This is a genomic window from Ancylothrix sp. D3o (assembly GCF_025370775.1).
Lineage (GTDB): Bacteria > Cyanobacteriota > Cyanobacteriia > Cyanobacteriales > Oscillatoriaceae > Ancylothrix.
In genome coordinates this window covers 57,672-173,014 of sequence record NZ_JAMXEX010000013.1, presented here as the reverse complement: position 1 = coordinate 173,014, position 115,343 = coordinate 57,672, and the positions used below count along the sequence as shown (strand labels likewise).

Sequence of the window (115,343 nt, the reverse complement as noted above, 5' to 3'; positions counted from 1 at the left end):
TAACTGGCATAGAGTATTCTCCTCGAATTGTTTGTTAACTTGTGTTCTCTGTATCCTCAGCTTATGGAAAACTCCCCTCTCATCTCCTCCACCTTGCGATATATTTACTGGTATCATTTCTAGGCTTAAAAACTTTCTTAAAATTTTCCCAAGGAGAGAAGCTTACCGCTTAGGGAATTGAGCTTCTGGCCCTTTCAATATTCCCGCAAATAATGCAACAAATTTATAACAAAAAGCCTTAAAAATTACGATGCCAACTATCACCGCATTTCTCACCGGCGACCCAATCTAATAATTCGCTGATTTTGAATGGTTGTCATCTACCTGCGGGAAGATTATAAAAAACAAATCCAAATAAAAATCCCCTGACTAGCCCTCATCTCAACAGCGTTGATATCGCATCCCTGGCAACTGAGAAACCAAGCCCAACAACTCCAACTGTAAAAGCGAACTTGATACAGTAGAGGCGGGTAAATTAGCCTTTTCCACAATCAAATCAAACGGCAATTCTTGAGAAGAAATCACCTGGAAAACCTGCATCAACTCAGCAGACAAACCCGACACCGGCCCCGAAGAAACCTCCTCAAACAAAGAAAGCTGAGTCTCCCCCACACCAACCTCAGCAACATCAACCGGCGGAATAGATCCCAACATCTCCAACAAAAGACCCTCATTCAAAATCACCTGAGCCCCCTTACTCAACAAACCCAAACAACCAAGCGCATTAGGATTATCCAAAGACCCAGGCAAAACAAAAACATCCCTGCCAAAATCCGCCGCCAAATTAGCCGTAATCAAAGCCCCAGATCGCAGAGGCGCCTCCATTACCAAAACAGCCCGACACAACCCAGCAATAATCCGATTTCGCTGCGGAAAATGAGCACGATCTGGCCCCGTACCCGCCGGATACTCACTCAAAACAGCCCCTTGAGCAACAATCTCCCCATAAAGCGAAACATTCCGAGGCGGATAAACCAAATCAACCCCCGTCCCCATCACAGCCAAAGTCCGGCCCCCCGCCTCCAAACAACCCCGGTGAGCCTCCGTATCAATTCCCGCCGCTAAACCCGAAACCACCGTAAATCCACGCGCCGCCAAAGCCCTACAAATTTTCCGAGTCCAACGCCGGCCATACTCGGAAGGTTCCCGCGTCCCCACCACCCCCACCAGAGGGCGCAAACCCAAACTTTCCGACATATCCACAATGCCCCGATAATACAAAACCGGTGGCGGACTGGGAATCTCTAACAACAAACGCGGATAACCTTCATCCGCCGGTGTCCAAAAATCCGGATTCTTCTCTAAATGCTCCCCCCACGCTTTCTCTAAATCCACCTGTGCACGCCATCGCACCACCCCCTCCACCGTCTGCCGGCCAAACCCCTCAACCCCCCTCAAATCCCTCTCCGTAGCCTCCCAAGCCTCACGCAACCCCCCAAAACAATCCCGCAAACGCCCCATCAAAACCGGCCCCACCCCAGGAACCTTAGACCAAGCCCACCAAAACACCCGCTCCTCAAACACCCTCTTGCTCCCTGCTGTAGATAAATCTTTTGTCTAATCGCGTTAAAAATATAGCGTTTTTCCTATAAATGTGGTACAGAAAAACCCGGCTTTTCTTACAAACCGGGTTTTTAGAAAAAATTTCTCTACTTCCTACAACAAAAAACCCCTATCAACCCCCACTTCCCCCATTGTGCAAATACTCAAAAACACTCTTATCCCCAATATCATCGGGCATTTCTTGCCACACTTTTCTCAGCGCAAAAACCAAAAACAAAACTCCCCAAATCCCCAACAAAACCGCCTCTGCTTCCACCGGCACAACCTTGAGCAAATGACCCAACAACAAAACCGGCACTAAAGGCGTCAAAACCTTAGTTTCAAGCCGGTTAAAACAAAAAGCCTCCTTAAAATAAATCCCCGTCAAAGCCGCAAAAACAAAACCAACTCCCAACAACCACAAAGGATGCTCATAAACCGCCACCACCACCGGCCCCTCAAACCGACCTTTAACCACCAGCGCCGTTAAACCACCAACCAACCAAAACACCTGTAAAAGCCGGTGTAAAACCTCCAAATAAATATGAATTGTCCATAAAGATACACCAAGCCCCCCATAAAACCCCACAAAAAGCACATCCAGCACCACACCTCTCTCGCCACCCAACAAAACCCAACTCACACCGGCCACAAAACAAAGCGCCGCTACCATCAAACCACTGCGGTAAACAGCCACACCGGCCTTATCCGCTTCTGTAATTGTAAATTCCCCAAACTGACCTTGGTAAACTTTTTCTGGCAAAGGAATCTGTGTCATAGTTATTTTTGATACGCTAAAAAAACCAGCTTTTTTTAAGATACAGTTTAATTATGAACCTGGGGGCGGGGGTAAAACGCAATGGCCAAATCGGGACAAGGTAAAAAAAATAACAGCAAGACAAAGCCGGCCACACCAGTAGAGGCGGATTCAGCCAAATCTAAGTTAGAAGCCACCATATCCAAGAACCCGCCCCTACTCGAAATTGATGAAACCATTTGTTACCGGCCTTCCCAAAATACCCGCCATCAGCTTAACCGCTTTTTGGCAGAATTGGAACAAAGCCCCATCAATAAGTCTTCTTTGTTAAAACTCACCGAACAAGATGATTTTCCCCTCCCAGATATTCTCAAACTTTTTGAAGAAGAGCAAGAATTTGAACCCGCAATCAACCTCGATGAACTTGCAGCCAGAGTCAAAAAAAATTTAAGAAGCCTAAACCTAGAAGTCAGCGATAAAAACCTCGAAACTTATCTCAATTACCTAGATAAAAATCTTGAAAAACCTTTCAATTTAACGAGCCGCGAAGAGTTTTTATGGGAAGATGAATATCTCTATGGCGGAAAAAGCCAAAAAGAATACGAGAAATTAAAGAAAATTCGTCCTTGTTACACAGATACGTTTAAATTTTTGGGATTTGATAACTTTATAGATGAAGAAGCCGGCATTTTGGTAAATGTCGAACGTCTCCGCGATAAAAAAAAGTTTACTCTGCCTTTATGTGATTTAAAAGCTATCGTAAAGACTTCCCCAAACTATCAATTATTAGAAGATTATTCCCTCTGGCTTGTTAACTATCGTTAAGGGATTTTTAGCGCCAAATCACCCTCACCGACTCGCCAACCCCAATCTGCAAAATATCCCCAGCATTTCCGCCATTGACGGCAATTTCTACCCAACCATGACTGCCGGTTAAACTCACCAATTCCCCAACTTTAACATCACTATAAGTATTACCGACAGCAATAGAAATATCCCCCACAACAACACACCAATTGCCGTTTTTTACCAAACCGGCCTCTATATTTGTAACTAAATTTCCAAAGCGGTCAACATACTGAATACAACCGTTAATTCCTTCATCAGTCTGCATATATTCAGCCATCGAAAGCTGCACCAAACTGTTAGGATCAATAACATCTCCCAACTCTTTAATATTAATTCCACCGGCTAAATAAGCCCCCACCGCCGCAAAAATATCCCGTCCGTGAAAGGTGGTACTTGGTGCCGGTGTTCGCCAATATTTCTTATTTGTTAATTCCACCGCAGAAATCGCGCTAGTTTGCGATAAAACCCCACTAAATAACCCATTATCCGGCCCTACCAAAAACCCCCCCGCAAACTCCACAGCAACACCGCGCCGATGACTTCCCACCCCCGGATCAACCACCGCAATATGAACCGTTTCTAAAGGAAAATAATTATAAGCATTCATCAAACAAAACCGGCCAGCAGCCACATCTTGCGGGGGGATTTGATGGGTGAGATCCACCACATTTAAGCCGGGGTTAATTTGAGCAATAACACCTTTCATCACCCCAACATAAACATCCTGTAACCCAAAATCTGTTAATAAAGTAATCAGCCGGTTTTTGTTCATAGTTTTTTGTTTGCCATTGCAAAGCCCACCGGCCTGATGGTGGGCTATCTCCAGCCTATCGCATCAACTGTTCGCACAACTGATCCAAATCCTTATCTCTTTCTTTAATAATACGTCTTGCCAACTCTTCTAAATTGGCAATATTTTCAGGACTCGGATCATCAAGATTATCATTTGCCTTATCCAGCGAGCCTTGAAAACGATAATATTGCTTAGGCTTTTCATTTGCATTGGGTAACAACTGTTCAAGCTGACAAGCCACCGACTCACTTTGCCCATCCAGAGTAATTTGAATAATAGGCTCAATCCACTCTAAAACCCCCCATCTTTTAGTTTTTTCGTAAGGAAATTTTCGCGTCAGCGAACCGGTTCCCAACGAAACCACCAAAATATCATCCATATTAAGTGTTTTACCCTCTTTTTTGGCATCAATAATCGCCTCCATAATCGCCAGAGAAGTGGGATTATTGGCAAAAACAGCCCCATCCACCAAACAGTAAGAACCATTGGCGTTTGAGTCCGCTTCAGTCGGTAATAAAAAAGACGGAAAATAAGTCGGTGCAGCCGAAGTCGCCATCGCCGCTTGTTTCATCGTAAAACCTTTGCAAATTTTCCGATAATTTTCTCCATACCAAGGTAGTTTATCCTTACTGGTAAAGAAAACCGGCAGCCGCAAAACAGTATCATAACTGGTAATAAACACTTCTTTGAGCGCCTTTTCCAGAGGCATTTCGCCGAGCAATTTATCGAGGACATCTTCTCGACCCTGAGCAATATATTTCGGGTCAAATAAATCTTCAATATCCCCTATCGGTTCCCCAGAAAGCTTTTGCATTTGGGTTAAAATTGGCTGTAAAAACTTTCGGCGCACTTCCACAAGACGCTGTTTTTGGAAAATTGTTTTGCCGTGTTTTTTATAGAATTCTACCAAATCTTTAGCGGTATATTCAGCTTCGGTGGGGTTGTTGGGGTTTGGTTTTGCTAAGCCTAAAGCCAGCATTCCGCCGGTAGAAGTGCCGGCCATCAAATCAAACATCTCAAAAACTCGTAGGCCGGTGCGCTTTTCAATTTCCGCTAAAATTGTCGCCGGCAAAATGCCGCGAATTCCGCCGCCATCAATCGACAAAATTTTAAATTTATAAGACATAGTGCGCTTTGCTCTTTCAAGGATAGATGTTGTATTGGATTCGCAAGGTTTTAGCTTTGCTCAGGAAAACATGGGCAAGACAAAATCAGCCCTTATATTTAAGGCTGGTTGTTTGCAACAAAGTTGTTAAATTTTTAAAACATCATAAAACCTACCGGCTGCAATCAAGATACGGGCTCTCACCCCTCAAGAATCGGTACCAAAACCAAAAATTCCTATCCGCAAACATCAATAAGTTTCCTGAGCGAACCCATCTCATCGGTGTAAGAAAGATGGATATAAGGGTTTGTGTCTTTGCGGACACTTGGCCGCCATTTTGCAGAAGCTCCAAGGGAAATATGGCAAGGGAGTTAAGTTTCTCAACTCGTTCGCGTTCTGTTAATGTCACTCTACCGAAGGCCGGTCGGTCAGTTGTCCTGATGCTGATTGTGACTTTCTTTTTAAATGTGTTTCTTTTTCGCTTAATACAATTGCAAATTTTTGAGGGACAATATAACCGCACGCGGGCCGAGCAAAACCGCATTCGTCCGGTTGCCATAGTTGCAGAGCGCGGCAATATTTTAGACCGCAAGGGCAAACTTTTGGCAGCCAACCGGCTCACCCGCAGCGTTTATTTATGGCCAAAAGAACAAAAGCCCGAACAATGGCGAACCACCGCCCACCGGCTCAGTGAAATATTGAATTTACCGGCCTTGGAAATTGTCCAAAAATTACAACGCATTGGTTATAATTCTTCCTTGCCGGTACGCATCAGCCGCGACATTAGCCCCCAAGCGTTCACAGTTCTTGCAGAAAAAGCGCAAGAATTTAGGGGAGTAGAAATTCGGGAAGAAGCAAGCCGGTATTACCCCAACGGCAAAATCGGCGCTCATGTTTTGGGATACATTGGCGAAGCGACTACAGAAGACCTCAAAAAGCATCCAGAATACCCGATGGGAATGATTGTCGGGCAAATGGGAATTGAGCGCAAAGTCAACGACAAACTAGCCGGAGTGTGGGGAAACCGGCTCATTGAAGTGGACGCCAAAGGTAGCGAACTGCGGGAATTAGGAATCATCCCGCCCAAAGCAGGACAGCCGGTGCGTCTCACCCTTGATGCTGAGTTACAAAAAACGGCAGAAAAAGCCCTCAACGGTAGACGCGGCGGTATTGCGGTTGTTGACATCAAAACCGGCGCGGTTTTGGCCCTCGCTTCTGGCCCCACCTTTGACCCCAATTTGTTCACCCGCAAAATTACGCCCCAAGAGTGGGATTCCTTGCAAGCAAAAGACAAACCTTTTTTGAATCGCGCCCTCGAAGGCTACCCGCCAGGGAGTACGTTTAAAATAGTCACCTCGGTGGCGGGGATGGAGTCGGGCAAGTTTTCCCCAGATTCAATTTTGGTGAGTTCAGACTCAATTGTGGTGGGGGGTGTCAGCTTCCATGAACACGGGGGCGGTTATGGCCCGATAGGTTTTACGGATGCGCTGGCTTATAGTTCCAATACGTTTTTTTATCAGATGGGAATTGCTGCCGGCCCTGAACAAATTGCCAAATGGGCGCGATTGATGGGGGTTGGCGAGACAACAGATTTGAAGTTGCTGGGATTGGGCCAAGGTAATCATGGTTCTGTCCCCACACCGGCAGAAAAGCTAAAGCTTTATGGTGAAGAATGGTATGCCGGTGATACGGTGACAATGGCCATCGGGCAAGGGGTGGTTTTGGTGACTCCTTTAGAAATGGCCGTGATGGTGGCGACAATTGCCAATGGCGGATATCGGGTGAAACCACATTTGCTGGCAACTCAAACAAATACACCGGCAACTAAACCGGAAGCAACCGGCATGAAACCAGGAACGGTTGAGGCTGTGCGTAAGGGATTAATTGCGGTGGTGGAAAAAGGTACAGGTCAAGGGTTAAAGGATGGTTCAATTCCTCTGACTGCTGGCAAAACCGGCACGGCGGAAGTCCTGGGTCAACAGGATAATTCTAATTATGTGGCTTACGGGCCGGCCCATGACCCCCAAATTGCCATCGGGGTTGTGGTGGAAAATGGCGGTTATGGGGCCACCGCCGCCGCCCCCATTGCCCACGAAATCTTTAAAACCTATTTCAAAAAGTAGCGATTGGGCCACCCCAACCCCTCCCCGCATCCGGGGAGAAAGAAGCAAATTAAGGATTGGGGATTGGGGAGAAACTCTTGAGTCTCCTGAAAGTGTAAAGTTTTTCGTAAAGTTTCAGTAAAATTGGATACACTTTTCCAGAAAAATGCTAATCTAAGTAATAGAGAAGAAAAAAGATTTTTCCACCAAGGACTGTTTTTTATGAACAAATCACGCCCAGACCTCCGTAAAGAAACCGTTGCCGCCCACCGCGCCACAATCCAAAAACAGCTACAACATCGGCTGGAAGTCGCAAGATCCAAAGGTGACGAACAATTGATCCGGCAGCTAGAAGCCGAAGCCAACTATTTCAGCTAATCAGCATCTCAGGCGCGGGGCTAGAAAAGTTGTTCAGTCCGCCCCACCACAAACTACAACCGGTGAGGGGCTATCGAGAAGGGAAAAAATTTCCCGTTGTTTAACTACAAATGGAGAAGCTGCAAGCCTTAAGGACTCAAGTTTCTTCTCTATAAATTATTCAAAAAACCGGGATTTTGTCAAAATAAATCCCGGTTTTTGGCTATGGTTTCTCAGTCCAAAAAACCTGGTTCCCCTCTTTCCTTGGCCGAACTCTCTGCCCCCTTGACTTCTAGGTTTCTTTGATTTTGCTCCAAAAAAACTAAGATGCTGCCAATTCCCAGCTTTTGGCAAGCAAGCGGCTGGACAAAGCTTTTTTCAAAAATTTAATTTAAAACTCTATAATTTCTTGATGCCATTACAAAGAAGTCGCCGTAAACTGGATAAGCTTGAAAAAGTTACAGGCAAGGGGCAACTTTTTCCCTCTTCAGTTGCGATGTTATGAAATTTAGATTTTTAGCTTACCTGGCAGCGCTTTCAACGGCAACGGCTGTCGGTGTCGGCGTTTTGATTGTAGATCGCTCTGCACAAGACCAGTTTCGCGCCTCAAATCGCGCTATGATCCTCAACCAAGTTAGCGCGGTTCGCGCCAAACTAGAGGCTGGTATTAATCAGCGATTATTTTTATCGCGGGGTGTGGTGGCTTATGTCTCTACTCACCCAGAGATCAGCCAAGAAGAATTTGAAAATCTCGCGCAGGTGATGGTTGCCGGAACTCCGGGGATCAACGCTGTCGGACTCTACAAAGATAACGCCGTCAGCCACATCTATCCCTATGCAGAGAACGAAAGCTCATTAGGCTTTAACCCTGCCAAAGAGCCAGACGAAAAACCGGCCATTGAGCGGGCTATATCAACTAGAAAAACTGTACTCGCCGGCCCTGTAGTTTTAGTTCACAACGGCTTACCGGCCTTTATCACTCGTTCGCCTATTTTTATTACTCCGCCCGGAGAACGCCCCGAAACTGGAAAATACTGGGGGCTGGCCGGTTTGATCATAGACCGCGATGTCTTACTCTCCGAAACCGGCTTGCTGTCGTCAAACACTAACATTCAATACAGCCTCCGAGGCAAAAATGCTTTAGGCGCGCAAGGGGAAATTTTTTTAGGATCAGAAATGGTTTTTGAAAAAGATCCTGTCCTTGTAGACATCTCCTTGCCCATCGGTTCTTGGCAACTTGCGGCTATCCCTGCGGGTGGCTGGCCTCAAGAACCTCCCCTGCGTGTGTGGCTGTTAACCGGTGGTGGCTTTTTGGCGTTGTTAAGCAGTATTTTAGTCTTTAACTGGTTGGATGATCCCGAACGCCTGCGCGAAGCGATTACGACAGCCGCCGGCAACCTCATCGAAAGCGAAGCCAAATATCGAGAATTGGTTAACAATGCCTGCACCCTGATTGTCCGAATTGATGCTCAAGGCAAAATTACGTTTTTTAATGAATTTGCTCAAAGTTTTTTTGGCTATTCTGAATATGAAATTCAGGGCAAAAATTTTGTAGGGACAATTCTACCCGCCATCAATTCGGCGGGTGTTAACCAAGCTTCGCTTCTATGGGACTGTCTGCAAAATACAGACGCATTTACTTACAGCGAAAATGAACATTTCCTGGGTAATAAAACTTCTGTTTGGGTGGCTTGGCGAAATAAACCTTTAATTGACAGCGATGGACGGCTCAAGGGAATTCTCTGCATGGGAAATGAAATTACCGACCGCAAACGAGCCGAAGTTGCTCTTCAAACTTCTGAAGCCGAGTTACGGGCTTTGTTTGGGGCTATGAGCGATGTAATTTTTGTTTTTGATAGCCAAGGCCGTTATCTAAAAGTTGCTCCCACCAATCCCTCCCTTTTATATAAACCTAGTAACGCAATTATTGGCAGAACTATCCATGAAGTTATGCCGCTAGAAATGGCAGAGTTTTTTCAGAATTATATCAGCAAGGCTTTGCAGACAAAGCAAATGACTTCCTGTGAATATTCCCTGCCTATTAACGGTGAGGAAATATGGTTTTCGGCGAATATTTCCCCTTTATTTGATGAAACTATAATTTGCGTAGCGCGAGATATTACCAAACGCAAACGCGCTGAAGAAGCTTTACAAAAAGCTAATGATGAGTTAGAAAATCGCGTGGAAAATCGCACCGCAGAATTAAAAAACGCACTGGCTCGTCTGCAAGAAGAAATTGCGGAACGGGAACAGGCAGAAGCGCAATTACGGGAAAGTCAAGAACGCTGGCAATTAGCGCTTCAAGGCAGTAATGATGGCATTTGGGATTGGAATATTAAAACTAATGAAAATTTCTTTTCTAGCCGGTGTAAAGAAATGCTTGGTTATTCGGAAGAGGAATTTGACCATCACGTTTATGAATGGACAGCGCGAATGCACCCAGATGATCAAGAAAGTGTTTTACAAATTGTTCAAGATCACCTTGAAAAAAAAATACCTTATTATGTGGCTGAGTATCGGATGGAGTGTAAAGATGGTAGCTATAAATGGGTTTTTGACCGAGGGCAGGCTTTGTGGGATAAAAAAGGTAATCCTATTAGAATGGTTGGCTCTATTTCTGATATTACGGAGCGCAAACAAGCAGAGGAAGCTCTGCGCCAATCTGAAGCCCGCGAACGGGAAAAAGCTACTCAACTTGAAGAAGCTTTGCAAGAGTTACAACGCACCCAAGCCCAACTAATTCAAACTGAAAAAATGTCTTCTCTTGGTCAATTGGTGGCGGGGGTTGCTCACGAAATTAATAATCCGGTTAATTTTATTCATGGCAATCTTTTACACTTGAGTGAGTATGCGGAAAATTTGCTAGAACTTGCTGAAGTCTATCAACGAGAGTTTCCGCCAAATGCTGCTGTTTTAGATTTTATGTCCGAAATTGATTTTGATTTTATTAAAAGTGATGTTGGCAAGATTTTTAAATCTATGCAACTTGGTACTGAACGCATCCGCCAGATTGTGCTTTCTTTACGCAACTTTTCTCGGCTTGATGAGTCTGATATGAAGCCGGTTGATATTCACGAGGGTATTGAAAGCACTCTTTTGATTTTACAAAATCGCTTGAAAACTAAAAGCAATCATCCTGCTATTCAGGTGTTGAAGGAGTATGCGGATTTACCTTTTGTTGAGTGTTATCCTAGTGAGTTAAATCAGGTTTTTATGAATATCCTTAGTAATGCTATTGATGCTCTCGAAGAAAGGGCGAGTGGTTTGAATACAACAAATCACGGTTTTTTGCCGGCGATTTCGATTCGCACCGGCTTGAAGCAAGAACATTTTATTTTTGTCGAAATTTCTGATAATGGTGTCGGCATGACTGAGGCGGTTAAAAATCGCATTTTTGACCCGTTTTATACGACAAAAGAAGTGGGTAAAGGCACCGGGCTGGGAATGTCTATTTCTTACCAAATTATTGTTAAAAAACACAAGGGTGAAATTAAGTGTATCTCGGAATTAGGAAAAGGCACTACTTTTGAGGTTTGTCTGCCTATTCATCAAAAAATCTAGCAATTCTTTCTGAGAGATTTATTTTTCTCTGAGGACTATTTTTGCTCAAAACTAGCGATTTCCGGTTGTTCGCTTTTTAAATTTATCTGGGTTTATTGGCGGTTAAAACTCAATTTTGCTGATGTTTACACGGACTGAAGAACCTAAGATTCCTTTCCTCTCTCCCCAAAGCGCGGGTAGGGGGGTAGAGGTGAGAATGCTTTGAGGCGAATTACCCGTAAGTTACTTTGTCGGAAAAGCTATCGTGGAGTGAGTGAAGCTACCAGCGTCTTTCTGTGTCATGCAGCAACAAAAAACACAACTGGCTTTGTATCCGTAAAAATGCTGGTGTTTGCTGTATTCAAAAAAAACAGAAAGAGACGATAGCTTTTAAGAAAACAAACTCAAGCGAGAAAACAAACATGACAGCACAACTACTCAACTGGTTCGCTATAGCGTGGCAAGCAATGGCTGGAAATGGCCGGTTTATGACGTGGAATCTCTTTTTAGCCTTAGTACCGCTGGCGTTAAGTTTTTTGCTTTTTCACCGGCCCCGTTCTCCCATTTTACGCTATGGCGTTTGGTTATTGCTCGGTGCGACTTTTTTACCTAGCACTTATCATGTTTTCCATTATTTGCTGCATTTAATTCGAGATGTCGGCAAAACTTATCTCTTAGGTGCATTGGTTTTTACTTTAATTTTCATGGCTTTAGATATTTTTCTGATGCGACGCCTCAATAGAGCTCCTGTATCGCGTTCTCTGGTTTGGTGGGTAGGATTTTTTGCGTTTGTTGCCTTTTTGCCAAATGCACCCTACGTTTTAACCGATATTATTCACTTAATTGATGATATTCGGCAAGGTTATTCAGTTTGGATCATTACTTTGGCGCTGGTTCCTCAGTATTTATTATTTATGGGGGCCGGCTTTTTTGCTTATGTTTTGTCGCTAATAAATTTGGGAGAATATCTCAAAAAACAAGGCTGGCAAAAATTTATTGTTTCCGCCGAAATCATTTTACACGCCCTCACCGCCATAGGCATCTATTTGGGCCGGTTTATTCGCTTCAATAGTTGGGATATTGTCACCAACCCTGATGATTTAGTGGTGACTATCACGGATGATTTAGTGGGCAAGCGTCCGCTGTTAGTAATGATTGTCACTTTTGTGATTATTGCCGGTTTATATTGGCTGATGAAATTAGTAACTTTGGGAATCATAGAAAGACAAAATAAATACCAAAATTCCGGCAACAAGCCATCACATCCTGATTCTACTCCTGCATCGTAAAAGTTGAGGCTGAAGAAATCAAGGATTACAATAATAGAAAAAAGGGGGAAATCATGTCCTTACTGAAACAATTTTTGCAGAATTATAAATTTGTTTTAGGCGTTGTAACAGCGACCGTATTGCTAACACCGGCCCCAAGTTATGCCGAAGTTAAAACCGCTGAATCTGGACAAGTCAAAGCTCAAATTTCTTACCAACCAGGGGCAAACGGAACCTACACCAAACAACGCTTAAAAATTATCCGGGCCGGTCAGACAATTTTAGATACAGCTTTGCCGGTAGAAAATGAATATTATCGGCCCCTTTTTAAAGATGGAAATGATGGTTTTCCCGCCGGTTTTCAGGTGCAAAATATAGACAAAGTTGCCGAACCAGAAATCATCACAGATTTTTATACGGGCGGCGCTCATTGCTGTATTTATTCCCTGATTTATGGCTACAAACCAGACAAAAAACAATACAGCCAAATCAAACATTTTTGGGGGAATGGCGGTTATAGTTTCAGAGATTTAGAGCAAGATGGAACCCCAGAATTTTACAGCCGAGATGACCGTTTTGCCTATGCCTTTACTGCCTATGCAGCTTCCGCCTATCCCTTACAAGTTTGGCAATACCGCGACGGCAAAATGCTAGATGTTACCCGTCAATATCCCCGACAAATTTACGATCATGCTTATCAATTATGGAAACTCTTTGAAGAACAACGCAAAGCCGGTATTGATGCCCAAGGTTTGAATGTCAAAGGCATTTTAGCTGCCTATTTAGGCGACAAATATTTATTAGGGCAAAGTGAAGATGGCTGGAAGCGAGTTCGGCAAGTGTACAAACTTTCTAACCGCGAACAATACTTTAGAGACTTGCAAAAATTCTTGCAAGAAAACGGCTATACAGCCAACAGCCGCTAAACAACCACAAGCATTTTCATCAATCTATCAACAGATAGAGGTCAGATTACCCCGCCGGCGTTTCAAATGAACACAGACGGGTTTTTTTTGCTTGAAAATTTCAACCCAAACAGGGGGATCTGCGAATGGAAAACCTCATAAAAATTAACGATGAGTTAGCCATAGTCACTAATCAAATAACAGCCGAGCAATTACAACAAGCTGCTTTGGAAGGTTATCAGTCGGTGATGAATTTGCGAGCCATTGAAGAGGAAGATTTCGTAACAGAAGAACCCCTGCAAGTTAAAGCCGCCGGCTTGCAATATTTTCATATTCCCATCAAACCAGGCACCCTTACCAAAGAACTAACAGATGCCGTACTCAAGCATATTGAGGAAGCACCCAAACCAGTTATAATTCACTGCAAAAGTGGAATGCGTTCCGGTGCAATGGCATTGATGAGTATTGCAACCAAGCAGGATTTAACAGCAGAGGAAACTCTACAAAAAGCTGAAAAAATTGGCTTAAATTATGATAATAATCCCCAAATGAAAGAGTTTTTGATGCAATACATTGGGAAGTAGTAAAGAGTCTGTTGCTCTGGCGCGGATACAATTTTTTTAGTTAAGAAACAGCCTGGCAAATTTTCGCTCTAAAAAACAAAAGGAGAGAGATTTTATGTCCTTATTATCCGTCAGTGAAATCAAAGATTTGATCCAACAACCGCAGGGTTTGTGTGTTTCTATTTATTTGCCGGTAGAATCTGTCGGCGTAGAAATTCGTCAAAACCCCATACGTTTTAAAAACCTGATCCGCGAAGCAGAAAACCGGCTAATTGATTTAGGAGTTGATCGTACAGAAGCCGGTAAAATTTTAGAACCGGCCCTATCATTAGATGAGGCGGAATTTTGGCGCTATCAAGATCGAGGTTTAGCTTTATTTGTAGCCCAGGATTTCTTTCATTATTACCGGCTGCCGGTAGAAGTAGAAGAATTAGTGGTAGTTAGCGAACAATTTCACCTCAAACCGCTGCTGCAATTTTTAACAGGAGATGGCCGGTTTTATATTTTGGCACTTAGTCAACAAGACTTACGTTTAATGGAAGCCACCCGTTATAACGTCAAAGAAATTGAATTAGAAAACGTGCCAAAAAGTGTAGACGAAGCCGTTAACAATGACGACACCGGCAAGCTACTACAAAACCGCATTGCCACATCAAAAGGCGGCACTTCAAATCCTTTTCAACAACCGGGAAGTTTTCACGGTCAAGGAAGCCCAGAAAACGATCATCCAAAACAATATATCCTCCAATTTTTCCACCAAATTGATCACGGCTTGCAAGAAAAACTCCGTGCCGAAAAAGCCCCATTAGTTTTAGCAGGAGTTGAGTATTTGTTCCCAATTTACAGAGAGGCAAATACTTATGGTAATTTAGTAGAAGAAGGCATCACCGGCAACCCAGAACTTCTCAAACCAGAAGAGTTACACAACCGGGCTTTAGAAATCGTCACACCGATTTTTGAAAAAACTTTAGAAGCAGCTATCGAGCGATATCAAGAAGCCAACGGTGGCGGCGGTGTCACGACTTCATCAGACCTTAAAGAAATTGTTTCCGCTGCTTATTTTCAACGGGTAGAAACGTTATTTGTAGCCGTTGGTCAACAAATGTGGGGCCGGTTTGATCCGGATAATAATAGCGTTGAAATAAACACAGAAAAGCAACCGGGTAATCAAGATTTGCTTGATTTTGCTGCCATTCATACCTTTTTAAATGGCGGCGAAGTGTACGCCGTTTCCCCGGAAAAAATGCCAGAAGGTAAGTTAATAGTCGCTATTTTACGCTATTAAACGTTAGGAAATTTAAGTGTTTCTTAGTTGCTGGCGAGCAAAGTCTAAAAGCAAGCGTTGTTCAGCCTTAGCAATGGCAATTTGGGTGGGGGAAAGCGCATCTGGTTCAACAGAAATAGCGCTAACTCCCCACCGGATTAATTTCTCGATGATTTCAGGATAACGATGAAGATCAGACCCGCAAAAAGAGCAAGGAATGCCGGCTTTTTTGGCAGTAGTAATAATTTGTTCAAAAGCGCGACATACAGCCGGGTGTCTTTGATCAAAAGCCATAGCCATTTGGGGATCTTCACGATTTGCAGCCAGGAGAAGTTGAGTTAAATCATTGCTACCAATGGCAAAACCATCCACACCGGCTGCAATTAAATCTGGCAACAAAAACAGCAAAGAAGGAACTTCCACCATAACCCAAAGTTGAAAGGGTGCGTTGGCAGTTAAACCGGCAGCCTCAACGCGATGCCGGCAAAAAACAAATTCTTCGACACTTCGCACAAAGGGCAAAATTAAATTCAAATTGCGATGACCGGCCCGTTGTAACTGTACTAAAGCCTGTAACTCAAAATCAAATAAACTGGGGTCTAAAGTATAGCTAAAAGTCCCGTGAACCCCCAAAGTAGAATTAACCGCATTTAATTGAGTACCAGGGGAATAGGCATCGGCCCTGTTTCTTAAATCAAGGGAACGATAAAACACCGGCCTCGGAGCAAAATCAGCAGCAAACGGCTCAACAGCAGAAGCAATTTCCTGAATCCATTGGCTTCCTAAATTCGACAAATTAGCAGGATTTTTTAACAACTCCATCAGCAGCAATTCTGAACGCAACAACCCCACGCCATCAACCCACCAATGACTTAGGTGCTTACGCGGCGGTTGACTGAGATTGACAAACAATTGGGTGCCAATTGGAGAAGGGGAAAAATCGCTGAGTGGTGCAGGCATCATGCCTGTGGAGTTATCAGAATTTGAGGGGAGGATGTCGGTTTCGGGGGGGTGAAGATAAAGCAGGCCGGTGTTGCCATCAACGAGCACAGTAGAGCCGGTTTCCACAGAACGAGTGGCATCCTTGACTCCAACCACCGCCGGAATGCCCAATTCACGGGCTAAAATTGCCGCATGGCACGTCATACCGCCTTGTTCAGTCACCACACCGGCCACCCGCGTCAGTAAATGTTGCCAATGCGGGGGGATAGCCGGGGCAATTAAAATTCTTCCGGGGGGAAGGTTGTCTAAATTTTGCTCTTCCGAGAGACTGGCAATAACATGAGCCGGCCCGCAGAAAATGCCCGGAGAACCCCGGAGTCCGCGCAGGGGTTCAGTATTCGCGGATACTGGGTTTGTGACTGAGAGAGAAGCTTCAGTTTTCAACTTTGGGCTGAGGGTAGGTTGGGCTTGGATGAGATAAATTTGCGGGGGTAAAGCGCTATCTTGCTGTATAAAAGCCCATTCTAAAATAGATGGCGAACCAAGTTGAAGGTCGAGTTTTTGAGCAAGTTGGCTTAGTTGTTCTAATTGGGGGGGTTCGAGAGAGTAGGCTGTTTGTTGTTGTTCGCTCAGCAGCGTCAAATTGAGGGGGTGGCTGGATGTCTCTGTGGGGCTAACGGATGCCTCTGTGGGATAGTAGGCAATGGTTTTTTGTCCTAGTCGCCGGTGGATGGGGATAGCAGAAACAAGGTCAAGTTGGTAGTAGTCTGGAATGGCGTGGCCTTGGCGAAGGGCGTGGCCGAGTCCCCAAGTGGCTTGAATTTCGACGGCGTTGGGGTGCAAAACCATTTCTCCGGCGGCGACGGCTGGCCAGACCGGTTGGGCTAATATGGCTAAGCCGATTTGTTGGAGTTCGATGCCGGCTTTGTGCCAATAATACAAGCTTCTAGCTCTAAAAAGTTCGGCCCAGGCTTGTTTGAGGGCACCGGCAATTTCTGTGGAGGTGCACCGGCAAACATGAGATTCGAGCAGTCCGCTGATGTTGAGATGGCCGGTGGCAAGGGGGCTGGCTAGGGAGGGCCGAAAGATGATAACGGGTGCGTTTAACTGTTGGGTGGCGCTGATTAAGGCTGCTAGTAGGGGTGCCGGTAGGTCGGCTTTGGCAATTTCTTGGCGGATTTTTTTGGCGAGGGCGCTTAGCTGGGCGGTGTCTTCGACGTTTAAGCGCAGCGAGGAGTATGGCAGTTCTCCTAACAGCGGTTCTTGCCATTTGTGGTTTTGCCAAAATTCTCGCAACACATCTGCACCCACGACAAACCCAGGGACGACAGGATACCCCAGCTTGAGAAGCTGGTTAAGATAAAATGCTTTGTCTCCGACCGATTTGCGCTGTGGCGGTTGAATTTGGCCGAGCCAGTAAAAGTTTTCCATTGCGGAGTCTCTAGCCCGGAGGTTGCTAAACAGGAACTCTTTATTATTATTTTCGTTGATTTTGTTTTTGTTAACTTTTTTTAAAAATTTTTTTTCAAAAAAAATAGGCACACAGCCATCCTGCTTTGTGCTTGTTTGGTTAAGGAGTTTTTTAACAGCTTTTGTTGATTTGGCGGCGGCGAGTATAAGCGAGAGCCCCTCCCACCAGGCCCAAACCTAATAAGGCTCTCGGTTCTGGGATGGTTTGCTTGACGGCGGCAATTTTGAAATCTGGGCCGTCAAATTGTTTTGTGCTGATCACACGCACGCCTTTGATGTCTGTGTCAAATGTGATGCCTTTTGAGCCAACTTCTTGAGGGGCGCGGATTTCTGTGGTGTCAATTTGGAAGCCGGCGCTATCTAACTCTTGCTGAGTGATGATCACCTCTTCTCCCAGTACGGTTGCTTGGTTGTTGGCAACTTCGTAGATCGGTTTGAGCATGATGTCGCTGTTCATGCCTCGCTCCCACAGCAGTAAACTGTTATAGGCCGCGCCGCCGTTGAATAACAAATCCATCGTGAAAACGCTTTCGTTATCCCAGCTACCACCGATTCCATCATCTTCGGTGTCAATGATGTTGTTTAAGTTAAAGATTGATTGCCGGTTGTTTCCGAGGGTTTCGGCGATGGCTTGCTCGGTTCTGGAGGTGTTGAATTGAGCTAACCGCGTGGTGTCACTTTCGGCTCGCAAGGTTTCTAGGGCGACGCCGGTGGCGAAATCTCCTCTGTCGAGGCTGGCTCCCCCTATATTTCTTTGGCCTCCTGTTGAAGGCGGCGGCCCGTTATAGTTGTTTAAAAGGGCCACATCGCTGACGCGACCTATTTGGCTGAGCGAAAATGCTTTATTTCCAATGGTTACACTGTCGAGGGCGATGTCGCACAGGGCAGAGATGTCACACTCGGTGCGGGTGCCGGTGCCTGGGTAAGAAAAATTTGTCGCAAATGAGAACAAGCTGGCTGCACGAGCGCCAGTTGCCCATAGGGACAGCATTCCTCCGACCATTAAGCTGATAGCGTGTGGTCTTAGGCTATTCCCGATTGAAGACGGCTTGTAACTCATATAGATCCTTTCCCCCCCTCCTCGTCACTCTGATGTTCTTGGCTCGATATCCGTAATTTCACTGGCTGCCGTCTGCACCTGTTCACATTCTCCGCTTTGAGATTGTTGTCAGGGTTTGTTCTCCTTGAGACTACGGATTTTTTGGCTTGAAGAAAAGCTTTGATAGCTTTTCTACTGGGAGATCGACTGGCTCAGTTTGTCTTGTTTAGTAGAAACACGGCATCGATCTCTACTTATAGTCTTTCTGTTGCCCATTATAGTTTGCTGTCTTTGCGATCATCCAGTAGTTTTACGATAACTTTACGCATTCTTTAAATTTTTTGTGTAGTTTTCCCGTACATTTTAAAGTTATCGTGAAGCTGAGGTGAGGGGTAATACCCCTTAATCAGGCAATAATTTAAGGATTTACTGTCAAATATTTAAGGTTTTGTTTAAGAAAATTAAAGTTTTTTTACATTGCTCTCTGGGTCTTATACAAGAGTTCGCTAAGGAAAAAATTTGGGTATTATTTATTCAGTTCTAGGTTTCCAAGCTGGCAATGGCTAACACAACAAGATTTGTGGGAATTTTCAAAAGCTTTTTAAATTTATTTCTTAAATCTCCTTGCTGTCTTTGTGGACGCCCCGCCCAGACAAGTCTTTGTCTGTACTGTCACAGGCAACTGCAACAATCTCAATTTCCTCAAGTCTGCCACAAAGAGCATCTTTTGCCAGCCTCGACTATGCCGGTGTTTGTCTGGGGTGTTTATGGCGGTATTCTTAAACGTGCTATTGCGGTGATGAAATATGAAAATCAGCCGCAATTGGCAAAACCTCTGGGTGAGTGGGTGGGTGAGGCTTGGTTAAAGCAGCGCTTGGCGGCTGAACGTAATTTAACGGTTGTCCCTATTCCCCTGCATTCCACAAAGCTGAAAGCGCGGGGGTTTAATCAAGCTGAGTTGCTGGCTGAGCATTTTTGCTCGGTGACAAATTTGCCTCTTCAACGCCGGGGTTTAGTGCGTATCCGTGAAACTGAGGCTCAATTTGGTCTTTCTGCTGTGCAACGTCAGGAAAATCTTCGCAATGCTTTTTCTGTGGGCACGGGCTTTCGGAAAGGCCACTTTTCTGGTTCTGTCTTATTATTTGATGATATTTATACGACCGGCTCAACGATTCGTGCTGCGGTTGAGGCTTTGGGGGCTGCGGGGGTGCCGGTTTGGGGGGTTGTGGCTGTTGCTGCTCCGCCGCCAAGGATAAAACAAGTTTAGGCTTTTGCACTCCGCTCGATTCTTCCCATCCCCGCTCTTAAAAAGGGCGGGTTTTTTGCGGTTTTAAAATATGCCTTTGGGGGGATACTTTTTTTCGCTTTGGTTATAGTTATTTCTGCTTATTTTGGGAAGTTGTTTTGTTAAGGCCGATGGTTTTAATTTGCCGACTTAAAATTATATCGGAGTTTTGTGGCGGCTTTGATATTATTACGGAAAATTTTAAGAATTAAAGTAGGTGGAACTTCAAACGTAAAGTTTAGTATCAATTGCTTGCATCTTCCAGAGAGTTTGCTAGAGTAAATACATGAAGCAAATAAAGCTTCGGCTGACAGATACCACAGCGCAGTCCATGTTTGAATTAATGAGGTAAAAACGCTGTTAAATTTCCAATCTGTCTCACTAAACAACAAAAGCACCCATCTTCTGGTTGTAGGCTGATATTTCCTCGTTTAGTTAATGTGGGAGTTAGGCGATTAAACTTTTTAAAGTTGACGCTCTCCAAATTAAGCAAACGAATAAGAGGAAATCACTCAGACTCCTAGAGCGGGTGCTTTTGTTTTGGGTAAATTTGGGATGGGGTAGTTGCTAGGAATTACCAAGTATGATTAAAGAAAATTTGGAAGGGCATTTAAGAGAAATTGTACGGGAGCGCGATCCGTATTTTGCTCAACAGGGGCATTTTTATGTACGGGAATATATTCGCCAAGAGTTGCGAAGGTGGGGAGAGGTAGAAAGTCATAATTTTGAGCAGGTAGGGAAAAGATATCAAAATTTAATTTTAAATTTAGCGAGCCGACAAGGGGATGTTGCTGATAAGAAACCGATAATTTTAATTGGTGCTCATTATGATGCGGTGCCGCGATCTCCGGGGGCGGATGATAATGCAAGTGGGGTGGCGGTTTTGTTGGAGTTGGCGCGAATTTTTGCCGAAAGGCCGGCTGGATTGCCGGTGCAGTTGGTGGCGTTTGATGTGGAAGAATATGGGATGGTGGGGAGTGGTGTGTATGCCCAAGAGTTGAAGGAAAAAGGGCAAGAAATTCGCTTGATGTTGTCTTTGGAAATGTTGGGATATTTTGATGAGACTCCGGGGAGTCAAAGGTATCCGGCAAAGTTGGAAAAGTTTTATCCGAATTGTGGGAATTACATTGCTTTGATTGGAAGTTTGCGGACAATTCCCGATATGATGAGGTTGAAAAGTGAGATTAAAAAAGCACAGGTGCCTTGTGAGTGGTTGCCGGTGCCGAATGCCGGCAAGATGGTTCCTGATGTGAGAAGAAGTGATCATGCACCGTTTTGGGATTTGGGTTATGCGGCGATGATGGTGACGGATACGGCAAATATGCGGAATCCGCATTATCATCAACCGAGTGATACGATTGAGACGTTAAATTTGGATTATATGGCGGGGATCTGTGAGGGTTTGGCGGAGGGGTTGCGCGGTTTGTGAGGATATGATATAACTAAGGTATAGTTTCCTGAGATGTGTTCTTGTGAGTGAGGGAGGATTTGCAATGCAAAATTTCCCTAGATTGCTGTTTGGGTTTTAAAAATCCAAGCGGTGCCGGTGAGTGTGGTTTTATAAGTTGTGAGAGGTAAGGAGAAAGTAGGAGGTTATTATGGAAACGATAAAACTTGTTTTTGAAAATCCATTTTTTGTTTTGATAGTTTTAGGGGTATTGGTTACCTTCTTAACTTGGTTCCAATTCCAGTGGGGTTCGTATCGCTTTCAAATGCTATCAAAAACGCCAGCATCTATCAAAATTTTAATCACTGTTATAGCAGCGGCTATAGCAGTTGCATCAATGTTAGCACTGCTTGTAAGCGTTAACCACGCACCTAATATTCAGGAACAAACTTTTTACAAAAAAAACAATGAGCGTTTTTTTGCTTTGAATCTGGATAAAGTAGGTCATAGTAATTTCTTTCCTGTTATTTCATTTTATGTATTTCAAAGAGGACAAAAAGACCCGGAAATATATATAGGTATCATGGAATTTCCTAGTGGTTCTAAAGACAAAGCCTATTCAGGGAAATTCAAAGATTATAGTGTGCATGGTTTATGTGAAGGGGATGTAAAAGTTTCACCAATTGGAGTAGACGATAAATTAAAATCTTTTAAATTATCCTTTGATCCTAAAATTGAGAAAAAATCGCCATTTTGTCAAGAAAGCGAATTTCAAGTAACACAACATTTTACAAGCACTAAATAACAAAAATTTCCCCACCGGCACCACGAGTAATTTAGCCTATGTGTTACCAGCGATAACAGTCTCCGTCACCTCATGCTGACTCGCCATAGATGTTTTTAGATTTTCCTCTTTTTCATCAACCGGCAACATTTCTAATTCGTCAGCAATCATTTCTTGTAATTCATCATCACAATGACTGTGTAAATGAATTACTGATGCCAACAATTCCGCTAAAATTTCAGCTTGTTGAGAGGTGCTTAATTGAGGAGTTTGCATCTGGCTGAGTAAAGTTTGAACTTTTATACACTCTTCCCCCAATTCAGCAATTAAAATTTTAAAAGTTTCATTACGGCCTATATTTTTTTTTGATTTCATTTTATTTTCCTAATCTTTTGGTTGCTTTCGTAATTCCTTTCTCAAAGGCTAAGATTTCTTTGCGCCAATGCTCAATTAATCCGTGATTGGGAGAATCTTTTGCCTCCTCTATTCTAATTTTTTCGAGATGTTCATCAATGCGTTTTTGTAAACTGTGGATTGCTTTTTTATAATGCTTATTACCCATGACTTAACATGATTATCATATTAACATATTAAGCTTACACTAACTGGGATTGAAATAAAGATTTATCTAGGTAATTCTCTCTAAAGCAGCCTCAGAGAGGGAGGCTTGGTATTATGCCTCCCTCCCCTAAACTACTATCACCGTAAAAATCAAACGTTAACTATCTGTTTGACTTCGGCTTTGGAGAGTTCCTTAATTTGCGAAAGTTCCTCAACTAAACGCGGCGGTAGACTCAGATTTAATGTTTCTAACATTAACTGGATGCGATGACGCAAATCATGTTTAGCTAAGTTTTCAAGATAGTTGCGCCGGTGAATTGAGTTGAGGCGATTTTGATCCTGCAAAAGTTGTTCGACAATCTCCACACTTTCTTGAGGATCGTCTGGTAACTCAATGGTTGAATCTTCCCAATCTAATAATTGATCAGCTAGAGGTGTTGTGGGGCGTTTACCAACAATTCCGCAACCGGCAGCCCCACATTCAAACCAGCGCAGCGTTACAACCGAATGGGGAAATTGTCGCATCCCTGGATAAAGTGTGTCAAAAGCCAGGGCTAATTTTGCTCTTCTCAAAATGTGAAATAAGGTCATCCTATCTTCACGATCTCGGCGATTTTCATAAGGATTTTTCGGCAAAAATTCTGTGGGACGTGGCGTAAATCGGTAATAAATTCGCCCTGAGTTAGGTTGATTAAATTTGCCATGAAATGCTTGGTGATATTGCTGGGGAATTCGTCCATAACTGATCAGATCAAAGGGGCGATTATTTCCACCGTCACCTTGTTTCAAAGCATCCACTCCAAAAGGTAATAATGATACGGGAATTTTAAATTTTTGATGGAGGGTGTCGATAATCTCTGGGATCGGCACAAATAAATGATCAATTTGGTTGATATATTTCGGGTAGTAATCAAAATCCCAAGCATCAAAAACATAGGCGACAACAATATCAAATTTTTGACGCCATCCGGGGAGACTTGCTAAAACGTTTAGCTCGGAGCCACAAAGGCCAATAACGAGTAATACATTGGGCTGGTTAGTTTTGGGGATTTCGCATTCTAAAGGATGATAAAAGCCGCTAGTTCGTTTGATAACTTTTTTGAGGTATTTTGAGGCAAGCTGGGGTTGCTTTTCTGCCCACACCGTTAGGTTTCGAGCGGTGGGAATCAAGATTTTGGCATCACAGGTTTCGGCTACTAAATCTTCTAATTCAAAAACGGGATCTTCGGAAACAGAAGATACTAAACTCCGACGAGACAAAACGTAAATATTCATGGTGAATGAATTGTGTTGATTTTCACAGAATTTAACCAAACAAGCCAGACTTTTGATTCTTGGCTATATATGACTGTCTTTGATTGCTTGAATGGTTAATGCTGAGTGTTGGATAGGCTCAAGATAACGCTTGGTTTATTTAACCCAATCTACTTATAGATATATTTAAAAAGGAGTAGATTACCTGATTGGGTTTGCTTGTTTGGTAATAATTTTTTCTTGAAAAAATCTTTACTAGAGCCAGTTTCCTAAAATTTAAAGAATGTAAATATGATTTCATCTCCACTTATAATGTGATGAGTTGCTAACAATTGCTTTGGCGAAAACTTGAGAGCATCTGACCGTTTTTTTAAACCTTAAACGTACAAAAACAACTTTAATACCCCCTCGCGGCACCTTCCCCACGCGGATCAGCCGCTCCTTCTAACTGCCCATCTGGGGTAATAATAATTAAATTGGCATTTCCCCATCCCGGTAACTCTTCAATTTCATTTCCTCGCCGCGTTAATTCCGCCAAAACACCGCTCTCAAATTCTTTTTCTACCCACAGCTTATCCGGCATCCATTGATGATGCAATCGCGGTGCAGAAATGGCTTCTTTTGCATCCATTTCATACACCAAAACATTCAAAACCATCTGCAAAACTGTTGTAATAATTGTACTGCCCCCAGGGGAACCCACTGCCATTTTAAACTGATTATTTTCTAAAACAATTGTCGGAGTCATACTTGATAGAGGAGTTTTGTTTGGTGCGATAGCATTGGCGCTACCTCCCACCAAACCAAATAAATTTGGAGTATTTGGCGCAATGGCAAAATCATCCATCTCATTGTTTAATAAAATCCCCGTCCCCGCTGCGACTACACCGGCACCAAATCGCCCATTAATTGTAAAGGTTAAACTCACTACATTTTTCTGTTCATCGACTACCGTTAAATGAGTTGTATCTTCTGATTCGGTTTTGGTAAATTGCTGTAAAATATTGATATCCACCGGCCTAACTTCCGAAGATGATTTTGCCCTATTCATATCAATTTCAGCCCGGCGCAAGTTCCCATATTCAGGATTAATTAAACCCGCAACCGGCACCGGCACAAAATCAGAATCTCCCAAATATTCCGAACGATCTGCATAGGCAATTTTCATCGCTTCTATTAACAAATGCAGCGTATCAGGATTATATCTTCCCCAACTTTTAATATCCGTATCACCGACAATATTTAAAATCTGCAATAAATGCACACCCCCTGAAGAAGGTGGCGGCATTGAGCAAACTTCCCAAATGCGAAACATCCCACAGACAGGCTGCCGCCAAATAATGTTATATTCTTGCAAATCTTCCAAAGTAATTATGCCATTATTTTGCTGCATATCGACAGCAATTTTTTCGGCAATTTCCCCGCGATAAAAACTTTGTGGATCTACAGAAATTGCTTGCAAGGTTTTAGCTAAATCTCTCTGAATAAGCCGGTCTCCCACTTTCCACATTTGCCCATTGCGGGTAAAAATTTCCTTAGCGGCGGGATTAGCTAATAAAATTTCTTTGTGAGCATTAACCGAATTAACAAACTTTTCTCCCACCAAAAAACCATCTTTTGCTAAATAAAATGCCGGCTTTACTACAGTTTTCCAAGGTAACTTTCCATACTGCCGGTGCATTTCATATAACCCCGCTACAGTCCCCGGAACTCCTACTGCTAAATGACCGTTGATGCTAGTTTTTGGCCGCACCTTTCCCTCGGCATCTAAATACATATTTTGGGTAGCTTTTTGGGGGGCGCGTTCTCGAAAATCTAAGGCTTTTATTTCCGCATTTTCTGTTAGCCTTACCATTGCAAAACCACCTCCACCAATGCCGGCAGAAAATGGTTCGACAACCGATATAGCAAAGGCTGTGGCTACGGCTGCATCAATGGCATTTCCACCTTGTTTTAACATCTCCACTCCTGCATCACTTGCCAAAAGATGGGCGGAAACTACCATGCCTTTTTGGGTGCGAAGTGGTTGGGCAAATGTGGCGGAAGTGAAGGTGAAGAATAAGATGGTGGGCGTAGCCCACCCTACAAGATTTTTCATTAAAAATGATCCTAATTATCAATTAGCGAGTATAGCCGGTGCTGCGGAGAAAATCGCTTAAATTATTAAAGTATTCTGAGCGATCTCCTCCTAAATAACTTTCTTGAATTTGTGTCCATCCTTGTCTTCCTTGTCCGAGAGAATGTAAGTCCGCTAAATAGGCTGCTAAAACCGCTTTACTATCTTGCCCTTGGGCAACTCCACTTTGATAAATTCCCCAAAGCCGGCGGGCATTTTGAGCGACTAAATTGGGATAATTTCGCGTCACATCAAACATTTGTCCGCTGCGGTATTGAAAAATTTGTAACGGCCCGCCGACATCGGTATAATTAGCTGCATAACGCAACCCAAAACGGTAATCTAAACTTTCAAATTCTGGCAATCCATCGGCATCATAATCTTTTAAATTATAACCCGCATATCCCCAAGGTTGCTGGATATAACTATAAGCTCTTGAAGCGGATAAATAGCGAAAAATTAATGAATTTGAGCAGCACCCTTGTCCGCCCCGCGTAAAGAAATCAACTAAAATTTCGGGTTCAGAATCTCCGTCTAAGTCCATTAAACGAAAGCCTAATGATGTACTTAACCCGGTTCCCACCGGCAAAGGCGTATCTAATAAATTAACGCCGTCTCGAATCACCCGCAAACGTAAATTTGTATAGAGATAATTTTGCTTATTATAAAACAAAATTGCCTGCACTCTGCCATCGAGAGAATTTTGCACTTCTGTTTGCAAACCGCTTGTATTGGGTGCCGTCACTACATATTGCGGGGGCACCGGCGATGCTTTGCCAGCGGTAGCCAAGGCTTGACATACAAAACTGGCGGCTTCTGCACGAGTTGCCGGTGCATTTGGGCGCAAAAATTTTACGTTTGGATAACTGACAATTAAGCCGTTTTCGGTTGCCGCTGCTACTGCATTTAAGGCATAAGCTGGAATTTCTGGATAGTCGTCATAAACTAAATTTAATTGGCTGGGAGAAAAGGTTTGTGCTGCTAAGTTTAAGCCGTTTGTAACTGCTACTAATGCTTGCACGCGGGTGAGGGGTTCGTTGGGTTTAAAAACGCCGCTGGGAAAGCCGGCAAGAAAGGCTGTTTCTCTGGCGGTACTGAGATCGGTGCCGGTGCGTGTTGTAGCCGGAACATCGGAAAATGGGGCGTTGGTGGTGACTGCCGGTGCGCTGGCAAAGGCACGGCTTAAAATTGTGGCATATTCTTCTCTACTCATGGGCTCATTGGGGCGAAATAAGCCATCTTTGTAGCCAGAAACAGCGCCTTGTTTGGCAAGTTCATCTATGCACAATTGCGCCCAATGTCCGCGCACGTCTTCAAAGGTTGTGCGAGCAAAAACGGGGGTTTGTGTGGTCAAAAGTGCGAGGGTTGCTAAAAAAGCGGGGCCGATTTTCCATCTGTTCATTTTAACTACCTTTGTCTTTTGTTAAAATTTTTTCGCTGGGGTCGGTTATTATTATAATTTTAATCCCAGTTTTTTGCTATTGCCCACCGGCAACATCAAAACAAACTTAAGAGAAAAGTTAGCTTTGCCAAGCTTCTTAAATCTCATTTAATCTTTAATTTTTTCGCTAGTTATCATCAAATTTGCCTAAATAATTCGCCTTCTTGGATGCTTTAATGGCTGTTTTTTTCCTTTTAAATGTCCCCTTTAATTCTTGTCTTGCTAAATTTAACCGGCTTGCTTCGGCTTCCAGACGCTTACTCGCCAGGGGAAATTTGCACCGGCACAGTTTCAAAACCGCTCAGCGGTGAACCTGCTATGCTGTATATTCAATTATAGCCAAGCAAGCTTTTTATTAAATGCTGAGTCTGTGCAAGACGCGGAGGCTTAGAAAAGTTATCTTTTCAAGGGCAATTTACGGTGATAGACTCGTCCCTTAAAACTTCAACTTTTTAAATTTTTATAAAATTTGTTTTTTTACAAAATGGGTCACGAAGGGCTCGAACCTTCAACCATCAGATTAAGAGTCTGTTGCTCTACCATTGAGCTAGTAACCCAGGAGACTATTTTAGAATAGCAGACTTTCCAGCCCTTTGTCTAGTAGGTATCTCAATAAAATCTTGATTTTTCAAAATCTTAAACAAATCCACATCTGCTTCTAACAAACAGGCATGACCGCTATTCGGTAAAGTAACCATCTTGGCATTCGGCAAACGGCTTACCAACTGCTTAGCCTCAGAAACCGAAGGTAACAGGCGATCTGCCGCCCCGGCAATTAACAAAGTAGGCTGCCAAATATTCCGCAATTGGTCGGTTGAAATGTGAAATTCTCTTAACAGCGACAACCGCCACAGCGTTGTTTTTTGCGGCACGTTTTCCATTGCCTTCATCAACTCTTCTAAATCGCTGGTTTTCATTCGTTCCCACGCCGCCAAAAACGGTACTAAACCGGCTGCGGAATAGGGATAAATGGGTTGGGGTAACAACGCGACTAAATGTGAGCCAAAATGTAACAATGGTTGCCGGTTAAAAGAAGAGGCGGGATTAATTAAAATTAGCCGATCAATTAAATGTGGCGCTCGCTGGATTACCTGCAATGCCAAACATCCGCCAAAGGACTCGCCACACAAATAAACCGGCCTTTGTTTCTTGCCTTCTAATTCAGCCTCGATTAACCCTACAACTTCCCCCGCCAGCACTTGCCAAGATGTTAGATCACCTGGAGAAATTGCCAGAGAACGAATATCAAAGGCGACTTCTAAATAACCCAGTTGTGAACGCAATAATTTACCCGTGCCATCCATTCCTGGTAAAAAGACAAACAGCGGAAAATCGGGTCTTAAAGGTTTTGGTGTCAGCAAACAAGGCCGACTAATTATTTCTGGCATGACGCAATCATGGTTTATTGTTCATTGTTGAAGGTTTTCGGGTAATTTGGCAAGGAGATTTCCTCAGATCACCCGCATTTGGTCGGTTAATAACATCCTTGCCTTAGTAAACCGGCAATTTCGGCACTGGTTGAGCTCAGCATATTTTCTACCACCGCCTTTGCCTGTTTGCCGCCATAGGCAAGCCGGTCAGACGAACTTATCCAATGAGGCCGGCCTACCAAAACATTAACCCGCTTATAAACCACCACCGGGTGGAACCCCTCTTTTTTAAACATCGGTTCTGACGGGTCAAACAAACTCAATACCCGCACCGGTATCGCCGGCAACACCACCTCCTCACTACAAGCTATCGCCACTGGTAACACCGCCAAATTTTCCACCTGCGCCCGCAACGCCAAATGAGCAAAACCTCTTTGAAATTCTTTGAGCCGGTCTGGCGGAGTATGCTGTACCATTGGCCCCGCGCCTTCGGGAAATATTCCCACCCATTCACCTATCCGTAATAACTCGGTTGCCTGCTTAAAAAATTGTTGGTGACGTTGGGCCGGTGCTTCCAAAGGAAAGGCGCCCAACTGCGTCACCACCTCGCGCAACACCGGCACCTGTTTCATATAGTGATGGCAGGCAAAACGAACCGGCCTGCCCAGGGCTGCCATCAAAAGCGGCGCATCCATAAAACTGCGATGGTTACTTATCACCAACACCCGACTATCAGAAGGAATGCGATTTTCATAATGTAAAAACATCCGCGTGCCAAGCGCCGCCAGAAGAGAATGAGAAAATAACAGGGGACTCTCAGCAAACATAGAAAATTAATTAAAACGACTATTAAACTATTTACACCAGACTCCTTTTAACGTAACATTCATTTACCCTAGCCCACTTATGCCTAAAGGATGTTTCCATCCACCCTACCGGCGGATAGAGATGCCCCAGCCCAAAGTAATAAATTTGCTTAAATTGGGGATTCCCCAAGGATGAAAAATATGCGAAAATAATTTTTTATCCAGCCAAAAAGCATAAAAATTTAACCGGCAGACAACCCGGTGAGGCAACAAGAGACTCAACGAGAAATCTTCTCAATTTTTTTGTTATTCCTCGCCTCCCCAGAAAAAGCTCAAGCAAACCGGCCCTGGATAACTTGCTTAACGGTGTGTGTTTGACATTCAAACCCAGGCTTAATGCCACAGCGCCGCCGGCAATTTTGGCCCTTTGGGGTTTTTATGCGATGCCCACTGCTTATAAGCTTAAGATTTATTTAATTTTAAGAAAAAAAGTCAGCAATTCTGGTAAAAAAAATTTGATAAAAAATTCAGCCCACGAGTTGCCGGGAGTCGCCCAATCAAATTTTAAGCCATCAAACAAGCCTTGAAGGAGACGATAAAGCGTACCCTTTGGCAATTAAAATGTAATTTAAAGCGTCTGAATAGACGGCAAACTCATCAAAGGGCAAAATAATTCCACATCCTATGAAAGATAAAAATAAACTTCAAAAGACCTTTGCACTTACGACACCCATTTACTATGTAAATGATTTGCCACATATTGGCAGCGCCTACACCACCATCGCTGCCGATGTCACCGCCAGATTTGAACGTTTACGCGGCAAAAACGTCATGCTGATCACCGGCACCGACGAACACGGCCAAAAAATACAACGCACCGCTCAAGAGGCCGGTCGTAGTCCCCAAGAACAAAGCGATCAAATTGCCGGTAGTTTTGCCGAATTATGGCAAAAACTTAATATCAAAAATAACCGATTTATTCGCACTACAGACCCCCGCCACGAAGCCATAGTCAGAGAATTTTATACCCGTGTGTGGAATAACGGCGATATTTATTTAGGAAGACAGCAAGGATGGTACTGTGTTTCCTGCGAAGAATTCAAAGAAGAACGGGAATTACCAGCCGAAAAACATTGTCCCCTGCATCCAAATAAACAAGTAGAATGGCGGGATGAAGAAAACTATTTTTTCCGCTTATCAAAATATCAAAACAAACTTCAAGAACTTTACGCAACCAGGCCGGATTTTATTCAACCAGAAAGCCGCCGAAACGAAGTTTTAAGTTTTGTCGGGCGAGGCTTACAAGACTTCTCAATTTCCCGCGTAAATTTAGACTGGGGAATATCGATTCCCAACGATCCTAAACATACAATTTACGTTTGGTTTGATGCCTTATTGGCCTATGTAACCGCCTTACTAGAACCCGAAGACGAACCAACCCTAGAAAACGCCCTAGCTCGCTGGTGGCCAATGAGTTTACACTTGATTGGCAAAGATATATTACGCTTTCATGCAGTTTATTGGCCGGCCATGTTAATGTCAGCCGGTGTCAAACTTCCCGACACAGTATTTGGACACGGATTTTTAACAAAAGACGGACAAAAAATCAGTAAAACATTAGGTAACACCGTTGATCCTGTTGCCTTAATAGACCGTTATGGAGCCGATGCCGTGCGGTATTATTTCATCAAAGAAATAGAATTTGGCAAAGATGGAGACTATAACGAAACTCGATTTATCAACACCCTAAATGCCGACTTAGCCAACGACCTTGGCAACCTTTTAAACCGCACCTTGGGAATGGTGAAAAAATATTGTAATGGCATTGGGCCTAATGTCAACAGCGCCACAATTCCCAACAGCAACCCCCTGAAAGCAGCCGGATCAAAATTAGGTCAAAACGTCGCCAAAGCCTACGAGAATCTCGAATTTAGTAGCGCTTGCGAAGAAATTTTAGACTTGGTACGCAAATGCAACAAATACATCGACGAACAAGCCCCCTGGACACTTTATAAAGAAGGGAAACAGCAAGCCGTCGAAGAAGTGCTTTATAGCGTATTAGAATCAGTCAGACTGGCGGGTTATTTACTCTCACCGATTATTCCCAGCATCAGCACAGAAATTTACAATCAATTGGGTTATGCAATTGACTTAAATGCTGAACAAACCCGCAGCCAACCGGCACCAGCAAAACATACAGGAGCCTTTGTTACAGAAAACAAAACAGCCTCCATCCTCCAAACCTTGCCGGTAGCCGAAAAAATTCTTGAACCATTTTTGAAAGCCCCAGTTTATTTTCGGGAATCCTTTACAGAGTACCACCGGCCGTTAATTTTAGGAGGTAGTTTGGTGGCTGTTTTGGGTGCCAGTAGCTTTTTGCTGAAAATTATAAAAGGACTCGACGATATACCCTTAGTAAGTCCAATTTTAGAACTCATTGGCATTGGATACACCGGCTGGTTTTTATACCGCTATGTCGGTTCCGCTGCTGGCCGCCAAGTCTTGCAAAAACAACTGCAAAGCTGGGGAGAGCAAATTTTCGGCCCCGACACTGAAACATCAAACACCATCGCCAAACAAGACGAGACAAACCCCTCCTATGCAGGCGACAATAAAGGTATAGTGGCTAGTGTCGCCCCCTTTAGCATTCATGCTCAATGGGGAATTTTACCGGCCTCTCAAACCTTGGGAGAAGCCAAGCCGGTATTTCAACGCCTTGAGCAATTAGAAGCCATTTCTTCTTAATTCTTTCACGGACAAAAAACCGCGATAGTAAAGAGGGAAGACAAATTCTCATAAAATCCTTCCCTCTGACAAAAACAACCTAAAATGAGGGATTCTTTTATCCTGATAGCCAATAATAAAACGCTGAAAGAAAAGAAGACCCATTACAATTTTTTTTTCATAAAAAATCGAGGAATAAGATCATGTTGAGTCATTCAGACAACCCTGGTGAACTTTTCACACCAGAACAGGTACTAGAAAATCGGGGTCGAGTTGCTATTTTTATAGACGGCTCCAATTTATTTTACGCCGCTCTCCAGTTAGGCATTGAAATAGATTACACCAAACTGCTTTGCCGGTTAACCGCCGGTTCTCGTTTATTACGCTCATTTTTTTACACCGGCGTTGATCCTACCAACGAAAAACAACAAGGATTTTTATTGTGGATGCGGCGCAACGGCTACCGCGTCATTTCCAAAGAATTAGTCCAATTACCAGACGGCTCTAAAAAAGCAAATTTAGATGTAGAAATTGCCGTTGATATGATGGCTTTAGTAGGCTCCTATGACACCGCAGTTTTAGTCAGTGGAGATGGCGATCTTGCCTATGCTGTCGATGCCGTAAGCTATCGCGGTGTCCGCGTCGAAGTCGTCAGCTTGCGCTCAATGACAAGCGATAGTTTAATTAACGTAGCCGACCGTTATATAGACCTCGAAAGCGTCAAAGAAGACATCCAAAAAACCCCCCGTAATGGGGGAAACTACACCTACCGGCCCCTTTCGGGCATCAGTTTATTGGATGAGCCACAAGGACGTTAAGAGTTCAGATAACATCCCTTTACTGTAGCAAGCAAATAGAAAACCCCATTTCTTGACCCCCACACCCCAAGCGGTACCAGGGAAAACCTCAAAAAATGGGATACTCCATTTAAGGTAATTGTGAAAAAAGCTAAAAGTAAAAAGGCCAAACAAAAACAATTAAAAAAATCTTTTTTTTGGCTTTTACTTTTGGCATTTTCTTTGTTTTTATGCGGGTGTGGAAATCGCAACACAACCCCAGCCGAACCCGCACAAACCCCACAAGAAGAACAGGGAAGCTTAATAGTTAATAATGCAGTTTTAGAACAATTTAAAGAAAACGGTCAACCGGTTTGGAAATTCACAGCCAGCAAAGCCAGATATAGAAAAAACCAAGAAATTGCCGAAGTAGAAAGCCCAGAAGGAGAACTATATCAAGACGGAAAATTAGTTTTTCGCATCCAAGCAAAAGAAGGGGAAGTTCAACAAGACGGCAAAAAAATCTTCCTCAAAAAAGAGATTATTGCTATAGATATTCAAAGCGGGGCCGTGTTGCGCGGTGATGAGTTAGAATGGACTCCTGACCAGGATTTATTAATTGTTCGCAAAAACTTAAACGGCACTCACAAACAACTCGATGCTTTTGCCAAAGAAGGCCGAATGTATAGCCGCAAACGCCAAATGGAATTAATTGGCGAGGTGCTCGCTATTACCAAAGAAGAACCGATTTTACAATTGCGAACTGAGCGGGTATTATGGGAGATAGATAAAGAACTTGTAATCGCTCCACAATCGCTTTTAATTGACCGCTACGAAGCTCAAAAAATCTCGGATAAAGCCGAAAGCAAACAAGGTGAAGTTAATTTAAAAACTAAGATTGTTACTTTAAAAGAAAATGCTACGGTGACATTATTAGACCCGACTTTGCAAATTACGAGTAATGCAATTAGTTGGAATTTAGACGCGGAAATGGTGACTTCTTCTGAGCCGGTGAAAATTAATCAGGTTGAAGACAAAATAATCTTCACAGGCAATAGTGGAAAAGTTGACATTAAACAAGAAATATGCTATCTAACCGGCAATGTTCAAGGCTTTGATACTGTTAAACAATCTCAATTGCGGGCTGATGAGTTAATGTGGTTACTCAAAACCGAAAATATTGAAGCTGAAGGAAATGTTATTTATCGGCAAGTTGACCCAGAGTTTACGGTTTCTGGGCCTAAAGCGACCGGTTCTTTGAAGGATCAAACTGTTACTGTGACGGGGGGTGGGGGGCCGGTTGTTACAGAGATTGTGCCTCAGCAACAGCGTTAATAATCTATGATATTTAGCCGCCGGTTACTATTTCGTTTCTGGCTACATCTCCTATTTTGATATCAGCGTCACTGTGGGAAAAGCCGGGGGCGATTGCTGTGAGGGGAAGAGTTGGGTTTCCTCCGAATTGTTTTTGTAATGTTTGCAGGAAGCTGTCTTGTTTTGCTCTTAATCCGTCGATGTCTTCGCCTCGGTTGTTAATGATGGCGAAATATACTACTCCATAGTCTTTTGTTGGTAACATTCCGGCTAAGGCGCTGACGTTAGAAAGGGTGCCGGTTTTTACTACTGAAGCTTTCGGCATTTTTCGATCTTCTACTGTTCCTTCGTCTTTGCCGGCGACAGGAAATATATCTGCTATGGTGTAGTTTTTGTCTGGTTGCTGATATAAATAACGCTGTAATGCTATGTACATTGCACAGGCTGCTCTGGGAGAAATTCGGTTTTCTTGACCTAAGCCTGAACCGTTAATTAATAAGATTTCTTCGGGGGGTACACCGGCTGCTTTTACTGCTAAATCTTTGACAACATTTGCACCGCCCACTCCGTCGGCCAGCATTTGAGCTATTTCGTTGTTGCTGTGAATGTTCATTTGGCGAATAATTTCGCTCAGGGGTAAAGAATAATGGCGGAGTAGTGGTTTTCCTTTGGTTTGACCGAGTTTAACTGTGCCGTTAATTTCTAGTTTCGGTTTGGGTGTTCCAGGGGGTAGGCTGGAATAAACAAAACTTGCGTCTTCTTGCCATATTTCCGGGTTTAAGGCTTCGATGAATTGTTGTCCGCTTTGAAGGGGATCTTGTTCAAAGTTTACGGAAAAATTGCCGTTAATTATTAAATTGCCGGTGACTTGTTTAATGCCGAGTTTATTGAGGGCATTTCCGACGGCAAAGGCTTCTTCCCAGATAAAAAATGGATCGCCGCCGCCTGTGACAATTAAATCACCTTTTAAAACACCGTCTTCTATGGGGCCGGTGGCGGAAAATACTGTTGTGAATTGATGAGTTGGGCCCCACTTTTCTAAGGCTGCTATTGAGGTGGCAATTTTAGTCAGGGATGCAGCAGACAGTGGAGTTGTTCCTTGGTTGTTGGCGAGCACCGTTGTATTGGTTTGTAACCATACACCTTGAGCGTTTTTTGACAAGCCTTTGGCGGTTAAGGTTTGTAAATACTTTTCTAAAGAGCCGATGGTGGCTGGTTGGGGTTCAACCGGCAATGTCCAGCCCGGAATTCCAGGGCCGGCTAACAACGAAAAAGCATTGAACTCGCGGGCCGGTAATCCCGCTTTCTCTAACCACAGCGATAGGAAACCCGAACTCAATAACTCAAGCATTAGTGTAAGTAAAACGTTAAAAGAGGTGCAAGCGGGGCCGCAAACAGTCTCAGTTTATGCCAAAACAGTAAAAATTCCATATTATGTTTCGCTTGTCACCGGCAACTGCTAAAATTCTTAAGGTTTCTACGACGCATGATCAATGGGTTCGACGCGGGCAAAAATTGCAATTGACGCTATGGGAGGGGATTATGCCCCGGCCCAAATCGTTGCGGGAGCGATCAAAGCACAGGAAGAATTGGACGTTGAGGTGTTATTGGTGGGTGATCCCCAGCAAATAGAAGCCTCCCTTAAACAACATCCCAATGCTAAATGGCCAGAAATCGTGCCGGCAGAAGGCATTGTGGAAATGGACGAGGAGCCTTTGACGGCTCTCAAACGCAAGCCAAAATCCTCAATTAATGTGGCTATGGACTGCGTAAAACAAAAAAAAGCTGACGCAGTGGTGTCCGCCGGCCACTCTGGCGCAGCTATGGCAGCGGCTTTACTACGCTTAGGCCGGCTCCCTGGTATTGACCGGCCAGCAATTGGGGCCGTATTTCCGACAGTTATACCGAATAAGCCGGTTTTGATTTTGGATGTGGGGGCAAATGTCGATTGCCGACCAAAGTTTTTAGAACAATTTGCCGTCATGGGGACAATTTATAGCCAATATGTGCTAGGAATTCCTCAGCCTCAAGTCGGTTTACTGAACATTGGGGAAGAACCTTGCAAAGGCAACGACCAAGCACTTCGTACCCACCAACTGCTGCAAGATAACGCCTTGGTTCCTTTCATCGGAAATGCTGAAGGCCGAGACGTACTTTCCGGAAAATTTGATGTCATTGTCTGCGATGGTTTTGTCGGCAATGTATTACTAAAATTTGCCGAAGCCGTTGGCGAAGTTGTCCTAGATATTCTACGAGAAGAACTCGTTAAAGGCATAAACGGCAAGGTTGGAGCCGCTCTTTTAAAACCAAATTTACGACGCATCAAACAACGCATTGACCATGTAGAACACGGCGGCGGATTGCTGCTAGGCGTTGCTGGCGTTTGCATTATTGGTCACGGTTCCTCAAAAGCAGCCACCGTATGTAATGCGGTGCGCTTAGCAAAAGAAGCCGTCGATAATGAGGTTTTAGAACGCATCCAATCGCAATACAAAAAACCAGACAAAGAATCAGCAATAATCAGTCAGCCAAAAGAGTGAGGAAAAGGAGATGAGTTAACCAAAAACATCTGCGTTTATCTGCGTTTATCTGCGGTTTTAAAAACCCCCAATTAACAAAGCCAAACACAGATGAAAAAAACCAAAAATCAGAGGATATAAAAACTCTAAACAAAACTCATCCCCCTTTTCCTAAACTCAAGAAAAAAGACGGAGGAACCTTGAATCAATTAGGCACCGGCATCTCAATTATTGGCTGTGGTTCAGCAGCACCGGCAACCAGCCTCGATAACCAAGCACTCACCCACATTGTGGAAACTTCCGATGAGTGGATCGCCTCACGCACCGGCATCCGCGAGCGTCGCGTTGCAAGTCCCCAAGAAAGCCTCGCTCAATTGGCAACAGAGGCTTCTAAAAATGCTCTGGAAATGGCAAAAATTGAGCCGCAAGAGCTAGATTTAATTATTTTGGCGACTTCAAGCGCCGATGATTTATTTGGCAGTGCCGGTCTAATTCAAGCCAAATTAGGAGCAACTCGTGCAGTGGCTTTTGATATGACGGCTGCTTGTTCGGGGTTTGTTTTTGGGTTGGTAACGGCAAGCCAATTTATCCGCACCGGCACCTATAGAAATATTCTGTTAATTGGCGCTGATATTTTGTCTCGGTGGGTAGATTGGAAAGACCGGCGCACTTGTATTTTATTTGGAGATGGGGCCGGTGCCGTTGTTTTACAAGCGTCTGAAAAAGATAATTTGTTGGGTTTTGAATTGCGGAGTGATGGGGCCGGTTATCACAATTTACAATTGGCTTATCAACCGCAACCCTACGAAATTATCCCCGGAGTTGATGTCAGTCAAGGCGGTTATAATCGCATTACGATGAATGGTCAAGAAATTTATCGTTTTGCGGTAAAAAAAGTGCCGGAAGTCATAGAAAAAGCTTTATTTAGAGCGAATTTGACATCAGATCAGATTGACTGGTTAATTATGCACCAAGCCAATCAACGGATTTTAGATGCAGTCGCCCAACGAATGAAAATTGAACCCGAAAAAGTGATTAGTAATTTGGCGCATCATGGCAATACTTCGGCGGCTTCAATTCCTCTGGCTTTAGATCAAGCGGTGAGGGAGGGAAAAATTAAGGCGGGAGATGTGATTGCTACGGCTGGGTTTGGTGCGGGGTTGAGTTGGGGTGCGGCGATTTTTGAATGGGGTTAAGAAAGCCGATTTCTGGCGGATCTAAAAATAAGCTGAAAATTGCTGTAATATTTCTTAGTTGGGAATTGCCGGTTTCTCAAGTTTGGCTGCCGGTATTTGATGGAAACATAAGCTTTATAAAAGTTGGGTTTCATGCTTCTACCCAACCTAGCAAATGACAAATGAGAAATGAGAAATGACAACTGAACCAATGACAAAAACAGCATGGGTATTCCCCGGACAAGGATCGCAAGAAGTCGGAATGACAGCCGATCTTTTAGACTCACCGGCAGCAAAACAAAGATTTGAAGAAGCCGAAAAAATCCTCGGTTGGTCTGTAATTGAAGTATGCCAATCTGACGAAGAAAAACTCTCTAATACGCTTTACACTCAACCTTGTCTTTATGTGGTTGAAAGCATTTTAGTAGATGCGTTGCGCGAAAAAGGACACCAACCAAATCTCGTAGCCGGCCACAGTTTAGGCGAATATGTTGCTCTTTATGCTGCTGGAGTAATTGACTTTGAAAGCGGTTTGCGCTTAGTAAAACGCCGCGCTGAATTAATGAGTGAAGCTGCCGGTGGCCAAATGGCGGCACTGATGGGATTTGACCGCGATCAATTAGAGAAAAAAGTTGAAGAAACGGCAGATGTGGTATTAGCAAATGATAACAGCGTGGCGCAAGTTGTTATTTCTGGAACTCCTGAAGGCGTAGACGAAGTTATCTCAAATATCAAAACAAAACGCGCTGTTAAATTAAAAGTTTCTGGTGCATTTCATTCGCATTTGATGGCACCGGCGGCGGCTGAATTTGCCAAGGTTTTAGAAGGTGTTGATTTTGCAGAAGCTAAGGTGCCGGTGTTGTCAAATATTGAGCCGCTGCCGGTGACTGATCCAGCCACTTTAAAAGAACGTCTCAGCAAGCAAATGACCGGCTCTGTACGCTGGCGAGAAATCATGCTGAAATTGCCTGAATTAAAAATAGAAAAGGTGGTGGAAATTGGCCCCGGAAAGGTTCTCACCGGCCTCATAAAACGCACTTGTCCTGATATTGGTTTGGAGAATATTAACACTCTGGCTCAAATAGAAGGTTAAAATACTGGTTCAATTCTAAAAACCCGGTTTCTTTGAAAAATCGGGTTTTTTTGTCTTGTAAAACCGTCTCAAAAAAGATAATCTTTTCTTAACCCACACCGGCCCGATGTGTAGAATACACTGGAAGTATAATATCTGCCTATTTAATTTATGAAAAAATTTATCTACTGGTTGATGGGTGAAAAAGCCGGCAGGACAATGGTAGGAACTTGGAATTGGTTGTGGGGTTTGCCGGTGGAGTCTGGGTGATTCAAATTGAGCAGTTATTACCGCAATTAGAAACCCAAGTTAACCAAGCAGAAAAATATGTAAATGCTTCCAAAGATAAGCTAAACCGAGAACGGATGAAGCTGGAACAATATAAAACCGATATGCAAAATATGAAAGATTTGGCAGAAATCAACCAAGCACTCGGAGCCATTGCCAAAGTTAACAATGATTTAAGTATAGACTCAGCGCGATCCCAATTTGAGCAAGCCAAAAGCGCCGTAGAACACCGGCACTTGAAAGAACAAGCCTTTGCGGAACTCTCGGAAAATTCCGCCGAAAAATTACAGGCAGATTTGGAAAAAATGACCGTTGATGATGAAGTAAATAAACGTCTGCAATTGTTGCAAGAGCGGACAAAAACCCAAAAATTAGGCGAGTAAATATATGGCAAAAAAAAGCGGGCCACCACCAATTGTTTATATTTTGATATTTTTGTTATTGGCAGCCGGTGGGTATTGGTTCTTTGTTATGAAGCAGCCACAACAAGAAACTGCCGGCACCCAAACCCAAACAAACCAAACACAAACAAACCAAAATCAAACAAACAACACTTCTGTGCCACAACAAACGGGCGATTCTGTATTTAAACTACCCGCATTCGTACCCGCCGGCACTACCGTAAGTATCGATGGTTCTACAAGCATGGTGGCTATTAATCGAAGCTTAAAAGTTGGCTTCCAAAAACAATTTCCTAGCACTATTGTGTACACCATCGCCAACGGTACGGAAAAAGGATTAGAAGCATTAAAAAGCGGCAACGTTGATATTGCAGCCATTTCCAGACCCCTCACTCCCCAAGAAAAAAATCAAGGCTTAGTCGCGGTGCCAATTGCTTTAGATGCCATCGCTATTGTTGTAGGAATTAATAACCCTTGGAAACAAGGATTAACTAGCGGTCAAGTAGAAGATATTTTTGAGGGAGATATTAAGGACTGGTCAAAAGTGGGAGGACAACCTTCTACTATTCGTGTCATTAACCGGCCTGCGATTAGCGGTACTCATCAAACCTTTAAAGAATTAGTTTTAGGAGGAGGAAGTTTTGGCAGTAGCCCTAACATTACAACCCTGAGTCAAGACGCCACCACGCCATTACTACAAGCTCTCAAAAACGATGGCATTGGTTATGCAACTTATACGCAGGTTGCCCAACAGCAAACAGTCCGCGTGGTGCCGGTGAATAACCTCACTCCAGATAATCCCGCTTACCCCTACCAACGAACGCTGTTTTATGTGTACAAAAATCCTGCTAGTCCGCAGGTGCAGGCGTTTTTGGGTTATGTAACTTCTCCTCAAGGTCAGCAGGCAATGTCCGGTGGCAATTAAATAGAGGTTTTCTCAGTCAACTAAAAACTCCGTTTTTTTAAGAAACTGGGTTTTTTGTCGTTTGTAGTTAAAAAAAAGATCACAGACTGAGCACTTTATTATAAGATCATATATTTGAAATCTAAAATGGTAGAAACTGTGGGTAGAGACCGCGAGCCTGTTGAGAGTTTACTTCTGTATCATTTGTTTAAGTGGTCTGTTGTTGCACCGATGTTTAACGCTTATTTTCGAGGTCGCATTTATGGTGCAGAAAATATGCCGACTCTTGGGCCGGTGGTGGTGGTGAGTAATCATGCAAGTCATTTTGACCCACCAATTGTTTCTAGTTCTTTACGCCGGCCTGTTGCTTATATGGCTAAGCAGGAGTTGTTTGAGGTGCCGGTTCTTAAGCAAGCAATTACGCTTTATGGTGCCTATCCGGTTAATCGTGGCGGGGGAGACCGTAATGCTATTCGTGCGGCCTTAAATTCGTTAGAGAATGGTTGGGCAACTGGTGTTTTTTTGGAGGGAACTCGGACACCTGATGGTAGAATTACAGAGCCTAAATTGGGGGCTGCTTTGATTGCGGCGAAGGCTAAGGCTCCTCTTTTGCCGGTGTGTTTGTGGGGGAGTGAGAAGATTTTGGTTAAAGGTTCTGCGGTGCCTCGTTCTGTGCCGGTTACTGTTCGTGTAGGAGAGTTAATTCCGGCGCCGGCTTCGACAAACCGCGATGAGTTGGAAGCAATTACTAAAAAATGCGCGGATGTGATTAATGGAATGCACGATTTAGGCCGGTGATGTTATATTGAAACCTTTAGGATTTGCAGGGAAAAATAATGCAGGATCTTCGCGCCGAATTGACAGAAATGTTGGATGAGTCGGAGTGGGAATGGTTGATTCCTCACGCCAGACGAGAAGCAATTGTGGTGGTAACTGGAAATTTAGATTTAGTTGATGTTGGCGTCGCTATTGCTGGGGATAATGTGGCGTCGGTGCAGCATTGGATTAGTGAATCGCTGATTTATAAGCCTTCTCAGGAACAGTTAACAGATTGGAATAGCAATCAACAAAAACGTTTTAATACTTTAATTGTTCAGCCTTATGTTTTGATTCAAGAGTTGGCCGCTTAAATAGTAGGTTGGGTTGAGCAAAGCGAAACCCAACTTACTGATTACCAGTTAGGAAAATACCGGCTCAAACTTGATCCTGTATGGCCGGTTGTTACCCACAAAATAGCTCTTGCACCATCTCTAATTGATTTTTCTAAGGGTTCGGGGTTTTCATGGGAGGGCACCGGCATGGGTTTAAATGTTATTCCCCGACTGCCTAAAATTATCTCTCCGATGACGCTGGCTCGTCTTATATGATAGTCGGAGGTTACTAGATAAACGCTCTCAATTCCTCTGGCTTGCAAGTCGTCTACCAGGGTTGTGAAATTGGTTACGGTGTCGGTGGCGCGGTCGTCTAAGTGTAGCCGCGATAAATTCACACCGGCTTCGGAAAATACCCATTCTGCGTACTCTGGGTTACTGCCGCCGGTGATCCAAATTTCTAGGTTAGGATATTCACGGGCAAGCTGTGCGGCAAATTTTTCTCGCTCTGTTGCTCCTCCCAACACTAATAAGGCTTGTGGTTGACTGAAGAAGGTTTTTATTTGCCGGTAGCCTATCCAACCGGCCAGGGAAAAGAAGACTAGCCAAAATAAGAGTACGGTGCTTCGCCATGACCTCGAAACCCGCCGTTTCTTTGCTTTGTAGCGTCTTGTACGCTCTCTGGTTGGATGATAGCTCCTGTCAACCATTATCGCTTTGATTCCATAGATTTACTGGCAGGAGTTCGCTCGACACAGCGTGCGAAATGCCCCTAGGTTTCCCTTTCTGAGTTGTTTTACTCACGTCGGGATTTTGTCTGGTTTAGCTTACCATACTAACGGGACTGGCCGGGCTCGAACCGGCGGCCTAGCGCTTCAGATTTGTGTGAGTTTCCTCACTTTCTGGACTATTCCTTCACCTTATGTCTGCAACACTTAGGTGGTGGCCGTTGTGTTCAAGGAGGTTTCGATTTTATAGAGCATTGAGTTAGGAACGTAGGGTTTTATGAAGGTTAAAAAACGTTTTCCTTCTTGGGTTCCCATTCGCAGCCGGTAGCTGGTTTTGTTTTTGCTTAACCCCCACTTAAACCCCCACACTTCCGAAAAATAAGCGATAATTATCTCGTTTTCTTCTTTAGAAAGTGAGGTATTGAGGGTAATTTCCAGCGCGTGAATTTTGCCGTTTTTTCTCTTAAAAGACTTTGCTCCCGCATCGAGAAACCAAATTGCTATTCCCGCAATTGTTAAAAGGTTGAGGAACTTTCGAGTTACGGTTTTTGTTCCTCTGGGATATAGCTTTTTTAGCAATATCCGTGTTAAGGGAATTTGTTTCGGTTCGAGGCGGATGAGTTCGCCGTCTTTGAGATGCACCACGCGGAGGCTTACCGGTTTTTTTGTGATTTGTTCGAGGAGTTGTTTTTTAAATAAAACATAGTCCTCTTTGCCGGTTGAATGTTGGATCAAAAAGTTATTTTGACTTCTTTTTGAGCACCCTAATAACATTCCAACCAGAACGCCTCTCTGCTCTACTTTTGATAAGACATGAAAGTCTATCTTTTTTTCTCCTTAAACCAGTCTCTGCACCTTCCGAAAAAGTCATTTGTCATTTGTCATTAGTAACAAGCTAAGAACTAAGGACTAAGGACTTTTAACTTATTTCGGCTTGGCTCAAGATTACCGTATCTGTTGCCAGACTTAGGCTTCCTTGAATTTGACCACATTCAGACAAGGAGTTTCCTCCAAGCTGCCCGATTTTTCAGGAGGCGCTCGCTCTATCCAACTGAGCTACAGCCCCATATCCGAATTCATAATAACAGATTTTGGGGGTGTTTCCGAGATTTTTTTTCAATTTTCTTTTCTTATGACTTTTGAGTGATACCGGCCTGTTTCTTGTTAGGCAGAACGCCAAATTCCATCCCAAGGGCCACCCCCGACTTCTAAACCACAACATTCACTGGTGGCGTTGAGGATGTCTTGAAACCGACCTCCCCTCTTTTCGCGCAATGTCAGGGTGAGGTGGCCGTAGGCGGTGTCGCGGCAGACGTATTTTAGGCCGTCTTGGGTGGGTGCTCGCAGGGGTAAACCAGGCCGCGAGGTGGTGCCGGTGAGGGTAACTTGGTATTGGGGGGTTTTGGCGTTTATTTGCCAAGTGCCCCAGGGGGTTATTTCCCACGATACTTGCGAGTTCCAAGGTACGAATTCATAAAATTTTCCTTGATAGTGTATTCCTACCATTGCCACGCTTTCTTCCCACCATAAAACGCCGCGTCTTCCGCCACCGGCAGTTAAGGCAAGGTTGGGTTCGTTTTCAAATAAATTGCAGTTTGCCCAAAACCATTTTTTCGGAAATGACCGGCCCCAATTTTTCTCAGAATAGGCCGGTGCGTTAATAAATTCGTAGCGTTTGTTTTGCCATTCAATGTAGCCGGTGGCGTGGCCGTGTGCCATGAGAATTTGCCATCCGGGTTCAAAAATTGGGAAAGAAGATAACCATCCTGCTGTTGATTGTTGGGGTGTATTTGTGTTTCCCCAGCCGTAAATGGGGGTAATTTCATATTGCCATTTTACGGTGTGGCCGGTGCCGGGGTCAAAAAGTTTTCCTTGGTTTAAAGTTGCGGTGCATTGATAGCCTTGCTGGATGTTTTGATTAAAATTTTCTGGGGTTAAAAGACGGGGTTTTTCTGATGTCGAAAAGTTGCTGTTTCCCCAATGTCCTAAACCCAAGGCATCTTGCCACGCCCAAAATTTTTTAACATCAGGAAAGGTACGGATAAAGTAGGCATCATCGGGGCCGAGAATTTGGGCTGCACCACCGGCAATAGGGGTGTCACCGGCGGGATCTTCGATGGAATACATAAAAGCAAAGGTATTGCCATCTTCGGGTAATGTTACGCGGTAATACCAACCTTCAAAAAAGCGTCCGCTACCGTCCCAATGGTAGCCGCTGTGAGGGGTTTGGAGAGTGATAGAAGGGTTTGTCATGTCTTTTTGCCAAATTTTTTAAGTAAACTTTTCTGAGGTTAACATATTGGTGAGGTGGGGTTAATTCCCTAAATTTCATTTTAGGGCTTTTTCTAATTTTTTCGGGGCGACTTTGCGTTTGAGTAAAAACTTTATTTCCTTCTGCATTCGCGGTTACCTTGCTGTGCTTAAAAGCCTGAAGGTTTTTAAGTATTATTGTAGGGCATTAATGGCTTGATTGAGTTCTTTTTGGGTTTGGGAAAAGTTGCAGGTAATGCTTGAGTTTAAGAGGTTTGGCCGGTTGACATTTTAAAAATTGCCCACCGTTAGTAAAGCCGGTGAAAATTGAAATTGAAACAAATCAAAACTTGTTATACAACTTAGAGAAAATCTCTACTAACAAAGCCGGCAAATCTAGCTAAAATCTGCCGGCTTCGACTAAGATAGAAAAAATTGATACCAATCGGTGAAGTTTAAAACACCATTGTGGAGTTAATTTTCTTCACTGCTCATTTCTTCTTCGTCTGTCGCCTTGGTTTCAGTGCGCTGTTTTCTGGAAAAACGGCCAGTATTTGTTTGTTTGCGGAACTGACGAGCATATTCTCGGTTGCGGAGTGCTTTTTCTTTTTTGGGATTGCGGCGTTTTGCCATGTGAACCTCATCGTTAATAGAAACAACAAAAAATTTAAGCGTTTACGGTGCAAGTTTGTTCGCTGCAATAATGCAAAAAATTTCGCTTTTTAATTGCCGGCAAAGAATATATTGCCGCGAACACAGCTTAAAACAAAGAAGAAGGCCATACACTGCAACAACTGCCTTGATTTCACACGCACAGGCTGCCGGCCTTAATGGTTATTTACAAAACCGTCTCTCTGAACGCATTATCTACATCAAAGCCTGTCAGAGAGCTAGAAAAAACTCTGGCGCTGAGTGCAGCTAAGGCTTGTTGGTAAGTTGTTACTCGTTTAACTTTGTCTCCTTGTCCAAATCGGTCACTCGACAGCGAGCTTTATTGAACTTGCACCGGCACAGTATATGATAACAGGTTGGGGTTAAATTATTAATTTTCGTGCTTTAACAATCTGCCGGTGGTCTTAGTCTATGCTTTTTACCATCGCCCCCCACAAATTTCTATTGCTCTTCTCTTGACAAAAAATCACCTATGCCTATTAATCTTGGCGATCTCGCTCCCGATTTCAGCCTACCCGACGCCGAAGGTAACATCCACCGCTTGTCTGCTTTGCGGGGTAAGCGTGTTGTCTTATACTTTTATCCCCGCGATAATACCCCTGGTTGCACCAAAGAAGCCTGTGCATTTAAAGATTTTTACCCGCAATATAAATCACAAGATATTGTGGTGCTGGGAATCAGTAGCGATGATGCCAAATCTCACACAAAATTTATCCAAAAATATCAACTTCCGTTTCCCTTATTATGTGATGAAGGCGCAAAAGTTGCGACGGCTTATGAAAGTTATGGGCTGAAAAAATTTATGGGCAAAGAATATATGGGTGTTCACCGGCACACTTTTGTCATAGCCCCAGATGGCACTTTGGAAAAAATTTACCGCAAAGTTAAACCGGAAACTCACGCAGCGGAAATTTTGTCTGATATTGGGGATTTGTGATTGGGGAAAAACACAGCAATTACCAATTACGCATTACCCATGACTGTTGGCAAATGACAAAGGAAAAATTTTATGCAGCGTTTATGGCAGTATGTTCAAACAGTTTTAGGGGTGATTTTTAGGCATCCAGTCACGGGTACTGTGGCTGTTCCAATTTTACCAGATGGTCGCATTGTAATGATTCGCCGCCAAGATACGGGGGAGTGGGGTTTACCGGGGGGAATTGTGAATTGGGGTGAAGATATTTCGACGGCTATTCGTCGAGAATTGAAGGAAGAAACGGGTTTAAATTTAGTAAAAATTAGCCGGTTGGTGGGGGTGTATTCTGCACCTGATAGAGACCCCAGAATTCACTCAATTTGTGTGCTAGTGGAGGCGGAAGTTGAGGGGGAAATGAAAGTTTCTGATACTTTAGAAATTGCGGAAGTAAAAGCTTTTTCTCGTGATAATTTGCCCCAAGGTAAACTTAGCCATGATCACAACCGGCAATTAGAAGATTATCTTAAGGGTGACACTGTTTTAGCTTAATTTTGTGCTTTGTCTGGGCGGGTATGGGGCCTGCAACACTCTTGCCACCGCCCCTACATTTGGCTAAGGGCTAAGTCTCTTATTCCCCAAAAAATTAGATTTTTATCGATAATGAGGGGGGCGGAAATATCGGGAAATAATTGTTTTAAATAATAGCCTAAAATCTGCCGATCTCCGCCGGTGAGGGCGATAGAACTGCTGGGAAATTGCTGTAACCAGTCGGTAATAAAGTTGTGAATACCGGCCAAAAGGGTGTAAAGAATTCCGCTGGAAATTGCATCTTCGGTATTTAAGGCCCAACGGGGAGGTAAGGTTGGGTTTGAGGAAATTTCAATTAAAGGAAGGGCGGCAGTTTTTTGGGATAATGATTGAAATTGTAAGCCAAGACCGGGTAAAATTGCGCCGCCCTTCAGGGTTTTATTGCTATTAGCAGCGGTGAAGGTTAAAGCGGTGCCGGTGTCTATTACTAAAACCGGCCAGCCTAATAAATTGCCGGCCCCCCAAACTGCCAAAGCCCTGTCAATTCCTAGAGTCGGATAAATCCCCACCATTGGCACATCTGCGAGGGTTAAAATGCGGGCATTTGGATAACTTTGCCAAGGTTTTAATAAGTCAGGGACTACTGAAGCCACCACAACCGGCGGCTGATCGGTTAAATTGGTTGCAAAAGATGGGATTGTTTCTGTATTAAATTGGGGTTGCCACGCTGAAAACGAGAATTCTGTGGCAAATAATTGCGGTGCCGGTGGGTGGGGAGTGTCGCAAGATGCCAGAAGATGCCGGTCACAAAAACACGCCCAATGCAGCCGCGAGTTTCCTACCATTAACGCCAGCCAGTAATGCTTATCCTTGGTTGTTTGATTCATGTTGTTAATTAATTGCCTAGAGTTCGTTTGTTTCTTTTGTGGCGATTCTTTGTAAATATTTGTTAAGGAGAAAAGTTAAGTATTTTCCTCATTTTTTTTGCGCGCCATTCGGTGTAACGTATTATGAGGTTAAAATTTTTTACCACAAATCGGCCATTGCTTGATGGTAAAGGGGTAAAAAGTTTTAATTTTAGGAGTTTTTCCTTAGTAAGGAAAAATTTTCAAACCTGTGGCAGGACTTGATGGGCTTTTGCCCAATTACATACCTTGAGGGCTAAAGCCCAAGTAAAAACGAGGAGATACAAAAATGGCCGTTGAAAAAGTAAACTCTTCTTCGAGTTTGGCAGAAGTTGTAGACCGCATTCTTGATAAAGGCATTGTTGTAGATGCTTGGGTGCGGGTTTCGTTGGTGGGGATTGAATTGTTAGCCATTGAAGCGCGGATCGTTATTGCTTCTGTGGAAACTTATTTGAAATATGCCGAAGCTGTTGGTTTGACAGCCCAAGCTGCCGTCCCGACTATTCCGGCGGTGTAGATAAGTCTATGTTCAAAAGTCAAAGGGGTTGTGTTTTAACTCTTTTGACTTTTGACTTTAAAAATTATCAAAAACGTGCAGGAAAATTAAACAATGGCTTTTCAAGAGCAGTGGGAACTCGAAGCAAAAAAGCGCCAAGCCCAAGTACAAGCACGAAAGCAAAAAATTCAAGCAAATTTGGCAGAACTGCAAAAACAGCGCCAAACAAAAGCCGTGCAGGTGCGGGAAAAGTTGAGTGTATTTAGAGAAAATTTGGCGACTACTGAAGAAAGCCGGCAGCAGGAAGAAAATTTACGCGCTGCAAAACGGCAAGAATTCTGCGAAAGTCTGCACCGGCACACGGAGATTTTTTTAACGAATAGTGCCAGGGATCGTCAACTTAGCGCGCAAAAAATGGCGGAAGAATTAGAGAGTTATGTGAGTTTTCTTCAAGAAAGAACGAGAGAATTTTTAGAGCAAACGGCGACAAATCGCCGAGAAAGAGCGGCCCAACTGCATGAGGATTTAGCTTTGTTTGAGGCGGCGTTGGCGGCAGTGAGTGAACAGCGCCGGCAAAGGCAAATTGAGTTAGAAAATCTTAAAGAAAAAACTCAGGAATTTTTAAGTGTGCGGCACTTAGAAAGGCTGGAAACCAAGGCAGAATTGACAGATAAGTTAACAATTTTTAGGGAAGATTTGCGCTCAGGTGTGCAAACTTACCTACAAGAATTAGAGTTAAAGCGCGTGGAAAGAGCGGAAAATTTACAAGGATTTTTGCAAAAAAGCCAGAGTGATAGAACGGCTGCGGTGAAGGCTTTGTTTAGTCGGTTTGCAGAATATCGCCGCCAATTAAATGAATATCGAGATGCTTTGCAAGCAGAAGTTTGGGGAACCAACGCAGAGGAAATAAAGCCGCAACCGCAAAAACCGGCAACAGTTGCAGCGCTGAAAGTTGAGATGCCGAAAAAAATTGAAAAGCCAAAATCGGAACCGGCAGCAATTTTGAAATCAAACGCTGTGGCTTTTGAGGTGGAAGTTTATCACTATATTTTACAAAAAAAAGGGGCGCGTTTATTGGAACTGGAAACGGCTTTAGCGATTAACCGAATTCAAGCAGTTGATGCGCTGCGTTCTTTGGTGCAGAAAAATCTCATTGTCCAGCGTGATCGCCTTTATATTCCTGTAAATTAGAAAGCGGAATTGGGCAATCTAAAAATAAGGCAATTTCTACTTTAAAATCTCAACTCTAAACACAAGATGACAACCGTACTGCGAGCCTCTGCGAGAGGTTTTATCAACACACCGAGCGTTGAGCGAACAGCTTCTAGGGCTCTGCGTTATTTGCAATCAGGATTTTCTGTGCATTTGCGTGGGCCCGCCGGCACCGGCAAAACAACTTTGGCTTTACATTTGGCGGATCTTTTAAACCGGCCTATTGTTTTAATTTTTGGCGATGATGAGTTAAAAAGCTCCGATTTGATTGGCAATCAATCGGGTTATACTCGCAAAAAAGTGGTGGATAATTATATTCACAGTGTGGTCAAAGTTGAAGATGAATTGCGGCAAAATTGGACAGATTCTCGCTTGACAATGGCTGCTAAAGAAGGCTTTACTTTGGTTTATGATGAGTTTAATCGGTCGCGTCCAGAGGTGAATAACGTTTTGCTGTCGGCTCTGGAAGAAAAAATGCTGATTTTGCCTCCAAATGGAAATCGGTCTGATTATATTCGCGTTCATCCCCAATTCCGAGCGATTTTTACCTCGAACCCAGAAGAATATTGTGGGGTTCATGCAACTCAAGATGCGCTGTTAGACCGATTGGTTACTATTAATATGCCGGAACCGGAAGGGGAAACGCAGATAGAAATTATTGTCCAAAAAACGGGGATTGAAAGAGAAAAAGCTGGTCAGATTGTGCGGTTGTTGCAAGTGTTTCGAGAACGGACGGGAAGTGATAAACTTTCGGGTTTGCGTGCCGGTTTGATGATTGCTAAGGTGTGTTTTGAACACAATTTGCCGCTGTTGCCAGAAAATGTTGATTTTCGGGAAATTTGCTGTGATGTTTTGCTGTCGAGATCGGGGATGCCGGTAGATGTGGCAAGCAAGCTACTTGATGAAGTTTTAGATGATCTTTCGGCGGTGTGGAATGTTAGCAGTGAGATTGAAGTAAGGGTTAGTTCGGCTTCTATTTCGGTGCCGGTGATTTCTGATGAAAAAGTTTATGCTTTTTTGCAACAATCTCAGGGGGCAAAACTTGCAGAAATTGAGATGGCGTTAGGGATTAACCGTATTCAAACGACCGATGCTTTAAGGGTTTTAATTAAAAAAGGTGTGGTGAAGCAGCGCGAAGATCGCAGTTTTGTTATACTGGGAGGTAATTGAAACTTTGCTCTCGGTTTATTTAATTTATAATCCCTAATTTTATGAGTTTGACACCGCAACCTCGCTCAACTGTCCCCAGTCGGGGAATTGCCAGTGCTACTTCTGGCTCAACTTTGGCGGATATTTTAGAGCGGGTGTTAGATAAAGGGATTGTTATTGCTGGGGATATTTCGGTTTCGGTTGGTTCAACGGAGTTATTAAGTATTCGGATTCGTTTATTAATTGCTTCGGTTGATAAGGCTAAGGAAATGGGGATAAATTGGTGGGAAAGTGACCCTTATTTAAGTTCGCAGGCTCGAAATTTAATGGAGGCCAATCAGCAATTATTAGAGGAAATGAAAAGTTTAAAAGAAGAAGTGGAGACGTTAAAAATGCTGGCTGGAAGTCGGGAGGAGGTGAAAGAGTGATTTGTTAGAACCGGCAAGAATTTAGAAAACTTACTATAAACTATGCAAAAAAATGAGTAATGAAATTGTTTTTGAGCCAAAAAAATCGGGGAAGGATGCCGGTTTAGCGCCTTTGGTTTTGACGCTGGTAGAGTTGATTCGGCAGTTGATGGAAGCGCAAGTAATTCGGCGAATGGATGCCGGTTTGTTGGATGATGATGATTTGGATCGTGCTGGGGAAAGTTTACGCCGGCTTGAAGAACAAGTGATCAATTTATGCGAGATTTTTGAAATTGATCCGGCTGACTTAAATATTGATTTGGCTGAATTTGGATCGCTTCTTCCTAAAAAGGAATACTATCCGGGGAAAACTGCGGGGGAGGCTTCAATTTTAGAGTTGCTTGACCGGCTGCTGCATACGGGGGTTGTGGTGGAAGGTAGTGTAGATTTGGGTTTGGCTCAGTTAAATTTAGTTCATGCTAAATTGCGATTAATTTTAACGTCGCAACCTCTCTAATTTTTATAATATTAATTTGCGTTACAAAAGAGGTGTTTGTTGTGTGAATATGTTAATATATAAATTCATTTCAATTTAAAATAGTTGCAATCATTACAAGCTAAAATCTAAAATTAAAAAGATGGGATACGGACTTTATTTATACGGAATTTTCCCGGCGCCGGGGCCGAAAAATCTACAGCTAAAAGGCTTGGATGGTCAGCCGGTGCAAAATCATTTGATTGGTGAGTTTGCTTTTTTGTATTCGGAAGCAAAACAAGAGCGATATTTGGCAAGCCGGCGAAATTTATTAGGCCATGAAAAGGTGTTAGAAGAAGCGATGCAGCAGGGATATCGAATGCTATTACCGCTGCAATTTGGTTTGACGGTGGAAGATTGGGAAAGTGTGAATCAGCAGTTAACGGCACCTTATGGGGAAAGTTTAAAAATACTGTTTAACAAGTTAGAAGGCCGGCGGGAAGTTGGAGTTAAGGTTTTTTGGGAAAATGAGGCGGAGTTGCAGAAAATGGTGGAAGAAAACGAAATTTTAAAAGCTAAAAGAGATCGGTTGGAAGGTCAGCGTTTAGGGATGGATCAGGTGATTGAAATTGGCCAAGAAATTGAGCGGGGTTTGGAGGGCCGCAAGCAAGAAATTATTGAGGTATTTCAGGCAGAATTAAATCCTTTAGCGGTGGAAATGGTGGAAAATGATTTGTTAACCGAGAAAATGATTTACAACGCGGCTTATTTGATTCCTTGGGATCTTGAACAAACCTTTAGCGAACGGGTAGAAAAGCTTGACCGTTTGTTTGAATCGCGGCTGTTGATTCGCTATAATAATTTTACGGCTCCTTATAACTTTTCCCAACTTAATTAATTATGATTTGGCAATTATTAACTTTACCGATTACCGGCCCGCTTGAGGGTGTTGCGTGGATTGGCGAGCAAATTTTAGAACGCGCCAGCAGCGAACTCGATAGCAAAGAAAACCTCAGTAAACGCTTGTTAGCTTTGCAATTGGCGTTTGATATGGGGGATATTTCCGAGGAGGATTTTGAGGTGCAAGAAGAGGAGTTATTATTGGAAATGCAAGCGCTACAAGACGAACAAAACGCTGAGGATTAATATTCCAGCAAAAACGTTTTAAAATTATGCGTTGCCGGGGGGGTTTGGGGTGAGGTTTGGGGCGAATTTTTTGGCGGTTCGGGCAGAGAAATTTCTAAACGAGAAATTTCTTGTTGAATGCCGGTGAGCCGCTGATCAATTTGAATTTGACGTTGGGCAATCGTTTCTAATTCTTGCTGCAAACGTTGTTTTTCAACGAGCAGTTTATACATTTCTAAATGTGCAGATGCTTCCGTTTTGCAGCGGGGCATTGTGCTAATTTTGGGGATGATTTTTCCTCGGTTGGGGGGCCGGCGCATAAGTTAAAGTTGGTAAATTTATTGTCTTATATTTTAGCATAAAGTAGGGAAGCGGGAAAGGGGTCGGTTTGAGTGGTTTACTACCACTGTGCAGAGGAAGTCAACAAAGCAAAAGCAGCCTCGACCGGCAAGGGTTTTGAGAAGTAATATCCCTGCCCATATTCACAACCCAAAGCTCTTAATAAAGCGAGATTTTCGGCGGTTTCGGCGCCTTCTGCCACCACATCCATTGCTAAACTGTGAGCGAGGTTAACGATAGCGCGGACAATTTGGGTATTTTTGTCAGCGGCGCCGGTGCGGCTGACAAAAGAACGGTCTATTTTTAAAGTATTGATGGGGAAGCGGTGTAAATAGCTCAAAGATGAATATCCCATCCCAAAATCATCGAGAGATAGCTGAATGTTACGCTGGCGTAGTTGGCACAAAATATCGGTAGTTAATTCGGTATTTTCGATCAGGGCTGTTTCGGTAAGTTCTAATTTGAGAAATTGGCTATTAAAGCTTGTTTCTAATAAAATTTTATCAACTTGTTCGACGAAATCGCGCTGCAAGAATTGTTTGGCAGAAAGATTGACACTGATGGTTAAAGGTATGGATTTTTCCCATTCTTTCATTTGCCGGCAAGCTTCCCGCAAAACCCAAGCACCCAAAGGTAAAATCAAGCCAGTTTCTTCGGCAATGGGGATAAATTCTGCCGGAGAAATCATGCCTCGCTCTGGATGTTGCCAACGTACTAATGCTTCAAAACCGCTAATTTTTCCCGTTTTTAAACATACAATCGGTTGATAATGTAACAAAAATTCTTCGCGTTCTATGGCTCGTCGCAAATCATTTTCTAACTGTAAGCGAACAACGGCTTGATCGTGCATAAATTTATCAAATAAAGCCGAACGCGCTTTGCCTTGTGCTTTGGCATGATACATGGCAATATCGGCATCGCGCAGTAAGTCTGGTTTTCCGTCATAACTGCTGGAACTCAAGGCAATTCCGATGCTTGTGCTAATATAAACTTCGTGTCCGTTAATATGAAAAGGTTGGAGAAATAATTTATGAATTTCTTCGGCAATATGGGTGGAGTGATGAATGTTGCGGATGCCTTCAAGTAAAATTACAAAATGATCGCCTCCCAGACGCGCTACAAAAACGTTTGGTGGCACAAAGTTTGGCGCTTGAACCTCTGAGTTAGAGAGGGGGGCTAACTGGCATTGGGTTAAGCATTTTTCCAGCCTGTGGGCAATTTCTGTGAGTACGCTATCACCGGCAGAATGACCCAGGCTATCATTAACTACTTTAAAGCGGTCTAAATCTAAAAACAAAACTGCACATAAATAATTTGGATGCCGCTGGGTACGAATCATTGCCCTGGTTAGTTGTTCGGTGAAAAAAGCCCGATTTGGCAGGCCGGTGAGGGCATCATAAAAGGCATGATGAATTAATTTTTCTTCGGCAATTTTTCGCTCGCTGATGTCGCTTTGAACTCCTATATAGTGAGTGAGGATTCCTTTTTGGTTATGCACCGGCGAGACGTAAAGTTCATTCCAAAACATCCGTCCGTTTTTGTGATAGTTTCGCAAAATAACTTTGCATTCTGTTCCTTCGATAAGGGCTTTTCTTAACTTTCTTAAAGACGGTTGCTCGATTTCTGGCCCTTGTAAAAATCGCAAGTTTTGCCCCACAACTTCTTGCTCGGAGTAGCCGGTCATGCTTTCAAAAGCGGGATTTACATAAACCACTGGATTATCCGGCGCTTGGGTATCAGTAATGGCAATTGCATTAATGCTACTGTGCAATGCTCGCTCAAATAAACGCAGTTTTTCTTCAGAACGTTTGCGTTTAGAAATATCACGAGAATTAACAACAAAACCCCCAATTGCTTGATCTTCTAAGCGGTTCGCACCAATGGCTTCTAAAAATACCCAATCGCCGCTGGCATGGCGAAACCGAAACTCAACTTTTACAACTTTTCCGGGGCGTTTTATTGCTTCAGAAAATAATTCTTCAATCGCTTTTTTATCTTCGGGATGAACATAATCTAATGCTTGTTTGCCGATTAACTCTTTAGGTTCATAACCTAAAATTCTTTGAATTGAAGGGCTTTGATAGCGGATAGTAGCATCGGTTTCTAAAATTGTGATGATATCTGATGAGTTTTGCACCAGGGAGCGAAAGCGCTCTTCACTTCTGGCTAGGGCTTCAATTGCTTTTTTTCGAGCATCAATGTTTATGGCGCTAAAATAAACGCCGGTGACTTGTCCTTTTTCATCAAAAACAGGATTATAATTAATTTCAAACCAATGTTCTTGATCGGTTCTTTCAATGCGGATTTCGGTTTTGACAAAACCTCCTTTGATGGCTTTTTGAAAATCCAAGTTAAACCGTTTCAAGTCTTCGCGGCTGATATATTCATCAATTAATGCTCCTTCACGAAGAAATTTGTCAAAAAATAGTTTTGCACCGTCGTTGGCCGTTTCATTGAATGCTTGAATTTTCCGCTGCCGATCTATTAATAAAACCGATTGCAAGCTACTGTTTAAAAGAGCTTTTAATTTGGCTTCAGATTCTCTCAAAGCGGCTTCAGCTTCTTTTCGTTCGGTAATATCAATACCGACGATAAACGCTGCCTGCCCTTGGTTGTACTTTTTAGCAATAATTAAACAACTATGAATCTGCCCGCCAATTTTAGTAGGAAATTCTTGCATGGCTTCTGTGGCATTCCCTGCAAAAAACTTGCCCATAAACATTTTAAAGTCGGGGCTGCCACCGAGAAAACCGATATCTTTGCCAACAAAATCATTAGGGTGCAATCCAAATAAATCTGCTAAATGCCGGTTGACTTTAATATAATGCAAATCTGAATCTATCCAAGAAACAATTCCCGGCACAGCATCCAGCGTTATTTGTAATTTATCAATTAAGTTGGCAACTGTTTCTGTCTGCGTGTGTCCGTTTTGAGCATAATTTGTATTATAGGAAGTGGCACCGGCTACTTCACAAAAACTACTCAAAATTGCCGGTTCGTCATTAAAGGTTACTCGGCGAATTGACAGGGAAACCGAAAATAAAGTGCCGTCAATTTTTTTGACTTTTAGGGGATAGTTAGAAATAACTTTGTTGTGAGGAAATGTCGCCAGCAGTCTTTCATATTCCGCCGGATCACCATAAAAATCTGATTGCCGATATTCGATAGATTTTTCGCTTGAAAGTCCAAAACTTTGCGAAAAAAGTTCGTTGGCATACAAAATCTCTCCACCGGCTACCCGCGCCACAACAGCCGCCACCGGCATTAAATCTACGGCTTGGCAGAGGGTTGATTCTGCAACGTCAATCTCAGGACTTTTCTTTGGGGTTTTTGCCGATTTTGGCACGATATCTCTCACCTGTGGCGGTTGCTTCCCGCTGATGGTTGGCTCGTATTTAAAATCGTCTGTGGATCTTAGCAAAACTGTTTTGCCCCGTCAATTGGCTAACTTTAACTTTTATTAAATATTTTAAAGCTATCAGGGCTTGCTTGGAAAATCTCAACAATTTACCTTTTCTCACATAAATAATCCCTAGGATAAACAAGGATGAAAGCCATGCGCGAACCTAAAAAGGCGGTCACAGGAAAATGTAGCCCGAACCCAAGTGATGAGTATTTCTACTCGCTGATGCCGCGCTGACATCTCACCCAATATCTCTTAGACTATCTAATCGTTATTATTGAATATTCCCTAGGCTATTTCCAAACTATTTGTTAAAAAAAATTAATAATCTCTGGAAAAGTTTTAAATTTTTGTGAACTGGCACCCAAAAACCTGTAGGGCCAAGAAAATTGGATGGTTCGCCCGCTTGTTGACGGGCCGGTGTCAACGGCTGGCAAAAAATAGCACAATTACCTATCACTCCAACCATACTTATGTTACACCATCAAAATTTATATAAATAAAAATCAAGCCGGCAACCCGAACCTCACAAAAATATTTCAATCAAAACAGTAAAAAACAAGAGCGATAATTCGTTCACCAGAAACATTATCTCAAGCTAGGCTGGAATTACGCTCAACCCATAGGGTGTAAAATAAAAGCCCCTACCGTAACAAATATTAACTCGTGCCATCTGTGGAGAGAGCCAGAATGCTTGAATCTTATCGCCAACACGCCGCCGAACGGGCAGCCTTGGGTATTCCGCCCCTGCCCCTCAACGCCGAGCAAACATCCGAACTCTGCGAATTGCTGAAAAACCCCCCAGCCGGCGAAGAAGAAACCCTGATTGAACTGTTGCGAGATCGCGTTCCCCCCGGAGTTGATCAAGCCGCTTATGTTAAGGCCGGCTTTTTAACCGCCATCGCTAAAAGTGAGATCGAATGTCCGCTAATTGCACCCCAGTGGGCCGTCACCCTCTTGGGTACAATGGTAGGCGGCTACAACGTGCAATCATTGGTGAGCTTGCTACAAGACCGCGACCCCTCCATTGCCAGCGCCGCTGCTGCTGCTTTGAGTAAAACACTCCTGGTATTTGATGCCTTTAACGACGTCCTGGCTTTGGCGGATGTCAACCCCTACGCCAAACAAGTCATCGACTCTTGGGCAAATGGTGAGTGGTTTATTTCTCGCCCCAAACTCCCCAAAACCATCACGGTAACGGTTTTTAAAGTCCCTGGCGAAACCAACACCGATGATCTTTCACCGGCCACCCACGCCACCACCCGTCCAGATATCCCCCTCCACGCCCTCGCCATGCTGGAATCACGGATGCCTGGCGGCTTGGCAACCATTGCAGAGTTAAAGCAAAAAGGTCATCCCGTTGCTTACGTTGGCGATGTGGTTGGGACAGGATCTTCTCGCAAATCAGCGATCAACTCTGTGTTATGGCACATTGGTAACGATATCCCCTATGTGCCGAATAAACGCAACGGTGGTTATATTTTGGGGAGTGCCATTGCACCTATCTTTTTTAACACTGCGGAAGATTCCGGGGCGTTACCTATTGAGTGTGATGTGACGAACTTGGAAACCGGCATGGTAATTACAATTCACCCCTACAAAGGTGAGATTACCAACGAAAGCGGGGAAGTGATATCTACTTTTACGTTGAAACCGGATACGATTTTAGATGAAGTGCGGGCCGGTGGCCGGATTCCGCTATTAATTGGCCGCACCCTCACCGACAGAACACGGGAAGCATTAGGTTTAGAACCTAGCACATTGTTCGTGCGTCCCACTGTTCCCACAGAAACCGGCAAAGGCTATACTCTCGCACAAAAAATGGTCGGCAAAGCCTGCGGATTACCGGGTGTGCGCCCTGGTACATCGTGCGAACCACGCATGACCACTGTCGGCTCACAAGATACCACCGGCCCAATGACACGGGATGAGTTGAAAGAGTTAGCTTGTCTGGGTTTCTCGGCAGATTTAGTGATGCAGAGTTTTTGTCACACGGCGGCATACCCGAAGCCGGTGGATATCAAAACTCACAAAGACTTGCCGGATTTCTTCGCACAACGGGCCGGTGTGGCTTTGCGTCCGGGGGATGGAATTATACATTCGTGGTTAAATCGGATGTTGTTACCGGATACGGTGGGAACAGGTGGCGATTCTCACACTCGTTTTCCTCTTGGTATATCTTTCCCTGCCGGTTCTGGGTTGGTAGCATTTGCCGCAGCACTCGGTGTGATGCCGTTGGATATGCCAGAGTCAGTTTTAGTGCGGTTTAAAGGTGAATTGCAACCGGGTGTAACCCTGCGGGATATTGTTAATGCAATTCCCTATATAGCGATTCAAAAAAATTTGCTGACGGTGGAAAAACAAAACAAGAAAAATGTTTTTTCCGGGCGAATTATGGAGATTGAAGGTTTGCCAGATTTGAAAGTTGAGCAGGCTTTTGAATTGACAGATGCGACGGCAGAAAGGTCTTGTGCCGGTTGTACAATTAAGTTGAGTGTAGAGACTGTTTCGGAGTATTTACGCTCGAATGTGGCGCTGCTGAAAAATATGGCAGCGCGCGGTTATCAAGATGCTCGCACGATTATGCGCCGCGTCGCAAAAATGGAGGAGTGGTTAGCGAATCCAGTTTTGTTGGAAGCGGATGCGGATGCGGAGTATGCGGAGATAATTGAGATTGATTTGAATGAGATTAAAGAGCCAATTGTGGCGGCTCCAAATGACCCGGATAATGTTAAGTTATTGTCGGAGGTTGCGGGGGATGCTGTGCAGGAGGTTTTCGTTGGTTCTTGTATGACTAATATCGGTCATTATCGGGCAACTGCGAAGGTTTTGGAAGGTGCAGGATCGGTGCAAACTCGATTGTGGATTTGTCCGCCAACTCGGATGGATGAGTATCAGTTGAAAGAGGAGGGTGTGTACGGTACTTTTGGGGCTGCCGGTGCGCGTACTGAGATGCCGGGATGCAGTTTGTGTATGGGGAATCAAGCGCGTGTTAAGGATGGTGTGACGGTGTTTTCAACGTCAACTCGTAATTTTAATAATCGCATGGGTAAGGATGCGCGGGTGTATCTTGGTTCTGCGGAGTTGGCGGCGGTTTGTTCGTTGTTGGGGCGTATTCCAACGGTAGAGGAATATCAGGAAATTGTGGCTAAGAAGATTGATCCTTTTGCCGGTGATTTGTATCGTTATTTGAATTTTGATCAAATTGCTGGGTTTGAGGATGAAGGGCGGGTTATTCCGCTTGAGGATATGCCGAAGATTGAGGATATTTTAGGGATGCCGGTGGCTTCTCGTTAATTTTTTAGGCTGGGCTTTGCCCAGCTTTTTTTGTTATAATTGTGTTAGTTTTTCACCAGCCATAAAAAATGGATTTTTTGGGTTGCGTGAAATACCTTCCAACTTATACCTATTTTGAAATTAAATTCATAAAACTAAAACAGCAAAACTCAAATGAAAGCAGATAATTACCCCTTTGCCCAAGAATTAATCCTAGACACCGACGGACATATTCGTAAAGTCGTGATAGATTTCAATGATTATCAGCGTCTTGTTGAAGCCATTGAAGATGAAGGACTTGTGCGTGCGATGATGGAAGTAAAAGACGAAACACCTTTAAACTTAGAAGCAGCCCTTACAGAACTTGAAAAACAGTGAATACAGAGTATCTCCCTAGTTTTATCAAAGACTTAAAATCTCTTAAAAGTACGCCGATTTTTGGAGCAATTAAAACCCTTGTCTTTGAAGAGATACCGAATACGCCAGACTTTGAAGAATTAAGACAAGTAAAAAAATTACAAGGCTATGAAAATGCTTATCGAATTCGGGTAGGTGACTATCGCATTGGTTTAACATTTGATGGCGAAGTCGTTATTTTTTTCCGTGTGCTACATCGTAAGGAATTTTATAATTACTTTCCTTAAGAGATTTTGCATTTTAGATATCCCAGGATTGCCAACAGGGTTATCAAAGTTTCCGTCGGCTTAATCTCTCAATTTTGACAACCTTACATATTCTTTGAAAACCGGCCCTAAATTAAATACTACTTTCTCCCCTTCGATTCTTTTGAGTAAATAGCGTCTGGTTAAAGAGCATAATCCATTAATTAAATCGCTTGAAGACAGTTCTAAATTTTGTCTTAAATCATCCCTAGAAACCGGCTCTTTCGATTGGCTCAATTTTAAAGTTATCTCTTGTTCGCCGGGGGATAATCGCTGGAATAATTCACTTAAACAATATTTTATATTTTGTGTGAGAATCAGGCTATCTTCTGCTAAAAATTCGGAAACTCTGCCACAGTAGACATTTTTAATTAAACCGGCAATATCTTTTAAGTATCGGGGATTTCCTTCATATAAATCAATTATTTTTAGCCAATTTTCCTCATCTTTTAAGCCTTGATTTTTGAGGATACCGGTGTTGTCTAAGCCTTCTAGTTCTAAGCATTTAACAGGATAGAAGTCTTCGTCTAAGCCGTGCATTTCTTGACATTGTTCTTGACTAATTAAGATTAAGCTGCTTTGATGTTCAACTTCTGTGGTTCTTGTGAAGAGGGTTTTATAGTCTTTATATTGCGTTTTATATTGGCCGGTGAATTGTTGGCCGGTGAATATTTCTTGCACGTCATCTAGGACGATTAAACATTTTTGCTGAGAGAAAAGTTTTAAAAGTTGCGTTAATTGGTTGTCTGCTATCAGGGGGTCGGGGTTGGTAGCGGTGATAATTTCATTAATGATGGTATCTAAGGATGGGCTGAGTTTGATGCTTTTCCAGATTAGGATATCAAAGTGTTGCCGGTTTTGGTCAAGAAATTGTTTAACGAGGGTGGTTTTGCCAATTCCGGGTAATCCTAAGACTGAGAGGAGGCGGGTGTTTTGTTGGAGCAGGAAATCAGATAGGGTTTTGAGTTCTTTTTCGCGTCCGTAGAAATGGGTTATTTTTGGGGCTAGGGTTAAATCGTGGTAGGATTTATTGGGATAATTCTCTTCATTATTTTCAGAATTATCTTGAGTCTTCTTAGAACATAAACTGATATGGCTATTATTAATCAAGCCTTGCTGAACTTGACTTACTGAGTTAGATTTAGATTTATTAATGAATCTTTCTATAGTCCAACAAAAATTAGATTGGCTAACATCTTCTCCTAGCTGGGATGACAAAATTTTATATAACTTACGACTAACATCTCCGATATAATTTGAACTTTTATATTTATGTTTATCTGCAATTGCTGTGTAACTTTTTCCTTCCCACAGTCCTTTAATAACTTTTTTTTGGAGATCGTCTAAGTGTTCGCCTGTTTGTTTGTGAACTAACTCATCTACCAATTGTAAAACTTCTGTAATATCTGGAATAGTCATAGGCTCAAGGCGGGGTGGGAGTTTCGGCTATTATAGCTTAGATTTAACCAACAAAATCAAGTTTTTTCAGGCTTTTGGTTAAAAATTTGTTACAAAAGAAGGCAGAATATAAGTTCCTTTCGGGTGGCAGTGTTGGGAACGCAGGATTTAGCATTCGAGAAGATTCCGCTTTACTGTTCTGAAAAATATTATGGATTTACGAGGTTTAGTCCAAGGTTTAGCAAGAGACATTCTGGGCGATCAGAAGATATCTGAAGATGATTTTGAAAAAATCTACCAGATGATTGAAGAAAAGGTAGATAATGAACCTCCTCCTCGTTTTGCTTTTATTGGTGAAACGGGAGTAGGAAAATCCTCTACCCTCAACGCACTTTTTAATGCAGGTTTTGAGGTGAGTCATATCGAGGCTTGCACCCAAGAGGTACGAGGAGTAGAAGTCTCATTCAATAAAGTAGAAGGAGTTAAGGGAGCATTAGTTGCTTATGATATGCCTGGATTAGGTGAAAGTCAATTAAAACAAAGAGAACATATTGCACTTTACGAAAAAGTCTTAAAAGATGTAGATGTTGCTTTATGGATTTTAGATGCACAAAATCGGGCTATCGCTTCTGTACAGCAATATTTAGAAAGAGAACTCAAAGCAATTGATCCTAGGCTTTTAGATCGGATGGTCATTGCCTTAAATAAAGTAGAGCTAGTGTATCCGGGGGAAAATGCTTGGCATCCTTTAGCGAATTTACCTAGCGAAGAACAAGAAGAAAACATTAAAGGACGAATCCATGATGTTAAAAGAAAAATTCGTGAGGTATTACCCACATGGAAAGGAAAAATTGTAGGATATTCAGCGCATAAACGGTACCATTTACCCCAGCTTTTTGATGCCATGATGGATGCTGTCCCTAATAAAAGAAGATGGGTTGTTGCATCTCGTAAAGCATTGGCTGATTTTCTGGAGTTAGTTGATCCTCAGCTATTACCTCCAGAAAAAAGACGAGAAAGAGCAAATAACCAACCACTTCAACCTGGAAAGATGTCTGATATTGTTGATAAAATGCCACCGGAAGAGTTTGCTAAATTTGCTGGAGATCAAAAAGCATTTTTAGCGTGGCTAAAAAAACAGGGACTTTAATAGAATATCTAGTCAAAATGAAGTTAAATAAAAAATAAGGAGATTTAGCAATGAGAATGAGAAATGTTCCTAATGAAACTAACATTCCCAGCGAAGATATAGATAAAATTAGACAAAGATTATTGGACGAAATCAAATCTATGAGCGATGCTGACTTGAGGATAGCAGCAAAATCGGAAGCAAGTTTAAGGGCTTTTGTAGCCGATTTATTTAAGTCTATTGCTAAACTGTTTGGCTATATTGTGGGAGAAGTAGTTGGTTTTGGCAGAGATATAATCAAATCAATTGGTGACGGATGGTCTGAAGGCTGGAAAGCTGGATTACGTTAAACTCTGCTTTGATTATCTTAATACCTCTACATTATTGTTTTGTATGTAGAGGTCAAGTTTTTTTTCCTTAAAAGTAATCATTATGAGCGAATGGATAACATTTCCTTTTCCTAAATGCCCCAGTTGTGGTAAACAATGGGGGGAAAATTATCATAAAGATTGTGTTTTTAATGGCCAATTGTTGGTTGAACCTTATCAAAGACAAGTTAAATGTGAATCTTGTAGCGCTCAGTGGTATATCCTTGATAGTAAATTTTACTGTTATTGTGGATATGAATTTTATCCTTCCGAAGTAGAAGATGCTCTTTCAACCACTCAATTATTAAGGCAGCGTTTACTACAAAAGTTGAACGAAATGGACAGTTATGAAAGAAGTATTGTTTCTAAATCACAAAATTCATTTAAAGAATGGATTTTTGATATTAGTTATGAAATAGGAAAAGCTTTGGGTATAACAGTATCAAAAGCTCAAGAAATTATTAAAAACTTTTTTGATAAGTGGTCATTCTAGTATCTATAAAATAAATTGCCATTTAACGCCGTTCCTCAATAATCGTTTCAGAAACCGGCTTTCCTTCCACCTCAATCAATTGCCTTTCACCCCTCTCCTCATAGCTAATAGGATACTTAATTTGCTTAACTAATCCCGAATCAATCAAAGCTTGGTGAAAACCGGCTTTCTTGACAGACTCTTCTCGCTGTGTTAGATATTTTTGAATAGTTTGATTAAGCTCTTTAAGCTCTGGTGTTTCAAGCTTATCAAGCTGATTAAGTATTTCCTTCAGAGTCGTTATTGCCATAACTTTTTTACTAAATAGCCGATTTTCCTAATTAACACAATACATTTATCGTATCACACCTCTTTACACCTCAAAAAAAACCGGCCCCCATTCCCCACACATCACATCCCTCAAATAACTCCTTTTTTTAATTCCCCTTTCTCAACACCACAAACTCGTAATAAAGCCGGTTTCTAGCCCAATAATTAACTATTCCAACCCCGGAGGGGTTTTTTTCCTGTAGACGCCGGTTTTAACCGGTGGCGACTATACATTCACCCCGTCAAACTTGACACCCTAACCCCCTCAAAAAAACCCGCACCCTTTCTCTACAAAATCGTCAAATAAGTTTCCGTTGGACTAATCGGTAAAGGCTTCAAAACTTGATTCTTTAAATCAATTTCTAACCCCAAAGCCTCCAAAGGAATCACCCCCAAAAGTGCATCTCCACCTCCCGGTAACTCCAAACACTCAAACGTTCCCTCACGCTCAAACATAGATATAGTAGCATCCCGAAAAATCCGAGCCTTACCAATACCCATCGCCGTTGCTACATCCACCTCCTTAAGAAGCTTCAGCCCTAATTTAGCGATAGCATCCGCCGGCAAACACAAAGTCGTCGCACCCGTATCCACCAAAACATTTTTGAGCGTTATTGAGCGAACTTGGTCTGCTGAAATTGTCCCATCTTCTGCCCGAATTTGGTCGGCTCGATTAATAATTGTTAGAGTCGCAAAAACTTTTCCCATTTCTAAATTATTTTTAATTTGCATAGTTCCCTCCTACTTAAACGTCGGAGTCCTTACTTCCTTCAATTATAACTTATATCACCGGCCTTCCCATCACCATCTCCGTAAAAAATCGTATTTTAATTCCAATAATTCCAACACGAATAATTAACCTCTCCAACCCCGAAGGGGTTTTTTTCCTGTAGACACCGGTTTTAACCGGTGGCTTTCAACTGGCGGCTTTCAACCACCCAACCCAACTAATAAACATCTCCAACCCCGAAGGGGTTTTTTTCTTGTAGACGCCGGTTTTAACCGGCGGCTTTCAACTTTAAACCACATGATCCGGCGCCAAAACACAAGGATAACAAGCATCCCCAATCTCAACTTGCAACGTCACATGATCAATATCAAACTTATGATGCAACTCCTCTCTCACCATATATAAAAAATCATCCCCCGGACAACCAGCCGGCATCACTAAGTGAGCAGTAAGCGCAATCTCCGTCGTACTCATCCCCCAAATATGCAAATCATGCACCTCAATCACCCCCGGTAACTCCGACAAAAACAACCGCACCGCCAAAGGCTCAACAGAAACCGGCACCCCATCCAACGCCAAAATCACCGCATCCCGCAACAACCCCCAAGTACCCCAAACAATCACCACCACCACCACCAAACTCATCACCGGATCACACCACAACCACCCCGTCACCAAAATCACCACCCCCGCCAACACAACCCCCAACGACACCAGCGCATCCCCCGCCATGTGCCAAAACGCCGCCCTAATATTCAAATCCCCCTTACTCCCCGACATAAACATCAGCGCCGTCGCCGTATTAACCACAATCGCCACCAACGCCACCCCAATCACCAAACCCCCCTCCACCGGCTTCGGATCTTGTAACCTACCAATCGCCTCCCAAGCGATCCCCCCCGTCGCCACCAACAAAAAAACCCCATTCAACAACGCCACCAAAATCGAACTCCGGCGCCACCCATAAGTAAAACGAACCGACGGCGCCCGCAAACTCAACCGGCTCGCACCCCACGCCAAAAACAACGCCAAAACATCACTCAAATTATGTCCCGCATCCGCCAACAACGCCAACGAATGCGCCATAAACCCATAAACAATCTCAGCCCCAACCAAACAAATATTTAAAATAAACCCAACAATAAAAGCCCGATTATAATTAGCCGGTTCGTGATGATGATCGTGATGAGAAGACATTTTTCGCCCCCTAAACCTCTATCTCTCATCATAAATGTTTTCATCTCAATCACCACCCGGATTAAGATTTTTTAACCGCAGATGAACGCGGATAAACGCGGATAGGTTATCTGTGGCGCAGGCATCTTGCCTGCGTATATGCGTTCATCTGCGGTTAATTTATATCTTGGATTTCGCTTCAGCCAATCCCCTTTTCACCTGCTCAAAACCCGTTCCCCCGAAACTATTTCGCGCCGAAACTACCTGTTTAGGAGTAATGGCTTCATAAATATCTTGCTCAAAAGCTGGATGCAAAGTTTTCCACTCATCCAGGGTTAAATCTTTTAACAACTTACCCCCCGCCAAGCAAGTTTTCACAACCTTACCCACCAAATTATAAGCTTCACGGAACGGCACACCTTTTGCAGCCAAATAATCAGCTACATCCGTCGCATTCGAGAAGTCTTCTGCCACCGCTTCCGCCAAACGTTCTTTGCGAAAGACAATCCCTTCTCTCATCAAAATTGTCATCGCTTCTAAACAAGCTTTGACGGTTTTAACAGCATCAAAAAGCGCTTCTTTATCTTCTTGCAAATCTTTGTTATAAGCTAGGGGTAAGCCTTTCATCAAAACTAACATTCCCTGCAAATGTCCGAAAACCCGGCCCGTTTTTCCTCGTACCAATTCCGGCACATCTGGGTTTTTCTTTTGTGGCATAATACTAGAGCCGGTTGCACAACTATCTGTCAATGTCACAAAATTAAATTCCTGCGACGACCACAAAATCACCTCCTCAGAAAGCCGGCTCAAATGCACCATAATTAAACTGGCTGCATTCAAAAACTCAATCGCAAAATCTCGGTCACTTACTCCATCTAAACTATTAGAATAAACGCTGCTAAATCCTAATAATTCTGCCGTATAATGCCGGTCTATTGGAAACGTTGTTCCCGCTAAAGCACCACAACCCAGCGGCGAAATATCTACTCGTTTGTACACATCTCCCAACCGTTCCCAGTCGCGCTGTGTCATTTCAAAATACGCTAACAAATGATGCGCCAAACTAACAGGCTGCGCCCTTTGTAAATGCGTATAACCGGGAATTAAAGTCTCAATATTTTGCTCGGCTAAACTTAGCAAAACTTCCTGAAAATCCTTGATTTGCGCCCGTATTTGTTCAATTTGAGCGCGTAAATAAAGCCGTGTATCCGTCCCTACTTGGTCATTGCGTGACCGGCCCGTATGTAATTTTTTCCCCGTATCCCCGATAATTTCAGTAAGCCGGCGTTCCACCGCAAAATGCACATCCTCCGCATCCACCCCCGGATTAAACAAACCCTCTTGATATTCTTTGCGAATTTGCTCTAAACCAGTAACAATTTTTTCTCCTTCTTCAGCAGAAATAATGCCGGTTTTTGCCAGCATTTTTGCATGAGCTAAAGAACCCGTTAAATCATATTCAATAAGCTCAATATCAAAATCAATACTCGCATTAAACCGGACAATTGCCGGATGTAATGCCCCTTCAAACCGCTGACTCCACGTTTTTTGCTCTGCCATAGTAATTGCCCCGATTTCTACACTCTTAAAATTATCACTAAAAACCCGTTCTCTGACTGAAAACGGGCTTAATTATGTTATTGTTTCCTCATCAACCGGCCTTAATACCGATTCAACCCACGAAAAACATAGCCCACCACAATACCAATAAGCAGCGCCCAAATTTGGCCGGTACTGACAAAATTATTCCAAGCTTTTACAACTTGACCCCCAAAATCAGGATCACTTACTTTTTGCGCCAGCAAATCAACTATCGGTAAATGAAGGTTGGCTAACTCTGATGTAATTTGCATAACTAAAACCATGATTTTTTTATCAAAAAATAGAAAACTTGGGCTGTGGCGCAACGGTTTGCCCTTGCAAACCCCACACCAATCTCACCCAGAAGGCATAACCATCATAGAACAAACTGTCAAATTGTGGAGAGCCGGCTATCTTTTTTATTTTGTCAGCAAATCTTCTGGAAGTTAAAAAGCCTTGCAGCGAACCGGCTTTTCACAACCACTTCCCTGCAAGACTTTCCTCAAATTCTATCCCCTTATTCCGGTAGAATTTTCATCACCACCAAAGTCATATCATCACTATTGCGATTTTCCGGGCCAATAAACTGCTCCACCCGTTCAAACAAATAATCTAAAATTGCCTCTGGTGTATCGCAGTGCCGGCACGCCCACTCAAACGCCTTACTCAAATTATCCTCATCAAACCTCTCACCACTTTGATTTGCAGCATCCGTAAACCCATCCGTGTAATAAATAATCGTATCTCCCGATTGAAGTTGGATGCTCGCTTCTTCATACGTCGTCTCCGCATCCAAACCAATCAACATCCCCAAAGTATCCAACCGTAAAAGATTCCCCGTCGAAGCTTGCCATAACAACGGCGGATGATGGGCTGCATTACTGTAATACAGCATCCGCGTTTGCGGGTCATACTCGGAATAAAACAGCGTCACAAACCGATGGGAATTTTCCAGATCCGCATACATCACCCGGTTGAGATGTTGCAAAATTCGGGCCGGTGAATGCCGGTTCAGCACCTCCGCCCGCAACATTCCCCGCGTCATCGTCATAATCAAACCAGCCGGCACACCCTTACCCATCACATCGCCAATCACTACACTCCAGCGATCTGTACCGGCCCCTTGTTTTATCACCCCGCGATCCCGCAACGTACTCGCCGCACATTCAGGCGTCGTGGGAATAAAATCATAATAATCTCCCCCCACCCGATTCGCCGTCTCACACTTGGCCGCCAATTCAACGCCCTTAATTTGTGGACACTGACGAGGCAACAAACGCAACTGTATCTCTGCCCCAATTTCCAATTCCCGATCTAGCCGTTCTTTTTGGCGCAACTCCACCGATAGCTCATCATTTTCTATCGCCACCGCCGTTTGATCCGCCACCAACCTCACCAACTTTTGGCGAGTTTCCGTCCAGGTATATTCCGCATCGCGGCTGAACACATACAACCGGCCCCGCTCAACATTTTTTATTAAAATAGCCGTGCCAAAAAGCTGCACCTCTGATCCCAACACCCGGCTAACTTCATAATCCAGCGTCGCCGTATTTGGCATCACCGGCGCCGGCCCACCGAGGGAGGAAGCCGTCACCTGACGAGTCGCCGCCTCAATGGCTTGGCGGATATCCTGACATTGCCGGCCCTCCTGACAATGTAAACGTTGCAACCTCACCTGACCATTTGGTTTAAACAAAACCAGCGCTCCCCCGTCGGCATCCGTCACCCGTGACGCTACCAGAGGAATTAACTCTAAAAACTGATTCAAATTATTAAAACTGCGAAGTGCAAAACCCAGCGAACTGAGCAAATCTTGGATTTTATGCTGTTCGCGCTGCAAACGTGCTACCAGTTCTTTGAGGGCAAAAACTGGAGTCATATCAGCACTTGTTGGGGCCGGTTCACCAAAGTTGTTTGTTGGAAGCATGGGTTTATGGGAAGGCGCCCCCATATTAACATCGGGGTACAAGGGTTGCGGGCCATGTCGAGGAATTGGTACAGCACTCATGGAATGTGGCGAATAGTTTGTGGGATAAGGGGCTGGAGTGCAACGCTTGGACTCGCTCAAGCAACTTCTCTGTGTCCAGAATGGTTCTGATGAGCGGGGGTACCAACCGGCTTTTTTTAAACACTCCATAAATGTGTTCATCATAATTCGTCACGGCGATTTCAGAAATTATTTTTCCCGCCGTTTTGGGGAGAAATCCACACCATTACCAAAAGCTCGATGTCCCTTTAATGGCGCGTCTTTGATCTCTCGATGCCGGTCAAAACTTCCGACCAAAAGCATCGCCCCTCTCAACCAAAGTCTGTTTTGGCTCCTTAAAATACCAAACACAGCTTTTCAAAGCATTATCTGCAATTTAAGGATAAACAGCTTATCTATTTAGTGCCAAATTGATGCCGGCACCTCCCTGGTCTAATAACCAGTTTTCTTGGTTGCTTACCATAAAAAAATAAGCTGATGAATTCTTTTAACGCACTCCGCTTAAAACTGTCAAGCTAATTTACATAGTTTTACACTGATTGGTCATCAGTGATTGACTTTTTTCTTTTTTCTGGCTGTATATCATACTTTCATTTTTTTGTCAACTAAAAACTGCAAATAGACATACCCTTGTAGAGGCCGTGCCAGAGTCTACACGAACTAAACCGCCGGTTAAAACCGACGTCTAAGTAGAAGCACTTAATTATTTGTAGGATGGGTAGAGCGTAAGCGAAACCCATCAAAGCCTGGAGAGTGTTGGGTTTCGTTCCTCTACCCAACCTACATTACACCCAGAGTTTAATTAAGTTGACTTACTTAAACGAACTAAAACGCCGGTTAAAACCGACGTCTACACGAAAAAAGTCCTACGGACTAAATAATTAATTCTCTTAACCGCTTTTAGCAATTAATCACTCAGCAAAGCTTCGACAAACTCATAGCTAGAAAACGGGCGCAAGTCTTCAATACCCTCACCGGCCCCAATAAACCTGACCGGCAAACCCAACTCCTGCACCACAGCCAAAGCAATACCGCCTTTAGCAGTTCCGTCGAGTTTTGTCAAGACCACCCCGCTTAATTGCGCCGCCTCGCCAAAAACTTCGGCTTGTTTCAGGCCATTTTGTCCCAAAGTTGAATCCAAAACTAACAGCGATTCGACTTTAGCATTCGGGGCTTTTTTCTCAATAATTCTGCGGACTTTGCTGAGTTCGTCCATCAAATTTTTCTTGTTTTGCAACCGGCCCGCCGTATCCACCAGCAGCAATTCTGTTCCCCTTGCTTGGGCGGCTGCTATGGCATCAAACACCACCGCCGCCGGATCAGTATTTTGTCCAGGGTTCGCAATCACCTCTACATTACTGCGCGAGCCCCACACTTTCACCTGTTGCACCGCCGCCGCCCGGAAGGTGTCAGCAGCAGCAATCAAAGTTTGATAGCCAGATTTATCAGCTAAATGAGCAATTTTACCTATCGTAGTAGTTTTACCGGCCCCATTAACACCCACAATCAGCCAAATATTCAACTCTTCTTTAACGGGGGCAAAAGTAACACTTAAAGCTTTGCCGGTGGGACGTTCCAGCATTTCCCGCAAAATTTGCTTCAAATAAGCAATGGCTTTTTCTGGGGGTAAAGCTTCTTCGCGGAGTTTTGTCTGCAAAGCATTAATAATAAAATCGGTAGCCGCAACTCCCACATCCGCTTGGAGCAGCAGCGATTCAATTTCCATCACCCCAGCTTGATTAAGGGGCCCCTGTCCAACAATAGCCCGCAATTGGTTAATCAAGTTGCGGCGGGTTTTATCTAAGCCTTGGCGGAGTTTTTTCAGCCAGGTAATTTCTTCGATGGATACGTCATCGGGACGCCGGCCTTGGGCTGCTAAAATTTCCGCAGACCACAAAAAGCCCTCATCAAAAGCCAGCATTGCCAGTTCTTCTTCTGAGAGCATTTGCGGTGCTGGTTTGTTCGTTTCGGGTTCGATTATTTCCACCGCATCCGCTTTCAGGCGTTCCATTCTTTCCAGCCGGTCAGCTTCGGCTTTTGCCCAAAATGGTAAAGCAGGGGCAGGTTCTTCTGTTTGAGTTTCTTCAACTTCCGCCGCAGTTAAAGCCGGTGTCTCTTCGCTAACGGCGGCGGTTTCAGTTGGGGCCGGTTCTGATTCGCTGGTTTCGGTTGGGGCCGGTGGCTCTACAATGGCTTGAGTTTCTTGAGTTTCTGCGGCTAAAGCCGGTGCGACTTCTGGGGTTTCTGCTTCGGTTAGGGTTTCTGCTTCGGTAGGAGTTTCTGCTTCAGTTGGGGTAGTTTGTTGTTGTTTTTGAATATTTTTATAAGCAGCTTTTGCCCAGCTTAAATAATCTTCCGCTACCGCCGGTGCTTGTTCTTCTGGGGGGGAAGTTTCTTCTGTAACTTGCTCTGGAACTAAATCAGCTTGGGGCTGTTGTTCTGGGGTTTCTTCTGTTTTATCAAACTGCCGGCGGAACCAATTAAATACCATAATTTTTACCTGTAATTATTTTTATCAACGGTCATTTATCAATAGTCAAGAATTAAAAGCAAAAAACAACATTCTTACAAAGGACAAATGACCATTGACAAATGACCAAATGATTAAGCACCCCTGACGACGCCTTTTAGTTGGTCGCTGACGCGGCGCAAAACGCCATTTATAAAACGGTATCCGTCTTCACCGCTATAGCGTTTGGCCAGTTCTACCGCTTCATTAATTGCCACTTGATGCGGCTGACCGAGATACTGAATTTCTGCCACAGCAATCCGCAAAATATCGCTATCAATTTTGGGAAGCCGGTTTAACTGCCAGTTTACCAAAGAACTGCTAATAAGTTCATCAATTTCTTCGCGGTGTTCTTTCAATTTGCTGAGAATCAACAAAGTGTATTCTCGGACTGTTTTTTGATTAGACAATTGGATAAATTCAGGAAGCTGTAAAGACATTCCCACGCGATTGATCGAGGTTTGGGTAAGTTCGATACCTTCCTTGAGCATAACTTTAGCGCTGTCTACATCGGCGCTACGGGTGTCGCTGGTGAGCAAGCGGTCGTTGGCTCGCTTTAGTTCAGCAGCGGCGGTTTCCAGGGTATCGTTAATTTCGGCAGTGAGGGTGCGAATTGCTGCCAGCACGAGGTCTTGGAGTTGATAGCTAGAGATTTTTTCCGAGTTAGAGGAAACTTGACTATGGCTGAGCAAAGCAAGTTCTCTGGCAATTTGTTGGGGTAGCATCATGGCGTTTTGTGCGGCCTTTGGTTAGTTCTATTTTGATCTTGCCGGCGGGTGGGGTCATTGATCATCTCTCATCTGTTGTATCTAGGTCAACTGTTTGGCAGAAAAAACACCGGCGAAGCCTTGGCCGGTTAATCTACGGCGCTGGCGCTTGTTGCGGAAGTATCGGCTGCCGGTCTGCTGCTGCGATGTCCTTCTATCATTAAGGGTTCGAGTTGGCGTTCTGCGGTGTTAGCGAGGGAGAGGGGGATCGTAGTGGGACTGACGATGCCACCAGAGATGATAATTTTAAAGGCATCTTCTATGGACATCGATAAGTTGACCACTTCATCTTCTGCCATAACTGCATACCAGCCGGTGGTGGGGTTAGGGGTGGTGGGGATAAAGACGCCAATCATGGGATTGATATGGTGGGATTGAATATCGGCGGTGACTGTGCCGGTGACGAACCCAACAGACCAAACACCTTTTCGGGGGTACTCTACCAAAACGACTCGGCGGAATTTATCGTTGGAGTCTTTGAGGAGAGTTTCGAGCAGTTGTTTAAGGGTTTTATACACCGAACCGGCAAAGGGAATGGCTTGTAGTACCCGTTCGCCAACATCAAGAAGCCACCGGCCCACGAAGTTGCGGGCCATGAGGCCAATCAGTAAGATACAGCTTAGGGGTACGGCCAACCCTACGGCTAAGTTAAGTACATTGACGAGGATGGGGTGTAGTCCATCAAAGGGATTGATTTGTTTGGGAATTTTTGTAAGAAATCCAATTACCCAAGTCGAGACTGTGTAAGTCAGCCAGATCGTGGTAGCTAGAGGAATTACCACCAACAGACCGGCAATCAGGTCATTTTTTAAGTCCTGCATGAAGCGGTTGGTCACGGATACCCTACTCTCCTTTAACTGGCTGTGGAAATTTTGGCCTGTCTATAAGACTTTTTTTGATGCCGTATCGGCTAGACTTTAACCGGCGGCTCTTAAACAATTTATGTATATATTTTGTCAGATTTGTAAAGTAATATTTCAACTTCACAGAAAAGCTGTTTTTACCTCCTCCACCCCAGCCGGGTGCTGGCCTAGTAGAGAAGGACGATAAAACCGGCTTGAGGGAGAAAACAGCAAGCGCCATCCCCCTATTCTCCCCCCTCTCGTACTAGGGGAGGGGGTTTGGGAGATAAGTTTCTCCCTGAGCTTGGTGCAAAGCTTAATATAATTTGTATTAAATGTAACATTAATTTTTATAAACCGGCCACAGGTAAGGGGTGCGGTCTTCCCATAGCGGTGGCCGAATCAAAGATTAATTTGGCTTTTGGGCCGGTGTCGGAGTTAAGCTTGGTTTTTGTCGTTTTTCAATTCCCAAACTTTCAACAAAATCAAATATTCATAAAAAGCCTGCAAGGTACACCAAGCAAAACCGGCCCTACCATCTAAAATTCCCAACAGAAAAAAATACATATAAATAAACCGCAACAAAGGCCGAAACGGAACGCGCAACGATAAATCCTTCAGTGCTCGCCGGCGTTCCACTTCCGACCGGCCAAAAACTAACTCCCGCCAGCTAACGGTGCCTTTTTCCAGTTGGCGCAGAGTCTCAGCGGCCTCATCACTAGAATAGCGGTTATGTTTGTCTATCCACCGGCTCAATCCTTTACTGTTTGTATAATGCGGGTAAGTTTCCTTTAAAAAGCCGGTTTTTCCCTCACATACCTCTCTTTCTGTGTGGCCATAATCCGTAAACCAAACTTGATTTTTGCGAAATAATCGCATTTGATACCGAGGATATTGAGTGCTGTGGCGTATCCATGTATTCATAAAAATAACTTGTTCTGCCACATAGTAGCCGCTGATTTCCTCATTTTGCATAGCTTGCAAGCATTCTGCAAACAACTCAGGAGTCATTCGTTCGTCGGCTTCTAATATATACACCCACTCATACTTTGTATCAATGGATTGCAGCATCCAAGTGCGTTGTTTTCCGTGCGTTTCAAAAGCGTGCTGAACAACGCGCACCGGATAGCCTTGGGCAATGTCAACCGTGCGGTCAGTGCTGAGGGAATCAACAACAATAATATCATCCGACAGCAAAGCCGATTCTATACACGCGGCAATATCAATTTCTTCGTTGTAAGTGAGAATATAAATAGAAAACATTGCCAGAGGTTTTGTACGGTGTGCCAAGACTTCCCCCAGTCAAGAGTCCCCTAGCGGGCTTGTTTACGCCGGCCAAGTTTAACGTAACCCAAATTTTTTAACCCAGTCCAGCCAATCAGACTATAACCCAATGCCAAAAGTAAAGCAGAGGAGCCGGTTTGAATACCTGATTTTAAAGCCGCCTGGTTTGTTTGTTCTTCCGCGTTTTGGCGTTCGCTGCGAATGCGTTGCAACTCCCGATCTGCCAGCGTTTGAGGATTAAGTTGGTTATTAAGGAAATCTTGCAGCACTTGAGGATTTGTTTTAGACTGCTGTAAAACTTGCTTAATTGGCTCAGGTATTTGGGGGCTATTAATTGCTTGCTCTAACTTTTCCGGGTCTTTGCTGAGTTCGGCTAGTTGGTTTTTGGCTAAATCGCGTTGTTTTTCAATTTCTTTGGCAATTTCTGGGTTGTTGACTTGGCTTGTGACTCTGGCTTCTGCTACGGTGGCTTGTTGGGTAATGGCGTTGACTTTTTCGGTTCTATCCAAACGGATATTATTTAAGTGAAGCGGAAACAACAGCAAAAAAAGCAACCCTAGCAAGCTGGCAAGCACAAGCCCCCAAAATTTGATATCCGTTAAAGCTTTGCGGGGTGAGGCTGCATTTCCCCCAGCGGCTTCAAAACCATAACCGGCAAAAAGAAAAGCTAAACCCACCATAGGCAGGATACCGCGATCTACGAGTTGGGTAATTACTGCCAGTCGCCATTGCGATTGCGTTGGGTTGGCAGGATAGAGCAGCATTACATAGTCTATCAGGGATGAGATAATTAAAATTATCCCGACAATGGTGAGAGTGCGAGCGGCGATGGCGGTGGGTTGACGGAGATCGATCATAAAATTTTGGGTGTTCGGTTTGGTTTAATTCAACTCTATAAGTGACGATACCAGTCAGCAAGCGAAGCCGGCGGGACTCCCAAAAAATAACCGAGGATCACCAGTTGGTTGATGGCGGTAGTTTTCAGGATGCCGTTTTTGTGCCACCGGCGATCCGATGTTAGCACCGGCAATTTTACAATGTTAATCTTTCCTTGGCGTTGCAGTTTTTGGATCATCGCAAAATCTTCCATTATTGGCATTTCTGGAAAACCGCCAAGTTGCTTAAATAGCTGTGTTGGCATAAAAATTGCCTGATCGCCATAGGGCATTTGCAACCACCGCGATCTCCAATTTACAGCAGTTTCTACCATCCGCAGTCCGGGGTGTAAGCCATCAATTTGCAATTCAAAGGCACCGGCTACTGTTTGGGTTTGCTGTAATGCCTGTCTTATCATGCTGTCATACCCCGGACTCAAAACAGTATCGGCGTGTAAAAATAGCAAAATTTCGCCTGTGGCTATTGATACACCGGCATTCATTTGTAAAGCGCGTCCTTTTGGTGAATTTATCACTTTTGCGCCGGCTTTTTTGGCGATTTCTGCGGTACTATCAGCGGAACCACCATCAGAAACGATTATTTCTATATTTTGGCCGGTTTGGGTACTGTTGATGGTTTTGGCAATTATACCGGCTTCGTTGAGGACGGGGATGATTATGGAAATTTTTGCTTTGCTTGAGTGCATGAATTTTTTTAGGGGAAGTTTGGCGATAATTTTGCCTCAATATTGAATAGGGTTAAGTCTTCTGGCCGGTCAATATCGGCTAAAGTATCTAATAAACTGTAGGTTAAATTGAGATGTTGAGCAATTGCTAGGGTTTGCTGCATAACGATTTCTGTACCCCAATCAATTTTTGCAAATAATTCGGGTATCATTCGCCGCATTCCTATTAAATAGTATCCGCCATCGAGGGCCGGCCCTAAGACTAAATCATAATTGTAAAGCCGGTCAAATGCTTGTTTGAGCCGGTGGTTATCTAACCCCGGACAATCTGTGCCTATAATTAGGAGGCGCTGCTTTTGTTGGGCGAAATTTTCGGCTAAGGCGTTTTTCATTTTTTCTCCCAGATCGCCTTGACTTTGAGGAGTGCAATTAATTGGCGGGGGTATAAGTTTCTGCATTAATTCTTGGCTTCCACCGGCATATTTTACTTCTACTTCTACCGCTCTATTTTTTATGAGGTTTTCCACTTGATTAAGGGTATGTTGAATTAGGTGCCGGTGTAGTTTGGCTGCACCCTCAACGCCTAGGGCCGGTATTAATCGTGTTTTTGTTTTTCCTGGTTCTGGATAACGGGTAAATATTATTAGCTTTTCTGGGATTTTGTTAAATTTGTCTGCCATTATGCGCCCTTAAGGGTTGTTTGTCTTGCTGCCGGTTTGTGTTGCGGAATTTTTAGAATTTTTGGGAAATTTTTTTTGAAAAAAGAAGTTTGGGGGGTTGACTTTTTTTTGTCATCGGGGTATGTTTATATCATAATAGAAATCTGTGCCAAATTTTTAAAAGTGCAACTATCCCATTATGAAAAGAATATCATGTCAAGCGGTAAAATACAACCCCCTAAGTTTAAAAAAATTGGCGCCGGCGGCGGAGTTTAGAATTTGAGAAATAGGTGGAGTTTAGAATTTGAGAAATAGGTGGAGTTTAGAATTTGAGAAATAGGCAGGCAAGATGCCTGCCCCACAGATTTAAGGCAGATTTAAGGCAGATTTAAGGCAGATTTAAGGCAGGCAAGATGCCTGCCCCACGAAGGCTGTAGACGTTCCAGCGGAACGTCTCTACTCTAAGGGGGGTAAATTATTAACAATATCTACTGTCTCTAAACTAACGGTAATTACTTGACCAATTAACCGGACAATATATTGTTCATTATCTAAGCGGTTGGGGTCATTTTCAATCCCACTCCTTTTATCAATGGTTACTTGATAGCGATCAATAATCCAATCTAAGGCGGAACGGTTTCCCAGGCGATATTCAAAGGTTTTGGGGGGAATACCGGCTAAGGTGAGAAAGTCGTTATAAATTAATTGGGTTTTATCTTTACTGAGTTTCATTTTTTCCACTCGCCAATTTAAGGGAACCTCATTATTTTCGATAAAATTGAGGCGATATTCCGGTTGTTGTTCGTAGTTGATATGAATTTCCGCCAGGCGTTTTCCCGCATTGGCGAAACCATCAAAGTTTGAGACGTAGGGAATGCGAGGTAATTCTCGTTTCAGGTTATCGGCGTATTTTTCCCGATAGGTGGGATGGTGTAAAAGGGCATAGGTATAATAGAAGATATCCCATTTACTGATAGCGGGGTTTTGGTATTCTTGGCGAAAAGCATCTAAAGCCCAATCAGTGATATTTTCTTGGCGGTTAGTTCCATCTTCATCGTAGGTGTAGAAGGGGAAACATTGAGTTTGTCGTCCACCATAATGAAGACAAGGAATATAGTTTGTGATTTGTGATGAAAATGGTATTTGCGCTTCATTCACTACACAAATTACCCGATTCTCTTTCTCAGTTTCTGGCGTGGGGAATATGTAGGGAAATTTACCGCGTACATCATTTAAGTAAGCAGCAAAATATAAATAAGAAGCGGTAAAAGGACGATAGAGAGATTTTCGGATGTAATTTTGGTTATATTCTACGATAACCCCTCGCTTTAAATATTTTTTTAAATCGCGAGACCAGCTAATTTTAGTATCATCATAGGTGACAAAATCATCGACGTTAACGGATTTATCGTGACGATCCTGCCATTTTCTGACTTGTTCATTATAAGTGGCGATCATCCGTTGAATATTGGCTGCTAATTCATCGTCATTAAAATTATAAGCCCAAATATCTCGACTGGTATTCACCCCATTGCTAAATAACTTAAAAATAGCATCCCTTGCTTCTCCCTTTGCGGCTTTGGTTTCCTTGGTTCCCATAGGTATAAAAGTTTCAAAATCAGCCTGCAACCCTGCCGTTAACCAGGTATTTTTTTTGTCTGGTTTAATTTCTTGCCAGTCAACCTCACCCCAATGCTGAGATTTTTCTAAATAAGCGTATTTTTCCTCTTTCCGCCAAAACTCACCCACTGCTGCATAGTAAATTTGACATTGAGATTTTTTACCTTCCTTCTTTTTAATCAACAGGTTAATACTCACCCCTACTTGAATCCCAAAAACATTATGAGTCGTTCCCGATAACTTGGGATTAGTTCGCACATTGCCACCCAAATCTAAAACATAAATCGCATCAAAATCTTGGGCTAAATGCTGCCGCATCCCATCAAAGGCAATATTATCAATAAAGCTGTTATTAGTTACCAACGCAACAATTCCCTCTTCTTTAATTCTATCCGCAGCCCAGCGAAATGCTTTTACATAAGGATCGGAAAGCTTATTTCTTAAAGTCGCTTTCGAGTCTTTAGAATAAGTTTCTGCTACCCGCTGATCAACCCCTCCCTTTTGCTTATATTTCTGGTTTTTATTATTATCATTCTCATTAACCTGCGCTGTATTATAAGGAGGATTGCCAATAACCACAAAAATCGGTGAACTTTGCTGCCGTTGCACCCGTTTGGTATTTTCGGGAGTAAAGAAATCCAGTTGCAACGATTCTTGATCCGAGAAAGTATCTACCAAACAAATGCCTTCAAAAGGCTGATATTGCCCCGTTGCCGTCAAATATTCATGCTCAATATTCATCGAAGCAATATAATAAGGTAACAACATCACCTCATTGCAGTGCAACTCATGCTCATATTTATAAGATAAAGCAGTTTTTCTAATTTCTCGCATCACCCGCATCAGAAAATTACCCGTACCCACAAACGGATCGAGAATATGCACCCCTTTATCACTCAAAGATTGATTAAACTCTTTTTGCAGAATCTCATCAACACTTTTCACCATAAAATCTACAATTGGCTGCGGAGTATAAACAATCCCGTGAGTATCCGCCACCTTAATTGCAAACCCTTGGAAAAACTTCTCATAAACCGTGTTTAAAAAATGCTGTTTATCGCTATAATCTTTAATTGTCGCGGCGGCTTCTTCTAATGCCCGATAAAAATAATCTACATCTTGTAAAAAATGAGCACGGCTAAACGACTTAGAAGTTAAAGCATTAATTACCTTCTCAATTTCCACCGCGATAATATTGCGGTTAGTAAAATCAGGGTTATTAAAAATCTGGCGAAAAATCCGTTCCGTGAGTAAATGCTGAATCAGCATCTCTTCTACGGCGGCGTCAGAAATATTAGGATTAATCGAATGACGGCAAAGATTACTAAAGCCATCAAAAGCATCAATAAATTTTTTATTGGTTTTCCGTTGATCCTTAATTAACTCAACCAGCTTTTTTCCTAAACTGCGAACTCTGTCTCCAAATTCTGCGGCTGCTTTCTCCCAATTTTCGATCTGGGGTGGGCGATATTCAAAAAATAGCTTGAGACTTTCTACCAAAACCTCCCGTTTAGTGATATCCCCATCATAAACTTGCTTTCCGCCTTGCCAAATAATTACTCGTTTAGGAGACTGAAAAATAATGTTATCTTTGGGATAGCCTTTGGCAAATTTCTTTTGTACTTCCTTGGGTAAATCATCATCCGTATCTTTGGCTTCCCAGATGCCATGTTTGAGGGTATCTTCCCGAACTAATAACCCATCAACTTGAATCCGTTTTTTTTCCGTTAACTTAAGGCTATTTTCTTGTACCAATGTCCACTTAAATTGCTGACAACAAGCGCTTAATAAATCCGCAAAAGCTACTTTTACCGCCCCTTCATTCTTTGCCCCCAACTTAATAAAGTTGTTTAATGTTTGGTAATATAACTCTACCGGCTTGTGGGTGGGTTTCAGGTTGAGAGTAGCCATAAGTTTATTTTGATTTTTGTATAGGCGAAATTAGCTAAATGTTAGCACGCAGAACGGCGGAGGGGCTTTTTTTGGTTCTAAATTTTTTTAAGGATTTTTTCCCAAAAAAAAGGAGTTTGGGGGGTTGACTTTTCCGTGCCATCGGGGTATATTTATATCACAATAGAAATCCGTGCCAAATTTTTACAAACGCCGCTATCCCATTATGAATATAATATCATGTCAAGCGGCAAAATACAACCCCCCAACCTAAAAAAAATTTGGCGCCGGTGGATAGGACATCTCCCAGAAATCTGAGTAGTAAGATCCAAGAAAAAGCGGAAAACAGAAAAGACAAAATCCCAGAAAAAATAACAACACCGGCCTCAAAAAAAACCGGCACCACAAAAAAACCTCCATAGCCTAATTTTGAGGAGGCGTTCCTAGCATCAAAACCGGCCTTTTTAATCGCCTAATTGCCGCGAAAATTCCCCCAAAAAGCTATCAAGAAAAACCCCGACTCAAAACCCAACAAAAATATCCCCTTCCTAGAGGCTGGGCAGCCTGTACCTTAATTAGCAAAGCAGAATAAATTCTTTTAGTAAACCTTAAATAAATCCTAAAAAACGCGCTGATTGCCCAAATCTGTGCTTATAATTTGGGCCGGATAGCCCACAAAAAAAAGCAAAAAACAATGGAAAAAAAAGTAGAAATATTACCAAACCTAGAAGCACTAATCGAGAGAGGCTTAGAAATCGTTCTCCAGAAAATCCAAACCAGCATAGAAAAACACAACCGCTTTACGATAGCCCTAGCCGGTGGTAGCACACCAAAACCGCTTTACGAAGCGATCAGCCAACAAAACCTACCCTGGGAAAAAATTCATGTATTTTGGGGAGATGAGCGTTATGTGGCCCCAGACCATCCCGACAGTAACCAACGCATGGCAAGATTAGCATGGCTAAATAAAGTCCCTATTCCCGCCGAGAATATCCACCCGATGCCCACAAATAGCGGTGATCCAGCCATTGATGCAGCCAAACACGAAGCCGAGTTGCAAGAGTTTTTTAAAGTGCCGGTCGCCGAGGTGCCAAAATTTGATTTAATTTTGTTGGGAATCGGCGATGATGCCCACACAGCCAGTTTGTTTCCCCACACACCGGCCTTAAGCGTGCGAGATAGGCTTGTCACCGTCGGCTCAAAAGACGGCCAACCAAGGATTACCTTTAGCGTACCGCTAATTAATCAAGCCGATTGCGTTATGTTTTTAGTAGCCGGTGCCGGCAAAATATCAGCCTTAGAGCAGATATTTGCAGAAAAAGCCGATAGCCAAACATATCCAGCCCGACTGATCCAGCCATCCGGGGAACTTTGGTGGCTTTTGGATGAATCAGCAGGGGAAAAATTGAAATCCGAATATTAAGATCCGGATATGGAAACCGTGAGATTAATAAAACTCCTCTAAGATCAACTTGATGGCAAGTAAAGAATGCGATGATAGTCTGCCCAAATTGCAACCACCAAAACCCGAATGGAGCGATCCAGTGCGAAGCTTGCTTAACCCCATTACCTGCTATGAGTAATTGTCCAAATTGCGGTACCTCTGTTCAAACTGATGCGACTTTTTGCGGACAATGTGGCTTTGATCTGCGAGCAGAGGCTAAAGCTGGCGGGGAAGCAAACAGTAGCGCATCCAGCCAACCCCTGCCTCCTACGATGATATCTGGCCCTGCGGTGGCCCCAACTGTAGCGGTGCCACCGTTAAATGTGCCTGAGCCTTTGGTAGAACCGGCCCCTGTAGTTGGAGTGGAGGTGCCAGCAGCAGAAACGACACAGGCAACGGCCCCCCCCCATACCCCTGCACCAGCGGCGGAAGAGGAGGCATTTATACCCCCACCGGCACCAGCACCGGCACCGGCACCCGCACCAGCAGTAAACACCTCCAAAACGCAATTACAAAATCAGGTAAACGCGAAACTGCTGCACGTCCAAACCAATACCTTAATGGAACTACCGCCATCCTTAACGGTGGTTCATATTGGCAAACCCAATGAGCGAATTCCACCAGATATTGATGTCTCAGGATTTCCTAATTCAGAAATTGTCTCTCGCGTTCATGCGGATGTGCGAGTCGAAGGGGACGGTTATTATATTGAAGATGTCGGCAGTGCAAATGGCACTTATGTAAATAACTTCCCCTTGCCCGCCGGCAACCGCCACCGCTTACGCCCAGGAGATCGCATCGCTTTGGGCAAAGGTGATTTGGTAACATTTTTGTTCCAAATGTCTTGAGGACTGCCGGGCATTTTTCTGTGGAGTAAGTTTAGGGATGCCTTTCTACTGGGTAAATATATCAAAATACCTAGAGAGAGAGGCATTCATTAAAAAACTCAAAATCAGAGGCGACGAGCAGGTGTATCGAAATTAAGCGAGTTTCTCCCGTGATTACACTGATATTGCTGCATCCATTTCAGGCTGTCCCGGTTCAAAGCTGGTCTTTTCAAGAAAACGATTCAACGATTAAGATTGGGCGAGCAACTGATAATCAGGTAGTGCTATACAGCGCTGTAGTGTCCCGCTACCACGTTGAACTGCGCCGGCGCGGTTCAAAATGGGAAATCGTCAATTTAGGCACAAATGGAACATATATAGACGGTAAATCTATTTCTAATATCACGGTTACAAACGGAACGATTATTCATTTGGCACGTTCTGGGCCAAAAATTCAAATTCGCTTTGGCAATCAAGCTCTCGAAGAACTGACAGCGATCTCGGCAGAGGAAACGATTGCTCAGCAAGTGATGCCAGATTTGCCGGTCAAGCACCAAGCCTTCGAGGACGAGACGATGGTTCCTGTGGGGGATGATATGAAGTTGCAACCTCAAACTCAAATCCCTCATTAGTTAGATTTTTGAGGCGGTTATGATGATTAAACGGCTGAACAAGCGGCAAAGACGATGCCGGTGTGGTAAGTTGCTGGCTGAGTAAAGAGTAAATATCTCATAATGAAGGTAAAGGCAAGGGAAGTTTTTATTCTTTGTCAGGAGCTTTTTTTATGAGTTTAGAAGAACAGGTCTTGAAGTGCAGCCAATTGATCAACCGCCGGGTGATTGATCGGGTTTCGGCGGATGATGTGGGTTTTGTAGAGCAGCTTTGGCTTGATCCTAAGTCTCACCAGGTAGTGGGCTTTAGTTGCAAGGCGGGGTTACTGGGTCGAAATAAGCGGGCGTTTACTTGGGGACAAATTGAGCGCATTGGCGAAAATATCCTCGTCAATGCGATACCAGAAACGGCGGATGCCCCAAAGCCGGAAGATGTGGTGACGGTTTTGGGCCACGAACTTTGTACAGATGCCGGCAAGGAGGCGGGTAAGTTAGTTGATTATTTGGTGGTTTCCCAAAGCGGCGTGGTGCTGAATTATTTGTTTAGTTCCAGTGGCTGGCGTGGGGTTTTGGATGGCATTTATGTAATGTCACCGGCGGCGATTCAAAGTTTTGGTACAAAACGGATTATAGTCTCAGAAATTGCGGCGCTTAATCCAGAATTGTATGAGGAAGGTTTGCACCATAAAATCGGTAAGGCGGCTGATTTTGCTCAAAAAGATTATGAGAAAACGGTGGATCATTGGGAAAATTTGAAGCAGCGCACCCAAGTGGGTACGGAAGGTTTGAAACGGGGAGCTCAGCAGCTTGCAGATGAGTTGCAAGAACGAGCTCAGGAGATGAAGGATAAGGTGGAAGATGTGGCAGAACAGGCGAAGGGACGGGTAACAGAGGCGCGTTCTAAGTTGAAGAAGGAAACGCCGCCGGCAGCCCCAGAAACAATTTCACCTCCGCCTACTCGGTTAGAAATTGATGATGAGGATTTTTAAGAAAGGGTTTTTTTAAGAAAATAGGCCGGCATTTTTGATAAGTTTATCGGGATGCCGGTTTGTTTTTTGGCGGTAAAGCCTACCCTATGACGAATGAAATGCCACGAGTTTGAGAGCTACCTTTGAGACTGATGTTAAAAGCCAGTAATAATTTTATTCATAGTGATACCTAGCTTGCAAAAAATCAATGCGATCATCCCTAACTAAATAAACGATGCGGTGTTCTTGAGTCAGCCGGCGTGACCATGTACCAGGCTCTAAATATTTAAGGGGTTCCGGCTTACCAATTCCTGTAAAAGGGTCACGCATAATCGCCTCAATTACTTTAAAAGCACGCAGAGCAGTTTTTCGGTCTGTCTCGATCCAATAAACCAAATCTTCTCGAAACTTTTCCCTAAAAACAGCATCTCTAATTGGCGTTTGTTGTGATTCCTGCTTATCCTTCTTCGCCAATTCCTAACTCCTGACGTACTTCTTTTAAGGTTTGTGGTTTCAAGCTTATGGCTTTTGCTTCTTTGATCGCACTTAGCAACCGCTCTGCGTTTTTAGGTGAACGCAACAAATGCACTGTCTCCAGCAAGCTATTTAATTCATCCGCCGCAATTAAGGCCACATTTTCTCCATCAGGTCGAGTAATAATCACAAAATCTCGATCAGCAACAACTTGTTCGCACAGTTCGTTGAGATTTGCATTTGCCTCAGTTAATGTGATTTGATGATTGACCATAATCAAAAATTCTCCAAAGCGGTAGCGCTTTTATCTAGCAATAACAATCGAATCCTAGCGTTTATCAGCAAACCCCGTGACTTGATTATACCAATTGAATAGAACCGGCCCGCAAACAGCAAGCCGGCCCCACCATTAAATGTTACGCACCGACGGCTTCTTTCGCCGCGTACATCACCTCAATCGTAATTTGATTGATATTTCGTTCCCGCGCAAACTTCTCTGTATTCCGCTTAATTTTGCCCCGCACAAACCCCGGAATTTTATTTAACTCTGTCTGCGCTTCTTTCGTCCAATTCAAATCAGAAGCTTCGGAAACTCCCTTTGTAATCACTTCTTTTGTATCGTGACCACCGAAAATTTCCAGCAAATGATCTTCCATTCCCAAAGTAAACGAATTATAAACCAAATCCGTAATTTGATTTGTTCCTTCATAACCCAAAAATGGCTTATATCCAATCGGGAAATTTTGAATGTGAACCGGCGCCGCAATCACCCCACAAGGAATATCTAAACGCTTGCCAACATGGCGTTCCATTTGGGTTCCAAAAATTGCCGAAGGCTCAATTCTCGCAATCATATTACCAATTTCGGCATTATCCTCACTGATTAAAACTTCATCGCAATATTCGCTTACTTGTTCGCGGAACCACTCAGCATCATACTTGCAATAAGTGCCGGCGCATACCACATGAATTCCCATTTCCCGTGCCAAAATTTTTGTCATCGCCACCGCATGAGTAGCATCGCCAAATACCACTGCTTTTTTGCCGGTTAAATTTTGACAATCAATAGACCGAGAAAACCAAGCCGCTTGGGAAACGTGCAAAGTTTGCTCATTAATAAACTCTTCATAATCAACCTCAGCACCTTGCTCATTCAAAACCTGCTGAATTTTGCGAAGGCAACGCGCCGTTTCTACCACACCCATCGGCGTAATATCCACAAAAGGTGTGCCAAATTCTTGCTCTAAATAACGCGCCGTCATTAACCCCAATTCCCGATAAGGAACCAAATTAAACCACGCTTTCGGCAAGTTTTTCAAGTTGTGAACACAAGCACCTTCTGGGATAATTTCGTTAATTTCAATTCCCAAATCTGCCATTAACCGTTTTAACTCAGTGCAGTCATGGTGATTGTGGAAACCAAGCGTCGAAATTCCGATAATATTCACCGAAGGCTTTTCGGTTTTTCCTTCAGGAAGATTGCCTTTTTTCCGGGCTTTTTCGATGTAATATTGCACAATTTGATGCAGGGTGCGGTCAGCAGCTTGCAATTCATTTACTCGATAGTGATTCACATCTGCCAATAAAACATCGCCCTTTGATTCAATTTGAGCGCGTTCCACAAAATTCTGCAAATCTTCTTGTAAAATACTTGAAGTGCAAGTGGGAGTCAAAACAATTAAATCAGGGTGTTCTTCTTTGTCTTTGCGGGTGATATTATCGACAACTCGCTCTTGCGAACCGCGTGCTAAAACGTGCCGGTCAACAATACTGGTAGTCACCGGCGTAAAATCGCGTTCGCGTTCCAACATTGAGCGCATGACGTTGAAATAATCATCCCCTAATGGGGCGTGCATAATTGCATGAACGTTTTTAAAAGAACTGGCAACGCGGAGAGTGCCAATGTGTGCGGGCCCGGCATACATCCAGTAAGCTAATTTCATTTATCTTTTTCTCCTTTTTGCTAAGCGAAGTATGGTTAATATCTGATTTGTTCTGTTCAGACTGCTGGCTTTGCCTTGTTTTGAGTCTGGAATCTAGCTTTGCATTAAAACAACATCAATGTTACTTCTGGGTAAACATTCTTAATTTTTTGCCATCTAGCTTTACATTTTTTGGTTGTTGCTGAGTTTCGCTAGGGAGCAATACCTATGCTTAGGTTCGGTTGGGCAAACGAAAACCAAATGGCCACGATTGCTTATGATACTATTAGCATAAATAATAAAAAGCAATTTGCCATGCGAACAAAACAAGATTGGGAATGGTTAGCCGCCGGCTCAGAATATTTAACTGCGGTGGAAGTTCAGCAGCTTTTACAAGAGGGAAAAATTATGGAAGCAAGCCAAGGTCTTTACGAATTAATTGAAATTATGGGAAAATCTAAAAAACTAGCTTACAGAAGCCAGTTAATTCGCCTCATGGCTCATGTTATTAAATGGAAATGTCAGCCACAACAGCGATCTACGAGTTGGGCAATAACAATTTCATCGGCTCGAAATGAAATAGAAGATATCCAAGAGGAAGTGCCTAGTTTGAATCGAAATTATGCTGAGTCTGTCTGGGATAAATGTTTTCAAAGGGCGCTCAAAGAAGCGGAAATGGAAATGGGTAAAAAATGTGAGTTAATTTCTCTAACTTGGGAAGAAGTCTTTGAGGAGGAATACAGTTTATTAAAAGATTAGAGGAAAAAAATCAGGATTTGAAAACCTGTAAAGCTTCCCGCTGTGCTATTAATAATTCTCTAATTCCTTTCTCAGCAAAATCCATCATTTGATTCATTTGAGTGCGGGTAAAACTTCCTTCCTCAGCCGTTCCTTGTAGTTCAATAATTCCCAATTGGTCATTCATCACCACATTAAAATCAACATCCGCCGCCACATCTTCGGGATAGTTTAAATCAAGAATGGGTTCACCTTTTAATAATCCCACCGACACCGCCGCAACTTGATGAAGAATGGGAGTTTCTTTTAAATCGCCTTTATCAATCAATTTTTGCAAAGCATCTGCAACCGCAACAAAACCGCCGGTGATAGAAGTAGTACGAGTACCCGCATCTGCTTGTAAAACATCAGCATCTACAATAATCGTGCGTTCTCCTAATAATTTTAAATCCAAACAAGCCCGCAAACTACGACCAATTAAACGCTGTATTTCTTGAGTTCTTCCCGATAGCTGCATTAGTTCTCGATTTTGGCGTTGCGGCGTGGCGCCAGGTAACATTCGATATTCTGCCGTGAGCCAACCTTTGCCGGTGTTTTCCAAAAATTTTGGCACACCGGCCTGTATTGTAACACTACAAAGCACCACCGTATCACCGCATTTTGCCAACACAGAGCCGGCGGAAAACTTGGTAAAATTTCGCTCAAAACTAATCGGACGCATTTGATCGCCGCCGCGACCATCAGGACGTTGGAAAGACATAAAAAATAAAAAATAGGTTGTTATGAGTGTAGCTTTTCCAGCAGTTCTTGCTGTACTTTTTCAAGCGGTTGAGTCGCATTAATTTTCAAGAGGCGGTTGCGGCGTTCGTAGTATTCCATGATCGGAATCGTGCATTGATAAAACAAATCAATACGCCGCTGGACAATTTCTGGCTGATCATCAGGACGTTTACGAGCAAGCGACCGGCTCATTAAAACAGGTTCGGGAACTTCTAACCAGATGGCCCAGTTGAGCCTTTGCCCCAAATCATCTAATAAAAAGTCTAGCTCTTCTGCTTGAAAAGCGGTACGGGGATAACCATCAAGCAGCCAACCAGCAGCGGCATCTGCTAACAAAAGCCGCGCTCGAATAAACTCTATCATGGTCGGGTCGGGAACAAGTTCGCCTTTTTCCACAAAAGGCTGGGCTTGTTGGCCTAGTTCAGTTTGAGCAATAATCGCTTGTCGCAAAATATCGCCGGTGCCTATCAAAGGAATATTTAGCTGCTGGCAAAGTTTTTGTGCTTGTGTTCCTTTGCCTGCTCCTGGCCCTCCTAAAATTATTAATCTCACAAAATATGCTCCTCTGCTGTGCGGCTGTGGTGTCGGTGGGTGTGGTGGATGAAACTGCTGTTTCCTTACGAAAATCTAAACAAACTCCTACGGCATCAAAAATTCCCAAACTCTTCGCAAACTTAGGAAAAGATTTGCAGATTATTGAAAATGAAATCGTGGGAATATGGCCCTACGGCATCAAAGCCAAGCAAACTAAAAGGCCGGTCAATGCGTTGCACCTCTCAATAGTCGGAACACGCACCTAGGACATCAAAGATTTGCAGACTGTGTAGATTATCGCAAAAATCGGGCTTTTGCAAGCGCCTCCAAAAAAATTTAAACAAATTGACAGCAAAGAATTGTAGCTATGCTTATCAACCCAACCAACTGTTTTTAACAAATACCGGCTGGCTCAAAAACTTGGGACACTGTTAATTGCAAAACTTACCCCAAAAATATCTTAAAAAACCATCAGATGATTCTACTTGATCCTGTACAGCTTGCCAAAATATTCAGGCAATAGATATCATAAATGTCTGCTCTTTGGCGAACACACTCAGAAATAACCAAAATTTTCCAAAAACGTTATATTTATTAAAATCTATAGCAATTTTAAGTAAAACCGGCACAAAAAAAGGAGCATCTTGAACTTTCTCACCGGCCTTCAACCAAACCAACGCAAAAACCTATTAGTATTATTTGCTGCTGGCCTATTATTTTGGGTCAGTATGGCCTCCTTATTACCCACCTTACCCCTCTATATCGAACACATCGGCGCGAGTAAACAAGAAATAGGCATCGTCATGGGAGCCTTTGCCATCGGACTTTTACCCTCCCGCGCTTGGTTAGGGCCAATGGCAGACCGGCGGGGGCGCAAAATTGTATTAATCATCGGCCCTATTGTCGGAACGATAGCAGCCTTGGGTTACTTATTATTAAAAACCGTCCCCGCCCTGTTTTTTCTGCGAGCCTTTCATGGCATTAGCATTGCTGCTTTCACCACCGCCTACAGCGCCCTCGTCACTGACATTTCTCCACCAGAAAAACGCGGCGAATTACTTGGTTATATGAGTTTAGTTCAACCGATAGGAGTTGCCTTGGGGCCGGCCCTCGGTGGATTGTTTCTGCAACCCACAGAAAATTATTTTGCCTTATTTCTGATGGCAGCCGGTGTAGGATTTTTAGCTTTTCTTGCTTGTATTCCTATCCAAGAACCGCCCAAAGAAACAGAAAATCTCACCCCTCCAAAAACCGCCCAAACAAAGCAATTCTGGCAGATATTATGGAGTCCGGCGGTGAGGATACCGGCATTTGTAATGTTAATGACCGGCTTTGTTTTTGGAGTCCTCCACACCTTCATTCCCCTCTACCTCAAAGAAAGCGGTGCCAACTTAAACGCCGGCCTCTTTTACACAGCCGCCGCCATTGCCAGCTTTAGCATTCGCCTCCTCATTGGGCGAGCCTCCGACCGCTACGGACGAGGCATTTTCATCACCGCCAGCCTGATCTGCTACATTATCGCCATGCTAACTTTGTGGAGAGCCACCACCGGCCCAGAATTTTTAATCGCCGCAGTCCTTGAAGGTTCAGCCTCCGGTACAATATTTCCGATGGTGATTGCTTTAATGTCAGATCGCTGCTTACCTCACCAACGAGGCCAGTTTTTCTCCTTATCGGTAGGTGGCTTAGACTTTGGGATGGTGATGGCCGGCCCGATAATGGGATTTATTGCCGAATACACTGGCTATAGACATTTATTTGGCATTGCTGCCGGTTTGTCTTTGGTTGGCTTGGTTGCTTTCGCGACGCTCTCCAGTAAAAATATCCCCTCCTCCTTGCGTTTTGCGATGGGGCGAACTAAAGATATTTATGCTTTGGGTAAGGAGTAATCTTTTTAACTACGGTTAAAAAAATTTAAGGTTGAAACCTGAGTTAAAATACCTCAAAGTTTCAACCTTAAAACCCTTGGAAACGGGCCTGGAGGGACTCGAACCCCCGACCTTGTGGTCCGTAGCCACACGCTCTAATCCACTAAGCTACAAGCCCTTGTCTTTTTGCAGCGGTTTTTTTAAATACCGCTCACAATTTCCAATAGTAGCACAACCTCAAAAAAAAATGCAAGAGATTTCTGAAAATTTTTCTGTGCCGGTTCAAAACGCCCAACTCACGCACCTAGACAGCAGCGGAGAAGCCCGGATGGTGGACGTTTCCGAGAAAAAGCCGACAAAAAGAGAAGCCGTTGCCGGTGGGAGGGTGCGGATGTCGCTGGCAACATTTGAGGCAATACAGGCCGGTGATAGCCCAAAAGGAGATGTTTTAGGAACGGCCAAAATAGCCGGGATTATGGCGGCCAAACAAACAGCCCAACTGATTCCCTTGTGTCATCCCTTGCCCTTGCAAAAAATCGATGTTGAAATCGAGGCTGATCAGCAATTACCGGGCTATCAAATTCGAGCGCGTGTAGTCACCACAGCCCAAACCGGCGTAGAAATGGAAGCACTCACAGCGGTAACGGTGGCTGCTCTGACGCTTTACGACATGGCCAAAGCCTTAGAAAAAGGCATTGAGATCGAATCAATTCGGCTGTTAAGCAAAACCGGCGGAAAATCCGGGGACTATATGGCTGGTATGTAGCCATGCTCTCGCTCTTAAAAACCGGCCCATCTTATTGAGAATAAAAAACTCAAAGGCTTCTTAACCAAATACCAGGTAAAGCTGAAAAAAAGCGAAGCTAAAACTCTTAAAAAAGATAGCCAAAGGCGGGTATTTTCTCAAATTTTGCGAACCCGCTTTAACTTTTCAAAGCATCAATCTTAAAAAGATATCAAATTGTAGAGGATAACCAGGGATAATCTCCAAAAAAAAATCCCGCGAGGAATGGGGGGGTTATCTCGCCGCATCTATTGAGGCGAGGACTGTTTAGCCACCACAAACTACGCGCCAAAACTAACCGCCAAAGGGCATTTCACAAGCTGGAAAATTATCTCTTAAAGGCAAAAATTTCTTTATCTAGCTTTAGGGAGACAATATTGCTTGAGGATATCTTGACCTTGACGGACAAGTTTTTCGGGCCCTTCGAGCATCAAAAGATAATGACCTTGACGCAGGTGGTGGAGATAAATACCAGCGGTACTACCTTCACCTAAAAGACCTAATATCCCGCCGATCACAGCACCCAGGAAACCGGCCACCAGGGCACCGACAGGAATTAACAACAATAAACTTAAATTGAAAGGAATTTTGAAAGCCAGAGTAGAAATCAACACACCGACAAATGCCACAGCCGCGCCGACTGTGCCGGTGAGGAAAGCCAACCGGCCAGCATTAGCAAAAGCAATTTGCATAGGCTCAAACAAACCGACTCTTTCGGGAGAGCTATAGCCCTCGCCAACGATAGCCAGATGTTCAGGAGAGATGCCGTGATATTGTAAAAGCCGATAAGCACTAAAAGCGGATGCCTCATCGGGAAGCGCCACAATAGCCAAATAGGTATGACGCTTGGGGGATGCTTTGTGGAAAAATCGCGTTGCGCTCACATGAATTCTTTGGGTGGTGGGAAAAATTCTTTTGTCTTTCCGCAATTCTAACCTCTATATCTGGTTGGCGACAAAATATGAAGCACAAGTTAACTAAAAAAATCTGGGCCTGCCTAAACCTGAGTTTCTATATCTGGGAAAGCTTTACAATGAGATAAACCGATCAATCGTACAATAAAAGGTTATCTATGCCTCCTCGTTGGCCCCGCAAACCCGACCGGCGCGATCCTGCCTACCGCCGTTTAGACGACAGAATGAATTTTGCCCTGCACGTCGCTATTTTTGCCGCGTCTAATTCGGGGTTGTGGTTTTTGACTAAAATACAGGTGTTGCATTGGGCATCCCTGCCTTGGTTGACCGGCACTTGGGCATTTATTTTGCTGGTACACGCCGTATATATTTTCGCCCTTGCTAATTATTCTGCCTCAGAGGAAAACGAAATCACCGGCACCCCCTCTCAGCCACCCCAGTAAAGAAAGTTTTCCATTTCCCTGTTAGGCATTCAAAACCACGCTATTTCTTAAAACCACTCAGCAGTCAAAATTTTTTTCCGGCTGCTGAATTTTTTAAGTACACTTTTGTTGCAAAAATCTACCTGATTGCTGTTTAAGCCGGTTGAGTGTCAAACCCGGCAGTTGTTTCTGGGAGGACTGTAAAATTAATCTTTAAAACCGGCCCTAACATGAAAAGGTCAAATTTTCCCTATTCATCTAAAACTGTTTTAGCACTTTTCCTGAAAATTTTGTCAGCCAATCGTCGGATTTTATTAACTTCAACAGGAGTTACGATTGGCATAATTTTCCTCAAAATATTGGGAATCTTACAACCCCTAGAATTAATAACACTTGACGGTTTTTTTCGCGCTTCTCCCAACCCTGGAACAGACCGGCGTATTGTGATTGTGGGGGTAAATGAAAAAGATATTCAAAAATTCGGCACACAAATGTCGGATGCTGTTTTGGCTGAATTATTGCAAAAAATCTATGCTCAAAAGCCGCGAGTTATTGGCCTTGATATTTATCGCTCCCGGCCAATTCCACCAGGTTCTATTGAGTTAGAACGAACATTTGTTCAAATTCCTAATTTGATCGCTATTGAAAAAATCCCCTATAAAAATGATGAAGTTGGCATCGCAGCACCGGCCACTCTAAAACAAAAAAAGCAAGTAGGCTTTAATAATGTTGTTATCGATATTGATGGCAAAGTTCGCCGCAGTTTATTGTATTGGCATTTTGAGGGCAAAGCTCACAGAAGTTTTGCTTTGCAAATTGCCTTAATGTATCTCAAAGCTGAAGGCATTACTCCCCAAGCTGCTCAAACAAATTCCGACTATTTACAACTCGGACAAACTGTGTTTAGGCAATTTAAAAGTAATGATGGTGGCTATGTGGGGGCTGATAGCGGCGGTTATCAAATTTTAGGTAATTTTCGCGGGCCGGCTGGTAGTTTTCGCACTTTGTCTGTAAGTGATGTTTTGGCGGGTCATTTTAATGCCGGTGTATTGCGAGATAGCATTGTTTTAATTGGCTCCACAGCACCGAGCATGAAAGATTTATTTTCCACTCCCTACAGTGCCCCACAACGGGTTTTTGGGGTAGAAGTTCATGCCAATTTTACCAGCCAAATTCTCAGCGCTGTTTTGGATAACCGGCCTTTAATTCAAGTTTTGCCAGATAAAATTGAATGGCTATGGATTTTTGTTTGGTCAAGTTTGGGAGCCGCCATTAGTTGGAAGTTTCGCTCTCCGGGCCGGTCGGCTTTGGGGGTATTTTTGGCCGGTTCAATGCTCACCGCAGTTTGTTATTTAGCATTTCTGTTTGGTTGGTGGTGGGGACTATTTCCACCCCTGTTAGGATTGATGATTTCGGCAGTTTATATCACCGGCTATTTTGCTTATCTGGAAGAAGAATTTAAAAAATCACGAGAATTTTTATATAGCGTCATTAATACAATTCCCGACCCAATTTTTGTTAAAGATCAAAAGCACCGCTGGATTGTTTTAAATCAGGCGTATTGTAAATTAATTGGATATGGCTATGACAAGTTAATTGAGAAGTCTGAGCAAGATTTTTTTGGTTCAGAGGAAGCTTTATGGTTTCGGCAGCAAGATGAACAGGTTTTTCATACAGGAGTAGAGCAAGAATCAGAGGAAAAGTTTACGGATGCTAAAGGCAATACCTATTTGATTGCAACAAAAAGGTCACTGCATAAAGATGCGGCGGGAAATTTGTTTTTAGTAGGAGTGATTCGGGATATTACCGAACGCAAAAAAATAGAAGAAGAATTGAAGCGAACAGCATCAGAATTAGCTCGCTCAAATCAAGAATTAAAAACCTCAAAAGATCAGTTTCGCTATTTGGCTTATCACGACCCCCTAACCGGCCTGCCGAACCGAAAGTTATTTCAAGAACGTTTGAGTCAGTCTTTAGATTGGGCTGTTGTGAATAACCAAAAAGTGGCATTATTGTTTTTGGATCTCGATGGCTTTAAACAAGTCAATGACACGCACGGACATGATATTGGTGATTTGCTGCTAAAAGCAGTAGCAAGCCGGTTGACAAGGTGCTTGCGAGGCAGTGATACTGTATGTCGGCTCGGTGGCGATGAGTTTACGGTAATTTTAACGGCAATTCCTGGGATTCCTGATGCAGTGCGAGTTGCCCAAAAAATTCTCAAGACTTTGGCAGAACCATTTTTGCTACAAGATCATTCTATTTCAGTGACCAGTAGTATCGGTATTAGTCTTTATCCCCTCCATAGCCACGATGTAGAAACGTTGATTAACCAAGCAGACACGGCTATGTACGCAGCGAAAGAAGCGGGAAAAAATAGATATGAGATAGCTGCTGAGTGAAGTTTTAGATTTGAGATTTTAACCGTTAAATGAGCCGGTTTTAAGATTTTATTGGCTGCATTTATTAAGCAAACACCGTCAAAAAATGACGGTATTCTAAGCATTTATGCGAATGTAGGTACTCATTGGCCTAAGATATGAAAATTTATTTTGTGGCTAAAAAAAGTTAGTCCAGGGTGAGAAAAAATTTTTGTACACCCGTCTGGATGGCTGGGTTTGAGAGGAACTGCAATAAAAGCTTTTCTGAAAACTCAGTGTAAAACCGTGAATTTACGGAATCTTCATAGAACACTGTAGACACCTCCGTAAATATACTGATATACTGGAAAAGAAAGCGGGGCATCTACACTGCAAACCGTTTTTAGGGTGAGGGTGTTATGGGTACTTTCCTAAAATTGGCTACTACAACCACGCTGGCACTTGGGTTGCACCTAATGGGAGCAGGTAGTGCAACGTCTTATGCCAACAGTAATTTGTTAAGCAAAATTAGCTTGAGCAATCTCGACAGCGAGAATACGCTGATAGCCGAGTATGAACCGAAAGACAACGGTGGGCCCAAAACTGGGGAAGATGCGGGAACTCACTTTTGGCAAGAGGTAAAAGGTGGGCCGGCTTAGGTTGGGATGGAATTTTTCCACCAGTTAGCCTGTTGAATCAGTGTGTGGGTGTGCCAGTTGGGGTCTAAATTTGGGAAATCAGTACGGTAATGTCCGCCTCTGCTTTCGGTGCGAAATAAGGCACTGTTGAGAATTAAATAGGCGATATCTAATAAGTTGCAAGTTTCTCCCCAAGTACGCAGCAAGTCAGGATCAAAAGGGGAAATAGATGTCGGCTCGGTAGGCGTAAGGCTTGTTAAATATTGGCTAAGAGGAAGGGCGGCAAATTCTGTTTGCCAGGTTTGAATTTGGTTGAGGACGGTTTGCAGGGTGGGTTGATTGCGGCAAATACCGGCACTTTGCCAGACGAGACGCGGCAATTCTTGACGGATGGTGTGGATTTTGTTTTGTTCGTTTTGGGAGTGGGTGAAGGGGGAGGTACGCCCCGAAGATAATGAAACGGGCTCTGGGGTAAAAAGTTCTAGGTGGGCGAGTTGGGCACCAAAAACTATACATTCGAGAAGCGAGTTACTGGCGAGCCGGTTGGCACCGTGTACTCCTGTGCTGGCTGTTTCGCCGACGGCATATAACCCTGGAATTGAGGTTTGGTTGGCGAGATCGGTGTAAATACCTCCCATCCAATAATGGGCGGCGGGAGCAACGGGGATGGGTTGGCTGAAAACATCAATGCCCCAATCTCGGCAAACTTGGATAATATTTGGGAAGCGGTGGTGGATGCGTTCGGGCGGGATGGGGCGTAAATCTAACCAAACGTTGGCGGTAGCAGGATCGGAGCCGGTGCGTTGAAAGTGGCTGAAGATGGCTCGGCTGACGATATCGCGGGGAGCGAGTTCACCGGCTGAATGATAGTCAAAAGCAAAGCGATAGCCGTGATCGTCTACTAAATGGGCTCCTTCGCCGCGTACTGCTTCGCTGATTAAAAATCTGGGGGCGCCGGCTTTGGTGAGGGCGGTGGGGTGAAATTGAACAAATTCTAAATCTCTTAAAATAGCACCGGCTCGCCATGCCATTGCTACACCATCGCCGGTATTAACGGCGGGGTTGGTGGTTTGGGCAAAGACTTGTCCGCCGCCGCCGGTGGCTAAAACAACGGCATCGGCTTGTATCCAGTAAACATTACCTTCATAGGCGAGGCTGATACCTTGACACCGGCCTGAAGTTGGGTTTAGCCAAAGGTTGAGGGCAAAAGCTTGTTCAATGACGCGGATATTTTTGCGTTTGAGAATTTGAGCAGTAAGGGTGCTAACGACGGCTCGCCCGGTGGTATCTGCGGCGTGGAGAACGCGGCGGCGCGAGTGGGCGGCTTCGAGGGTGAGGGCGAGTTGGCCACTGTGGCGATCAAAGCCAACTCCGAGATCGACAAGAGATGCGATAGATTCTGAGGCGTGTTCTGCTAAAAATTTAACAGCGTTGGTGTCGCATAAACCGGCCCCGGCTTTGAGGGTGTCTTCGATGTGGAGGAGGGGCGAGTCATCCGCAGAGATGGCGGCGGCGATACCTCCTTGGGCCCAGTCGCTTGCAGATTTTGGCAGGCTGTCTTTAGTGAGTAGGGCGATTTTATAATGTTGTGGCAGGCTGAGTGCTGCGTAAAGGCCGGCGGCGCCGGTGCCTATCACCACAACGTCAAAGTGGTTAGGCAGGTTCAATTGCTCGGATGAATAGCTGTTTGAATGTGTGACCAATTGAATTATCGCCCTCTGGGTAATCGTTGTTATTTCGTCGTTTTAGTTTAAAGTTTAATCGACTTCAAGAGCGATGTTAAAAAATGCGCTATACAGGACACCCCCAGCAGGTGTGGGGGTGTTTTGTCTTGTAGGGGCGGTGCCCCTGTGCCCCTCCGGTGTGTATTGCGGAGGTGGAGGGATAGCCGCCCCTGTGGGTTTTAGTAGAGACCGTTGTTATACCGGTCGTCGCCTTCTACGAGGTGGGGTTCGACTTCGGTAACGGTGAACTTATCCAGGTTGGCTTGGAGAAGTTCTTTTTGACGAGTTGTGAGTTCGGGGAGGTTTAAGACATCCTCAACTTTTTCGTAGGGTGCGTTTTGGACAATTTTGCTTGCCAAGGTGGGGTATAAGCCCGGATATTGGCGGAAGGCTCGCACGTTTGTGTTGTTGAGGTCGATTTTCTTGCCGTACTCGGTTCTGAGTTTGTCATCAATGGCGTTGCGGAATTCGGCGGCCAACACCGGCGCATTGCTGAATGTTACACCGTTTAAGTTGGCAGCGTAGGCGTTTTGGGGCGCTCCTAACCAGCCCCAGCAGCCGACGAGCAGGCACAGGACGCTCAACAGACGGATTGCACGTCTCATAATTTTTTCCCTCTCAGACACAGCTTATTAATTATTTAAGAGATTACCAAGTTTCTTTACAATCTTATAGCGGTTTTCTCATCTATTTGGAATAAGCATTTTTGCCGGTCAGGGGCGGGATGCCCTGGGGGCGGGATTTTGCAAGCTTCGTTACCCCTTGCAGGAGATAGCGGTTTACTGCTGTGTTTCTTGGCTCAGTAAACTAAACCCAAGAGCAGGAGAAAGTATCCCCGGAGGCTTTTTAAGATCAGCCGGCACTAAATTTGAGCGCCGCGCTTCATGGCTGCACCGGCATCAACCGCCACCCCTAAGACTACTCAAAACATCTATATCTGAGTTTCGCATCGCCTCTGGTTTGAGAAGCGTAGTCTATTGCAAACGCAATGAAGCTGGCAACATTGTCCGCTCTAAATTTGCTCCAGCCAAGGTTTCTCGCACTACATCGGCTTGGCGTAAATCGGCTCGCAATAAATTGGCATTCACTAAACTTGCGCCGCGTAAATCTGAGCCACTTAATAAACTAAAAGCCAAATTGGCATTTCTCAAGTTAGCGCGTTTCAAATTAGCATTTGTCAATTCAGCGCTGTTTAAATAACTATTGCGTAAATTCGCACCTTCTAAAGAAGCTCCCCGCAGATCCGCGCCTTCTAAATTGGCATATTCCAGGTTTGCACCGGCCAAATTTGCTCCCCGCAGATCCGCTCCTATAATATGAGCGCCTTTTAAATTTGCGCCTGCCAAATTACAACCCGCACACTGGTTTGTTTCTAATAATTGCCTTACATGGGCAGGATTTTCGGCGAGTGCCGGCATTGCGCCAAGCGTCGTCAGGGCAACCACAGCGGCTTTTAAAATCAGTGATTTCATTTGCCCAACCTCTCAAAATCTTCTACTTTTAGTATGGCTCATATTTTTTGGTTTGATTTAGAATTATTATTAAGCTGCCTGCCCGCAATTTCTATCAATCGGCAGATGACATCCCCTTGTGAAAAGTGATATAAAAATCTATCGTAAGCTTGAAAAATCCGTTAAGTTTTGTTGATTTTTTTGAAGAAAGTTATCAATTTATACAAAAAGGAATAAAGGCGGAGGCTCAATAATTCTACCCTCCACAACCCTCAGGAAAGCAAAAAAATTTCTCCTCCCCTACCCCGGTGCCTCAAAGAGGAGAATTCGCCAGAGGTGGGAAGGAGGACTAATTCTTGGCCCCGCTTCCCTTGTAGAGTAAGGGGGAGGGGGTGAGGTTTGTTGTTACTGCCAATTTCCCACCAAAACAAACGGTGACCAAAAAAAGTTTGCAATGCTTCTACCGCTACCTCCCAGGCTTCAGACTTTATATTTAAAATTCCTAAGAGGGATTTATTTTCCCCTAAAAGGTTTGCTTACTTATCCTAATAGCAAAAATAGTTGCAGTCTTTGTTTTGACATTTTTGATGTTCTAGCCTAAACTTTATCGTTGCAAATAATCACAAGTCCTTGACCAAAATGGCAAGATATTTTTATGGGCTTAGGTTAAGGAATGGCAATTACTAGGATTTGCACCCTAAAAGCTGATTTGCCAATTCACAAAACCCTGCACCCTCCGCCGCTGTTGTCACACAAACCGGCTTATAAATTAACTTGTCTGCATATTCCAATACATTCGCTACCCCGACAGAAACCGGAAAATTTGCAGAATTAAATAAACTTTCATCATTAGGACTATCGCCCACTGTCACCACTTTTTGGGCCGGTATTTGCGGGAAAAACTCACGCAAGACTCTCAATAAACCGGCGGCTTTATCCTGAACTTGGGGTTTGATATGACACTGCACCGAGCTATAAGTAAATCCCCACCCTATTTGATAACATAAGCTTGCCAATTTGTCAAGATCATTTTGACGTAATCCCGCCACATCAAACGTCCAATCTGTGAGGCGAAAAACATTATCTCCTGATTCTTGAATGTTGGGAAAATGAGATTTCAGACTTTCAAAGGCGGTGGCTAATTGTTGCCGGTGTAAAGTAAAATTTTCAATCGCAGATAAACACACCGGCACATCAGAACCCTGGGGAAAAAACAACCCACCATTTTCTGCAATTGCCCCCGCCACCGGCATCAAACTTGATATCCCACTCACCCAACCGGCAGACCGCCCCGTAACAATTACAACCTGGATACCGGCGCTTGCTAAATTTTCTAGGGCCCATAGCAAAGCCGAATTAAACTTACCCTTCTGAGTAAGCGTACCATCCATATCGGTTGCTACAAGACAAATTTCTGTAAACAAACCCTCTGCCACAGCCTGAGATAAACTTAGGAGTTCCATATTAGTTAAAATAAGCCGGTTTTAATTGACAGTTTTTCCGAATAAATATTATAAATAAAAAAGCGGTCGCTGTCACCAAACGACCGCCACAAAAAGTATTAATTGGATTGCAACTTTTTAGAAACCCAGCTAATAAGACCGCTGAGAATAGCACCGGCCATCAAGATCCCAATAGCGGGCATAAAAACCGGCTCCCAGAGTTTGTACCACAAATCAAACCCCAAATTTACCTTAGCACCGCGTCCCAGCAGTGCAATTACGAACCAAAAAAAACTAAACAAAACAAAAAAAACATCCGCAACCAAAATCGAATTCAACCCATTGATTAACTTTTCTTTCATTGTTTCAAAAACCCAACACAGAGCAAAAATATTTTAACCTTCAGTCGCTACGCCAAAAGGCAACCGGCCCCTCACCCACATAAACAACCAGCGCAACAAGCGAGCCATACTCTGGGGGTGAACCACAGCCCAAAAATTCATCGCCAGACAAACAGTGGCCAACGTCAATAAAATAAACGTCGGAAGCATAACCACCCCAACCATAAACCAAGTGAAAACGTGCAACACCATCACCAAAGCGGGCACAGAGGCAAAAGCTGCGGAAAAACGAACCTGAACAGCGGGCCGGTGGAGTGCCGTTAAAATCATCGTCAGCAAGGTGCAGACGAGGTTTGCAGGCACCAGAAAAGCACAAATCGCAATGCAATGAGCGCGGGAAAACTCAAACAGAAAATTAAAGTCAAACATCTCAAAAAAATAAGGTAAGCTGGCAGTAAGTTTAGCGGAAAATCCTTTCAAACTGATGGAAAACACCAATTTACTTGATGCCCTCGCTGGGGGTCTGGCCCTCCTAATTTTTGTTGGTGGGGTCTTTATGATGCTAACCAACATTTGGACAAGTGGCTTGCGAAAATGAAAACATCAGTCATTTGTCAATTCTCCTTTGTCATTAGTCAAATGACTATGGACTAAGGACTAATGACAAAGGACAATCTGAGATGAAGCTCATCCCCTTGCAATGAAAAAAAACAAATTAAAACTTTCTCAACTGCTGGCCGGTGTCATGTTGTGGGCCGGTCTTTCGCCTCTAAACGTGCAAGCACAACCTTTGGAGCTTGAGGATATCTCGTTATTGGATGCGGTTTGTGTGAGTACCGGCCCGGGCCGGTGGCGGAAAATTACCGAAGATGTTTCCGTCAACAGACAAGTGTACACATCACTTTTATTTATGGGCCCCGGAACTCAATACTCCGGCCTGACTTGCCGCATTAGGCCAGAAAACCCAGGGCCAAACGATTACAACTTTCAAACCCTCACCTTGCAGTTTGGAATGCGGGATAACGACTGGAAAAGTCCCTCAGCCACCGTCAAAATTTACCTCGACGGCAAAGCAACTGCCGACCAAACCATCGGGCCCGGTCAAAAAGCCGACCTATCGCTTCCTATCACCAATGTCAGCAATATTGCCATAGAAACCATCTGTAACAGCGATTCTCGCTATTGTGACCGCGTTTACTTCTTTCAAGCGGGCCTTGATCCGATTTTGCCGCCGCCGATAGACAAAACGCAACCAATACCAGAACCGAATCGGGGGGCGACACCGATACCCATTCCGCCGCCACCTACCGACTCGCAAAGCAACCCACCTCCATCGACATTACCAAGCATCAAGTAATGGCAATGAAAGTGAATTTCTGCAAAAAATCACCAGCCAAATCCAATGAAGCCTATTATTAAAGATCAACTCGCCTGGGAGCAGGCTAATGTGCTGATGCAACCGGCCTTGATCCGCGTGATTGACAACATCCGCAAACATCTTGATGAGTCAGTATGGCAAGGTAGTTATCAAGAGGTGCAAAATCCCTACCCTGGTTATCAGCTTTGTTTGCAGAACAAGGAGCATCAAATAACATTGGAAATCTGGGATTTGTGCTATCAAGTTTGTTTCAGCAATTACCAACCAACCCACGCCCCCGAAGAAACTTTTGAAGTGGAAATCGACCATCAATTGTTGGAGGAAGAAACTGGCGAAGTAGACTGGAACCGGCTTGATAGCAAAGCAAAAAAAGTTGTAGATAAAATTTTTGCAGAGTTGCCGGTGGTTTAATTTCAGGGTGGGCGTATCCCACCCTCTTAAAACCGAAAAAAATTTGACAACAAATCCACAAAAATTTTAGCGAAAAATGATTGAACAATTACAGGAAATTCAAGCAAAAGCCGGGGCAATTGTAGAAGAAGTTGGCAGCGGCGTAAAAGTGGCCGTATCATATCGCAACGACAGCGAAGCTTTCAAGGCAGTTCAAGAAAGTGTGGCGCTTTGTAATCGTTCGCACTGGGGGCGAATTTTGGTTTCTGATGATGACAGAATTCGCTTTTTGCACAACCAAAGTACCAATGATTTTAATAGCCTTAAAGCCGGTCAAGGTTGCGATACAGTTTTTGTGACTTCTACGGCTCGCACAATTGATTTAGCAACGGCTTATCTTACAGAAGATTCGGTGTTATTGCTGGTGTCTCCTAACCGGAGAGAAAAGGTTGTGCAATGGCTGGATCGTTATATCTTTTTTGCCGATAAAGTGAAACTAACTGATATCACGAATCAAACGGCTGCTTTTAGTTTGATTGGCCCGAAAAGTGATGAGTTATTGCAACAAATTGGGGCTGGAGAAATGGCCGGTCAACCCTACGGAAATCATCAAGTTTTTAAGGTTGGCGGTGTCGAGGTTCGCGTCGGTGTTGGCAGTGGGTTGGCGAGTGCCGGTTATACGTTAATTGTGGATGTCGAAAAAAGTCCTCAATTGTGGACTGTTTTAAGCGAAGCTGGGGCTATTCCGCTGGGGGAAAATTGCTGGAATGCCTTAAGAATAGAACAAGGCCGGCCTTTGCCAGATAGCGAATTGACGGAAGATTATAATCCTTTAGAAGTGCGTTTGATGCAAACGATTTCTTTTAGTAAAGGTTGTTATATTGGGCAAGAAACTATTGCGCGGTTGAATACTTATAAAGGCGTGAAACAATTTCTTTGGGGGGTGCGTTTAAATGCACCGGCAACTCCGGGGAGTGCGATATTTATAGGTGAGGAAAAAGTCGGCACGCTGACAAGTTATGCGGAAACGGAAAAAGGGCCCTTTGGTTTGGCTTATATTCGCTCAAAAGCCGGTGGAGTAGGGTTAAAAGTTTTGGTGGGTGAAACAGAAGGGGAAGTAGTCGAAGTGCCTTTTTTGACTCCTCCGCTTTTGTAGCCGGTGGGTGTAGCTAGAGATGGCGGTTAATGAGGGCCGGTGCTTCGGAAGGATGAACATGAGAATACCATACCTGATCCGGCAAAATTAAGACCATCGGCCCATTACCGCATTTTCCCAGACAACCGCTGCCGGTGAGGGTAATATTTGGCACAGCATTAACTTGAAATGCTGCCATAACTTTTGCGCTACCTTGTTTGCGACAGGTGCGGTTTTGGCAGATTAAAATTTCTTTGTCAGAAACCATAGAATTTAATTGTTTTCAATTGCGCCTTGTTTCACCCAACCCATAAAAAAGTGGTTGAGTAAATCGGTGGTTTCTCGTGTTGCCGGCATTAGGTTCGGTTCCACCAATTCTTCTAGGGTTAAATAGGGTTCTCTTGATTTAATTTCTAACACGGCTAAACCGGCTCTGGGTGTAGGTTCCGGTTCTTCTGCCGAAGATTTTGTCAGGGTAATTGCTTGCACCACAATTGCATCAACGGCATCAGGATAATCGCTTGGTGCGCGGACTTTATCGGGAACTTCTTTAGCATCAAAAGATTTCATCCACGCTTCAGAAGTCATAATTAAAATAGAGGGAAATACATCACGTCCCCATTCTCGGTAAAAAGCAGCCCCAATTTCTACCAGAATTTGCCGGCGTTCGGTAGATCGATTGAAATCTCTGCCACCATCTAAGGGAATAAATTGGAGCCGGTTTTCCGAATCCAGCACTTTAATAATTGGCGGGATATTTTGCGGCTTTTCGTCTTCGCAATAGCTTTTTATTATGTCTCGTTCGTAACCAATCATAAAAAGCAACTCTTCATCACTCACTATCGAGTCTTTAAGATTTTCAAACATAGTCTTTGTGTTAAATTATTTGCGAATGATCAGTACAGCCTCAGACTCCCGCCTGGTAAGAGGGTAGACGCAACCTCCCTGACGCATGACTTAATGACTAATGAGGCATTTGTCAGAGTTGGCGGGTGTGTCAGTTCGCCTATTCTCATTAAACAACAACTTTTAACATTTCCTCTCAACTCAGGAAGTAGTTTTTGTAACAATTTACCAATGCTTTTGTCGAGTAGCATTGTTTAATTTCATACTCGTTTTTATTATGCACATTTTAAGGTGTTTGTCAATCCCTCGACTGCACTAATTTTTTAGAAAAATTCACAATATTTTTTATTGAACGCCTAAAAAATATTTCAAAGTATCGGCATTTCTCACAGCATTACCGTTACCATCATTATTAAAATAAACAAACACACTTTTTCCCTGCGCTTCCCATTCCCGGATACGACCGGCCCACCAGCGCAAATCATCATCACTATAGGAACCACCATACAAAAAATTATGGTCTGGGCCGTGCATTCGCACATAAACAAAAGATGCAGTTGCTTTCAAAATACAAGGTAAATTTGCCCCACTCATCACACAATAAGCAGCATTTTTATTTTCTAATAAACTAAAAACTTCTTCGGTATGCCAGCTTGGATGCCGAAATTCTACTGCTAGTTTTATCCAAGGGGGAGTTTGCTCTAAAAAATAAGCCAAGCGTGCCATATCACAGGCAAAAGCCGGCGGTAATTGTACCAAAAATACGCCTAATTTGTCGCCTAAATAATGTAAACTCTGCTCAATTCGCGCTAACCATTTTTCCGGCGAAGCAAGACGCGAACTGTGAGTTAAACCACGAGGCGCTTTGATAGTCATTAAAAAATTCTCTGGCAGACGCGCTCGCCAATTAGAAAAAGTTGTATCTCTTGGCCAGTGATAATAACTGCTATTTACTTCTACAGTTTGATAGCGCTGTAAATAATAATCTAAGCGTTTTGCACTGGGTAATTTATCAGGGTAAAGCACTCCCTGCCAGTGGTCATAACTCCATCCAGACGTACCAATATGAATAGCCATTTTATTAAAAGTAGGCTGGGCTATGCCCAGCACAAATTACTATTGATTATTGGGGCGTTCGGTAGCCGCTTGATTTTCCGGCGCTTCTTCTACTCTGCTGGCATGGCTTGCTTGGGTAGTAATTTCCGGTATTTCAACAGTTGAATCAGTTTCTTCGATTGCCCCATTCATATTTGTGTTAGGTTTTATGGCAGTGCTTTTATGGCTGGCATTTCCACTGGGCATAAGGTTTTCCTCAATGATTTTATTACCCGAATTTTAGACAAAATTGTTAGCAAATTTGGCCTATCTTTAGGGGTAAATATTTAACCGAACGCGCTCAAAAAAACTGTTTCTTGGGGAAGGGTAAAAAAATCTTACTTTCGGCAGAGATTGAGCAAGGATTTTGATAAGCTAATCGGGATAAACTGAAAGCAGGAAACTCCCATCCCCTAAGCTTATGTCAGAAAAAAATGGCCCTTGGACAATTGAAGAAACCGAAAAAAAATATCACAATTCTTTTATTGATGTGCAGGAAGACCAGGTGGTGCAACCAGACGGAAAACCTGGAAGTTACGCCACAGTAAAAATGAAAGCAGGAGTGGCTGTGCTGCCGATGGATGATGAGGGTAATGTCTATTTAGTTAAGCAATTTCGTTATGCACTAAAACGCGAAAGTGTAGAGGTTGTGTGCGGGGCAATTGATGGAGATGAGCCACCTTTAGAAGCAGCAAAAAGAGAAGTAAAAGAAGAATTGGGAATTGAGGCAGCCGAATGGACAGATTTAGGGATGTTTGATATGGATACATCGATTGTTAACTGTCCTGTATTTTTATTTACGGCAACAAATTTAAAATTTACTTCCACAGAACGGGAAGGAACCGAAACAATGAAAACGGTAAAAATGAGTTTAGAGGAAGCTGTAGAAAACGTGATGGAAAGTTCTATTACACATGGGCCGAGTTCGATTTTAATTTTGAAAGGTAATACGGCGATGAATTTAAGGGGGGAAAACCACAGTTTTTAGGGTTGATGGCGAGAATAATTTTCTAACTAGGGGGATGAGATATAGCCTTATTTTGAGCAATAAATTGAGAAAAATTTTGTAGGTAAAAATAGGATAACGGGCAGTGGTGGGCAGAGCCCACCCGACAGCGAACAAAGTTTTAAGCAGTTTTTTGTTGACGCGAAGCTACAAACTCGCGCAGACGCCATAAACTAACGCTTTGCGATAAATTTAAGGGCAACAAAGAAATTCCCTCTAAACGAGACTGCACCCAACCATCGCCCCAATACCACTCGTGATAACCATCAATTCCTTGACTTAATAAACAGCGCAAGCAATTGGACTGAGCCACATCAACAACATGATGAATAACCACCGGCCCAATAGAACTGGTAAAAGATAAACCCACCTCAAACTCTTCTGGCAGACCGGCAGAAAAACGTTGTGGCCAAAGCCACCGCTCAGCCACCGCCGGACGCATAAGACAATCACGAATAATAGAAGCCGGTGCATTGACCTCAATTCGCAGATGACTTTGCTGGAACGTACCAAACATAAAAAACAACGCCTCCTAGACTCTCCCTTTCAGTATGTCAAAAGCCACGTCGAGCCGTAATCGCTGCTTGTTGAGGAGAAGGCTTTTAAAATAGTAAGAGTGGCAAAAGTAAGGTTTTATCATGGCCGATCAATTAATTCGAGCAACCGCAGCAGACGGAGGCATACGAGCAGTAGGCGTAATTACCACCCGCCTCACAGAAGAAGCAAGGCAGCGACACAAACTTTCCTACGTTGCCACCGCCGCCCTGGGACGGACAATGACATCAGGACTGTTACTCGTCTCTAACATGAAACGCCCAGAATCAAGAGTAAATATCCGGATCAGGGGCAACGGGCCATTAGGCGGAATTCTCGTCGATGCCGGTTTAGACGGCACAGTGCGGGGATACGTCGATAACCCAGAAATCGAACTACCCCCAAATAGTAAAGGAAAACTCGACGTTGGCGGAGCCGTTGGCAACAGTGGCTATATTTATGTCGTGCGAGATGTTGGCTACGGCTACCCCTACTCAAGCACCGTTGAACTGGTATCAGGCGAAATTGGCGATGACATTGCCCACTACCTTGTCACCTCCGAACAAACCCCCTCAGCCCTAGTCGTGGGAGTATTTGTTGGGGCTGAAGGTGTCACAGCAGCCGGTGGCGTACTGTTGCAAGTCTTACCCAAAGCCGCCATAGATGAAGAACTCATTGAAACCCTAGAATCTCGTGTCGCCGGTTTAGCTGGCTTCACACCTCTGCTGCAAGCCGGCAAAACCCTCCCAGAAATCATGCAAGACTTACTCGGAGACATGGGCCTGCAAATTTTACCAGAACGGCAGATCGTGCGCTTCCATTGCGGTTGTAACGGCGACCGATTTTTAGGAGCGCTAAAAATGCTCGGAGAAGCTGAACTGCAAGACATGATCGAAAAAGACAACGGAGCCGAGGCTATCTGCCATTTTTGCGGCAACGTTTATCACGCCAGCAGCGACGATCTCAGCGAGTTGATAGGCAGACTTCGAGCCGAAACTGCAACGGTAAACTAGAGAACGCTTAATTAAACCAACCCAAGAGTCAGGAAAAATTTAAGCCTGACTTTTTTTGTTTTTCGGCCATTGCATTGACAATAACGGCAAGATGTAGATAAAGTTTCTAAGAAGCGTGCGCCCCAAGGAAAATCAGCAAGAGAAAAGCTTTTTTTTCGAGACGGCGACGCTGAACCGCAAAAAAAGCCAGCCTGAGATTAAGCTGGTACAAAGCCGAAAAATCTCTTAAAGACCTTCCGGTTCTTTACGGAAATTTCATAAGTCTTATGTAGCCGATAACATAATCAAATGGCTATTTGCGGGCATTTTAAATGACAGATTTACTGTTGGTGTGTGGGATATGACAAGAGTTCGCAGAGGTAGAGACCGGCGCCGCGTTGACCGGTCTTTAAAACCAATCAACAACAGCCAATTTAGTGGGCTTCCACCCTTAGCAGGCACGCCGGTGTCTGGAGGGTCAGTGCCTCAAAGCGTGCCACCGGCCTCTCTGGAACCAGACGGTCGTACCGTAGCGGATTCTGTCATTGGCTCGGCCTCCTCCCGCCTGCGCGTCCCCATAGAAAGCTTAGAAAAACTTCTGCACAGTTGGAAATTTTGGGTCGGCTCGTCGGCTGTTGTTTTTGTCACTAGCGGTGCCATTGCCACTGCCTTATTGTTGCGGTTGCCGGCAGTGCCCAATTGTCCGGCAATTTTTTGGCCGATGGCAAGCGCCAGTTTGCGAATGTATTGCGCTCAACTTGCCGCCAATAAAGACACCGTTGATGATTTGCTCTCAGCAATTCAACTGGTTAATGAACTCCCCAAAGACCACCCCCTGCGCCCCGAAATTAACCGCAATATTGAAGAATGGTCAGAACAACTTTTGCAGCTATGCGACCAAACTTTTAATGCCGGTAAATTAGAAGAAGCTATTGGAATGGCACGCAAAATTCCTGCCAATGTGCCGGTTTATAGCCTCGTAGAAGAACGCATAAATAATTGGCAGTCTATCTGGTCAAAAGCTGAGGAAATTTATAACAAAGCAGAAGCCGAACTGCGGAAACAAAACTGGCCGCAAGCCTTCCGAGAAGCTGTACAATTGCTGGATATTGAAAACCAATACTGGGCAACGGTAAAGTACGAAGAAATCACCAACATAATGAAAGTTGCCCGCGAAGATGGCAGCAAACTTGGCAAAGCTTATAGCCTTGCAGATCAAGGGGGTTTAGAAAAACTCCTCGAAGCAATTAAAGTTGCTCAAAGCATCGAGAAAAACAGTCGCGTTTATGAAAAATCCCGCGAAGCCATCAAAGAATTTAGTCAAAAAATGATGGATTTGGCAGAGGAAAGCCTAGAAAAACGCGACTTATCGGCAGCGGTTGAAATTGCCCGTCAAATTCCAGAAGAAGCGAAACTAAAAGAAGAAGTTGCCGATTTTATTGAGTTAGCCAGAGCCCAATCTTTAACCTGGCAAGATAGCGTCAGCGGTTTAGAATCTGCCATAGCAGCGGCTCAAAAAATTGCCCCAAATCGGCCTCTTTATAGCAAAGCCAAACGCTTGATTACTGAGTGGCAAGACAGCATCCAAAATTTAGGGTATTTAGAAAAAGCTCGCTCTTTGGCTCGCACCGGCAGTGTTAATGATTTAAAAGCCGCAATTTCGCAAGCCGAACAAATTGATCGCTCTAAACCTCGCTGGGAGGAAGCGCAATCAGAAATCGACCGTTGGCGAGGAGAAATTGAAACCCAAGAAGACCGGCCTTATTTAGAAAGAGCAGAAATGTTAGCCCGATCTGGGGATGTAAATTCGCTGCAAGCTGCTATTAATCAAGCGGGAATTATTGGCAGAAATCGGGCGCTTTATGGGGCGGCGCAAGAAAAAATCGACCAGTGGAGCCGGCAAATTCAAGAACAACAAGACCGGCCTATTTTGGATATAGCAAATCAATTAGCGCGGGGTGGTCGTCCTGAGTCTTTAGACGCTGCTATTAGCCAAGCCCGAAAAATAGGCAGTGGTAGAGCGCTTTATGAGGAAGCGCAAGCAAAAATTGATGAATGGAACCGGCAAATCCAAGAACAACAAGACCGGCCTATTATGGATAATGCCCGTCAGTTAGCGGCAATGGGTCAATATTCCGATGCGATCAACCGAGCGGAAAGAATTATCAGCGGACGTGCTTTGTATGGTGAAGCGCAAGATGCCATCCAAGCTTGGAAAGGGGAACTTCGTGGCCGGCAAAATCTTGAGGATGCTTATCGTTATGCCGGTATGGGAACACCGGAAACGCTGGCTTCTGCTATTCGTGCAGCAAATCAAGTTTCTGATAGTAGCCGCTTGCGTTCAGAAGCCGATAGCATGATTAATCAGTGGAGCGATCAAATTTTATCGCTTGCTCAACAACAGGCAAGTTATGATCCGCAAGGGGCAATTGAAATTGCTCGCAAAATTCCTTCTTATGCCGGCACTTATTCGGCGGCTCAAGTACAAATTACACTGTGGCAAAGACAAATTGCACCGGCACCGATACCGGAACCGGCACCGCAATCAACTCCTACTACCCCTCGTTAATTTTTCCGAAAGTGTTAGAAGTTTTGCTCTCAAAAAACAAAGCTTCTAAGACTTTTATTTATATAAAACTATGACAAAAGTAACTTTTGAAGAAATAGCTCAATTCCGAACCCAATTAGCGGCCTATGAACAAGCTTTAAAAGCTTTGGATGTGATAGAAGATTGTGAAGGAGATTTAGAAGATGCGGCCTTGGTTTTAGCAATAGAAGTAGGTCAGCAGCCAGATGGCCCTGAGTGGTTAGATGGCTTTGCCAAAAGATGCCGCGTGGCTATTTGTGAGGAAAATTTGCGAGAGGATTTTTTAAATGGAAAATATGGAGTAGTGATGGACTCTCTGCAACAAAAAGGTGTTTGTCCGGCGATTTTAGGGGCGCCGGTGTTGATGTATGTTGTAAAAAAAGGAATTCAGGAATTTTGCGAGCCTTTGGAATTGAAACTTTAAGCTGGAACCAACGCTGCCGGTTAAAAACGCCACCGATTAAAAACGCCGCCGGTTAAAAACGCCACCGATTAAAAACGCCACCGATTAAAATCGGTGGCTACACGAAGGAAGAAAACCCCCTCCGGGGGTTCAAAAATTATTGGCTTTTCTTAACCGGCGGCGTTGGTTTCCAATCAGTTAGCAACCGAAGAAAAATTGAGAAGTTCTAAATGCTTGCTCACCGGCACCAAAGTATTCGCAGCAATAGCCCCCGACGCCGCCACCGCCGGCAGTCCGATCCCTGGAAAAGTGGAATCGCCACAACAAAGTAACCCATCGAGGGGAGTCAGGGGCCCCGGAAAGAAACCAGAGCCCGCCGCAATAGCCGGCCCGTAAGAACCGCGATGGCGACGTAAAAACCGCTCATGGGTGAGAGGAGTGCCGGTTAATGTCACCTCACAACGTTCTTTAATATCAGGAATAACTCGCTCCAAAGCTTGCCACATCACTTGTGAGCGTTCTTCCTTAAATCTCACATAAGCTTCACTTTTTCTATCCATGCCTTCCCAAAGGCTGTAAGGCTCATTTCCGGGGGTGTAAACATGGATGACGTGCTTACCGGCCGGTGCTAACGATGTATCAAGAACTGAGGGAATCGATACCACAACGACATTCTGCGGCGCGGTGATGCCTTTTTGCCAATCGTTGACAACGATATAATGACAAGCCAAATCGGATCGCAAACCGGCACTATCAACGCCTAAATGCAGGTGCATAAAACTATCACACTCTGGCATACTTTCCCGATTTTGGCGAAAATTCTTCGGCAATGCACCTTCTGGCAACAGTTTCAGGGTATCCCAAATTGAGCAGTTAGAGACGACAGCTTTTTTGGCGCGGAGTTCTTTGCCAGAACGCAAACGCACTCCCACAGCGCGGTTTCCTTCGATCAAGACTTGCTGCACATGAGTATTCAGCATCAATTCTCCGCCGTGTTTTTGCAAACCTCTCACTAAAGCATCAACCAGGCCGGCGCTGCCACCAACGGGATAATCTAGCACAACGCCTGGTTTATACCATTCGGCGAACATAAAGGCGACTTCGGCGGTGCTGGTGCCTGATGCCGGCAGTCCAGAAAGTAGAAAGCACAATAAGTTCAGCCAATTGGAGATGAAAGAGTCGGAAACAACTTCATCGATAATTTGTGAGAATGGTGCTGTGATTTTTGGCAGACTGGCGAGGTGTGGTAATAGGGCGGGGGCAAACCGGCCTACGGTGAAAATGGCTCCCAAATCAAACCTTAAGGCTTGTGGTGGCATGGACGTGGCGGCACGAGAGAGCGGTTCCATCACTTTTTGCAAGTTGCGCCACTCGCTAACGGCTTCTTGACCCCGGAATTTTGCTAAAATCTCACAAAACTGCTCACCGCCTACCTGTGTATCAAAGTCTCCCTCTGGCAAACAACAGCCCCAAGTATCATAGGTGAGGCAGGGTACGCTTTCCCCAATGGCATCTAAAACTTGTTTGAGGGGGTTAGTAGAAGGACTGTAAGACAAGCCAGAATAAAGCGATGGCCCGGAATCGAACTTAAAGCCTTTGTATTCAAAGCCATGTGCGGCGCCACCGGCCTCGGAATGGCTCTCACATACTATCACTTTTAAGCCATAACGTGCCAAAAGTGCGGCACAACATAACCCACCGATCCCACTACCGATGACGATAACATCTGTCATTTGTCTTTTCTTTATCCTGAAAGTGATCTGTCTTTAGTTAATATAAAAACCAGTTTTTCTGCAACCTAGATTTTTTTATGGAGTTAATCAAAAATGGCAATTGATTTTTCAGATATTCAAAATCACTTTTATCAAAAATCTATCCTGCAACTTCAACAGCAAGCAATTATAAATGGCTATTCAGAGGGAGATTTTAGGGGTAATGGTGCTTGTGCTGATAGGAATTTTTCTGAATAAAATAGTTTTTTGCAGACTATAATTTTGTCAAAAAATACTAATTTTAGGGGCTGATTTCATTTATAGAAAGTTAGAAACAAATGGGGAGGTATGAAATTTAGAGGCGTTTTTTGCCCTTTTTTGTGATTTTTTTTACAATTTGGTCTCAGCCACCTGCATAATCTGGAAAGGCCGGTGCTAATTAAGAGAGTAGACTAGGGGGAGGCAAGTCTTGCTTATGCTATCTATTGCTTTTGCAAAGGGTAAAAGTAATGTGGCAAAAATCTTTTAGCTTGTGAGGTTAATTCATGGTAAGTTTTTCTTACACATCGCCGTTAAATAAAGTTAAAGGCAGCCAAGATGCCTGGGCTATAAAATTTGATGAAAATGTGTTTTTGGTTTCTCTTGGAGTGATTTGCGGAGAATCAGCGAAAATGTCTAATATCCCTAGACTGTCTCAGCGACCGGCCAATCAAGACAAATTCTGCACTTCTTCTATTTTCGAGGCGGGTATAGGTTGTTCTCGCATTGTATGGAAACAGCGTCCTCACTTAGTAAGAAATTTTGATTTATATCAAAAAAAGGAACAGGAGTTATCGCAATTGTGCCGGCTGGCTGATAAGGAGCAAGGAATTGCTTTGTTTTGGCTGAAAATAGCGACGGGCCGGTGTGAGCCGCAAATTTGGGAGCCGGTCAACCGAAATCAACTAGCGATGGAACATTTGGCGGCTTATTTTCAGACCAATTGTTATTATGCTGCTAAGGAAATTTTTTCTCAATCGCCTGAGCATTCTTGGGATGATTATTTCGGGATAGCGATGGTTTTTGTTTATGATTTTAACAAGTTATTTAGCCTGTTGAAAAGTTACAAAAATTCGCAAGGAACGCTGGCAAACTACGTTCAAAAGGCGCTGATAAATACAATTAAATCTGAAGCAAAAGTGCGGCGCTTTTCGCGGTGGCGGTTGCTTTGTACAAAAGGCGAGGAAAACCTAAAAGATGCGTTAGCAAAAGCTAACTTTGACAGCGCAGAAATTGCTTGTTTTTTGTTTGCTCGAAAGTATTTCCGGCAAGTTTATCTCATCAAAGTTAAAAATCCCAACCGGCCAAAAGGTCAACAATGGCCAGAGCCGGACAGTCAAGATTTTGAAGCGGCGGCGCAATGTTATAATGCTGAAAAAATGCTGCCAATTGCACCGCATGAGGTGAGTGCCGGTTTAAATGTGAGGGGAAAAAATATAGAAAGTTGGATGAAAAGCTGCATTGAAGCTTTGCAAAATTATCGTAAAATTCCTCTTTCGCTGGATTATTTAGAGGAAGCCGGTATTACAATTCCCGCAAATGAGGAAGAGGAAGAAACACCGACACCCTCTGAACAAAAAAAACCAACTTTTCCGCAGTTATCTAAAGAAACCCAAGCAGCTTTTTGGCAAAAATTGCAAACCCTAAAACCAGAACAACATAAACTTTTGTTGTTAAATTATGGAATAGGGTTAACCCAGCAAGAAATGGAGAAGTTTCTGGGAGTCAAGCAGTCGAGTATAAGCCGCCGACGTGACACAATTCACAAAAACTTTTTGCAGACTTTAACGAAGATATCAGGTGCGGATCAATGGGTTAAGCAATATATTGATGGTTGGCTAATTAACAAATACCGTTCTCCCGAACATTTTGATTTAATTCAAGCAGGATTGGTGGAAGCAATCAAGAAGCTAGAAGCAGAATCTCAGCAGATTTTACAAGTTTGTTATGGTCAAAAAATTGCGGTTGAACAAATAGCAAAACTGCAAGGAATACCGTTAGAAGAAGTGCAAGCCAAACTAAAACAAGCAAAGCACAACTTAGAAAAGCAGTTAATTTGCACCCTCAATGACTGGATTAAAAATTATGTAGATGTCTGGTTGGGGATGGTTTATAAAGATTTGGTAAAGAAAAGCTGCCAAAAATTAAAGTTCTCGTGGAAATCCGAAATCGCCACGAACAAGATTGAAGTTATTTTGCAAGAAACTCTGAATTTAATTCGGGAACATAAATAAGGAGAGTCAAAAAATGTTTAAGATTAAAAATAGACAAATGTTTGAGCAAATGGAAGCGCAAATTACGCCGGAAGACCAAGAAACAGCCTGGAAAGAAACAGAAAACTTTTCTAACCCCATTGCTCGCTACAATGCGTATC

The 115,343-nt window shown here is 43.7% G+C and carries 112 protein-coding genes, 2 tRNA genes and 1 pseudogene (2 of these 115 cut by a window edge); 58 read left to right on the top strand and 57 right to left on the bottom strand.

What is annotated here, in order from left to right; all coding sequences use genetic code 11:
* From NG798_RS20095 to NG798_RS20085, 3 genes are all read right to left on the bottom strand, one after another.
* Window positions 1-10, bottom strand: partial view of a hemerythrin domain-containing protein gene (locus NG798_RS20095; protein WP_261225482.1) — the 5' end (the start) only. It extends 1,022 nt beyond the left edge of the window; the window shows 10 of its 1,032 coding nt (coding positions 1-10); its start codon is at window positions 8-10; its stop codon lies beyond the left edge, outside the window.
* A 371-nt stretch (window positions 11-381) separates the two neighbouring features.
* Entirely contained in the window at window positions 382-1,524 is a 1,143-nt protein-coding gene (gene dprA, locus NG798_RS20090) for a DNA-processing protein DprA (protein ID WP_261225481.1), read from the bottom strand.
* 151 nt (window positions 1,525-1,675) lie between these two features.
* Complete coding sequence (locus tag NG798_RS20085; protein WP_261225480.1) at window positions 1,676-2,320, bottom strand: DUF2301 domain-containing membrane protein; 645 nt, start codon at window positions 2,318-2,320, stop codon at window positions 1,676-1,678.
* Between the two features lie 81 nt (window positions 2,321-2,401).
* Here NG798_RS20085 and NG798_RS20080 point away from each other — a divergent pair, with 81 nt between their 5' ends.
* On the top strand, window positions 2,402-3,124 hold the full coding sequence (locus tag NG798_RS20080; RefSeq protein ID WP_261225479.1) for a calcium-binding protein: 723 nt from the start codon (window positions 2,402-2,404) through the stop codon (window positions 3,122-3,124).
* Window positions 3,125-3,131: 7 nt separating this feature from the next.
* Here NG798_RS20080 and NG798_RS20075 read toward each other — a convergent pair whose 3' ends face one another.
* Window positions 3,132-3,920: an S-adenosyl-l-methionine hydroxide adenosyltransferase family protein gene (locus NG798_RS20075; RefSeq protein WP_261225478.1), complete on the bottom strand. Its 789-nt coding sequence runs from the start codon at window positions 3,918-3,920 to the stop codon at window positions 3,132-3,134.
* Window positions 3,921-3,975: 55 nt separating this feature from the next.
* Complete coding sequence (locus tag NG798_RS20070) at window positions 3,976-5,067, bottom strand: patatin-like phospholipase family protein (protein ID WP_261225477.1); 1,092 nt, start codon at window positions 5,065-5,067, stop codon at window positions 3,976-3,978.
* 338 nt (window positions 5,068-5,405) lie between these two features.
* Here NG798_RS20070 and mrdA point away from each other — a divergent pair, with 338 nt between their 5' ends.
* The 7 genes from mrdA to NG798_RS20035 all read left to right on the top strand — a co-directional run bounded on the left by mrdA (window position 5,406) and on the right by NG798_RS20035 (window position 15,066).
* Window positions 5,406-7,169, top strand: a complete 1,764-nt coding sequence (gene mrdA, locus NG798_RS20065; RefSeq protein WP_261225476.1) for a penicillin-binding protein 2 — start codon at window positions 5,406-5,408, stop codon at window positions 7,167-7,169.
* 201 nt (window positions 7,170-7,370) lie between these two features.
* Window positions 7,371-7,526, top strand: a complete 156-nt coding sequence (locus NG798_RS20060) for a hypothetical protein (protein ID WP_261225475.1) — start codon at window positions 7,371-7,373, stop codon at window positions 7,524-7,526.
* A gap of 480 nt (window positions 7,527-8,006) precedes the next feature.
* Window positions 8,007-11,066, top strand: a complete 3,060-nt coding sequence (locus NG798_RS20055) for a PAS domain S-box protein (protein WP_261225474.1) — start codon at window positions 8,007-8,009, stop codon at window positions 11,064-11,066.
* Window positions 11,067-11,467: 401 nt separating this feature from the next.
* Complete coding sequence (locus tag NG798_RS20050) at window positions 11,468-12,334, top strand: DUF1361 domain-containing protein (protein ID WP_261225473.1); 867 nt, start codon at window positions 11,468-11,470, stop codon at window positions 12,332-12,334.
* Between the two features lie 53 nt (window positions 12,335-12,387).
* Window positions 12,388-13,239 carry a hypothetical protein gene (locus tag NG798_RS20045; RefSeq protein WP_261225472.1) on the top strand — a complete coding sequence of 284 codons (852 nt, stop codon included), beginning with the start codon at window positions 12,388-12,390 and terminating at the stop codon, window positions 13,237-13,239.
* 125 nt (window positions 13,240-13,364) lie between these two features.
* A complete protein-coding gene (locus NG798_RS20040; RefSeq protein WP_261225471.1) occupies window positions 13,365-13,802 on the top strand; it encodes a protein tyrosine phosphatase family protein in 438 nt (145 codons plus the stop codon).
* Window positions 13,803-13,896: 94 nt separating this feature from the next.
* Entirely contained in the window at window positions 13,897-15,066 is a 1,170-nt protein-coding gene (locus tag NG798_RS20035) for a hypothetical protein (protein ID WP_261225470.1), read from the top strand.
* 12 nt (window positions 15,067-15,078) lie between these two features.
* On the opposite strand, the gene NG798_RS20030 is transcribed toward NG798_RS20035, so the two are convergent.
* Window positions 15,079-17,418, bottom strand: coding sequence for a putative PEP-binding protein (locus tag NG798_RS20030; RefSeq protein WP_261225469.1), 2,340 nt, complete (start codon window positions 17,416-17,418; stop codon window positions 15,079-15,081).
* Between the two features lie 151 nt (window positions 17,419-17,569).
* Entirely contained in the window at window positions 17,570-18,517 is a 948-nt protein-coding gene (locus tag NG798_RS20025) for an exosortase-dependent surface protein XDP2 (protein WP_261225468.1), read from the bottom strand.
* 538 nt (window positions 18,518-19,055) lie between these two features.
* Here NG798_RS20025 and NG798_RS20020 point away from each other — a divergent pair.
* The 3 genes from NG798_RS20020 (at window position 19,056) to NG798_RS20010 (ending at window position 21,973) form a co-directional block, all read left to right on the top strand.
* Complete coding sequence (locus NG798_RS20020; RefSeq protein ID WP_261225467.1) at window positions 19,056-19,763, top strand: ComF family protein; 708 nt, start codon at window positions 19,056-19,058, stop codon at window positions 19,761-19,763.
* A gap of 601 nt (window positions 19,764-20,364) precedes the next feature.
* Complete coding sequence (locus tag NG798_RS20015; RefSeq protein ID WP_261225466.1) at window positions 20,365-21,210, top strand: M28 family peptidase; 846 nt, start codon at window positions 20,365-20,367, stop codon at window positions 21,208-21,210.
* A 169-nt stretch (window positions 21,211-21,379) separates the two neighbouring features.
* Window positions 21,380-21,973: a hypothetical protein gene (locus NG798_RS20010; protein ID WP_261225465.1), complete on the top strand. Its 594-nt coding sequence runs from the start codon at window positions 21,380-21,382 to the stop codon at window positions 21,971-21,973.
* 36 nt (window positions 21,974-22,009) lie between these two features.
* Here NG798_RS20010 and NG798_RS20005 read toward each other — a convergent pair whose 3' ends face one another.
* The 8 genes from NG798_RS20005 to NG798_RS19970 all read right to left on the bottom strand — a co-directional run bounded on the left by NG798_RS20005 (window position 22,010) and on the right by NG798_RS19970 (window position 29,521).
* Window positions 22,010-22,327, bottom strand: coding sequence for a hypothetical protein (locus tag NG798_RS20005; RefSeq protein ID WP_261225464.1), 318 nt, complete (start codon window positions 22,325-22,327; stop codon window positions 22,010-22,012).
* Window position 22,328: 1 nt separating this feature from the next.
* Window positions 22,329-22,514 carry a hypothetical protein gene (locus NG798_RS20000; protein ID WP_261225463.1) on the bottom strand — a complete coding sequence of 62 codons (186 nt, stop codon included), beginning with the start codon at window positions 22,512-22,514 and terminating at the stop codon, window positions 22,329-22,331.
* Between the two features lie 149 nt (window positions 22,515-22,663).
* The gene (locus tag NG798_RS19995) at window positions 22,664-23,788 is read right to left on the bottom strand and encodes a glycosyltransferase (protein WP_261225462.1); all 1,125 of its coding nucleotides are present in this window, start codon (window positions 23,786-23,788) and stop codon (window positions 22,664-22,666) included.
* A gap of 376 nt (window positions 23,789-24,164) precedes the next feature.
* Window positions 24,165-25,865, bottom strand: coding sequence for a gamma-glutamyltransferase (gene ggt, locus NG798_RS19990; RefSeq protein WP_261225461.1), 1,701 nt, complete (start codon window positions 25,863-25,865; stop codon window positions 24,165-24,167).
* 22 nt (window positions 25,866-25,887) lie between these two features.
* Window positions 25,888-27,285 (bottom strand): S-layer homology domain-containing protein, encoded by a 1,398-nt coding sequence (locus NG798_RS19985; protein ID WP_261225460.1) that lies wholly within the window; start codon window positions 27,283-27,285, stop codon window positions 25,888-25,890.
* 524 nt (window positions 27,286-27,809) lie between these two features.
* A tRNA-Lys gene (locus tag NG798_RS19980) sits at window positions 27,810-27,881 on the bottom strand.
* Window positions 27,882-27,887: 6 nt separating this feature from the next.
* Complete coding sequence (locus NG798_RS19975) at window positions 27,888-28,712, bottom strand: alpha/beta fold hydrolase (protein WP_261225459.1); 825 nt, start codon at window positions 28,710-28,712, stop codon at window positions 27,888-27,890.
* 86 nt (window positions 28,713-28,798) lie between these two features.
* On the bottom strand, window positions 28,799-29,521 hold the full coding sequence (locus NG798_RS19970) for a 1-acyl-sn-glycerol-3-phosphate acyltransferase (protein ID WP_261225458.1): 723 nt from the start codon (window positions 29,519-29,521) through the stop codon (window positions 28,799-28,801).
* A 663-nt stretch (window positions 29,522-30,184) separates the two neighbouring features.
* Between NG798_RS19970 and metG the strand changes: the two are divergent.
* From metG to lptC, 4 genes and pseudogenes are all read left to right on the top strand, one after another.
* Window positions 30,185-31,657 (top strand): annotated as a pseudogene (gene metG, locus NG798_RS19965) (methionine--tRNA ligase); the annotation flags it as partial.
* A complete protein-coding gene (locus NG798_RS19960; RefSeq protein ID WP_375338986.1) occupies window positions 31,634-32,245 on the top strand; it encodes a CAAD domain-containing protein in 612 nt (203 codons plus the stop codon). The pseudogene metG and the gene NG798_RS19960, both read left to right, overlap by 24 nt.
* Window positions 32,246-32,427: 182 nt before the next feature.
* Window positions 32,428-33,042, top strand: coding sequence for an NYN domain-containing protein (locus NG798_RS19955; RefSeq protein WP_261225457.1), 615 nt, complete (start codon window positions 32,428-32,430; stop codon window positions 33,040-33,042).
* 120 nt (window positions 33,043-33,162) lie between these two features.
* Window positions 33,163-34,335 (top strand): LPS export ABC transporter periplasmic protein LptC, encoded by a 1,173-nt coding sequence (gene lptC / locus NG798_RS28030; protein WP_261225456.1) that lies wholly within the window; start codon window positions 33,163-33,165, stop codon window positions 34,333-34,335.
* A 13-nt stretch (window positions 34,336-34,348) separates the two neighbouring features.
* Here lptC and NG798_RS19945 read toward each other — a convergent pair whose 3' ends face one another.
* Window positions 34,349-35,665, bottom strand: a complete 1,317-nt coding sequence (locus tag NG798_RS19945; protein WP_261225455.1) for a D-alanyl-D-alanine carboxypeptidase — start codon at window positions 35,663-35,665, stop codon at window positions 34,349-34,351.
* A 142-nt stretch (window positions 35,666-35,807) separates the two neighbouring features.
* On the opposite strand from NG798_RS19945, the gene plsX reads away from it, so the two are divergent.
* From plsX to NG798_RS19910, 7 genes are all read left to right on the top strand, one after another.
* On the top strand, window positions 35,808-36,854 hold the full coding sequence (gene plsX, locus NG798_RS19940) for a phosphate acyltransferase PlsX (RefSeq protein WP_261225454.1): 1,047 nt from the start codon (window positions 35,808-35,810) through the stop codon (window positions 36,852-36,854).
* A 179-nt stretch (window positions 36,855-37,033) separates the two neighbouring features.
* Complete coding sequence (locus NG798_RS19935) at window positions 37,034-38,029, top strand: beta-ketoacyl-ACP synthase 3 (RefSeq protein WP_261225453.1); 996 nt, start codon at window positions 37,034-37,036, stop codon at window positions 38,027-38,029.
* A gap of 190 nt (window positions 38,030-38,219) precedes the next feature.
* On the top strand, window positions 38,220-39,101 hold the full coding sequence (gene fabD / locus NG798_RS19930) for an ACP S-malonyltransferase (RefSeq protein ID WP_261225492.1): 882 nt from the start codon (window positions 38,220-38,222) through the stop codon (window positions 39,099-39,101).
* A 209-nt stretch (window positions 39,102-39,310) separates the two neighbouring features.
* On the top strand, window positions 39,311-39,751 hold the full coding sequence (locus NG798_RS19925; protein ID WP_261225452.1) for a PspA/IM30 family protein: 441 nt from the start codon (window positions 39,311-39,313) through the stop codon (window positions 39,749-39,751).
* Window positions 39,752-39,755: 4 nt separating this feature from the next.
* Window positions 39,756-40,694 carry a substrate-binding domain-containing protein gene (locus NG798_RS19920; RefSeq protein WP_261225451.1) on the top strand — a complete coding sequence of 313 codons (939 nt, stop codon included), beginning with the start codon at window positions 39,756-39,758 and terminating at the stop codon, window positions 40,692-40,694.
* Window positions 40,695-40,832: 138 nt separating this feature from the next.
* The gene (locus NG798_RS19915) at window positions 40,833-41,471 is read left to right on the top strand and encodes a 1-acyl-sn-glycerol-3-phosphate acyltransferase (RefSeq protein WP_261225491.1); all 639 of its coding nucleotides are present in this window, start codon (window positions 40,833-40,835) and stop codon (window positions 41,469-41,471) included.
* 38 nt (window positions 41,472-41,509) lie between these two features.
* Entirely contained in the window at window positions 41,510-41,803 is a 294-nt protein-coding gene (locus NG798_RS19910) for a DUF2288 domain-containing protein (RefSeq protein ID WP_261225450.1), read from the top strand.
* Window positions 41,804-41,844: 41 nt separating this feature from the next.
* Here NG798_RS19910 and NG798_RS19905 read toward each other — a convergent pair whose 3' ends face one another.
* The 4 genes from NG798_RS19905 to NG798_RS19890 form a co-directional block, all read right to left on the bottom strand.
* The gene (locus NG798_RS19905) at window positions 41,845-42,474 is read right to left on the bottom strand and encodes a YdcF family protein (RefSeq protein WP_261225449.1); all 630 of its coding nucleotides are present in this window, start codon (window positions 42,472-42,474) and stop codon (window positions 41,845-41,847) included.
* A gap of 225 nt (window positions 42,475-42,699) precedes the next feature.
* The gene (locus NG798_RS19900; RefSeq protein WP_261225490.1) at window positions 42,700-43,275 is read right to left on the bottom strand and encodes a DNA endonuclease; all 576 of its coding nucleotides are present in this window, start codon (window positions 43,273-43,275) and stop codon (window positions 42,700-42,702) included.
* Window positions 43,276-43,656: 381 nt separating this feature from the next.
* Window positions 43,657-44,745 (bottom strand): tocopherol cyclase family protein, encoded by a 1,089-nt coding sequence (locus tag NG798_RS19895; protein ID WP_261225448.1) that lies wholly within the window; start codon window positions 44,743-44,745, stop codon window positions 43,657-43,659.
* Between the two features lie 471 nt (window positions 44,746-45,216).
* The gene (locus NG798_RS19890; RefSeq protein ID WP_261225447.1) at window positions 45,217-45,375 is read right to left on the bottom strand and encodes a hypothetical protein; all 159 of its coding nucleotides are present in this window, start codon (window positions 45,373-45,375) and stop codon (window positions 45,217-45,219) included.
* Window positions 45,376-45,886: 511 nt separating this feature from the next.
* On the opposite strand from NG798_RS19890, the gene bcp reads away from it, so the two are divergent.
* Both bcp and NG798_RS19880 read left to right on the top strand, forming a co-directional pair.
* Window positions 45,887-46,351: a thioredoxin-dependent thiol peroxidase gene (bcp, locus tag NG798_RS19885; protein ID WP_261225446.1), complete on the top strand. Its 465-nt coding sequence runs from the start codon at window positions 45,887-45,889 to the stop codon at window positions 46,349-46,351.
* Window positions 46,352-46,423: 72 nt separating this feature from the next.
* The gene (locus NG798_RS19880; RefSeq protein WP_261225445.1) at window positions 46,424-46,879 is read left to right on the top strand and encodes an NUDIX hydrolase; all 456 of its coding nucleotides are present in this window, start codon (window positions 46,424-46,426) and stop codon (window positions 46,877-46,879) included.
* Window positions 46,880-46,932: 53 nt separating this feature from the next.
* Here NG798_RS19880 and NG798_RS19875 read toward each other — a convergent pair whose 3' ends face one another.
* Window positions 46,933-47,745 (bottom strand): pantothenate kinase, encoded by an 813-nt coding sequence (locus NG798_RS19875; protein ID WP_261225444.1) that lies wholly within the window; start codon window positions 47,743-47,745, stop codon window positions 46,933-46,935.
* A gap of 307 nt (window positions 47,746-48,052) precedes the next feature.
* On the opposite strand from NG798_RS19875, the gene gvpA reads away from it, so the two are divergent.
* The 7 genes from gvpA (at window position 48,053) to NG798_RS19840 (ending at window position 52,648) form a co-directional block, all read left to right on the top strand.
* A complete protein-coding gene (gvpA, locus tag NG798_RS19870; RefSeq protein ID WP_261225443.1) occupies window positions 48,053-48,280 on the top strand; it encodes a gas vesicle structural protein GvpA in 228 nt (75 codons plus the stop codon).
* Between the two features lie 93 nt (window positions 48,281-48,373).
* Window positions 48,374-49,450, top strand: a complete 1,077-nt coding sequence (locus tag NG798_RS19865; protein ID WP_261225442.1) for a hypothetical protein — start codon at window positions 48,374-48,376, stop codon at window positions 49,448-49,450.
* 66 nt (window positions 49,451-49,516) lie between these two features.
* A complete protein-coding gene (gene gvpN, locus NG798_RS19860) occupies window positions 49,517-50,641 on the top strand; it encodes a gas vesicle protein GvpN (protein WP_261225441.1) in 1,125 nt (374 codons plus the stop codon).
* Between the two features lie 41 nt (window positions 50,642-50,682).
* Window positions 50,683-51,048, top strand: a complete 366-nt coding sequence (locus NG798_RS19855) for a gas vesicle protein (RefSeq protein WP_261225440.1) — start codon at window positions 50,683-50,685, stop codon at window positions 51,046-51,048.
* Window positions 51,049-51,100: 52 nt separating this feature from the next.
* Complete coding sequence (locus NG798_RS19850; protein ID WP_261225439.1) at window positions 51,101-51,544, top strand: gas vesicle protein K; 444 nt, start codon at window positions 51,101-51,103, stop codon at window positions 51,542-51,544.
* Between the two features lie 121 nt (window positions 51,545-51,665).
* A complete protein-coding gene (locus NG798_RS19845) occupies window positions 51,666-52,400 on the top strand; it encodes a GvpL/GvpF family gas vesicle protein (protein WP_261225438.1) in 735 nt (244 codons plus the stop codon).
* Between the two features lie 2 nt (window positions 52,401-52,402).
* Window positions 52,403-52,648 (top strand): gas vesicle protein GvpG, encoded by a 246-nt coding sequence (locus NG798_RS19840; protein WP_261225437.1) that lies wholly within the window; start codon window positions 52,403-52,405, stop codon window positions 52,646-52,648.
* On the opposite strand, the gene NG798_RS19835 is transcribed toward NG798_RS19840, so the two are convergent.
* Complete coding sequence (locus NG798_RS19835; RefSeq protein ID WP_261225436.1) at window positions 52,645-52,899, bottom strand: hypothetical protein; 255 nt, start codon at window positions 52,897-52,899, stop codon at window positions 52,645-52,647. The two genes, NG798_RS19840 and NG798_RS19835, sit on opposite strands and share 4 nt — an antisense overlap.
* Window positions 52,900-53,027: 128 nt before the next feature.
* Window positions 53,028-56,387: an EAL domain-containing protein gene (locus tag NG798_RS19830; RefSeq protein WP_261225435.1), complete on the bottom strand. Its 3,360-nt coding sequence runs from the start codon at window positions 56,385-56,387 to the stop codon at window positions 53,028-53,030.
* 672 nt (window positions 56,388-57,059) lie between these two features.
* On the opposite strand from NG798_RS19830, the gene acnB reads away from it, so the two are divergent.
* The 3 genes from acnB to NG798_RS19815 all read left to right on the top strand — a co-directional run bounded on the left by acnB (window position 57,060) and on the right by NG798_RS19815 (window position 60,289).
* Window positions 57,060-59,666: a bifunctional aconitate hydratase 2/2-methylisocitrate dehydratase gene (gene acnB / locus NG798_RS19825; RefSeq protein WP_261225434.1), complete on the top strand. Its 2,607-nt coding sequence runs from the start codon at window positions 57,060-57,062 to the stop codon at window positions 59,664-59,666.
* Between the two features lie 153 nt (window positions 59,667-59,819).
* Complete coding sequence (locus NG798_RS19820) at window positions 59,820-60,023, top strand: hypothetical protein (RefSeq protein WP_261225433.1); 204 nt, start codon at window positions 59,820-59,822, stop codon at window positions 60,021-60,023.
* Window positions 60,020-60,289 (top strand): type II toxin-antitoxin system RelE/ParE family toxin, encoded by a 270-nt coding sequence (locus tag NG798_RS19815; RefSeq protein WP_261225432.1) that lies wholly within the window; start codon window positions 60,020-60,022, stop codon window positions 60,287-60,289. The genes NG798_RS19820 and NG798_RS19815 overlap by 4 nt, the downstream gene beginning before the upstream one ends.
* Before the next feature lie 60 nt (window positions 60,290-60,349).
* Here NG798_RS19815 and NG798_RS19810 read toward each other — a convergent pair whose 3' ends face one another.
* Window positions 60,350-61,726: an NB-ARC domain-containing protein gene (locus tag NG798_RS19810; RefSeq protein WP_261225431.1), complete on the bottom strand. Its 1,377-nt coding sequence runs from the start codon at window positions 61,724-61,726 to the stop codon at window positions 60,350-60,352.
* A gap of 190 nt (window positions 61,727-61,916) precedes the next feature.
* Between NG798_RS19810 and NG798_RS19805 the strand changes: the two genes are divergently transcribed.
* From NG798_RS19805 to NG798_RS19795, 3 genes are all read left to right on the top strand, one after another.
* Window positions 61,917-62,855 carry a GTPase family protein gene (locus NG798_RS19805; RefSeq protein ID WP_261225430.1) on the top strand — a complete coding sequence of 313 codons (939 nt, stop codon included), beginning with the start codon at window positions 61,917-61,919 and terminating at the stop codon, window positions 62,853-62,855.
* Window positions 62,856-62,905: 50 nt separating this feature from the next.
* On the top strand, window positions 62,906-63,184 hold the full coding sequence (locus NG798_RS19800; RefSeq protein ID WP_261225429.1) for a hypothetical protein: 279 nt from the start codon (window positions 62,906-62,908) through the stop codon (window positions 63,182-63,184).
* Between the two features lie 82 nt (window positions 63,185-63,266).
* A complete protein-coding gene (locus tag NG798_RS19795; protein WP_261225428.1) occupies window positions 63,267-63,695 on the top strand; it encodes a hypothetical protein in 429 nt (142 codons plus the stop codon).
* A 22-nt stretch (window positions 63,696-63,717) separates the two neighbouring features.
* Here NG798_RS19795 and NG798_RS19790 read toward each other — a convergent pair whose 3' ends face one another.
* The 14 genes from NG798_RS19790 to NG798_RS19725 form a co-directional block, all read right to left on the bottom strand.
* The gene (locus NG798_RS19790; protein WP_261225427.1) at window positions 63,718-63,984 is read right to left on the bottom strand and encodes a hypothetical protein; all 267 of its coding nucleotides are present in this window, start codon (window positions 63,982-63,984) and stop codon (window positions 63,718-63,720) included.
* Between the two features lie 308 nt (window positions 63,985-64,292).
* Window positions 64,293-64,736, bottom strand: a complete 444-nt coding sequence (locus NG798_RS19785; RefSeq protein ID WP_261225426.1) for an aspartyl protease family protein — start codon at window positions 64,734-64,736, stop codon at window positions 64,293-64,295.
* Between the two features lie 286 nt (window positions 64,737-65,022).
* Window positions 65,023-65,931, bottom strand: a complete 909-nt coding sequence (locus NG798_RS19780) for a cation diffusion facilitator family transporter (protein ID WP_261225425.1) — start codon at window positions 65,929-65,931, stop codon at window positions 65,023-65,025.
* A gap of 159 nt (window positions 65,932-66,090) precedes the next feature.
* The gene (gene argH / locus NG798_RS19775; RefSeq protein WP_261225424.1) at window positions 66,091-67,470 is read right to left on the bottom strand and encodes an argininosuccinate lyase; all 1,380 of its coding nucleotides are present in this window, start codon (window positions 67,468-67,470) and stop codon (window positions 66,091-66,093) included.
* Window positions 67,471-67,571: 101 nt separating this feature from the next.
* Window positions 67,572-67,763, bottom strand: a complete 192-nt coding sequence (locus tag NG798_RS19770; protein WP_261225423.1) for a hypothetical protein — start codon at window positions 67,761-67,763, stop codon at window positions 67,572-67,574.
* A 245-nt stretch (window positions 67,764-68,008) separates the two neighbouring features.
* A complete protein-coding gene (locus tag NG798_RS19765; protein WP_261225489.1) occupies window positions 68,009-69,499 on the bottom strand; it encodes a PP2C family protein-serine/threonine phosphatase in 1,491 nt (496 codons plus the stop codon).
* 886 nt (window positions 69,500-70,385) lie between these two features.
* Entirely contained in the window at window positions 70,386-71,969 is a 1,584-nt protein-coding gene (gene ftsY, locus NG798_RS19760; protein WP_261225422.1) for a signal recognition particle-docking protein FtsY, read from the bottom strand.
* A 113-nt stretch (window positions 71,970-72,082) separates the two neighbouring features.
* Window positions 72,083-72,712 (bottom strand): transcription antitermination factor NusB, encoded by a 630-nt coding sequence (gene nusB / locus NG798_RS19755; RefSeq protein WP_261225488.1) that lies wholly within the window; start codon window positions 72,710-72,712, stop codon window positions 72,083-72,085.
* A 131-nt stretch (window positions 72,713-72,843) separates the two neighbouring features.
* Window positions 72,844-73,590, bottom strand: coding sequence for a DUF502 domain-containing protein (locus tag NG798_RS19750; RefSeq protein WP_375338985.1), 747 nt, complete (start codon window positions 73,588-73,590; stop codon window positions 72,844-72,846).
* A gap of 444 nt (window positions 73,591-74,034) precedes the next feature.
* Window positions 74,035-74,859 carry a glycosyltransferase family 2 protein gene (locus tag NG798_RS19745; protein ID WP_261225487.1) on the bottom strand — a complete coding sequence of 275 codons (825 nt, stop codon included), beginning with the start codon at window positions 74,857-74,859 and terminating at the stop codon, window positions 74,035-74,037.
* 50 nt (window positions 74,860-74,909) lie between these two features.
* Window positions 74,910-75,737, bottom strand: coding sequence for an HpsJ family protein (locus NG798_RS19740; protein ID WP_261225420.1), 828 nt, complete (start codon window positions 75,735-75,737; stop codon window positions 74,910-74,912).
* A gap of 35 nt (window positions 75,738-75,772) precedes the next feature.
* Window positions 75,773-76,462 carry a TIGR04283 family arsenosugar biosynthesis glycosyltransferase gene (locus NG798_RS19735; RefSeq protein ID WP_261225419.1) on the bottom strand — a complete coding sequence of 230 codons (690 nt, stop codon included), beginning with the start codon at window positions 76,460-76,462 and terminating at the stop codon, window positions 75,773-75,775.
* Between the two features lie 8 nt (window positions 76,463-76,470).
* The gene (locus NG798_RS19730; RefSeq protein ID WP_261225418.1) at window positions 76,471-77,121 is read right to left on the bottom strand and encodes a TIGR04282 family arsenosugar biosynthesis glycosyltransferase; all 651 of its coding nucleotides are present in this window, start codon (window positions 77,119-77,121) and stop codon (window positions 76,471-76,473) included.
* A gap of 435 nt (window positions 77,122-77,556) precedes the next feature.
* Complete coding sequence (locus NG798_RS19725; RefSeq protein ID WP_261225417.1) at window positions 77,557-80,631, bottom strand: type ISP restriction/modification enzyme; 3,075 nt, start codon at window positions 80,629-80,631, stop codon at window positions 77,557-77,559.
* 673 nt (window positions 80,632-81,304) lie between these two features.
* Between NG798_RS19725 and pgl the strand changes: the two genes are divergently transcribed.
* The 4 genes from pgl (at window position 81,305) to NG798_RS19705 (ending at window position 84,481) form a co-directional block, all read left to right on the top strand.
* Window positions 81,305-82,033: a 6-phosphogluconolactonase gene (pgl, locus tag NG798_RS19720; RefSeq protein ID WP_261225416.1), complete on the top strand. Its 729-nt coding sequence runs from the start codon at window positions 81,305-81,307 to the stop codon at window positions 82,031-82,033.
* Window positions 82,034-82,104: 71 nt separating this feature from the next.
* Window positions 82,105-82,902, top strand: coding sequence for an FHA domain-containing protein (locus NG798_RS19715; protein ID WP_261225415.1), 798 nt, complete (start codon window positions 82,105-82,107; stop codon window positions 82,900-82,902).
* A 149-nt stretch (window positions 82,903-83,051) separates the two neighbouring features.
* A complete protein-coding gene (locus NG798_RS19710; RefSeq protein ID WP_261225414.1) occupies window positions 83,052-83,513 on the top strand; it encodes an FHA domain-containing protein in 462 nt (153 codons plus the stop codon).
* 152 nt (window positions 83,514-83,665) lie between these two features.
* The gene (locus NG798_RS19705; protein ID WP_261225413.1) at window positions 83,666-84,481 is read left to right on the top strand and encodes a PRC-barrel domain-containing protein; all 816 of its coding nucleotides are present in this window, start codon (window positions 83,666-83,668) and stop codon (window positions 84,479-84,481) included.
* Between the two features lie 153 nt (window positions 84,482-84,634).
* Here NG798_RS19705 and NG798_RS19700 read toward each other — a convergent pair whose 3' ends face one another.
* From NG798_RS19700 to bchB, 3 genes are all read right to left on the bottom strand, one after another.
* Entirely contained in the window at window positions 84,635-84,934 is a 300-nt protein-coding gene (locus NG798_RS19700; protein WP_261225412.1) for a Txe/YoeB family addiction module toxin, read from the bottom strand.
* Complete coding sequence (locus tag NG798_RS19695; protein ID WP_261225411.1) at window positions 84,918-85,208, bottom strand: type II toxin-antitoxin system Phd/YefM family antitoxin; 291 nt, start codon at window positions 85,206-85,208, stop codon at window positions 84,918-84,920. The genes NG798_RS19700 and NG798_RS19695 overlap by 17 nt, the downstream gene beginning before the upstream one ends.
* A gap of 142 nt (window positions 85,209-85,350) precedes the next feature.
* Window positions 85,351-86,877, bottom strand: coding sequence for a ferredoxin:protochlorophyllide reductase (ATP-dependent) subunit B (bchB, locus tag NG798_RS19690; RefSeq protein ID WP_261225410.1), 1,527 nt, complete (start codon window positions 86,875-86,877; stop codon window positions 85,351-85,353).
* Window positions 86,878-87,084: 207 nt separating this feature from the next.
* On the opposite strand from bchB, the gene NG798_RS19685 reads away from it, so the two are divergent.
* Window positions 87,085-87,615: a DUF29 domain-containing protein gene (locus NG798_RS19685; RefSeq protein ID WP_261225409.1), complete on the top strand. Its 531-nt coding sequence runs from the start codon at window positions 87,085-87,087 to the stop codon at window positions 87,613-87,615.
* Between the two features lie 10 nt (window positions 87,616-87,625).
* Here NG798_RS19685 and rph read toward each other — a convergent pair whose 3' ends face one another.
* Window positions 87,626-88,354 (bottom strand): ribonuclease PH, encoded by a 729-nt coding sequence (gene rph / locus NG798_RS19680; RefSeq protein WP_261225408.1) that lies wholly within the window; start codon window positions 88,352-88,354, stop codon window positions 87,626-87,628.
* Between the two features lie 20 nt (window positions 88,355-88,374).
* Entirely contained in the window at window positions 88,375-88,926 is a 552-nt protein-coding gene (locus tag NG798_RS19675; protein ID WP_261225407.1) for an adenylate kinase, read from the bottom strand.
* A 5-nt stretch (window positions 88,927-88,931) separates the two neighbouring features.
* On the opposite strand from NG798_RS19675, the gene NG798_RS19670 reads away from it, so the two are divergent.
* Together NG798_RS19670 and NG798_RS19665 are read left to right on the top strand one after the other, a co-directional pair.
* Window positions 88,932-89,174 carry a hypothetical protein gene (locus NG798_RS19670; protein WP_261225406.1) on the top strand — a complete coding sequence of 81 codons (243 nt, stop codon included), beginning with the start codon at window positions 88,932-88,934 and terminating at the stop codon, window positions 89,172-89,174.
* Between the two features lie 378 nt (window positions 89,175-89,552).
* Window positions 89,553-90,797, top strand: a complete 1,245-nt coding sequence (locus NG798_RS19665; RefSeq protein WP_261225405.1) for an MFS transporter — start codon at window positions 89,553-89,555, stop codon at window positions 90,795-90,797.
* An 83-nt stretch (window positions 90,798-90,880) separates the two neighbouring features.
* Here NG798_RS19665 and NG798_RS19660 read toward each other — a convergent pair.
* Window positions 90,881-90,954: transfer RNA gene (locus NG798_RS19660), tRNA-Arg, on the bottom strand.
* Between the two features lie 69 nt (window positions 90,955-91,023).
* Between NG798_RS19660 and moaC the strand changes: the two genes are divergently transcribed.
* Window positions 91,024-91,542: a cyclic pyranopterin monophosphate synthase MoaC gene (gene moaC, locus NG798_RS19655; protein ID WP_261225404.1), complete on the top strand. Its 519-nt coding sequence runs from the start codon at window positions 91,024-91,026 to the stop codon at window positions 91,540-91,542.
* Between the two features lie 371 nt (window positions 91,543-91,913).
* Here moaC and NG798_RS19650 read toward each other — a convergent pair whose 3' ends face one another.
* Entirely contained in the window at window positions 91,914-92,489 is a 576-nt protein-coding gene (locus tag NG798_RS19650) for a hypothetical protein (RefSeq protein WP_261225403.1), read from the bottom strand.
* Between the two features lie 143 nt (window positions 92,490-92,632).
* Between NG798_RS19650 and NG798_RS19645 the strand changes: the two genes are divergently transcribed.
* From NG798_RS19645 to NG798_RS19635, 3 genes are all read left to right on the top strand, one after another.
* Window positions 92,633-92,917, top strand: coding sequence for a 2TM domain-containing protein (locus NG798_RS19645; protein WP_261225402.1), 285 nt, complete (start codon window positions 92,633-92,635; stop codon window positions 92,915-92,917).
* 269 nt (window positions 92,918-93,186) lie between these two features.
* Complete coding sequence (locus NG798_RS19640) at window positions 93,187-95,298, top strand: CHASE2 domain-containing protein (protein WP_261225401.1); 2,112 nt, start codon at window positions 93,187-93,189, stop codon at window positions 95,296-95,298.
* Between the two features lie 377 nt (window positions 95,299-95,675).
* Window positions 95,676-95,915 (top strand): hypothetical protein, encoded by a 240-nt coding sequence (locus NG798_RS19635; protein ID WP_261225400.1) that lies wholly within the window; start codon window positions 95,676-95,678, stop codon window positions 95,913-95,915.
* Here NG798_RS19635 and nadB read toward each other — a convergent pair.
* From nadB to NG798_RS19605, 6 genes are all read right to left on the bottom strand, one after another.
* Window positions 95,912-97,597: an L-aspartate oxidase gene (gene nadB / locus NG798_RS19630; RefSeq protein WP_261225399.1), complete on the bottom strand. Its 1,686-nt coding sequence runs from the start codon at window positions 97,595-97,597 to the stop codon at window positions 95,912-95,914. The genes NG798_RS19635 and nadB overlap by 4 nt on opposite strands.
* A gap of 200 nt (window positions 97,598-97,797) precedes the next feature.
* Entirely contained in the window at window positions 97,798-98,223 is a 426-nt protein-coding gene (gene psbU, locus NG798_RS19625; RefSeq protein ID WP_261225398.1) for a photosystem II complex extrinsic protein PsbU, read from the bottom strand.
* Between the two features lie 369 nt (window positions 98,224-98,592).
* On the bottom strand, window positions 98,593-99,090 hold the full coding sequence (locus NG798_RS19620; RefSeq protein ID WP_261225397.1) for a pentapeptide repeat-containing protein: 498 nt from the start codon (window positions 99,088-99,090) through the stop codon (window positions 98,593-98,595).
* Window positions 99,091-99,752: 662 nt separating this feature from the next.
* Window positions 99,753-100,532 (bottom strand): HAD family hydrolase, encoded by a 780-nt coding sequence (locus NG798_RS19615; protein WP_261225396.1) that lies wholly within the window; start codon window positions 100,530-100,532, stop codon window positions 99,753-99,755.
* A 98-nt stretch (window positions 100,533-100,630) separates the two neighbouring features.
* Entirely contained in the window at window positions 100,631-100,873 is a 243-nt protein-coding gene (locus tag NG798_RS19610; protein WP_261225395.1) for a hypothetical protein, read from the bottom strand.
* Between the two features lie 33 nt (window positions 100,874-100,906).
* Window positions 100,907-101,347, bottom strand: coding sequence for a hypothetical protein (locus NG798_RS19605; RefSeq protein ID WP_261225394.1), 441 nt, complete (start codon window positions 101,345-101,347; stop codon window positions 100,907-100,909).
* A gap of 205 nt (window positions 101,348-101,552) precedes the next feature.
* Between NG798_RS19605 and NG798_RS19600 the strand changes: the two genes are divergently transcribed.
* The 3 genes from NG798_RS19600 to NG798_RS19590 all read left to right on the top strand — a co-directional run bounded on the left by NG798_RS19600 (window position 101,553) and on the right by NG798_RS19590 (window position 103,776).
* Window positions 101,553-102,209: a hypothetical protein gene (locus NG798_RS19600; RefSeq protein ID WP_261225393.1), complete on the top strand. Its 657-nt coding sequence runs from the start codon at window positions 101,553-101,555 to the stop codon at window positions 102,207-102,209.
* Between the two features lie 45 nt (window positions 102,210-102,254).
* Window positions 102,255-102,641: a hypothetical protein gene (locus NG798_RS19595; RefSeq protein ID WP_261225392.1), complete on the top strand. Its 387-nt coding sequence runs from the start codon at window positions 102,255-102,257 to the stop codon at window positions 102,639-102,641.
* A gap of 76 nt (window positions 102,642-102,717) precedes the next feature.
* A complete protein-coding gene (locus NG798_RS19590; protein WP_261225391.1) occupies window positions 102,718-103,776 on the top strand; it encodes a folate-binding protein YgfZ in 1,059 nt (352 codons plus the stop codon).
* Window positions 103,777-103,789: 13 nt separating this feature from the next.
* On the opposite strand, the gene NG798_RS19585 is transcribed toward NG798_RS19590, so the two are convergent.
* From NG798_RS19585 to NG798_RS19570, 4 genes are all read right to left on the bottom strand, one after another.
* Window positions 103,790-104,023 (bottom strand): ferredoxin, encoded by a 234-nt coding sequence (locus NG798_RS19585; protein WP_261225390.1) that lies wholly within the window; start codon window positions 104,021-104,023, stop codon window positions 103,790-103,792.
* Window positions 104,024-104,028: 5 nt separating this feature from the next.
* Window positions 104,029-104,622, bottom strand: coding sequence for a hypothetical protein (locus NG798_RS19580; protein ID WP_261225389.1), 594 nt, complete (start codon window positions 104,620-104,622; stop codon window positions 104,029-104,031).
* A 324-nt stretch (window positions 104,623-104,946) separates the two neighbouring features.
* Window positions 104,947-105,678 carry a DUF72 domain-containing protein gene (locus NG798_RS19575; RefSeq protein WP_261225388.1) on the bottom strand — a complete coding sequence of 244 codons (732 nt, stop codon included), beginning with the start codon at window positions 105,676-105,678 and terminating at the stop codon, window positions 104,947-104,949.
* Window positions 105,679-105,717: 39 nt separating this feature from the next.
* Complete coding sequence (locus tag NG798_RS19570; protein ID WP_261225387.1) at window positions 105,718-105,903, bottom strand: hypothetical protein; 186 nt, start codon at window positions 105,901-105,903, stop codon at window positions 105,718-105,720.
* A gap of 214 nt (window positions 105,904-106,117) precedes the next feature.
* Between NG798_RS19570 and NG798_RS19565 the strand changes: the two genes are divergently transcribed.
* The gene (locus tag NG798_RS19565; RefSeq protein WP_261225386.1) at window positions 106,118-106,684 is read left to right on the top strand and encodes an NUDIX domain-containing protein; all 567 of its coding nucleotides are present in this window, start codon (window positions 106,118-106,120) and stop codon (window positions 106,682-106,684) included.
* A 139-nt stretch (window positions 106,685-106,823) separates the two neighbouring features.
* On the opposite strand, the gene NG798_RS19560 is transcribed toward NG798_RS19565, so the two are convergent.
* A complete protein-coding gene (locus tag NG798_RS19560) occupies window positions 106,824-107,219 on the bottom strand; it encodes a hypothetical protein (RefSeq protein WP_261225385.1) in 396 nt (131 codons plus the stop codon).
* A 121-nt stretch (window positions 107,220-107,340) separates the two neighbouring features.
* Between NG798_RS19560 and hslO the strand changes: the two genes are divergently transcribed.
* From hslO to NG798_RS19545, 3 genes are all read left to right on the top strand, one after another.
* The gene (gene hslO, locus NG798_RS19555) at window positions 107,341-108,249 is read left to right on the top strand and encodes an Hsp33 family molecular chaperone HslO (protein ID WP_261225384.1); all 909 of its coding nucleotides are present in this window, start codon (window positions 107,341-107,343) and stop codon (window positions 108,247-108,249) included.
* Window positions 108,250-108,589: 340 nt separating this feature from the next.
* On the top strand, window positions 108,590-110,797 hold the full coding sequence (locus NG798_RS19550) for a chromosome segregation ATPase (protein ID WP_261225383.1): 2,208 nt from the start codon (window positions 108,590-108,592) through the stop codon (window positions 110,795-110,797).
* A 70-nt stretch (window positions 110,798-110,867) separates the two neighbouring features.
* Complete coding sequence (locus tag NG798_RS19545) at window positions 110,868-111,239, top strand: hypothetical protein (protein ID WP_261225382.1); 372 nt, start codon at window positions 110,868-110,870, stop codon at window positions 111,237-111,239.
* Between the two features lie 173 nt (window positions 111,240-111,412).
* Here NG798_RS19545 and NG798_RS19540 read toward each other — a convergent pair whose 3' ends face one another.
* Window positions 111,413-112,951, bottom strand: a complete 1,539-nt coding sequence (locus tag NG798_RS19540; protein ID WP_261225381.1) for an NAD(P)/FAD-dependent oxidoreductase — start codon at window positions 112,949-112,951, stop codon at window positions 111,413-111,415.
* A gap of 93 nt (window positions 112,952-113,044) precedes the next feature.
* Here NG798_RS19540 and NG798_RS19535 point away from each other — a divergent pair, with 93 nt between their 5' ends.
* The 3 genes from NG798_RS19535 to NG798_RS19525 form a co-directional block, all read left to right on the top strand.
* On the top strand, window positions 113,045-113,188 hold the full coding sequence (locus NG798_RS19535) for an S-layer homology domain-containing protein (protein ID WP_261225380.1): 144 nt from the start codon (window positions 113,045-113,047) through the stop codon (window positions 113,186-113,188).
* Between the two features lie 287 nt (window positions 113,189-113,475).
* Complete coding sequence (locus NG798_RS19530) at window positions 113,476-115,203, top strand: sigma-70 family RNA polymerase sigma factor (protein ID WP_261225379.1); 1,728 nt, start codon at window positions 113,476-113,478, stop codon at window positions 115,201-115,203.
* A gap of 13 nt (window positions 115,204-115,216) precedes the next feature.
* Window positions 115,217-115,343, top strand: partial view of a DUF1822 family protein gene (locus tag NG798_RS19525; RefSeq protein ID WP_261225378.1) — the beginning only. The gene runs 1,046 nt beyond the window's last position; the window shows 127 of its 1,173 coding nt (coding positions 1-127); the start codon lies at window positions 115,217-115,219; the stop codon falls past the right edge of the window.

What these genes read in the sequence shown, in the direction of transcription:
- NG798_RS20085 (WP_261225480.1), bottom strand. Translation starts at nt 2,320, where the DNA reads ATGACACAGATTCCTTTGCCAGAAAAAGTTTACCAAGGTCAGTTTGGG.
- NG798_RS20080 (WP_261225479.1), top strand. Translation starts at nt 2,402, where the DNA reads ATGGCCAAATCGGGACAAGGTAAAAAAAATAACAGCAAGACAAAGCCG.
- NG798_RS20075 (WP_261225478.1), bottom strand. Translation starts at nt 3,920, where the DNA reads ATGAACAAAAACCGGCTGATTACTTTATTAACAGATTTTGGGTTACAG.
- NG798_RS20070 (WP_261225477.1), bottom strand. Translation starts at nt 5,067, where the DNA reads ATGTCTTATAAATTTAAAATTTTGTCGATTGATGGCGGCGGAATTCGC.
- mrdA (WP_261225476.1), top strand. Translation starts at nt 5,406, where the DNA reads ATGGCAAGGGAGTTAAGTTTCTCAACTCGTTCGCGTTCTGTTAATGTC.
- NG798_RS20060 (WP_261225475.1), top strand. Translation starts at nt 7,371, where the DNA reads ATGAACAAATCACGCCCAGACCTCCGTAAAGAAACCGTTGCCGCCCAC.
- NG798_RS20055 (WP_261225474.1), top strand. Translation starts at nt 8,007, where the DNA reads ATGAAATTTAGATTTTTAGCTTACCTGGCAGCGCTTTCAACGGCAACG.
- NG798_RS20050 (WP_261225473.1), top strand. Translation starts at nt 11,468, where the DNA reads ATGACAGCACAACTACTCAACTGGTTCGCTATAGCGTGGCAAGCAATG.
- NG798_RS20045 (WP_261225472.1), top strand. Translation starts at nt 12,388, where the DNA reads ATGTCCTTACTGAAACAATTTTTGCAGAATTATAAATTTGTTTTAGGC.
- NG798_RS20040 (WP_261225471.1), top strand. Translation starts at nt 13,365, where the DNA reads ATGGAAAACCTCATAAAAATTAACGATGAGTTAGCCATAGTCACTAAT.
- NG798_RS20035 (WP_261225470.1), top strand. Translation starts at nt 13,897, where the DNA reads ATGTCCTTATTATCCGTCAGTGAAATCAAAGATTTGATCCAACAACCG.
- NG798_RS20030 (WP_261225469.1), bottom strand. Translation starts at nt 17,418, where the DNA reads ATGGAAAACTTTTACTGGCTCGGCCAAATTCAACCGCCACAGCGCAAA.
- NG798_RS20025 (WP_261225468.1), bottom strand. Translation starts at nt 18,517, where the DNA reads ATGAGTTACAAGCCGTCTTCAATCGGGAATAGCCTAAGACCACACGCT.
- NG798_RS20020 (WP_261225467.1), top strand. Translation starts at nt 19,056, where the DNA reads ATGGCTAACACAACAAGATTTGTGGGAATTTTCAAAAGCTTTTTAAAT.
- NG798_RS20015 (WP_261225466.1), top strand. Translation starts at nt 20,365, where the DNA reads ATGATTAAAGAAAATTTGGAAGGGCATTTAAGAGAAATTGTACGGGAG.
- NG798_RS20010 (WP_261225465.1), top strand. Translation starts at nt 21,380, where the DNA reads ATGGAAACGATAAAACTTGTTTTTGAAAATCCATTTTTTGTTTTGATA.
- NG798_RS20005 (WP_261225464.1), bottom strand. Translation starts at nt 22,327, where the DNA reads ATGAAATCAAAAAAAAATATAGGCCGTAATGAAACTTTTAAAATTTTA.
- NG798_RS20000 (WP_261225463.1), bottom strand. Translation starts at nt 22,514, where the DNA reads ATGGGTAATAAGCATTATAAAAAAGCAATCCACAGTTTACAAAAACGC.
- NG798_RS19995 (WP_261225462.1), bottom strand. Translation starts at nt 23,788, where the DNA reads ATGAATATTTACGTTTTGTCTCGTCGGAGTTTAGTATCTTCTGTTTCC.
- ggt (WP_261225461.1), bottom strand. Translation starts at nt 25,865, where the DNA reads ATGAAAAATCTTGTAGGGTGGGCTACGCCCACCATCTTATTCTTCACC.
- NG798_RS19985 (WP_261225460.1), bottom strand. Translation starts at nt 27,285, where the DNA reads ATGAACAGATGGAAAATCGGCCCCGCTTTTTTAGCAACCCTCGCACTT.
- NG798_RS19975 (WP_261225459.1), bottom strand. Translation starts at nt 28,712, where the DNA reads ATGCCAGAAATAATTAGTCGGCCTTGTTTGCTGACACCAAAACCTTTA.
- NG798_RS19970 (WP_261225458.1), bottom strand. Translation starts at nt 29,521, where the DNA reads ATGTTTGCTGAGAGTCCCCTGTTATTTTCTCATTCTCTTCTGGCGGCG.
- NG798_RS19955 (WP_261225457.1), top strand. Translation starts at nt 32,428, where the DNA reads ATGTTGAGTCATTCAGACAACCCTGGTGAACTTTTCACACCAGAACAG.
- NG798_RS19945 (WP_261225455.1), bottom strand. Translation starts at nt 35,665, where the DNA reads ATGCTTGAGTTATTGAGTTCGGGTTTCCTATCGCTGTGGTTAGAGAAA.
- plsX (WP_261225454.1), top strand. Translation starts at nt 35,808, where the DNA reads ATGGGTTCGACGCGGGCAAAAATTGCAATTGACGCTATGGGAGGGGAT.
- fabD (WP_261225492.1), top strand. Translation starts at nt 38,220, where the DNA reads ATGACAAAAACAGCATGGGTATTCCCCGGACAAGGATCGCAAGAAGTC.
- NG798_RS19920 (WP_261225451.1), top strand. Translation starts at nt 39,756, where the DNA reads ATGGCAAAAAAAAGCGGGCCACCACCAATTGTTTATATTTTGATATTT.
- NG798_RS19910 (WP_261225450.1), top strand. Translation starts at nt 41,510, where the DNA reads ATGCAGGATCTTCGCGCCGAATTGACAGAAATGTTGGATGAGTCGGAG.
- NG798_RS19905 (WP_261225449.1), bottom strand. Translation starts at nt 42,474, where the DNA reads ATGGTTGACAGGAGCTATCATCCAACCAGAGAGCGTACAAGACGCTAC.
- NG798_RS19895 (WP_261225448.1), bottom strand. Translation starts at nt 44,745, where the DNA reads ATGACAAACCCTTCTATCACTCTCCAAACCCCTCACAGCGGCTACCAT.
- NG798_RS19890 (WP_261225447.1), bottom strand. Translation starts at nt 45,375, where the DNA reads ATGGCAAAACGCCGCAATCCCAAAAAAGAAAAAGCACTCCGCAACCGA.
- bcp (WP_261225446.1), top strand. Translation starts at nt 45,887, where the DNA reads ATGCCTATTAATCTTGGCGATCTCGCTCCCGATTTCAGCCTACCCGAC.
- NG798_RS19880 (WP_261225445.1), top strand. Translation starts at nt 46,424, where the DNA reads ATGCAGCGTTTATGGCAGTATGTTCAAACAGTTTTAGGGGTGATTTTT.
- NG798_RS19875 (WP_261225444.1), bottom strand. Translation starts at nt 47,745, where the DNA reads ATGAATCAAACAACCAAGGATAAGCATTACTGGCTGGCGTTAATGGTA.
- gvpA (WP_261225443.1), top strand. Translation starts at nt 48,053, where the DNA reads ATGGCCGTTGAAAAAGTAAACTCTTCTTCGAGTTTGGCAGAAGTTGTA.
- NG798_RS19865 (WP_261225442.1), top strand. Translation starts at nt 48,374, where the DNA reads ATGGCTTTTCAAGAGCAGTGGGAACTCGAAGCAAAAAAGCGCCAAGCC.
- gvpN (WP_261225441.1), top strand. Translation starts at nt 49,517, where the DNA reads ATGACAACCGTACTGCGAGCCTCTGCGAGAGGTTTTATCAACACACCG.
- NG798_RS19855 (WP_261225440.1), top strand. Translation starts at nt 50,683, where the DNA reads ATGAGTTTGACACCGCAACCTCGCTCAACTGTCCCCAGTCGGGGAATT.
- NG798_RS19850 (WP_261225439.1), top strand. Translation starts at nt 51,101, where the DNA reads ATGAGTAATGAAATTGTTTTTGAGCCAAAAAAATCGGGGAAGGATGCC.
- NG798_RS19845 (WP_261225438.1), top strand. Translation starts at nt 51,666, where the DNA reads ATGGGATACGGACTTTATTTATACGGAATTTTCCCGGCGCCGGGGCCG.
- NG798_RS19840 (WP_261225437.1), top strand. Translation starts at nt 52,403, where the DNA reads ATGATTTGGCAATTATTAACTTTACCGATTACCGGCCCGCTTGAGGGT.
- NG798_RS19835 (WP_261225436.1), bottom strand. Translation starts at nt 52,899, where the DNA reads ATGCCCCGCTGCAAAACGGAAGCATCTGCACATTTAGAAATGTATAAA.
- acnB (WP_261225434.1), top strand. Translation starts at nt 57,060, where the DNA reads ATGCTTGAATCTTATCGCCAACACGCCGCCGAACGGGCAGCCTTGGGT.
- NG798_RS19820 (WP_261225433.1), top strand. Translation starts at nt 59,820, where the DNA reads ATGAAAGCAGATAATTACCCCTTTGCCCAAGAATTAATCCTAGACACC.
- NG798_RS19810 (WP_261225431.1), bottom strand. Translation starts at nt 61,726, where the DNA reads ATGACTATTCCAGATATTACAGAAGTTTTACAATTGGTAGATGAGTTA.
- NG798_RS19805 (WP_261225430.1), top strand. Translation starts at nt 61,917, where the DNA reads ATGGATTTACGAGGTTTAGTCCAAGGTTTAGCAAGAGACATTCTGGGC.
- NG798_RS19800 (WP_261225429.1), top strand. Translation starts at nt 62,906, where the DNA reads ATGAGAATGAGAAATGTTCCTAATGAAACTAACATTCCCAGCGAAGAT.
- NG798_RS19795 (WP_261225428.1), top strand. Translation starts at nt 63,267, where the DNA reads ATGAGCGAATGGATAACATTTCCTTTTCCTAAATGCCCCAGTTGTGGT.
- NG798_RS19790 (WP_261225427.1), bottom strand. Translation starts at nt 63,984, where the DNA reads ATGGCAATAACGACTCTGAAGGAAATACTTAATCAGCTTGATAAGCTT.
- NG798_RS19785 (WP_261225426.1), bottom strand. Translation starts at nt 64,736, where the DNA reads ATGCAAATTAAAAATAATTTAGAAATGGGAAAAGTTTTTGCGACTCTA.
- NG798_RS19780 (WP_261225425.1), bottom strand. Translation starts at nt 65,931, where the DNA reads ATGTCTTCTCATCACGATCATCATCACGAACCGGCTAATTATAATCGG.
- argH (WP_261225424.1), bottom strand. Translation starts at nt 67,470, where the DNA reads ATGGCAGAGCAAAAAACGTGGAGTCAGCGGTTTGAAGGGGCATTACAT.
- NG798_RS19770 (WP_261225423.1), bottom strand. Translation starts at nt 67,763, where the DNA reads ATGCAAATTACATCAGAGTTAGCCAACCTTCATTTACCGATAGTTGAT.
- NG798_RS19765 (WP_261225489.1), bottom strand. Translation starts at nt 69,499, where the DNA reads ATGAGTGCTGTACCAATTCCTCGACATGGCCCGCAACCCTTGTACCCC.
- ftsY (WP_261225422.1), bottom strand. Translation starts at nt 71,969, where the DNA reads ATGGTATTTAATTGGTTCCGCCGGCAGTTTGATAAAACAGAAGAAACC.
- nusB (WP_261225488.1), bottom strand. Translation starts at nt 72,712, where the DNA reads ATGCTACCCCAACAAATTGCCAGAGAACTTGCTTTGCTCAGCCATAGT.
- NG798_RS19745 (WP_261225487.1), bottom strand. Translation starts at nt 74,859, where the DNA reads ATGTTTTCTATTTATATTCTCACTTACAACGAAGAAATTGATATTGCC.
- NG798_RS19740 (WP_261225420.1), bottom strand. Translation starts at nt 75,737, where the DNA reads ATGATCGATCTCCGTCAACCCACCGCCATCGCCGCTCGCACTCTCACC.
- NG798_RS19735 (WP_261225419.1), bottom strand. Translation starts at nt 76,462, where the DNA reads ATGCACTCAAGCAAAGCAAAAATTTCCATAATCATCCCCGTCCTCAAC.
- NG798_RS19730 (WP_261225418.1), bottom strand. Translation starts at nt 77,121, where the DNA reads ATGGCAGACAAATTTAACAAAATCCCAGAAAAGCTAATAATATTTACC.
- NG798_RS19725 (WP_261225417.1), bottom strand. Translation starts at nt 80,631, where the DNA reads ATGGCTACTCTCAACCTGAAACCCACCCACAAGCCGGTAGAGTTATAT.
- pgl (WP_261225416.1), top strand. Translation starts at nt 81,305, where the DNA reads ATGGAAAAAAAAGTAGAAATATTACCAAACCTAGAAGCACTAATCGAG.
- NG798_RS19715 (WP_261225415.1), top strand. Translation starts at nt 82,105, where the DNA reads ATGATAGTCTGCCCAAATTGCAACCACCAAAACCCGAATGGAGCGATC.
- NG798_RS19705 (WP_261225413.1), top strand. Translation starts at nt 83,666, where the DNA reads ATGAGTTTAGAAGAACAGGTCTTGAAGTGCAGCCAATTGATCAACCGC.
- NG798_RS19695 (WP_261225411.1), bottom strand. Translation starts at nt 85,208, where the DNA reads ATGGTCAATCATCAAATCACATTAACTGAGGCAAATGCAAATCTCAAC.
- bchB (WP_261225410.1), bottom strand. Translation starts at nt 86,877, where the DNA reads ATGAAATTAGCTTACTGGATGTATGCCGGGCCCGCACACATTGGCACT.
- NG798_RS19685 (WP_261225409.1), top strand. Translation starts at nt 87,085, where the DNA reads ATGCTTAGGTTCGGTTGGGCAAACGAAAACCAAATGGCCACGATTGCT.
- rph (WP_261225408.1), bottom strand. Translation starts at nt 88,354, where the DNA reads ATGTCTTTCCAACGTCCTGATGGTCGCGGCGGCGATCAAATGCGTCCG.
- NG798_RS19670 (WP_261225406.1), top strand. Translation starts at nt 88,932, where the DNA reads ATGCTCCTCTGCTGTGCGGCTGTGGTGTCGGTGGGTGTGGTGGATGAA.
- moaC (WP_261225404.1), top strand. Translation starts at nt 91,024, where the DNA reads ATGCAAGAGATTTCTGAAAATTTTTCTGTGCCGGTTCAAAACGCCCAA.
- NG798_RS19645 (WP_261225402.1), top strand. Translation starts at nt 92,633, where the DNA reads ATGCCTCCTCGTTGGCCCCGCAAACCCGACCGGCGCGATCCTGCCTAC.
- NG798_RS19635 (WP_261225400.1), top strand. Translation starts at nt 95,676, where the DNA reads ATGGGTACTTTCCTAAAATTGGCTACTACAACCACGCTGGCACTTGGG.
- psbU (WP_261225398.1), bottom strand. Translation starts at nt 98,223, where the DNA reads ATGAGACGTGCAATCCGTCTGTTGAGCGTCCTGTGCCTGCTCGTCGGC.
- NG798_RS19620 (WP_261225397.1), bottom strand. Translation starts at nt 99,090, where the DNA reads ATGAAATCACTGATTTTAAAAGCCGCTGTGGTTGCCCTGACGACGCTT.
- NG798_RS19615 (WP_261225396.1), bottom strand. Translation starts at nt 100,532, where the DNA reads ATGGAACTCCTAAGTTTATCTCAGGCTGTGGCAGAGGGTTTGTTTACA.
- NG798_RS19610 (WP_261225395.1), bottom strand. Translation starts at nt 100,873, where the DNA reads ATGAAAGAAAAGTTAATCAATGGGTTGAATTCGATTTTGGTTGCGGAT.
- NG798_RS19600 (WP_261225393.1), top strand. Translation starts at nt 101,553, where the DNA reads ATGAAAAAAAACAAATTAAAACTTTCTCAACTGCTGGCCGGTGTCATG.
- NG798_RS19595 (WP_261225392.1), top strand. Translation starts at nt 102,255, where the DNA reads ATGAAGCCTATTATTAAAGATCAACTCGCCTGGGAGCAGGCTAATGTG.
- NG798_RS19590 (WP_261225391.1), top strand. Translation starts at nt 102,718, where the DNA reads ATGATTGAACAATTACAGGAAATTCAAGCAAAAGCCGGGGCAATTGTA.
- NG798_RS19585 (WP_261225390.1), bottom strand. Translation starts at nt 104,023, where the DNA reads ATGGTTTCTGACAAAGAAATTTTAATCTGCCAAAACCGCACCTGTCGC.
- NG798_RS19580 (WP_261225389.1), bottom strand. Translation starts at nt 104,622, where the DNA reads ATGTTTGAAAATCTTAAAGACTCGATAGTGAGTGATGAAGAGTTGCTT.
- NG798_RS19575 (WP_261225388.1), bottom strand. Translation starts at nt 105,678, where the DNA reads ATGGCTATTCATATTGGTACGTCTGGATGGAGTTATGACCACTGGCAG.
- NG798_RS19570 (WP_261225387.1), bottom strand. Translation starts at nt 105,903, where the DNA reads ATGCCCAGTGGAAATGCCAGCCATAAAAGCACTGCCATAAAACCTAAC.
- NG798_RS19565 (WP_261225386.1), top strand. Translation starts at nt 106,118, where the DNA reads ATGTCAGAAAAAAATGGCCCTTGGACAATTGAAGAAACCGAAAAAAAA.
- NG798_RS19560 (WP_261225385.1), bottom strand. Translation starts at nt 107,219, where the DNA reads ATGTTTGGTACGTTCCAGCAAAGTCATCTGCGAATTGAGGTCAATGCA.
- hslO (WP_261225384.1), top strand. Translation starts at nt 107,341, where the DNA reads ATGGCCGATCAATTAATTCGAGCAACCGCAGCAGACGGAGGCATACGA.
- NG798_RS19550 (WP_261225383.1), top strand. Translation starts at nt 108,590, where the DNA reads ATGACAAGAGTTCGCAGAGGTAGAGACCGGCGCCGCGTTGACCGGTCT.
- NG798_RS19545 (WP_261225382.1), top strand. Translation starts at nt 110,868, where the DNA reads ATGACAAAAGTAACTTTTGAAGAAATAGCTCAATTCCGAACCCAATTA.
- NG798_RS19540 (WP_261225381.1), bottom strand. Translation starts at nt 112,951, where the DNA reads ATGACAGATGTTATCGTCATCGGTAGTGGGATCGGTGGGTTATGTTGT.
- NG798_RS19535 (WP_261225380.1), top strand. Translation starts at nt 113,045, where the DNA reads ATGGCAATTGATTTTTCAGATATTCAAAATCACTTTTATCAAAAATCT.
- NG798_RS19530 (WP_261225379.1), top strand. Translation starts at nt 113,476, where the DNA reads ATGGTAAGTTTTTCTTACACATCGCCGTTAAATAAAGTTAAAGGCAGC.